The following is a 115,343-nucleotide window of genomic DNA, read 5'->3' as shown; positions in this document are numbered from 1 at the left end:
GCAGCCCGGCGCCGTGCCCGTCGACGAACATCCAGGTGAGAATGCCCATCGTCGCCCCGATGGTGAGTGCGCTCATCACCGCCGCCTTCAATGGCAGCACCAGTGAGCCGAACGCCAGGAACATCAGCAGTGTGGTGGCGGTCAGCAGGATCACCAGCATCAGCGGCCCTTTGTCGACCATCGCGTGGATGCTGTCCTGCTCGAGCGCAGGGGTACCGCCGACCAGCACGGTGAGGCCCTTGGGTGCGCTCATGGCACGCAGCGCCTTGATCTTCTGAGCCGCGTCGTTGCGGTTGATCAAGCCGTTCTCGATCACCCGCACCGAGTTGTCCTTGGACGCTCCGGGCAGATATGGACGCTCCTTCCACATCTCGGCCGGGTCGTCGTCCGGCTCGACGAATCCGCTGATCGCCATGGCACGGTTGCGGATGTCGGCGACCTGCTGATCGGAGACCGGTTTGTCGGCAGTGTTCTGGATCACCAGGGTCAGCTTCTCGGTGCGGAAGCCGGGGAAAATCTCGTCGAACTGCTCCTGTGCCACCCGGGCGGTGTTGTCCGGCGGCAGGTACTTCTCGCTCATCCCGCCGAACGACAATTTCCCCAGCGGGATGATCAGCAGGATCATCGCGACCACGATCGGGATCGCAAACGCCAACGGTCGCTGCATCACGAAGTTGACGAGCTTGCCCCAGAAGCCGGCCTCGACTTCTTCGCGCGTCTTGGTCTTCTGGGTCTTCTCCGCGAACCAGCCGATGATCCGGTTCGAGAACTCCCAGTCCCGCAAGAACGGAATGCGGTAGAGGGTGCGGACCCCGAGGGCGTCGACGTTGGTGCCCAGCACGCCCAGGATGGCGGGCAGCAGGGTGATCGACAGCAGGGCCGCGAGCCCCACTGCGGCGAAGAACGCGTAGGTCAACGAGTGCACGAAGCCCTGCGGCAGCACCAGCAGGCTGGCGCACGAGACGATGATCAGCACCGCCGAGAACACCACCGTGCGCCCAGCGGTCATCACCGAGCGCCGGACCGCCGCCTCGGTGTCGTAGCCCTCGGCGATCTCTTCGCGGAACCGGCTCACCACGAACAGCCCGTAGTCGATCGCGATACCCAGGCCGATCAGCGAGACCACCGGTTGGGCGAAGAAGTGCACCGGCCCGAAGTGGGTGGTGAGCTGCAGGATGCCCGTCGCCCCGGCGATACTCAAACCACCGACGATCACCGGCAGGCTGGCGGCGATCACCCCTCCGAACACGAAGAACAGCACCACCGCCACCAGCGGAAGTGCGAGCACCTCCATGCGCTGCTGGTCGCTGGCAATGGTCCCGGTCAGTGCGCTGGCGATCGGCTGCAGACCGCCGAGTTCGACTGTGCCGCCGTCGAGCTTCTGCAAGCTGGGCTCGGCAGCCTGGAAGTTCTTGAGGATGGTGTCGTCGTCGTCGCCCTTGATCTGGATCGACGCGAACGCGTGCTTCTTTTCCGGGTCGGCCATGTTGGCCAGTGCTTCGGGATTGGTGAAGTAACCGACCCAGCTCAGGACCTGGTCTGGATGATCGGCCTTGACCTTGTTCAGTCCGTCTTTGATCCCGTTGAACCACTGTTTATCGTCGACGGTCTCGCCCTTCGGGGCGGTGAAGACCGCCACCACGTGGCTGGTGCGGTCCCGGCCGTATACCTCGTCACCGAGGACCGATGCCTGGACCGACTGACTGCCGTCGTCGTAGAAGCCACTCTGGGTGACGTGGTCGCCCAGACTCATGCCGTAGACCCCACCGCCCAAGCAGAGCGCCACCATCACGCCGATTACGATGAACCGGTAGCGGTATACAGTTCGACCCCACCAGGCGAACACCTATACGCTCCTCACTAAAGTCTGTTGAGACATCTTTTGGACCCGCGCGTCCCTGTTCAAGCTGTCCAGTTGTTACTCGCGCGAGGCCAGCAGTGAGCTCAGCGGCCGGAACGGCTGCAACCACGCCCCTTGCTCCGGCAGCGAATCCAGGCTGATCCGCGGCAGCCGCTCCCGGAACACACCAGGAATGTCTTCCAGGTCGACAAACTCCAAGGTATCCGAGGCTAGCGCCCAGCTGGCATGTTCGCGAAATCCGAGCACAGAGACCGTTACGCCGAGCCGGCACAGTTCTTCCAGCGGCTCCCGGAACGCCTGTCCGTCGGCGGAAGCCACCGCCACCGCCGCCAGTCCCTGATCCTTCCGCAGGGCGATGTGTTCCAACATGTCGGAATCGACGTCGCTGTCCTCGTCGATCTTCGGCTTGGCGAAGACCGCGAAACCCACGTTACGCAACGCCTCCACCCACGGCCGGACGACGTCGGCGCTGCCCGGCGCGATGTTGGTGAACACGGTGGCCTCGGGCTCCACCGACCACTGCGGGTGATTCGCCGAGATCTCGGCGGTCCGGTTGAGCAGCCAGCGGCCCAACGCGTCGAACCGGGGCCGCTCCACCCCGGTCGGGCGGCGGCCCAGGATCGCGCCCAGACCCATGTCCAGGTTCGGGGCGTCCCACACCAGCAGAACCCGACGGGCCGGCGCCCCGTCGGCGGCCGGGTCGTCCGGGGTTTCCGTCGATCGGCCCGGGACCTCCGCCACGGCGCCGCTCACAGCGGCTTCTCCCAGATCAACTCGGTGATGGCACTGCCCGCGTCGCGCCCCTTCGCCTCGTACTTGGTGGTGGGCCGGGCGACCGAGATCGGTAAGCCGGTGCCCTTGGAGGGGTCCCCGGGGTCCGTCACCCGGCGCAGGCCCGGCTCGCCGTCGCCGGACTCGGCGATCTGCTCGGCGTAGCCGGCATGGTCGGTTGCCGCATGCAGCACCCCGCCCGGCTGCAGCCGATCGGCGATCAGGGCCATGGTGGACGGCTGCAGCAGTCGGCGCTTGTGGTGGCGAGCCTTGGGCCACGGGTCGGGAAAGAACACCCGCACCCCGATCAGCGACTCTGGCGCGATCAGGTGTTCCAGCACGTCGAGGCCGTCGCCGCGCAGTAGCCGGATGTTGCCCAGCTGTTCTCGCTCGATCGCGCACAGCAGCTGCGCCAGCCCGCGCTCGTAGACCTCGACCGCGATCACGTCCAGATCCGGTTCGGCCCGGGCCATCGCGACCGTGGAGGTGCCGGCTCCGCAGCCGATCTCGAGCACCACCGGGGCGTCGCGGCCGAACCAGCGGCGCGGGTCCAGCGGATCGGGGCGCCCGCGCCCGTCCGGCGGCACCACGTCCGCGCCCAGCTCGGGCCAGAGCCGATCCCAGGTCTGGCGCTGGCCGGTGGAGAGTGCGGAGTGCCGGTAGCGGACGCTGAAGTTTCGGCCTCGGCGTGGAGCGGGTGCCTCGATGTCAGGGACGCCTGATGGATTCTCGACGTCGCGCTGCGCATGCATTAGTCCATGGTGGCCCATGGATTCATGTGTACCCACGGCGCGGTCCACATTGATACCCAACAGTTGCAAGCGGGGCGCGCTTGTCGCAGCAGGTCGCAGCCGCCGGTGACTCGCGTCTCGGCCGCGCAGCTGACACCATGACCCCGATGGGAGGGGCCGATGGGGCGGTGCGGGAGGCATGGTCGTGACACAGGGGCACCAGCTCTTCGCCGATGAGTTGACCCGGCTGGCCGGTGAGATCTCCGACCCTCGGCTGTCGGTGATCGCCGCGGGCGTCACCGCGCCGCTACAGGTCGCGGTATGCGGCCGACGCGGGGTGGGCCGGCGCACCGTCGCCGCGGCGCTGGCCGCCGCCGGGGTGAGCATCGTGCGCGGACCCGAACTGAAAGCCCCAGAGGCAGACGTCGCCGTGTATGTCGTTGCCGAAGCGGTCAAACCGGAGGACCGGAAGAACGTTGCCGCGGTGCGGGCGGCGCGGTCTCGACCGGTGCTGGTGTTGCTGAACAAGGCCGACCTGTCCGGGCGTTGCGGTGTCGCCGACGTCGCGGCGGCCACCGGGGCAGCCGCGGCACCGATGTCGGCGTTGTTCGCGCTCGCCGCGGTGGACGGTCGCCTGGACAACGAGCTGTGGGCGGCGTTGGGCAGACTCGCCGCGCAACCCGCCGACCTCAGCTCCGTCGACCACTTCGTCAGTTCTCCGCACCCGATGCCGCGGCAGGCACGTGAGCGGCTCTGCGCCACCCTCGACCTGTCCGGGATCGAGCGGGTGCTCGAGCTGGCGCGACGGGGCGGCACCGTGCCGCAGGCCCGGATGTTGCTGCGCCGGCTCAGCGGCGTCGACGACGTGGTCGCGCACCTGAGCTCGCTGGGTGCCGGCGTGCATCACCGGCGGATGTCGGAGGCGGCGGCCCGGCTGGAGGCATTGGCGGTCGGTGACAGCCGCATCGATGAGTTCGTGAACCGCGACGCGACGGTGGCGGCGGGGATGGCCGCCGCGGCGGCCGCGGTCCGAGAGCAATGTCTGCCCGGCGAGCCGGCGCTGCAGCGGGCGCGCCGGTGGCACGCCTACCGCAGTGCGCCGGTGGGCGCCGACCAGCGCGCCTGCGCCGCCGACATCGCCAGGGGGTCGCTGCGGTCCTGGTCGGCGAGGAGGGGCCGGCCATGACCGACTCCGATCCAGACCCGGCCGACGACGACCCCACCGCCGGGGTGGACGCTCTGGTGGCCGAGATCGCTCCCGGGGCGCGTCCGCCGGCCGTGCGGCGCCGCGACGTGATCATGGTGACCGGGCCCTGGCTGGCCGGGGTCAGCGCGGTGGCATCGGCGCTGGCCGGCCAGCTGCCGCAGTGGCCCGTCGTGGAAGCCGCCGGCCTGACGCCGGGCGAGGTGCCTGCCGCCGTGGTGTTCGTGGTGTCGGCGGCCGCGGCACTGACCGACTCGGACTGTGCGCTGCTCGATGCCGCGGCCGCCCACACCGACGTGGTGATCGGTGTGGTGTCCAAGATCGACGTGCATCGCCAGTGGCGGGAGATGCAGCAGGCGGCCCGCGAAACCCTTGCCGACTACGCGCCGCGCTACCGCCACGTGGCGTGGGTGGGGGCAGCCGCGGAACCCGAGCGGGGCGAGCCGCAGGTGGACGATCTAGTCGCTGAACTCGCCAAACAACTGGGTGACAGTGACGTCCAGCGACGGAACCGGTTGCGGTCCTGGGAATTCCAGTTGCGCACCGACGCAGATCGGATCGACCGCGACGCCCGCGCGGAAGGGCGGCGCGCCCGGGTGACGCTGCTGCAGGAGCAACGCGACGAGGTGGTGCGGCAGCGGCGGATGTCGAAATCAGAGCGGGCGATCGCGTTGCGCAGCCGTATTGCCCAGGCCAGGGTGCAGTTGTCTTATTTCGCCCGCAAGCGCTGCGCCTCGGTGCGCGCCGAGCTCGCCGAGGATGCCGCGGGTATGACCCGGCGCCGGTTGCCCGGGTTCGAGGCCTACCTGCGGGGCCGGCTGGAAGAGGTCGTGGCGGAGGTCGACCAGGGTGTCACCGAGCACTTGGCCGACCTCGCCCACGAGACGGGCCTGTCGGCGGACGCAACGGCGGCGACCGGCGTGACCCAGCCGGCGCCGCAGATCGAGACCGGCGTGCCGGCGCTGGCATCTCGGCGCCTGGAGACCCAGCTGATGACGCTGCTCGGTGCGGGCTTCGGTCTGGGGGTGGCGTTGACACTGAGTCGGCTCTTCGCTCACCTGGCCCCGGGTTTCACCGCGGCCGGCGCGGCGCTGTGCGTCGTCATCGGCGTGGCGGTCACGGTGTGGGTGGTTCGCATCCGCGGGTTGCTGCGCGACCGGGCGGTGCTTGATCGCTGGATCGGCGACGCAACTGCAGCGCTGCGTTCCGCGCTGCAGGAGCTGGTGGCCCTGCGAGTGGTGGCCGCCGAGTCGGCGCTCACCGCCGAACTCGCCGAGCGCAACGAGACCGAGGCGGCGCGGGCAGCCGACCGGGTCAGCGGGCTGGACCGGGAACTTCGCGAGCACGCCGCCGCGACCGCTCGGGCCGCCGCGGTGCGCGATCGGCAGCTGCCGACGTTACGGCGAGGACTGGCCGCGGTGCAGTCCGAGCTGGACGGAGGAGAGGCGAAGCTGGGACCGCCGCATGAACTGGGCGGTTCAGTGAGGCTCGACGGAGGAGAGGCGAAGCTGGGACCGCCGCATGAACTGGGCGGTTCAGTGAGGCTCGACGGAGGAGAGGCGAAGCAGGGACCGCCGCATGAACTGGGTGAATTCAGTCCCGGGGGCACCGCCCAGACGGCCGACGACTAGTCGGGTCGACGCCCGTTTCGCCGCGCGCGGTTATCCACGGTAACCTCTTATCTAATGAAGGTATAAGAGGTGGACAGCGGCGCATATCAGCGACAACGCCACGAAGTGACACAGGTTACAACAGGAGAGTTCAATGACCTCAGCGACCATCCCCGGTCTGGACAGCGCCCCGACGAAACACCGTGGGTTGCTGGCCTGGGTTCAAGAGGTCGCCGAGCTCACCCAGCCGGACCGGGTGGAATGGTCCGACGGTTCCGAGGAGGAGTGGAACCGGCTGATGGCTCAGTTGGTGGACTCCGGTGCCGCGGTCAAGCTGGACGAGAACAAGAAGCCCAACTCCTACCTCGCGGTCTCTGACCCCGCCGACGTCGCCCGTGTCGAGTCCCGGACCTTCATCTGCACCCGGACCAGGGAGGGTGCCGGCCCCACCAACAACTGGATGGACCCCGACGAGATGCGGGCCACCATGACGGAGCTGTACCGGGGCTGCATGCGCGGCCGCACCATGTACGTGATCCCGTTCTGCATGGGACCGCTGGGTGCGCAGGACCCGAAGCTCGGCATCGAGATCACCGACTCGCCCTACGTGGTGACCTCGATGAAGATCATGACCCGGATGGGTACCGCGGCACTGGAGAAGATCGGCACCGACGGCGCCTTCGTCAAGGGCCTGCACTCGGTGGGTGCGCCGCTGGCCGAGGGCGAGCAGGATGTGCCGTGGCCGTGCAACGAGGACAAGTACATCACCCACTTCCCGGAGACCCGGGAGATCTGGAGCTACGGCTCCGGCTACGGCGGCAACGCGCTGCTGGGCAAGAAGTGCTACGCGCTGCGGATCGCCTCGGCGATGGCCCACGACGAGGGCTGGCTGGCCGAGCACATGCTGATCCTCAAGCTGATCTCGCCCGAGGACAAGGCCTACTACATTGCCGCCGCCTTCCCGTCGGCCTGTGGAAAGACCAACCTGGCGATGATCCAGCCCACGATCCCGGGCTGGCGGGCCGAGACCCTCGGTGACGACATCGCCTGGATGCGATTCGGCAAGGACGGTCGGCTGTACGCGGTGAATCCCGAGGCCGGCTTCTTCGGGGTGGCGCCGGGAACCTCCAACAGCTCCAACCCGAATGCGATGAAGACCATCGAGGCCGGCAACACCATCTACACCAACGTCGCCCACACCGACGACAACGACATCTGGTGGGAGGGCATCGACGGGGAGACCCCGGAGCACCTCACCGACTGGAAGGGCAACGACTGGACGCCCGAGTCGGGTACCCCTGCCGCGCACCCGAACTCGCGCTACTGCACCCCGATGTCGCAGTGTCCGATCCTGGCCCCCGAGTGGGACGACCCGGCCGGCGTGCCGATCTCGGCGATCCTGTTCGGTGCCCGCCGCAAGACCACCGTTCCGTTGGTGAGCGAGGCACGCGACTGGCAGCACGGTGTGTTCATCGGCGCCACGATGGGCTCCGAGCAGACTGCCGCCGCCGAAGGCACCGTGGGCAAGGTCCGCCGCGACCCGATGGCGATGCTGCCGTTCATCGGCTACAACGCCGGCCATTACATGCAGCACTGGATCGACATCGGCAAGAACTCTGACGAGTCGAAGCTGCCGAAGGTGTTCTTCGTCAACTGGTTCCGCCGCGGCGAGGACGGCCGCTTCCTGTGGCCGGGTTTCGGTGAGAACAGCCGGGTGCTCAAGTGGATCATCGACCGGGTCGAGGGCAAGGGCTCCGGCGAGTCGACGCCGATCGGCACCGTGCCGCACGCCTCCGATCTGGAGCTCGCCGGACTGGCCGCCGATCCCGCTGACGTGGAGCAGGCGCTGATCGTCGACGCCGACGAGTGGCGTGCCGAGCTGCCGCTGATCGAGGAATGGTTCGAGTTCATCGGCGACCAGCTGCCCACCGGCCTGCGTGACGAGTTCGAAGCCCTCAAGCAGCGCCTGGGCTAGCCGCCCGCCCTCCCCGCGAGGGTGCGCGTCCCCGGCCGACACGCCGGGAAAATCCCCGGATTTGCGCACACTCGGCGGTGCCAACACGACCACTTGACACCCGTCAAATTTGACGGCGGTACAGTCTGCGCATGCAGATCCGCGAACACACCTCTGGCCACGGGGGAGCCGGCAAGCCGGCCATCATCTTGCATCCGTCCGGCACCGTCATCTCCTTCGACGAGCTCGAGGCGCGGGCGAACCGGTTGGCGCACTTCTTCCGCGGCGCCGGGCTGGTCGAGGGCGACACCGTCGCGATCCTCATGGAGAACAACGAGCACATCCATGCGGTCATGTGGGCGGCGCGGCGTAGTGGCTTGTACTACGTGCCGATCAACACCCACCTGACCGCGCCTGAGGTCGCCTACATCATCGACAACAGCGCCGCCAAGGCAGTCATCGGCTCGGCGGCGCTGCGCAACACCTGCGAGAATCTTGGCGAGCATCTGCCGAACGGCCTGCCCAGCCTGCTGCTGATCGCCGATGACGACATGGACGGCTGGCAGCGTTACCCGGAATGCGTTGCCGATCAACCCGGTACGCCGATCGAGGACGAGATCGAGGGCGACCTGCTGCAGTACTCCTCGGGTACTACTGGGCGACCCAAGGGCATCAAACGCGCGCTGCCGCATCTACCGCCCGCGGAGGCGCCCGGCCTGATGACGATGCTGGTAGCGGTCTGGATGACCCCCGAGTCGGTCTACCTGAGCCCGGCGCCGCTGTATCACACCGCTCCGTCGGTGTGGTCGATGACCGCGCAGGCCGCCGGCATCACCACGGTGGTGCTGGAGAAGTTCGATCCGGAAGGCTGCGTGGAGGCCATCCAGCGCTACCGGGTCACGCACGCCCAATTCGTTCCGGCCCATTTCACGCGGATGCTGAAACTTCCTGAAGCCACCAGGGATTCATACGACGTCTCCAGCCTGCAGCGGGTGATGCACGCAGCGGCTCCCTGTCCGGTGGAGATCAAGAAGCAGATGATCGATTGGTGGGGGCCGATCGTCGACGAGTACTACGCGTCCTCCGAGGCACACGGCTCGACGTTGATCAGCGCGGAAGACTGGTTGCTGCACCCCGGCTCGGTCGGCAAGCCGATGATGGGCGCGGTCCACATCCTCGACGAGGATGGCAACGAAGTGCCGGCGGGCGAGGCCGGTGAGATCTACTTCGAGGGCGGCAATACCTTCGAATACCTCAATGATCCTGACAAGACGGCTAATTCACGCGACAGCCGCGGCTGGGCCACCGTCGGCGACGTCGGCTACCTCGACGAGGAGGGTTATCTGTATCTCACCGACCGTCGGCACCACATGATCATCTCGGGCGGGGTGAACATCTACCCGCAGGAGGCCGAGAACATGTTGATCACCCACCCGAAGGTGATGGATGCGGCGGTGTTCGGGATCCCGGACGACGATATGGGGCAGAGCGTGAAGGCGGTGGTCCAGACCGTCGATCCGGCCGATGCGACTGACGCCTTCGCCGACGAGCTGCTGGTCTGGTTGCGGGATCGGTTGGCACACTACAAATGTCCGCGTTCGATCTCCTTCGAGGCGCAACTGCCCCGCACCGACACCGGCAAGCTGTACAAGAACGAGTTGGCGGCCAAGTACTCGGCGTGACCCCGTGACCGCCAGTTACGTGCTGTAGCGCAGCCACAACGGCAGGGCATCGCCGAGAAACTGCATGAACTTGTGCAGCCCGACGCGGTACTCGCCGGATCCCAATGGATTGACGCGGTATTCGGGAAACGCGACGCCGACACCGAACAGCCCGGGTGCCAAAATCCCGTTGCTGGCATCGTATTTCAGCGGGCCCCACTGCGGGGTCACCGGAAGTCGTCTGGGTTCGAATCCCACGGTGTAGACGACGTGGGTGCATTCCTGCAGTCGCTCGCCGAACTGGGGACCGCTCACCCAGCACCTTTCCAAACGATCAGGGTATGTCCCGTCGATGTTCTCCCGGGCCCATTGGGCCGCCTGGCCCTTGAGGCCGGTGTCGTCGAACAGTATCCAATCATCAAGGTATACGGCGTATTTGAGTGGGCTTCGGTAGAAGTTGATCACCCTATTGCGCTTGGTCGCCAGGAGGTTCGGCAGCGCGATCATCGATGAGTGCGACGAGCCGAACACCGCGACGGTTGCCCCGTCGAGGGCGAGCTGCTCGAGTCTGCCGGGGTCGAGGGCTGTTTCGATCGGGATCTCGTCGAGTCCGGGATAGTTGAGTTTCATGGGTACCGAGCCGACCGCAAGGATCACGTTCTTCGAGCTGATGTCCCCGTGGTCGGTGCGCACGATCCACCGGCGGTCCTGAAGCCAGAGTTCCTTCGCCATCGTGCGCAACGGGCTCACCTGGCCGCCCAGGTGCTCCGAGATCCACACCAAAGGCTCGGCGATCATGCCGAGTGGGCAGGTCTGCTCCGGATCGATGGCGCTCAGCTGAAACCGGGGTGCTTGGCCGAATCGAAACGAGGGAGAAGCATTCAAGTAGTCGAGAAACAGTCCGACTTGGGTGTTGCTGGAGACGGCCCGCCACTTGGCGCCGAGATCACCGGCGCCGAATTCGGGGTCTATCCAGGCGATCTCATCTCCGGCGATACCGTGATCGAGCAGCCGACCCACCGCGGCGATACCGGCCGGGCCCGCCCCGATCACGGCCCAGCCGTATCGCTTAGTGTCCATTGCTCAATAGTCCATCAGATCCCGCCACGGGCCACCAGTTGCGCGGCAATCACATTGCGCTGGATCTCGTTGGTGCCCTCCCCGACGATCATCAGCGGCGCGTCCCGGAAGTAGCGTTCGACGTCGTACTCAGTGGAGTAGCCGTAGCCGCCGTGGATGCGCACCGCGTTCAGGGCGATCTCCATGGCAGCCTCGGAGGCGAACAGCTTGGCCATCCCGGCTTCCATGTCGCAACGCTCGCCGCTGTCGTAGCGTTCGGCGGCGTAGCGGGTGAGCTGGCGGGCGGCGGTCAGCTTGGTGGCCATCTCGGCCAGATAGTTGCCGACGCTTTGATGTTTCCAGATCGGCTGTCCGAAACTCTCGCGCTGCTGCGCATAGGCCAACGCATCCTCCAGGGCCGCGGTCGCGACCCCCAACGCCCGCGCCGCCACCTGGATACGGCCGGTCTCGAGGCCCTTCATCATCTGGGCGAAGCCGGCGCCGGGTGCTTCTCCGAGCACCGCCGCCGCCGGCACCCGGCAGCCGTCGAAGCTCAGTTCACAACTCTCCACGCCCTTGTAGCCCAACTTGGGTAGGTCCCGCGACACCGCCAATCCGGCGCTCGGGTTGTCCACCAGCAGCACTGAGATCCCGCTGTGACGCGGGGCGGCCTTTGGATCGGTCTTGGCCAGCAAGGCGATCAGCCCGGAATGGCGGGCATTGGAAATCCAGGTCTTGGAGCCGTTGATCACCAGGGTGCCCGGATCGGCAGCAGGCACCGCGGTGGTTGCGATGTTCTGCAGGTCGCTGCCGCCGCCCGGTTCTGTCAGCGCCATGGTGGCCCGCACCGCACCGGTCGCCATGGCGGGCAGATACCGTTGCTTCTGCTCGTCGGTGCCGAACAACGTCAGCAGTTTGGCGACGACGGTGTGCCCGCCCATCGCCCCGGCCAGACTCATCCAGCCGCGGGCCAGCTCCTGGGTGACGAGTACGTAGCACGGCATGGACACCGGCGTCCCCCCATATTCCTCGGGGACGGCCAGACCGTAGATGCCCAGGTGTTTCATCTGCTCGATCCAGGCCTGCGGGTAGGTGTTGGCGTGCTCGACCTCGCGAACCGTCGGCTTCACCTCCCGGTCGACGAACGCTCGGACGGTCTCGACCAGGATCGACTCTTCGTCGGTCAGCGCGGAGCTCATCGCTTCACCGTATGTCAGGATTCTTCGATGACCAGCGCGCCCTATTTCGACGAACTGCATGTCGGCCGAGTCTTCGACGCGGCTCCGGCGATGACGCTGACGGCCGGTACCGCGGCGCTGCACCAGGCGATCCTCGGTGACCGGTTGCGGCTGCCGTTGGATGCCGAGCTGTCCCTGATGGTCACCGGGGCGACGATGCCACTGGCCCACCCCGGGCTGGTTTGCGACGTCGCGATCGGGCAGTCCACCGTGGTCACCCAACGCGTCAAGGCCAACCTGTTCTACCGCGGCTTGGCCTTCTTCCGGTTCCCGGTGATCGGTGACACCCTGTTCACCCGCACCGAAGTCGTGGGGCTGAAACAGAACTCGGCCAAACCCGGCCGCGAGCCCACCGGGCTGGTGGCGCTGCGGGTGACCACCATCGACCAGGTCGACCGGCCGGTCCTCGACTTCTACCGTTGCGCGATGCTGCCGCTGTCGCCCGATGCTCCCGACACCGGCCACGCCGACGACCTGTCCGTCATCGGCACCGGACTCGCGGCGCCGGCCGACGTCACCTCGCACTGGGATGCCGAGGAGTTCCGGCGGCGCGTTCCCGGCCCGCACTTCGGCCATGCCGAGGCCGGCGTGAAAGGTGCCGTACTGACCAGCAGCGCCGACGTGGTCACCTCGGCGCCGGAGCTGGCGCGGCTGACCCTCAACATAGCTGCCACGCACCATGATTCGCGGGTGGCGGGTCAGCGACTGGTCTACGGGGGACACACCATCGGGCTGGCGCTGGCGCAGGCCTGCCGTTTGCTGCCGAATCTGGTCACGGTGCTGGGCTGGCAGTCGTGCGACCACACCGGGCCGGTTCATGAAGGTGACACGCTCTACAGCGAACTACACGTCGAATCCGCCACCGACAACGTTCTGGGGTTGCGGTCGCTGGTCTATGCGGCCGGCGTCGCCGACGACGCGGAACGGCAGGTGCTGGACTGGCGTTTCACCGCGCTGCAATTCTGATGGGCCAGAAGCAGGACTGACCGTAAAAGTTAGTGCGGCAGGTCGCGGAACGGGGCATCCCGATAGGGGTCCGGCTCCTTGGGCAGCCCGAGCACCCGCTCCCCGATGATATTGCGCTGAATCTGATCGGTGCCCCCGCCGATCGAGGTGAAGTAGGCGTTGAGCGCCCGGAACGTCACCGCGTCACCGACCGGGTTCTCCGGTCCGCTCAACATCGACTCGGCGCCGATGATCTCGGTCTGTACCCGGGCGGTCTCGTGCAGGATCCGCGACATCGCGATCTTGCCGAGCGCCAGCAGGGTGGCAGCCTCGGCGCGCTCGGCACTCGTCTTGGCCCGCTGGTTGTTCCACCGGTTCACCGTGGACAGCGCTTGCGTGCGGGCGATCTGCTGGCGGATATGGGAGTCGTCGAGGCAGCCGGCGTCGCGCGCCAGTTCGACCAGGCCGCCGGACTTCTCGCGTCGGCCGCGGGCAGTGCGCGCGATGTCGCCCATCAGCCGCCGTTCGTAGCCCAACGCGACCTGCAGCACCGACCAGCCGGCGCCCGGTTCGTCGATCCGGTTGGCGTCGGGCACCCGGGCGTCGGTCAGGAACACCTCGTTGAACTCCGATTCGCCGGTGATCTGATGGATCGGCCGGATCTCCACGCCCGGCTGGCGCATCGGCAGCATAAAGAAGGTGATTCCGTTGTGCTTGGGCACGGTCGGGTCGGTGCGCGCCACCAGCATGCCGTAGTCGGCGGTCGTTGCGAACGACGTCCACACCTTCTGGCCGTTGACGATCCAGTCGTCACCGTCGCGCTCGGCGCGGGTGCGCAGGCCGGCCAGGTCTGATCCCGCGCCGGGTTCGCTGTAGAGCAGGCACGACTTGGTCTCCCCGCGCAGTGCCGGGGGCAACAGCCTGCGCTTCTGCTCGTCGGAGCCGCGGTCGTGCACCGTGCAGGCGAACAGGTCAGCCCGGTCGTGTCCGGTGCCCGGCGCCCCCGCAGCGGCGAATTCAGCAGCCACCAGCCGCGATTGACGGTCCGTGAGGCCGCGCCCGTAGCAGTCGGTTTCCCAGCTCGGTGCGGTCCATCCCGCTTCGAGTACAGCGGTGGCGAAGGTCGCCCGGTCGGTGCCGGGTGACCAGTTGGCGGCCAGCCAATCCCGGACTTCGGCGCGCAGTGCGTCGTCTTCGGGGCCGGTCAGCGTCATCTCAAGCTCCGATCTCACGCAGGTAGCGCTCGCGGTGCCACGACGGGCTACCGAACAGCTGGGCGTCGCTGCGGGCCCGGCGCAGATACCGGTGGGCGGGATGCTCCCAGGTGAACCCGATACCTCCGTGCACCTGAATGTTGGTGGCGCCCACGAAGACGAAGGCGTCCGAGCAATAGGCTTGAGCCAGCGCGAGATCCGCGAGCCAGCCCGCTGAATGGTCGGCGGCGGCCGCGGCGACGTGGCGTGCTGCCGACACCGCGGACTCGGCCTCCAAGAGCATGTCGGCGCACATGTGCTTGACGGCCTGGAAGCTGCCGATGGCCCGGCCGAACTGGTAGCGGGTCTTCGCGTAGTCGCGGGCCATCTCCATGGCGTGCCGTGCCGCGCCGGCCTGCTCGCCGAGCAACGCCACCGCCGAGCGGTCCAGTGCCGCGGTCAATGCCTCGACGCCGCCGCCCGGCGCCCCCACCAGGGTTGCTGGCGCGTCGGTGAAGCGCACGACGTACAACCGGCGGGACTGATCGACCGTCGTCGACGGTTCCACGGCGACACCCGGGCCGGCCGGGTCGACGGCGAAAACACCGGGCCCGTTGTCGGCGGCGGCCAGTACATAGAGCAGGTCGGCGGAGTCGGCGTCGAGTACGAACCGCTTCTCGCCGGTCACCAGCGGTGCCGCGTCGCCGCGGGCCGACACCGCCGGTTCGGCGGGCGGGCGGGTCGCGCCGCCCTCGGCGAAAGCAACCGCGACCCGGGTGCTCCCGGTGGCGATCGCCGGCAGCACGGTCTCGCACTGTGTCGGGTCATCCAGGGCGGCAAGAAGATTCACTGCGAGCACCGCCGTCGACAAGTACGGCCCGGCGAACAGTACCCGGCCCAGTTCTTCGGCCACCACGCCCACTTCGACCGGTCCGGCGCCGGCGCCGCCGTACTCCTCGGGCACCAGCAACCCCAGCAGGCCCATCGCGGCCAACTCGCTCCAGATGTCGGAGTCGGCCGACTGTTTGGCCATCAACTCGGCGACCGCACCGCGCAACGCGCGCAGTTCTCCGGGATTCGCCACCTGATCAGCCCTTCGGTGTGAAGGCGGTCCGCAGGCTGGCGCACTGGCTGGCGAAGAACGACCGCGAGACCGGCGCCTTGGTCAATAGCAGATCGAAACCGTGGAACGCACCCGGGACGGTTTCGACTTCGCACGGCACGCCGGCCTGACGAAGCCGATCCGCGTAGGCCAGATCTTCGTCATGGAACAGATCCAGGGTGCCCACCCCGATCCAGGCCGGCGCCAGGCCGCTCAGATCGGCCCGTCGGGCCGGCACCGCGACCTCGGGATCCGCATCGCCCAGGTATGACGTCCAGCCGAAAAGATTGCTCCGCGGGCTCCACAACCGATAGCCCCGATCGACCGGCAGCTGCGCGCTGCGATCGTCGAGCATCGGGTAAACCAGCAGCTGCAGCACCGGTTGGACCTCGCCGCGGTCGGCGGCCAGCTGCGCCAGGGCGGCGGCCAGCCCGCCGCCTGCGCTGGCCCCTCCTATCGCCACCCGCGCCGGATCCACTCCGGGCAGCCCGGCCAGCAGCAGCAGCCCCGCCCAGCAGTCCTCCAACCCGGCGGGGTAGGGGTTCTGCGGTGCCAACCGGTAGTCCACCGACCCCACCGTGACGCCGAGTTCGTCGCTGAACCGGCGGCAGAGTCGGTCATCTTGGGCGGCCGTGCCGATGACGTAACCACCGCCGTGGATCCACAGCAGCGCGGGCGCCGGATCAACGGAACGATGCTGCGGCTTCCGGGGCCGATACACCCGCAAACTGCCGCCCGACGGCAGGGGCAGCACCTCGATGCCGCTCGGCGTACGACGGCCCTGCAGGCCGGAGAGCGCCCGGATGGCGGGCAGTGTCCGGGGCCCGAGCCCGCCACGCGGGAGGTATCGGGCGGCTCTGCGCAGGTCTGGATGGAACACGCTGCTTACCATCGACTCAGTATCGCCGGTGCCGGATCTTTACCATCGGCAACCCGCCCGATTGCGGCTTACGCCGGCGTAAGCGCGGTACTCTCGCCCGATGACTGCAGCACAGCAGACCCGGGAGACCGGTTGGAACCTGACCGGCCGGCTGCGCTGGCTGAAGCGCGCCCGACCTGCGGACTACCTGCTCGCATTCAGCGTCGCTTCAGCTTCCCTGCCGGTGGTCGGGAAACGGCTGGAGCCCTTGGGCGGGATGACTGCGATGGGGGTGTGGGGTACCCGCCACATGCCGGAGTTCCTCTCGAGCGCGGCCAAGTCATGGCTGGCTCCGGGGGCCGCCACCGTCCGCAAGCAGGAGCGGGAGCAGACCTGCGCGGTCTCGCAGGCCGCGCTGCGCGGCGTGGTCACCGCCGCCGATCTGGACATCGAATGGCCCCAACCGGAGCAGGCGCCGCCGGTGTGGAAGGCGCTGCAGCATCGCCGCCACATCCACCGCTCCGGCGTGCGGTATGGCAGCGATCCCGCTCAGGTGCTCGACGTGTGGGCGCCCCGGGAGCTGCCGACGACGCCGGCTCCGGTGCTGATCTACGTCCCCGGTGGTGCCTGGGTGCACGGCAGTCGGACGTTGCAGGGCTATGCGCTGCTGTCGCATCTGGCCGAGCGGGGCTGGGTCTGCCTGTCCATCGACTATCGGGTCGCGCCGCATAACCGTTGGCCGCGCCACATCATCGACGTCAAGACCGCGATCGCCTGGGCACACGCCAACGTCGACAAGTACGGGGGTGACCGCAACTTCGTCGCCGTGGCCGGTTCCTCGGCCGGCGGGCATCTGGCAGCACTGGCCGGGCTGACCGGCAGCGCGGGGGGCGATCGGGAATTCGCCGACCGGCTACCGGAGGGCGCCGACACCTCGGTGGACGCGGTGATCGGCATCTACGGCCGTTACGACTGGCAGGACCGGTCCACCCCGGAACGGGTCGCGTTCGTCGACTTCCTGGAGCGGGTCGTGGTCGGCAGGTCGATCCGGCGTCACAGCGACATCTACCGGAAGGCCTCGCCGATCGCGCTGGTGCATCCCGAGGCGCCTCCGTTCATGGTCGTGCACGGCAGCGCCGACACCGTCATCCCGGTGGTACAGGCCCGCGACTTCGCCGACCGGTTGCGGGCGGTGTCGCGCTCCAAGGTCGGGTACCTGGAGCTACCCGGAGCAGGGCATGGTTTCGACATGACCGACGGAGCTCGTACCGGTGCCGTGAGCACAGCAATCGGCTTGTTCCTCAACCAGATTCACCGGGACCGCACCACGATCGGCAGCAAACAGGTCATCTGAACACCGTCGGCCGCCGGTGAGCGGTATGGTCGCTGGATGGGAAGTGACCGGCGGTGAAACGCCTCAGCGGGTGGGACGCGGTCCTGCTCTACAGCGAGACGCCGAACGTGCACATGCACACCCTCAAGGTCGCGATCATCGAGCTGGATGCCGACCGGTCCGGGTTCGACGTCGCGGCGTTCCGCCGGGTGATCCACAGTCGGCTCTACAAGCTGGAGCCTTTCCGCTACCAGCTGGTGGACATCCCCGGCAAGATCCACCACCCGATGTGGCGGGAGAACTGTGAGGTCGATCTGACCTACCACATCCGGCCGTGGTCGCTGCCTGCGCCGGGCGGCCGCCGCGAACTCGATGAGGCCATCGGGGAGATCGCCAGCACCCCACTGGACCGCAGCCGCCCACTGTGGGAGATGTACTTCATTCAGGGCCTGGCGAATAACCGGATCGCGGTGGTCGGCAAGATCCACCACGCGCTCGCCGACGGGATCGCATCGGCGAACCTGATGGCCCGCGGCATGGACCTGGTGGCCGGCCCGCAGTCCGAGCGGGAGTCCTACGAAACCGATCCGGCCCCGACCAGCGGCCAACTGGTGCGCTCGGCGTTCCGCGACCACCTGCGGCAGCTGGGCAAGATACCGGCCACGATCGGCTACACCGCGGCCGGTGTCGGGCGGGTCAGGCGCAGCACCCGCAAACTGTCCGCCGACCTGACCCGGCCGTTCACGCCGCCACCGAGCTTCATGAACCACATGCTCACCCCGGAACGCCGGTTCGCCACGGCCACCCTCGCACTGGCCGACATCAAGTCGACCAGCAAGCAGCTGGGGGTCACGATCAACGACCTGGTGCTGGCCATCTCGGCCGGCGCGTTGCGGACGCTGCTGCTGCACCACGACGGGAAGGCGGATCACCCGCTGCTGGCGTCGGTGCCGATGAGCTTCGACTTCTCCCCCGACCGGATCTCCGGCAACCGGTTCTCCGGGGTGCTGGTGGCGCTGCCCGTCGACGTCGACGACGTGCTGACGCGTATCCAAAAGGCCAGGGAGGCCGCCAATCTGGCCAAGGAGGCGCACCACCTGGTCGGGCCGGAATTGATCAGCCGGTGGTCTGCGTACCTCCCGCCGGCGTCGACGGAGTCACTGTTCCGGTGGCTGTCCAGCCGCGACGGCCAGAACAAGGTGCTGAACCTCAACATCTCCAACGTGCCCGGCCCGCGGGAGCGCGGCCGGGTCGGCGGCGCCCTGGTCACCGAGATCTACTCGGTGGGGCCGTTGACCGCCGGCAGCGGACTGAACATCACCGTGTGGAGCTACGTGGACCAGCTCAACATCTCCGTCTTGTCCGACGGTGCCACCGTCGACGACCCGCACGAGGTGAGTACCGCGATGGTCGACGAGTTCATTGCGATACGCCGTGCCGCAGGGCTTTCCGAGAAGCTCACGGCCGTCGAGACGGCGATGGCGCCGGCCTAGACGCCAGCTTCAAACGCTATCGGCAGGCTGGTCGGCCCGCTCATTCCCAGCAGTGGCCGCCAGGGCGCCGGTCCGGCCACGCGAGGGTTCGGCATCCGGTGCGCGAGGATCTTGAGCGCTTCGGACAGTTCGCGCCTGGCAAGGTTCGCTCCGAGGCAATAGTGAGCACCGCCGCCGAACGTCAAGATGGGCGGGGGGTCACTGCGGGTGATATCGAAGCGAGTCGGATCATCGTAGATTGTTGAATCACGGTTGGCCGCATAGGTATTCACGATGATAAAGGTGCCGGCAGGAAACGTGTACTCACCGATGGTGACATCCTCGAGGGCGCTGCGAACTGTGCTGCACATCGATGGTGAATGGCGCATCGTCTCCTCGACGGCGTTCATTGCCAACTCAGGGCGGTCTCGAAGCAGCGCAAACTGATCCGGGTGGTCACAGAGAACCTGCATGGAAGCACCCAATTGAGTTCGAGTGGTATCAGTTCCGGCCAGCAGGATGCTGAACGCCAGCATGCGCACTTCGCCGGCACTGAGCCGGTCGCCGTCGTTCTCAGCGCGAATGAGCTCGGAGAGCAGATCGTTCGTCAACTGCTTGCGCCGGTGGGCGATCATGTCGTCGATGTAGTCGTCGAACGCGTCCCACGCCCGCAACACGGTGGGCTCCTCTTCGACGAGGTTGATATCGAAGCTGACCACCTTGAAGATGTCTTCCGCCCACTTCGAAATCGCTCTCCAGTCTTCACGGGGAGCGCCGAGCAGCGCACAGATGACCGGGACCGGGTAAGGCCGCGCAATCGCTTCCACGAATTCGCAACAGCCATCCGCTGCGACACCATCGATGAGCTCATTGATGACCGCGTGGATGGTGTCATCCATCCGAGCAGTCGCGCGTGGAGTGAAGGACCGTGAAACGAGGCCACGCAGCCGACGGTGTTCGGCACCATCCATGCAGAGGATGCTGCGGGTCACTCTGTCCCACAGCTCGCCCGACGTCACGCCATGAGCGCTGAGGTGGATGCCCGCAGGAATGCCGAATCGCGGGTCGCCGAGAACGGTTCGGGCCAGCTCATAGGACAAGATTTCAGGACCCACGGGTCCCAGCGCAATCGGCGCAACCTGTTGCGCTGCCCGAAATTGAGGGTAGATCTCCTGCGGGGTCGCGGTGAAGTCGTAGTCGAGCGTCGGCAGGCCCGCATCGAAGACACTTGGCTTAGCCGTATCGATGGTCATACGTCTCCTTCACTGCATGCATGATCACGGCACGTTGGTCGCCAGAAAGGTGAGCGGGAGCCCGCACACCGACAAGTCGATCTCGTCGAGATACGATCCCTCGCCGGAGAAGCCCTGGCGGAAACGGGTTGTCCCGCCGTAGCGCTCGGCAACGGCTTCGGCCGCGGAGGCCTTCGCGACCCGCACCACGACGGTGTAGACACCATCGCCGCAGCTGCTGAGAAATTCGGTCACCGATGCCGCGACTGAAGCGGTTGCTCCTGGTAGCGGGCTGATCAACTCGATGCCTCGATTCCAGTCCAGGTGAACATGTAGACCGAGTTCGGTCAGCTCGACGTTCTCGAATGTGAAGCCCAGGTCGCTGAACATCTGCACCGCCGCGTCGTGCCGTTCGGGCGCTATGGCGAACACGACATGATGAAGTCGGGGTGGTTCCTCCTCGGTGCTCATTTGCGCACCAGGCCACGCGGCCGAACCAATCCGAGATCCAGATGAGTGACCCAGCCCGGTGCGGCGTCGCACACATCGGGTATTGCGTTGATGGCGCCCATCGCGGTCCAGGTGTAGCCGGGGTGAGCCATCTCTCCATCCGGCCTGGCGGTGCCTTCGAGCGTCAGTTCGCATGGCGGATCGCCTTCGATGACAATCCGGTACCGCGTTCTTCCCCAATCCCAGCCCGGCTCGAGACTGTCGGGACCACCCGCCGTATAGATCGCGTGGAAGACGATGAGTGGACTGCCGTTGACCCAGGCCGTCCACTCGTGGTGCTGTGCGGCGACCGTCCCGCGCGGGATGACTCCCAACTCGTGCGTGATGTCCTGGGTTGCCGAAGCGGCCCTCAGATCCGCTGTCACCTCGTCGATCGTCACGCCGAGACCGTCGGCAATCATGTGCATCGACTGCGCGAAGAAGGGCACTCCCAGGCCTAAGATCGTTGGTTCAGAAAGAAACGTGTCCTTCTCTTTGCCGAACCCGAGCCAATCGATGTGGTCGAGCGGTGCATCGGTGAGTACGTTGACTACTTCGTAGACTTGGATCTTCTCGATCTTGCTGACCACGCGGGCCAGCGTGAGCGGCAGTGTGTCGCCCGCGTAGCCCGGGTGAATTCCGCCGCCGTGGAACGAGGTTTCGCCGTCCCGGCAGGCGGCGCGGATCTTGGCTTCGTGCTCACGAAAGTCCGCTGTCGGATGGAAGAAGCCACTGGTTGTGATGACGTTCTTACCGGATCGCAGTAGTCGACACACGGTGTCGACGTCCATGATCACCGGCGTGTAGAAGACGCAGTCGGCCTCGGTGGCCACGATCGATTCGATGTCGTCGGTGGTGATGACACCGATGGGAGCGATGCCGGCGATCTCACCGGCATCCTTACCGACCTTTTCGGGGGTGTGCACCAGCACGCCGACGAGTTCGAACACGGGGCTGTCGACGAAGTGTCGAATCCCGACTTGACCGACGTCCCCCGTCATCCATTGGATGACACGATATGTCCTGTCCGGCATCAGTTCTCCTGGGCTCATCTGGTTGCAAGAACTCCACGTGGAAGTAGCAGTGGCAGGTCGTTGTAGGTGGCGACCCCGGGAGGCGCCGCGACAACCGCCGGTATCGCGGTGATCGCGGGCATCGCGACGAGGGACAAACCCAGCATGATGTAGTCGTCCAACGTCTCACCGGCGAAGTCTGGCGGTGGCAGGAAGCTCAGCGTGGTCTTGATCGTCGGTGTGCCCCGGACCTCGATGGTGTAGCCCATGTCCAATTCCCAGTTCGGATCCAGTGTTTGGCCCTTGCGCCACCGCCCACGGATCTCGATCACTTCCCGGCCGGCGACGATTCCCTTCCAGCCGACATCCACGCCTGCGACGCAGCCTTTGGCGATCGTCCAGTTGCCCGGCAGATGTAGATCCTCGGTGGTCTGGGCGTACTGGACGTCGCAACGCACTTCGTCGAGTTGCGCTCCGAGCGCGTCGGCGACCAGCAACACGCCATCGCGGAAGATGGCCGAACCCTTTGCGGTGATCTCTTGCAGATCAGGCTGGTCGATGGGATACCCGAATCCCATGGGCTTTTCGGTGGCGGGTGAGTTGTAGATCGTGGTGTCGATGGCTTCGAGGATGGACACCTTGTCCACCCGCTCCGAGAGTCCGGCCGAAACGATCGCGAAGAGCTGGATGTAGCCCGGGTTGATACCACTGCCGAAGATGGTCGAGCCGCCCTGCTTGCATGCCGTTGCGATGCGCTCGCGACCCTCGCCGAAGAAGTGTCCCGTTACGAACTCGGACGTGGACACGATATTGATGCCCGCGCCCAGGATCCGGCACATCTCGTCGACGTCGGCGAACATCGGGTTGTAGACCACGCAGTCGGGTTTGAGAGCCAGCAGGGCGCCGACGTCGTTGGTCGCCCTCACCCCCAGAGGTTCGATGCCACACAGCTCCCCGGCATCGCGACCGACCTTGTCCGTCGACCACGCGTAGCACCCGACGAGTTCCAGATTCGGGTTCAAGGCGACCGCCCGCACGGACCGTTTGCCGACATTGCCGGTTGTCCACTGAACAAGTCGATAGGTCACGGGCTTGAACCCGTCACGGCCATATCGTCACCCGCGGTCGACCGCGCAGCCGCGGTGAACGTGACGGGAATGCGACGATATCCGCGCGTCACCGAATTGCCCTGGAACACTGCCTCGGCGCCGGGGGCCAGCGCAAAGTCGGGCATCCGCATCAGGGCCTGCTCGATGCCGACCTGGAGTTCGAGGCGCGCCAGGTTTGAACCGACGCAGCGATGAACACCGGCCCCGAAGCCCAAGTGCCGGTTTTCCCGGCGGTCGAGGATGCAGCGATCCGGCTCGGGAAACATCTCGGCGTCGCGGTTCGCGGATGCGTAGTTGACCAACACCGATTCGCCGGGACAAAAGGACTGGCCGGCCAGCTCGACCTCGGCAGCCACGGTTCGGGGAATGCCATGGATTGATCCACCGAATCGGATGAACTCTTCAACCGCCCTGGGCATGAGGTCGGGTTCCTTGATGAGGCGATCGCGTTCCTCGGTATGCGTAGCGAGGTAGTGGAACGCGAACGACATGACGCTCGCCGTCGTTTCGAGACCGGCCTGCACCAGCAGCATCGCGTTGGCAACGACACTTTCGAACGGCAGCTTTTCCCCGTCGATCTCGGCGGCAAGAAGAACGCCGATCATGTCGTCTTGGGCCGGCTGCCCGGAACGCGCTGTCACGGCGTTGTGCAGATGTTGATACAGCCCTGCCCAGGCCGTCATGCGGGTTTGCTCGGTCTCGCCGTTGAGCGCGGTGTCGGTCAACTCGGTGCACAACGGAACGTCGTCGACCGGCATACCAAGCATGTACTTGAACAGCACAATGCCGGGCTGCTGCCACGCTACCCTTGCAAGGTCGCCAGAGCCCACCTCGACGAAAGTGTCGATCAATCGGTCGGTTTCGGCTCTGATCTGCGTTCGTAACGCTTTCATTCGCGCCGGCGAGAAGTACGGGTTGAGGACTTGGCGAAACTTCTGCTGCCGCGGCGGGTCAAGGGTGATCACCAGGTCACCGGCGAGCTGTTCAGCTGCCTCCGGCGTCGCGCCACTGGAGAAGTGCTGCCAATCCTGCAGGATTCTGTAGCACTCCTCGTAGCGCACGGCCACCCATGCGCCGCCGGGCGTGGCACTGAGAAACGGTGTGTCGGTGTGGGCGAACGGCGCCTTCTCCCGCATGAGCGAGTAGACGTCGTAGAGGAAGTCGTTGTCGTTGAAATCTTCATGGCGAAGATCCCAGTTCTCGGCATGTTCGTCGGCACTTTTGGGAGCCGCTGGCACCTGTGTCATGGGTGTGCAGCTTCGTGTTGCTCGGCGGCTTGACGTGCGACGCGCTCGTCGTGGATGCGCACGAGTTCCCGGAACCCCAGTCGGTGGTATTTCGGAATCGGTTGGATGCCCCACACGTCTTGAGCGGTGTCTTTGCCCTCAGCGCCCTCGGGCGGTCCCAGCGGCGGGTAGGGGACCTTGCACTCCAATGTGTCGTCGGAGTAGCGGACCTTGAGCAGCTCACTGCAGACCTGGGTGAGGCTCAGTGTGGGGTAGCCGTAGTAGATCGCCATGAACGGCAGCGTGAAAGCGCCCTCGATAACCAGGGCGACCAGACACACCAGAACCGCGCGTTTGATCCATTTGTGCATGTTGGCGTAATAGGGCGTAGTCCCCGGAGGCAGGTCGTCAGCCTTTTCCTGGTCCGCTGTGGGAGACGGAGTTGTCACAGTTGTGCTCCTTCAGGCGTTTTCAGTCGGAGAAGATTTCACGGTTGACCGTGTGCAGATATGGGATGGCGAGGAACGGCGTGATGTAGAAGATGTCGTACAGCCACCAGCCGATGACCGGGAACACGACCCCGGCGTAACGCACGTCGGCGAACATCGTCATGTTGAAAACGTATGCGCACCAGATGACCGTGCCCATCCAGCAGGTGATGATCATCCATTGGTGGCCCCAGCGCTTCATCTGCAGAAATCCGATCGCTGCGGCGACCCGCATGGAGAACACCGTGATGATCAGCCCGACTACATAGCCCTTCTCGCCGGGGCCGGCGGAGCCGCCCACCCAAAGCTCGTTGTAATGCCAGAAGTAACCGGCATCGAACATGTTGCCCCAGCTGATCATGAGCACCCTATTGATCAGGGTGTGGTTACCGACCATGTCCAGCGCCCAGCCGAGGCTGTTGAGCATTCCGTCGATCAGGACCAGGTAACCGATCAGGGTGACGATCATCGGCCGCACCGACAGGCCGGCGCGCAGCGCCTGGCGTTGCAGCCAGACCCCGCGCATGAAGATCGGGAAACCGATGAGGCCGGGCGCCCACATGCCCATTAAGGCGGCGCCGACGATCATCCACTTGTCAGACCGGCGCTGAGCCAGTTGGGATTCCTCGTGGTGTTCCTCGAGGCCGACCGACCCGTTGCCGGTCGTGGAAGCTGTTCGTCCGCGTCCCGAAACACGACCCGACAGCGGCAGGTTCACAGGTGCCACCAGCCGCGCGCGAAGGACATGTACATCTGAATGCCGAACATCGTGACCAGGTAGCCGTAAATGAAAATTTGGAAGACGATGAGCGCCCTCTTGCGTTTCTTCTCTTGGTCCATGGGGTCGGCCTCCTTTCCTATCGGGTGTTTGAGCTGTCAGCCGCGGCCAGGCTGGCCACGGCAACTTCACGTAGGCCGTCGGTGATCGCCCCGTCGGTGGACAGTGGCGCAAGGATGCAGGCCTCGGCCGCCTCGATTTCGGTTGCGCCCGCGGCGATCAACTGGGCCGCGGTGACGAGCACCCGGGTGGACGGCGGCTCGAAGTGGAAGGCCTCGTCTGCAGTTCGGATGGCCGCGGCGCACTGCACAAGCCGCACGGCCGTCGCCAACTCGATACCCGCCTCGGCAACGATGACCTCGGCTTCGCGGTCGGGCGGCAGGTATCGCATCGGGAGCGTGACAAAACGCTGCCGGAAGGAGGGCTTGAGTTCCTTCAGTGAGCTGCGGTAGGCCGGGTTGTAGGAACACACCAGCATGAAGTCGTCTGGTGCCGTGACTACTTCACCGGCCCGATCCAGATAGAGAGCGCGACGATGATCGGTGAGCGAATGCAGGACAGCCAGAGAATCATGGCGGGCCTCCACGACTTCGTCGAGATAGCAGATCGCACCGGCCTTCACTGCCCTGGTCAGCGGGCCGTCGTTCCACACCACGTCACCGCCGGTCACCATGAACCGGCCGACGAGGTCCGAGCTGGTCAGGTCGTCATGGCAGCTGATGGTGACCACCGGGCGTGCCAGTAGTAAGCCCAGGTGTTCGACCAACCGGGTTTTGCCGCATCCGGTTGGGCCGGTGAGCATCACCGGGAGCCGTTGGCGGTACGCCTGCTCGAACAGTTGAACTTCGTTGCCGTTCGCGTAATAGGTATCGGTGGTCATTTTCTTTCCTTCTCGTGGTCAGGCTGCGACGAGCTCACGATGGACTTGGGCAAGGACGCGCGGGAGCTCTTCGATTCGTCGAATGCGTTGGGACCGGCGGGGTCCGAAGACTTCCGGAAGCGGATCGACCCGGGTCGGACCGACACCGACGTAGTACATGGAGACGCCGGCATCGTTGGCTTCCTCGACTGCATGGGCGGCGTCAGCCCAGGCGTAGCGGCCCTCGTAGCCTTCGTCGGAGATCAGACCGTCACCGATCACGATCAGCAGGCGCCGTTCCGACGGTTGCGTCAACAGTCGACTCGTCAGATGGCGCAGCGGCGCCCCGAGACGGGTGTAGCCGCCGGTGGCCAAGCCCAGTCGGCTCGGCGGTACGAACCGACGCTCCTCGAAATCCTTGAGGCAGCCCACCTCGACCCGGTGTCGGGTGTTGCCGGTGAACACAAAGATGCCGTGGCGTTCGCGAGCCAACGTCATCGCCTGCGAAAGCGCGTCCGCGCAGGCCAACTCCAGCGTGAATATCCGGCCGCCGTGCACCCCCAACGACGAGCTCCCGTCGAGGAGTAGTGCCGTGGTGACGTCGCGGGAGCTGGGCAGCAGTTCGCGGAAGATGCGCGGCTCCATCGCCTCGCCGGTCGCGCACTCCAGGTAATGGCTGACATATTGTTCGACGTCCAGATCGGAGCCGTCTTCGAGGCGGTTCTTCATCGCGCGATGGGTGTGTTCCTGAAACCATTGCCGGAGGTCGGTGGATCCCGACAGCGGCTGGCGCGTGCGGCTGGTGTGGGTCCGCTCGAGGACGGCGACGTGGTCCGGCATGAACCTTTTGGTCCACTCGTTCCACTCCGGGTACGGGATACCCGGGCGATGGTCAGGAGTGATGTCGAGGTCGTTGTCCTGGGGCCGGCTCGGCGGCGGAAGGTTGGGGTTGCGGACGCCGCCGTCGCCGCCGACCGGTACCGAGTGCGGGCGTGGCAGCCGCTTCTGTGTTGTTGTCCACGGCATCCTGCCGAAGCTGCGCCGCAGCTTGTCGGAGATCCCCTGCGGCAGCGTGTACGCCAGCGGCAAACGGCCCAACAGGGGATGGGCGCCCAGCGGCAGACCCGTGCGCGCCAACGCAACTGCACGATTGAGCATTTCGGCAGCTTCCATGTCCCCGCACGTGATCTCGATGCCGGGCAGGGCTCGCCGTAGCTCCGGCAGTAACCCCGGCCAGCTCGAGCCGATCCATCCCATGGCCACGCCGCCTTCGATGACGGTGAGCGCGTTCAGCTCGCGTGCTGAAAGCTCGTTAAGCCGGTAGCTGACCAGGCGTTCCTTCGACGGCGAACACTGCACCGCAACACCGCATGTCAATGTCCTGCGGTTCCAGTCCTGCCCGAGTGGCGGGTATGGCACATGCACGAAATCCAGCGCCGAGTTCAAGCTGAACTCACGCCTGTCGCCGGTCACCAGGCGCACACCCTCGCGACGCTGCCCGCTCAAGGCGACAGCCGTCACGGCGCAACTGCGCTCGATCGCCATGGCGTGCGCATCCAACAGCTCAGCCACCGCAGCGCTCCCGGTGGGACGAATCTGGCATGTCGCTCAGAACGTGCCGATGTTGGAGAACATCCAGTACCAGAACCAGATGACCAGCCCGGTGCCTCCCCATGCTGCGACGTATCGAAGTATCTCCCAGACCCAGGCCATTGCCGGACCTCCCTATCGTTGGGTTGTGCAGACGTGGTGAATTCATCGGGCCTCCAGGCCGCGCAGAGCCGTGGCGACCAGCTTGCTCAGCATCGTGTCGCGAGTGCCGGGATCGTCGGTTGTGGTCAGCACTCCGTAAATGCCGAGCAGGAAGAACGTCGCGCTGTAGAACGCGTCGACTTCCCGGTGGACTGCGCCGTCTCCCCGGGCCCGTTCGATCTCCCGGACCAATTGAACGATCACGGGATGGTCGGTCCAGTCGTCGGGCTCCGGGCGTGAAGGCGAGAAGTGCTGCGCCAGAAGTTCTTTGAAGAGCATCGGCCCGAGGAGTTGCTCTAGGCCCAGCACGAGCCGGACGACCTCGCCCAGCGTCGTCTCCAGGTCGTGGCTCTCCGCTGCGAACCGGGCGAACTTGGCCGCGATGCGGGCTTCCTCGCGGGCCTCCAACTCGAGCAGCACGTGCTCCCTGGTGGGGAAGTGAAAGTAGAACGTGCCGTGCGCGACCCCCGCGGCGGCCACGATTGCCGCCACATCAGCAGCGGCCATGCCCGTGCGCTTGAACTCGGCGATCGCCGCGCCCAGGATCCGCTGACGCGTCTGCAGCCGACGCGTCACCCGCGCGGAAGGTCGGACCCGGGGCGTCATGAGCACTGTTTGTAGCGCAAAGACTGACACAAGTCAATGGAACTGTCGACTCGTACTGCAGAGAATGAGGCAGAACCACCGGTAATGGCACGCCGGACAGCATGTTTGGAAGATTTAGAACTTCGGTTACTGAGGCAAGTCAATGAGAGTAGTCATTGATAATATGGCTCCGCAGGAGCAGGTGTCGTCGCTCAGTCGGAGAAGATTTCGCGATTGACCGTGTGAAGATACGGAATCGCGAGGAACGGCGTGATGTAGAAGATGTCGTAGAGCCACCAGCCGACCACCGGCAAGACGACGCCGGCGAAACGCACGTCGGCGAACATGGTCATGTTGAACACGTAGACGACCCAGATCACCACGCCCATCCAGCAGGTGACGATCATCCACTGCTGGCCCCACCTCTTCATCTGCAGGAACCCGATCCCCGCGGCGATGCGCATGGTGAAGACCGTGACGATCAGAGCCACCTCCAACGCCTTCTCGCCGGGCCCCGCCGCGCCACCGAGCCATAGCTCGTTGAAATGCCAGAAGTAGCCGGCGTCGAACATGTTTCCCCATCCGTTGAGGAGGACGCGCGCCAGCAGGGTGTGACCGGCAACCGTGTCGAGCGCCCAGCCCACCGTGTTGATCGCCGAATCGATGATGACCAGGTAGCCGATCAGGGTGACGATCATGGGTCGCACCGAGAGTCCGTCGCGCTGGGCCCGTCGCAGCAGCCAGACACCGCGCAGGAACAGCGGAAGGCCGAAGACCCCCAGGGCCGCCGTGCCGATCAACAAGCTGCCCGAGATCAGCCATTTGTCGGCTTCTCGTTGCGCGAGCCGCGACTCCTCCATGTGGTCGGCCAACGAGATGCCCTCGCGCGGGGCGCCGACAGTGCGGGGCTTCAGGTTTGGCAGGTTCAAGATTCCCTCCCACGGTGGCCGACCGGAGTGCGCCGAACCGGCGGACGCGGGTCCACTCCAAACGCCGCTTAGCTGACTTAAGTCATCGAGGCCGGGTTTGTCAAGGACGGGACATCACCGTGAGCGCGGCCGTTCCATGCTCCTGCACGTCCGCGCCACGTAGTCGTCAACCAATTCGCGACGTGTCGGCCAGTCGTGCGTGGTGATCAGAAGTGCGTACAGACCCAGCAGGAAGAACACCGCGCTGTTCATCGGAGTGACTTCAGGATCCGTGTCACCACGGTCTTGAGCCCGCTGGATCTGATCGGCGACCAGAACGATCACCGGGTGGTCATCGACGCCCTCGGCAGGCGGGCGGGTTTGGGAGAAGTGTAGGGCCAAGAAGTCTTTGAAGAGTGAGTCACCCAGTCGGCGCTCCAATCCCGTCACCAACCGTACCGCCTCGTTGAAGACGTCTGACAGTTCGCGCGGCGCCTTCAAGAACTGGGCCAACTGCTTGACTATGCGCTCCTCCTCGCGGCGCTCGAGTTCGAGGAGCACATGCTCCTTGGTCGGGAAGTGGAAGAAGAATGTCCCATGAGCGACGCCGGCCGCGGCCACGATGGCGCCGACATCGGCCTCGGCCATTCCCGACCGCTTGAACTCTGCGATCGCCGCACCCAGCAGGCGCTCCCGCGTTTGCAGCCGCTTGGCCTCGCGCGTAGACACCCCGTCGGTCACCGCCATCTTCGTTCCTCTTCGTCTGACCTGAATCATCGAGGAGCCTTCGCCTCATGACGACGACTGTATCGCTACCACTGCATTGCAGGGTTGCCGTTGACTTAAGTCAACGACATAAGTTAGATGAGCGACGTGACATCGGTTCGCCGAGGAGGTGCGCATGGCGCTTGAACAGTTCGATTTGAGCGGACGGGTGGCCATCGTCACCGGCGCAGGTAAAGGCGTCGGGCAGGGTATCGCCAGAGTCTTGGCAGAGGCAGGCGCAACGGTAGTCGGCACCGCGCGTACCGAAGCCGACATAGTGGGAACGATCAAGGGCATCGAACACGCCGGTGGTAAGGGCCTGGCGCTGGTCGCCGATGCGATGAGCCGTGCGGATGGTGAGCGCGTCGTCGGCACCACCATGGAACGGTTGGGGCGCATCGATATTCTCATCAATAACGTTGGCGGCTCCACCTATGCGCGATTTCTCGACATCACCGACGAAGACTTCAGGCACACGTTCGACTGGTGCGTCACGTCTGCATTCATCATGAGCCAGCTGGTAGCACCGCACATGCTCGAGGCCGGGCACGGATCCATCGTCAATATCTCCTCGGGCTCAGCGCGTTTCGGCATCCGGGCGCTAACCGCCTACTGCGTGGCCAAGGGCGGGCTCGAATCGCTCACCCGTGCAATGGCGCAAGAGTTGGCACCAAAGATCCGTGTGAACGCGATAGCCTTGGGCTCATTCGCCACCGACGGCCTGCAGGGCAGCCTGGACTTGATGCCAGGATCACTGGAGAAGATGAACGAGGGCACGCCGTTGCATCGGCTGGGCAACGTCGAGGACCTCGGACGCCTCTGTGTGTACCTGTCCACCCGCGACTGCTACGCCACCAACGCGATCTTCCATGTAGACGGTGGCATCGACTCCAACAACTCGCCACTCCCGATTCCCGACTACTAGACCGGATGGATGACAGATGCGCAGGGTAGTCCAGTTCTCCACCGGCAATGTCGGGCGCCATTCCTTGCGAGCGATCATCGGGCGCCCGGATCTGGAGCTGGTGGGTGTACATGCCGCAAGCCCAACCAAGATCGGACGCGACGCCGTCGAACTGTGCGGCCTGAGCGAGCCGACCGGCATCACCGCCACCGATGACATCGACGCGCTGATAGCGCTCAAACCGGACTGCGTTGTCTACACCGCTCAAGGCGAAACCCGGCCGATGGAAGCCCTCGAACAGATGTCGAGGTTTCTCGCGGCGGGTATCAATGTCGCCGCCACCTCGATGGTGTGGCTGGTGGCGCCGCGCCAGGCCGACGACTGGCTACGGGTGCCGCTGGAGCAGGCGTGTGAGGCGGGTAACGCATCCCTGTATGTGAACGGCATCGACCCGGGGTACTCGGGGGACACCGAAGTGCACAGCGCGCTGAGCCTGGTCACCCGCGCCACGTCGGTCACTGTTCAGGAGATTTTCGACTACGCGAACTATGACGACTACGAGTTCACCGGGAAATCAATGGGTTTCGGCATGACTGCCGACGACGACACACCCATGCTTTTCCTGCCCGGTGTCATTGCGACGATGTGGGGTGGTCCTGTTCGCAATCTTGCCGAGCAGCTGGGAGTGGAACTCGACGAAGTCCGTCAGCGTACCGAACCGTGGTATACCGACAGGCGGATCGAATGCAAGATGGCCACAGTGGAACCCGGGCAGATGGCTGCGGCACGGTTCGCCGTTGAAGGTGTGCGTGACGGTGTTCCGGTAATCACCATGGAACACATCAATAGGCTCACGAACGCCGCTGCGCCAGATTGGGACTACCCGCCCGACAATCGAAGCGGTGTGCACCGCGTCGTCATCGAAGGCGACCCTCGCGTCGAGCTCAACACGCACGTCTCCCACCCGGTACTCGATGCGACCGATGCGGGATGCATTTCCACTGCGGCCCGGGTGCTCAACGCCGTCGACTGGATCTGCCGCGCGCCCAAGGGATTGATCGCGGTGGAGGACATTCCGCAGGCTGCGGTGATTCGCGGGTTGATGTGGTGATAACACCGAGAACTGCGAGTCCTGGACTCAGTCAGCCTCCGCCAACTCCTGCAGCTCGCGGCGCAGTACTTTACCGGTGTTGTTGCGCGGCAACGCCTCCAGAATGGTGATGGCGCGCGGCACCTTGTAGCCGGCCAGATTGTCCCGGACATGCTGCTTTAGCTCGTCGGGTGCGGCGAAGGCGCCGGGTTCCAACACCACGAAGGCCACCAGGCGCTGCCCGTAGTCGGCGTCGTCGACACCGATCACCGCGGCCTCGGCGACGGCGGCATGGTTCGTCAGCGCCTTCTCCGCCTCGATCGGGTAGACGTTCTCGCCGCCGGAGACGATCATCTCATCGTCGCGGCCGACCACGAAAAGCCTTCCAGTCTCATCGAAGTAGCCCAGATCGCCCGACGCCATGAAGCCGTCGTGGAACTGCTTGGAGGCACCGCCGGTGTAGCCGTCGAACTGTGAGGAGTTCCGCACGAAAATCTGCCCGGTGACACCGGCCGCCACCTCGGCGAAATCGGTGTCGAGGATCCGGATCTCGGTGCCCGGCGCCGGACGGCCGGCGGTGTCGGGGGAGTAGCGCAGGTCTTCCGGGGTGGCCAGCGCGATCATGCCGGCCTCGGTTGCGTTGTAGTTGTTATAGACCACCTCGCCGAAGCGATCCATGAACTCCGTCACCACTTCCGGGCGCATTCGCGAGCCGGAGGCGGTAGCGAACCGCAGTGAGCGGCAGGGGTATTCAGCCCGAATCTCATCGGGCAACGCCATGATGCGATCGAACATGACCGGCACCACGCATAACCCGGCCGCTTGGTTCTCCTCGACGAGCGCCAGGGTGGCCTCGGGGTCGAACTTGCGTCGGGTGGCGACGGTGCAGGCCATCGTCAGCGCCAGTGCCAGCTGGGAGAACCCCCAGGCGTGAAACATCGGCGCCGCGATGACGACGGTCTCCTCGGTGTGCCAAGGGATTCGGTTGAAGATCGCGGCGAGGTCGGCGACACCGCCACCGCCGCGACCGGAGCGTCGGGCACCCTTGGGTGTGCCGGTGGTTCCCGAGGTGAGCATGACCAGGCTGCCGGTCCGGTCCGGTTTGGTCGGGCGCCGTCCGGTATTGGCCTCGATCAGGTCGTCCACTGTCAGACCGGGAATCTCGGTGTCGGCCCAGCTCACCACCCGGACGCATCCGGAGTCGACCGGCACGGCCAGATCCACCGCCGCGCTGAACTCCTCGTCGTAGAAGATCAGGTCGACATCTTCGCGGGCCACCACTTCGGCCAGCGCCGGCCCGGCGAAGCTGGTGTTGAGCAGCAGCACGTCGGCGCCGATCCGGTTGGTGGCGGCCAGTGCCTCGATGAAGCCGCGGTGATTGCGGCACATCAGCGCGATAGCCTGCGGCGTCCGGCCGGGCAGCCGCTGCAGGCCGGCGGCCAGCTCGTCGCTGCGGCGGTCAAGCTGTGTATAGGTCAAGGTGCCGCGCTCGTCGATGATCGCCGGGCGGTCACCGCACCGTTGGGCCGCCATGGCGATCCCGGTGGTGGTGGTGCCGCCCTCACGGGCTGCCGCCGCGGCGATCCGCAGATATTTGTCGGGTCGTAGCGGCACCAGCAGCCCGGCGCGGGTGAAGGTCTGCAGCATCGATCCGATCCGGGCGAGCCGGTCGAACGGTCCCGGGGCCATGCCGTTCAGCCCAGGATCGGGAGGCGGCGGTCGCGCGCCAGCTTGTCCAGCGCGTCCTGCATGACGGCGCGCACATGTGCGTCGACGACGTCGATGTCGGGATCCTCGCCGAACTCGGCGACGATGTCGATCGGCTCGCACACCTGCATGACGATCTTGGTGGGCAGCGGCAGGTTGACCGGCAGCACCGCGGACAGTCCGAACGGGAAGCCGAACGAGATCGGCAGGATCTTGGCGCGCAGCAGCTTGTCCAGCCGCAGCGCCTTGGCCAGCCCGGTGCCCCGTGAGAGATAGAGCTGGCTTTCCTGACCGCCGATCCCCACAGTCGGCACCAGCGGCACCCCGGCGTTGATCGCGGCCCGGATGTAGCCCTTACGGCCGCCGAAGTCGATCTTGTTCTCCTGCAACGTCGGCCGATAGACGTCGTAGTCGCCGCCGGGGAAGACCACCACCACACCACCGGAGCGCAGCGCCTCGTCGGCATTGGAGTGGTTGGCCGGGATGAACCCGGTCTTACGGAAGAAGTCGGCGGTGAAGCCGGTGAAGATCAGGTCGTGGCTCAAGGTGTAGACCGGACGCTCGTAGCCGAACTTGTCGTAGAAGCCGGTGGCGAAGACCGGGACGTCCATCGCGAACAGTCCACCGGAATGGTTCGACACCACCAGGGCGCCGCCGTTCGGGAACGAATCAAGGCCACGCACCTCGGACCGGTGGTACCCCTTGATCAGCGGACGCAGGAAACCCATCACCCGCTCGGTCAGGCCCGGATCCCACTTGGTGATGGGCCCGGGCACGTCGTCTGTACCAGCGGCCTCCGACCAGTCGTTGTTCGGTGTGTCCACCACGGCCCCTTCAATTGAAACGTGTTCTAGTTTTACCCATGTTACCGGCCGGACGCGGTCGTCGATAGCATCGGCGGAATGAGCGACGACTCCAGCGCAAAACCGGAAGTCCTGGTCGAGCAACTCGACCGGATCCTGATCATCACGATCAACCGTCCCGAGGCCAAGAACGCGGTCAACGCCGCGGTCAGCCAGGGACTGGCGGACGCGATGGACCGCCTCGATGACGATCCGGGACTGTCGGTGGGGATCCTGACCGGCGCCGGCGGATCGTTCTGCGCCGGCATGGACCTCAAGGCGTTCGCCCGGGGGGAGAACGTGGTGGTGCCCGGCCGCGGACTCGGCTTCACCGACCGCCCCCCGGCCAAGCCGCTGATCGCTGCGGTCGAGGGCTACGCGCTGGCCGGTGGAACCGAACTGGCGCTGGCAGCCGACCTGATCGTGGCCGCACGCGACGCGGTCTTCGGGATTCCCGAGGTCAAGCGTGGATTGGTGGCCGCCGGCGGCGGGCTGTTGCGGCTGCCACAGCGCATCCCGTATGCGCTCGCGATGGAACTGGCGCTGACCGGGGAGAGCCTGCCGGCGGTAAGGGCGCACGAGCTGGGCATGGTCAATGTGCTGGCCGAGCATGAGACCGTGCGCAACGCCGCGATCATGCTGGCCGAGAAGATCACCGCCAACGGGCCGTTGGCGGTGGCCGCCACCAAGCGGATCATCACCGAATCGCGCGGCTGGAGTCCGCAGGAGATGTTCGCCGAGCAGATGAAGCTCGCCCTGCCGGTGTTGGTGTCTTCCGACGCCAAGGAAGGCGCCCGTGCCTTCGCCGAGAAGCGTCTGCCGCAGTGGACCGGCAGCTGAGGCTTCCCGCATCGACCTGACCGGCCTCGGTGACGTCGAGGCCAGGGTGGCGCAGGTACTCGACAGCTGAGTTCGCGCTGCGCCGCGGCTCTTACGGCCGGGTTTGATGCGGCGGGCCAGCTTCGCCTCTCCTCCGTCGAGCCTCGCTACCCACCGGGATGCGCTGAAACCCCGGAACTCGCCGCGGGTCTTGGAGCATGCTTGACCCATGGGTCACTACAAGAGCAATGTCCGCGACCTGGAGTTCAATCTGTTCGAGGTGCTGGGGTTGGAGCAGTGTCTGGCCGACGACGCGTTCGGCGACCTCGACGGTGACACGGTGCGCCAGATGCTGACCGAAGCTGCCAAGCTCGCCGAGGGGCCGGTGGCCGAGTCGTTCGCCGAGAGCGACCGCCATCCGCCGGTGTTCGACCCGGCCACCCACGTCGTGACGATGCCGGAGCCGTTCAAGGCCTCGCTGCGGGCCTGGCAGGCCGGCGAGTGGTTCCGGATCGGCCTGAAGGAGGACGTCGGCGGCGTGCCGGCGCCGGCGATGGTGTCCTGGGCGATCAACGAATTGGTGCTCGGCGCCAATCCGGCGGTGTTCATGTTCATGGCCGGCCCGATATTCGCCAACATCCTCTACGACGTGGGCAACGAACAGCAGCGGCACTGGGCGGCCATGGCAATCGACCGGAACTGGGGCGCCACCATGGTTCTCACCGAACCAGATGCCGGCTCCGACGTCGGCGCCGGCCGGACCAAGGCGATCGAGCAGCCCGACGGCAGCTGGCACATCGACGGCGTCAAGCGGTTCATCACCAACGGTGACAGTGACGACCTGTTCGAGAACATCATGCACATGACCCTGGCCCGACCCGAGGGTGCCGGGCCGGGAACCAAGGGGCTCAGTCTGTTTCTGGTACCCAAGTACCTGCCGGATCCCGAGACCGGGGAACCGGGCGAGCGCAACGGGGTGTTCGTCACCGGGCTGGAACACAAGATGGGACTGAAGGTTTCGACCACCTGCGAACTCACCTTCGGTCAGCACGACGTGCCGGCAAAGGGCTGGCTGGTCGGCGACACCCGCAACGGTATCGCGCAGATGTTCCACGTCATCGAGTACGCACGAATGATGGTGGGCACCAAGGCGATTGCCACGCTGTCGACCGGCTATCTCAATGCACTGGAGTACGCCAAGACACGTATTCAGGGCGCCGATCTGACCCAGATGACCGACAAGACCGCGCCGCGGGTGACCATCATCCACCATCCGGATGTGCGGCGCGCCCTGATGATGCAGAAGACCTACGCCGAGGGGATGCGGGCGTTGTACCTCTACACCGCGGCCCATCAGAATCCGCAGGTGGCGATGCTGGTGTCGGGGGCCGACCCCGAGATGGCCGAACGGGTCAACGATCTCTTGCTGCCGATCGTCAAGGGCGTCGGCTCCGAACGGGCATATCAGTATCTGACCGATGCGCTGCAGACCTTCGGCGGATCGGGCTTCCTGCAGGACTATCCGATCGAGCAGTACATCCGCGACGCCAAGATCGACTCGCTCTACGAGGGCACCACCGCCATTCAGGCGCAGGACTTCTTCTTCCGCAAGATCGCCCGCGACCGGGGGGCGGCGTTGGGTCATCTGGTCGCCCAGATCGAGACGTTCCTCGACAGCGGCGATGCGCGTTCCGAGCTGGCGGACTCCCGCAAGTTGTTGGCCGCTGCCCTCGACGACGTGCGGGCGATGGCCACCACCATGACCGGATTCCTGCTCGGTTCGCAGCAGGACTCCCGCGAGCTCTACCGGGTGGGCCTGGAGTCGGTGCGGTTTCTGCTGGCCGTGGGCGACCTGGTGATCGGCTGGCTGCTGTTGCGGCAGGCCGAGATCGCGCTGGGCGCGCTGGATGGCGATCCGTCCGATGGAGACCGAAACTTCTATCTTGGAAAGGTCTCCGCGGCAACGTTTTTCGTCGGGAACGTGCTGCCCAGGCTCAGTGCGGAGCGACGTATCGTCGAAAACGACGACCTGGCGGTGATGGATCTGAGCGAGGACGCGTTCTGATCCACCGGCCTCGATGCCTACGGCCGGCCCGGGATTTGCTGCTTACTTCTGTGCGCGAAACGGCCACAACCGGCGTAATTGTCGTTAGCGTAAATATTCCCTGAGGTTCGGTTCGGTCGGGTTGGGGAAGGCTCATTCATGTCTGAAGTTCGTCGTCACACGGGCAAGCGCAATTCAGGTCGGGGTCGCCGGGGACGGCTGATCGGGCCAGTGGCATCGGTGGGGGCCTTCCTGTCGTTCGGGTTGGCGCCGTCGGCTAACGCGGACTTCGACGATCTGCTCACCGATCTGTTCGATCCGAATGCCTGGAGCAACCTGTCCGGTGATTTCGACAGCCTGTTCACTTCGTCGGGTTGGGATCTGTCGGGTGCTGCCGATGCGGGCGGGACTGATCTGGCCCAGATGTGGGACACGTACTTCTACGCGCCGTTGCACGACGGCTTGCAGGACTGGATCAACTCCGACTTCGGGTCACAGGTCAACGGTGTGATCAACCAGATGTTCGCGCCGTTCACCGAGGGTTTCTGCGGGCTGATCTGTAACGGTGTCGATGGCACCGCAGGCGATGTCGACGGTCAGGCCGGTGGGCTGTTGTTCGGCGATGGTGGGGACGGCTGGTCCACCACCGTCGAGGGCATGGTCGGCGGTAACGGTGGGCATGCCGGGGGTATCGGCAGCGGCGGCGACGGTGGCGCCGGCGGTTCGGGTGCCGACGGCGGCAACGGCGGGCACGGCGGTGAGATGTGGGGCAACGGCGGCGATGGTGGCGCCGGCGGTGATGCGACGGCGACGTTGCTGGCCGGTAACGGTGGTATTGGTGGGTCTTCGGGTCAAGCTCAGGACTTCTTCGGGATGGGCGCGCTGGGCAACGGAGGCGACGGTGGCGTCGGCGGTGCGGGCTGGACCGGCGCCAACAGCGGCAACGGCGTCGATGGCGTGGCCGGGACCGCCGGCGGCAATGGCGGCGCCGGCGGAGCCGGTTCGTCGATCCTGGGTATCGGCGGCAATGGTGGTGCCGGTGGTGCCGGCGGCAATGGTGGCAATGGTGGGGCCGGGGTAACCGGGACGGCGGGGACCTTCGACAACAACGGCGACGGCATCGGCGGTGCCGGCGGCAACGGCGGCAGCGGTGGGGGCGGTGGCAACGGCGGTCATGGCGGGACTGCTGGTAAGGGTGCGGCACTGTTCGGTGGTGACGGTGTCGACGGGGCCGGCGGGGATGCCGGCAACGGCGGGGCGGGTGGTCTAGCCGGTGACGGCGGTGACGGCGCGGCCGGCACCATCGCCCATCTCGACGGTGGCAACGGCGGCAACGGCGGTGACGCAGGCACGGGTGGCGCTGCCGGCATCGCGGGCACCGGCTCGTCCACCGGGAACGCGGGTGCGGCCGGCGCGTCGCCGACCGGACTACAGGGCAACGGCGGGGCCGGCGGTGCGGGCATGGACGGTCAGTTCGTCACCAATCCCGATGGCACCGTGACCGTGCAGGGCGGCGGCGTCGGCGGCAACGGCGGTGATGGCGGCAGGTTCGGTGACGGCGGCGATGGCGGGGCGGGTGGCTACGGCGCGTCCGGGACCGGAGGCGACAGTGTCGATGGCGGCGCGGGTGGCAATGGCGGCAACGGGGGTGCCGGTGGCAGTGAATCCGGCGATGCCGGTGACGGCGGTGACGGGGGTCAGGGCGGCACCGTCAACGGCGGTGACGGCGCCGACGCGGCGGCGGGCTCCAACAGTTCGGGTGGCAACGGTGGCGTGGGTGGCAACGGCGGTGTCGGTGGGAACGGTGGCGCCGGCGGCAGCGCGGCCCACGGCGCCGCCGGCAACGGTGGCAACGCCGGCAACGGGGGCAATGCCGGCAACGGTGGCAACGGCGGGGATGGTGCCGGCGGGCCCTTACACAGCAACCCCAACCCGGGACGCGCGGGGAGCGGTGGTGACGGTGGCGACGCCGGCGAGCACGGCGGCGCGGCAGGTACTGCCGGACACGGCGGAATCGGTGAGAGCGGCGAGCAGGCCGCCGACGGCCAAACCGGCTCGACCGGCAGCGACCGCGCCAACGGGGGCGACGGCGGCAAGGGCGGTGCCGGCGCCTTCGGCGAGCCGGGCTCCTTCGCGCAAGTCGGCGGCGCCGGCGGTCATGGCGGCAATGCCAGCACGCTCGGCGATGGCGGACGGGGCGGGGACGGTGGTGTGGGCGGCAGCATCGACGTCACCTTGAATCTGATCGGACAGCCCGGTGGCCTGGGCGGCGACGGCGGCGACGGTGCCGGCGAGGGCGGCCACGGTGGTGACGGCGGTGACGGTGGTGACGCCGGCGGGACCAACTTCGGCGTGGGCGACGTCTACAGCGGCCTGGGTGCCGGTGGCGCCGGCGGTACCGGCGGCAGCGGCGGCGTCAACGGCACCGGTGGTGACGGCGGCAGCGGCGGCGGTGGAGGGACGGACAAGGGCAGCGGGTCCCCGGATATCGGCGGCGCCGGCGGTGCGGGCGGCAGCGGCGGGATCGGCACGAACGGCGGCCACGGCGGTGGTGGCGGCGGTGGTGGTGGCGGCGGCGCCGACGAGCACGGTGTGTCGCAGGATCACGCCGTTGAATACGGCCAGGGCGGAGCCGGCGGTGTAGGCGGTGCGGGCGGCGACGCCGACGGCGCCGGTGTCTTCGGCGGTGCCGGGGGCACCGGTGGTACCGGCGGCGACGGTATCGCCATCGACGCGATAGGCACCGGCGGCGTTGGCGGCGCGGGTGGAACCGGTGGCCTGGTCGGCCCGCAGGGCGACGGGACCGGTGGCGCCGGGGGCGCCGGGGGCACCGGCACCAATGGCGCGACCGGTGGCAACGGCGAAGCCGGCGGTGCCGGCGGGGCCGATGGCACCACCGGTACTGCGGGCGGTCCAGGCCAGAACCACTAGACGTGCGACCGGTTACTACCCTTCAGGGCGTGGACACCCACACCCGCAAGTACCGGCTGCCCGACCACGGCTACGCCATCGTCCGATGGGCTCACGAGTTGGCGAAAGGGCGCGGCGCGGTGGTGGTGGAACCCGATGTCGAGCGGATCCGGCACCCCGATGGCGCACTGGCATTCGTCGACGCCGCACCGTTCAAAACGGTGCCGGACGGTCCGCTGTCTGTTTTGCGCGAATTGCTCGACCTGGAGGCTCGTGAGATCCGGTCCTGGAGCAAGGCCGGGTTCGCCAGGTTTCACAAGCGAGTCGCCGTCAGGCGGGCCGACCGGATCTGCCGGGAGCAGGGCAGCGAAGCGGCCGTCGACTGGGTGCTGGCGAACGCGACCACCGACGACGTGAACCTCGGCGAGCTTCGGGAGCGGTTGGGACCGCGGTTGTACACCGCCGGTGGCCGCGACGAGGATTTTTACCGCGCCCAGGTGGGACGCTGTATCGAACACCGCCGCCGGCACCGCCTGGCCCGGTAGGAGCTCAGCTGCGCCGTTGCCGAACCCTGTAGGTAGACGGCCACGACACCCGGGTGTCGTCGCCCAGCAACGCTGTCCCCTTCGCGCCGACGGTGACGTTGTAGGGCTCCTGTCCCGGGCCGACTTCGCGGTTGGCGTGTTCGGTGGCCAGGTAGTACAGCTGATCGATCTCCAGATCGACGAACGCCACAAAGCTGGTCTTGCGCACCGCGTCCCCGAAGCCGGCGGTCATCCGGTCCGCCACGATGCGCGACGCGATCGCTGCAGCGGCCAGAATCCCGAACGGGATCACCCAGTAGCAGAGGTAGGTCAGCGGAGAGTCGGTGTTGTGCAGCGTGGCGTCGGACAGCGCGATCTGCGGGACCGCCGCCGATACCGACATCGCTGCGAGCGCACCCAGCCAGATCCAGGTCAGCCGGTCCACGACGGGTCCGAACAACTCGGTTTGCACCACTGCCGCAGGCAGATCCGCCTTCGCGACGGCCTCCGCCACTGACTTGCCGAGCACCTTGCTGGTCAGCAACACCGCGAACAGTCCGGCGAAACTCAGCGGCAGCACCCACCGTTGCGCGCAGCCGAACACCAGTGGCAGCACCGCCAGCACCGCGAACGTCGCAACGCCCCCGGTACCGAGGTGCCGCGCCGATGACTCGCGGCTGCTGAGCATGACGGCGACCGCAACAGCCAGTCCCGCTACCGCCGCGATCAGCAGCGGCGCATTTCCCACCAGCACCCAGTACACCGCCCACGGTGCAAACCACAGCAGCACACCCACGGACGGCAGTATAGGGGCTTACCGTTGCGGCAACGGCAATGCGGCGTGATCCGGGGCCGCTCAGCTGTCCAGCGTGTAGCCCATCGGCATCAGCACGCTCTTCTGCTGGGTGAAATGCTCGACGCCCTCTTTGCCGTTCTCCCGCCCGATGCCGGAGTTCTTGTAGCCGCCGAACGGGCAGCAGGGGTCGAAGGCGTACCAGTTGATCGCATAGGTGCCGGTGCGGATCTTGCTCGAGATCTCGATCCCGCGCGGGACGTCACTGGTCCACACGCTGCCCGCCAGCCCGTACACCGAGTCGTTGGCGATCGCGATCGCCTCATCCTCGGTGTCGTAGCCGATGATCGACAGCACCGGCCCGAAGATCTCCTCCTGGGCGATGGTCATGGAGTTGTCCACGTCGGCGAACACGGTCGGCTGCACGAAGTAGCCGCCGTCCAACCCTTCGGGGCGGCCGCCGCCGCACACCAGCCGGGCGCCCTCCTCGATGCCCTTGGCGATGTAGCCCTCGACCCGTTCGCGCTGCTTCTCGCTGATCAGCGCGCCGACCTGGGCGGCAGGGTCACTCGGCACGCCGACCGGCATGGCGGTGACAAAGTTCTTGATGGCGTCCACGATCTCCTCGTAGCGGGAGCGCGGCGCCAGGATGCGGGTCTGGGCCACGCAGGCCTGCCCGGTGTTCATGATCCCGGAGAACACCAGCATCGGGACCGCCGACGCCAGGTCGACGTCCTCGAGCACGATCGCCGCCGACTTGCCGCCGAGTTCCAGCGTGCACGGCTTGAGCAGCTCCGCGGCGCGCTTGCCGATCTCCTTGCCGACGCCCGAGCTGCCGGTGAAGGAGAAGATGTCGACGTCGGGGTTGGACGTCAGGGCCTGGCCGGTCTCCACGCCGCCCGGCACCACCGACAGCACTCCCTCGGGCAGGCCCGCGTCGGCGAACGCCTGGGCCAGCAGGTTGGCGGTCAACGGGGTCTCGGCGGCCGGCTTGAGCACTACGGTGCAGCCGGCCAGCAGTGCCGGACCCAGCTTGTTGACTGCCAGGAACAGCGGCACGTTCCAGGCCACGATCGCGCCGACCACACCCAGCGGTTCCCGGCGCACGATCGTCTGCCCGTAGGCGCCGGTGCGGATCTCTTCCCAACTGACCTCGTCGACCGCAGGGCCGGCGAAGAAGTTCAGGGCCCCGATCGAGCTCATCCAGTGCATGGTCTCCACGCCCATCGGCGGCTGGCCGGTCTCGGCGGCCAGCAGCGTGGTGAACAGCTCTTTGCGCTCCTCCATCAGCTTGATCGCGGCGCTGATGACGGCGGCCCGCTCGGCCGGCGGGGTCGACGGCCACGGACCCGAGTCGAAAGCTTGACGGGCCGCCGCGACTGCGCTGTCAACGTCGGCCTTCGCCGCCAGCGGCACCTTTCCGACGTACTCGCCGGTGGCCGGACAGCGAACCTCGATGACCTGGTCGGTGGACGGGGCGGTCCACTTGCCGCCGATGAACAGGGTGTCGTATTCGGTGCTGGAGTCGCTCATGGGCGCCACCCTACCTAGCGGACGCGCGGATTAGAACACGTTGCAGTCAATCCGTCAGCCGGGTTGCAGGACCAGCACCAGATTGCTCACTCCGAACTCCCGAATGCCCGGCGCGGAGGTCATCCACCACGCCCATCGCGGGTGATAACGGGGAAATGCCGTGACGAGCGCGCCGGTATGGCGCGCCCAGTCCAGCCCGTCGGCCGCCGACACCGCGAACAGTGACGAACCGTAGTTGTTCTTGGGCGGATGGCCGTGCTTGCGGGTGTAGCGCCGGGCGGCTCTCCGACCACCCAGATAGTGGCTCAGGCCCGTCTCGTGGCCGCCGAACGGTCCCAACCACACCGTGTAGGACAGCACCACGAGCCCGCCCGGTCGGGTGACCCGCAGCATCTCGTCACCAAGCCGCCAGGGCCGCGACACGTGCTCGGCGACGTTGGATGACAGGCAGATGTCCACGGTGTCATCGGCGAACGGCAACGCCATCCCCGATGCCCGTACGAAGGTGCCGGCCGCATCAGCGGGGCGGTGCCCTGCCGCATGCATTTCTCGCGGGTCCGGTTCCACGCCGATGTAGCGCAGGCCGGCGTCGGCGAATGCGGTGGCGAAGTATCCCGGCCCGCCTCCGACGTCCAGCAGGGTTCTGCCGGTCGGTTCGCCGCCGTTGACGCCCTGCCACAGGTCGGTGACCAGGGTGGCGGTATCGGCAGCCAGCGCGCTGTAGAACCGGGCCGGGTCGGTCTGCTCGTAGCGGAACTGGGCCAGCAGGCGCACCGAACGGGCCAACGTCGCGCGTCGGGCGAACAGGTCGGTGGCGGCCACCGGGCCAAGCCTAAGCGCAGCCTGCGGGACTACCCTGTAGTCCTGTGTCCGCCGTGCGCTCCGTCCTGCTGCTGTGCTGGCGGGACACCGGGCATCCGCAGGGCGGCGGCAGCGAGACCTACCTGCAGCGCCTCGGCGCAGAGTTGGCCGCCGCCGGTGTCGCGGTCACGCTGCGCACCGCCCGCTACCCGGGCGCGCCCAAACACGAGGTCGTCGACGGGGTGCAGATCAGTCGGGGCGGCGGCCGGCACACCATCTATCTGCGGGCGGGGGCGGCCATGGTCGCCGCGCGGCTGGGCCTCGGGCCGCTGCGACGAGTCCGCCCGGATGTGGTGATCGACACCCAGAACGGGTTGCCGTTCCTGGCCAGGCTGGCCTACGGCCGGCGGGTGGCGGTACTGGTGCACCACTGCCACCGGGAGCAGTGGCCGGTGGCCGGGCCGGTGCTGAGCCGGATCGGCTGGTTCGTGGAGTCGAGGCTGTCGCCGTGGCTGAACCGGCGCAACCAGTATCTGACCGTATCGCTGCCGTCGGTGCGTGACCTGATCGAGCTGGGGGTGGGCGCCGAACGGATCGCGGTGGTGCGCAACGGCCTCGACGAAGCTCCGCAGCAGACTCTTTTCGGCCCCCGCGCGCCGTGGCCGCGGGTGGTGGTGCTGTCCCGGCTGGTGCCGCACAAGCAGATCGAGGACGCCCTGGATGCGGTTGCGGCACTGCGTACCCGGGTGTCGGGCCTGCGCCTTGACATCATCGGCGGCGGCTGGTGGGGCGACCGACTGGTGCAGCACGCCGCCGGACTGGGGATCACCGACGTGGTCACCTTCCACGGCCACGTCGACGAGGAAACCAAACACCAACTGGTGCAACAGGCTTGGGTGCACGTGCTGCCGTCCCGCAAGGAAGGCTGGGGGCTGGCCGTTATCGAGGCCGGCCAGCACGGGGTGCCCACCATCGGCTACCGGTCCTCCGGCGGGCTGTCCGACTCGATCGTCGACGGCGTGACCGGACTGCTGGTCGACGACCGCGACGAGCTCGTTGAGCAGCTCCACCGCCTGTTGGCGGATGCGGTGCTACGTGAACAGCTCGGCAGCAAGGCACAAGACCGCAGCGCCGAATTCTCCTGGCAGCAAAGCGCTGATGGGCTGCGCGAGGTGCTGGCGGCGGTGCGCGAACGCCGGTACGTCAGCGGCGTAGTCTGACGGCAATAGGGCGGAGGTGTGCCGGTGAGCGACGACCACGCAGCCCCTTTGCTGCTCTACGACGGCGTCTGCGGAATCTGCAATCGCTCGGTCCAGACCATCATTCGGAACGATCGGCAGGGCACTCTGCGATTCGCGGCCCTGGACAGTGACTTCGCCGGTGCGGTGATCGATCGGCATCCGGGCTTGCAGGGCGTCGACTCGATGGTGTTCGTCGACGACCCGGGCGGACCTCATGAGCGGGTCAGCCTCCGGTCGGCGGCGGTCCTGCGGGTGGCCGACTATCTGGGCGGGCCGTTCCGGGTGCTGCTCGCGGCGCGCCTCATCCCCGCGGGGCTGCGTGACCGGCTCTACGATCGCTTCGCCGCCGTCCGCTACCGGCTCGGCGGGAGGCACGACACCTGCCCGCTGCCGGCGCCCGAGGTGCGTGCCCGCTTCCTGGAGATCTAGGACGACCGGTCAGCCCGGCGTGCGTCAGTCCAGCGTCGAACGGCCGGTGCGGCCAGACCTGCCGCACCTACCACCAGCATCGCCAGCCAAACCAGATGCGCCGCCAGGGCGGCCCGGCGCGGCCCGGCGGAAACCTTCGGGGCATGGCCGCCGACCCGGTACAGGGTGAAGTCGGAGTCACGGTAGACGATCGGCAACCGCATCAGAGTTTTTGCGGCAGCGCCCATTTCGCCGTCGGTATCGGACTCCTTGACCACCCACCCCACCCCGTACACGCCGAGCATGGCCGGTTCGGCGCCGGACAGCAGCGCCTGTTGTACCGCCCGGGCGTGGGTGCCCTCACCGGGCACGGTCTGCCCGCCGACACTCAGATCGCCGGTGCTCAGCACCTCGGCGCGCACCCACCGGCCCAGCGGGTCGAGCACCGGCGCCGGCCCGGCCCAGGAGAACTGCCGCATGGTGTCGGCCGGCAGCACGGCCACCGGGCGCGGATCGGCGTTGATCTTCGCCGCCACCGCCGCCCAGCCGGGCGGGTAGCGCACCGGCTCGACCCGGCCGGCCACGCCCCAGGCCAGGTCGGGCAGCACAATGATCAGCGCGACACAGCACACCAGTGCCGCCCGCGCCGGCGGTAGCCGGTGCCGCAGTCCCGCTACCGCGCCGGCCCCGGCCAGCGCGTAACCCGGCATCGCCAGTGCCACCCACTTCTGGCCGTCGCGCAGCATTCCGACGCCGGGCGCGGCGTCCACCGCCCAGCCCAGCACCGCCAGCCCCGGGCCGGTCGCCAAAATCGTGAACGTCAGTACCGTCACACCCGCCAGCGCCAGTAATGGCCGCACGGCGGGGTTGTCTCGCACTGTCGGCAAGCCCAGCGCCACCACACCGAGGAACACCGCTGTCGCCAGCAGTGCGAAAACCGTTGTCCGCGAACCCGGTACTGCATCGGCATTCCAGATTCCGCCAAGCCCGGCGAGACTGCCCAGGGTGCCCAGGCCCGGCTCGGCGCGAGCCGCGAACGCGGTCACCCCGGCTGACTCGCCGTGTGCAGACCCCGGGCCGACCATCAAGGCCATCAGCCAGGGCAGCGCGGCGGTGCCGGCGATCGCCACGACGCTGGTCGCACACCACCACCGCGGCGGCCCGGACCCCGGCACCGCAACGCACACCAGCGCCACCACGGCGGCCAGCAGTAGCCCGGTCGGGGTCAATCCGGCCAGCGCCAGGAAGAACACCAACCCGAACAACCCGGCGGTTCGGCGAGGCTCGCCGGAGTCGGCCCCCGGGCCGGCGGAGGTGAGCGGAAGCCGGGACCGCCGCATAGATCCGCCGCTCCCGACGCGCAACCCCAGCATCGCCGCCGCCACCCACGGCAGGCACCCGTACCCGACCAGTAAGCTCCAATGCCCCTGCAAAAGCCGCTCGGCCACATAGGGATTCCAGATCGCGACGGTGATCGCCACCAGCTGACCGGGCAGCCCGGCGTCCGGCAGCATCATGACCACCAGCCGCGCCGCACCCCAGCCGGCCAGCCACAACCCCGCGATCAGCAGCACCTTGACCACGACGCCGCCGTCCAGCAGTCGCGACGCCAGCGCCACCGCGAAGTCCTGCGGCACCGCCCGCGGCGCCGCTTCGCGCAGCCCGAGGGCGGTCCCGGTCAGGTACGACCGTGGTGTCGACACCGCATCACGCAGCAGCAGGTAACCCGGCCGCAGTAACGGCGCCAGGATTAGCAGCGTCAGACCCAGTGCATAGCACGGCGCGATCCAGCGCCTGGCTCGCACCACCGCGGGTTACGACGGCTGATCGGGTGCCGGATCCGGGTTACCGCGATCCGGCGGGCCGGACTCCGGCGGGGTTGCCGGGCGGTCCAGCTGGGGACGTTGCGTGGGCAGCTTCTCCGTCTCGGCCTCGGCGCCCGAAGGGTGTCCGGGCAACGGTGCCTTGGGCGTGAAGCCGCCGAAGAACCCGCCGTCGGAGCCATCCCGGCCGGGCCGGCCCAGCGCCGCCTCGGCGGGCAGGCTGAACCAGCCGACCAGGATGCCGCCGATCAACGAGATCAGCCCGGCGGCGGTGAAGGTGATCGGCAGGACCCGCGACCACAGGGCGACCCGGTCGCGTTCGTTGCGGGCAGCGTTCACCTGAGCCTCGACGGTCTCCTCGGAGCTGGCGACCGTGTAGTCGGCCAGTGCGACCTCCGGCTTCTGTGGGTCGCGTGCGTAGTAGTGGTTGGCGTGCACCTTCGACTTGACGATGGTGCCCGAGACCGGATCCACCCACATCGTCCGCTGCGCGGCGTAGTACCGCGTCATCGTGATGTCCTCGTCGGGGTCGGCGCCCTCGATGTTCCACATCCGGGCGGGAGCGGTGATCTCCCCATCCTCGTCGTGGCCGTACAGCGACGGGTAGCGCACCGGCTCGGACAGGCTGCCGTCCGGGTCGTAGCCGACGTTCTGGGCGAACCGGTACACGGTCAGTCCGTTGACGTCGTCCTCGCCCTCGTAGTTGGCCTCGTAGGCCTTCTGCGCGATCGGATCGAAGTACTGGTAGGACTGCTTCTGGGTGTCGAAGGGGAACCGGTAGGACAGTCCCTCGTGCGGCAGCGCGATGTTGGTGGGCGGGCTGTCGTCTTCGTAATTGCGCGGCCGCTGCACTGAGCCACCGGGGTGGTTGTCATCCGAAATCGCCTCGGCGGTGGTGCGATTCAACGTCACGGTGTCGACGATGGCCAGCAGCAGGCCGCTGTCCTTCTGCCTGTCCGCGCGCCGCAGCGACGAGCCGGCCTGCAGGGTCACGACGTCGGCGTTGGCGGGTGCCTCGACACCGATCTGCTGCTGGGCCACCAGCGGCACATCCTGGTCGACGACCGCGTGTTCCTCACCGAGGGACTCCGGGTCCAGTGCCGCGCCGCTGCCGTTGCTGATCAGGGTGACGTCGATATCGAGCGGGATCTTGGCGATCTTGCCCACCGTGTAGGTGGACAGCAGCAGTGCCGCGATCAGCATGGCGGCGCCGAGGCCCATGACTGCGCATGCCGCGATACGCATCATGACTGCTCGGTTCACGTCGCCGTATCCTCCTTTGTCAACCCGCACCTAAATCTGTTTGACCCTAACAGCAGAAGTTCAAACAGCTACTGTGTGTCCATTGATGCTTTGGACCGTAATCCGATGAACCCGCAGGTGGGTGGCGTACGCAGCTTCCTGCCCGCGGTGGAGGGTATGCGCGCCTGCGCCGCCATCGGCGTGGTCATAACTCACGTGGCATTTCAGACCGGGCACTCCTCGGGGTTCACCGGCCGGCTGTGGGGGCGTTTCGACATGGCCGTGGCGGTGTTCTTCGCCTTGAGCGGCTTCCTGCTGTGGCGGGGGCACGCGGGGGCCGCCCGTGGGCTGCGTGCAGCGCCCTCCGCCGGGCACTACCTGAGGTCGCGCATCGTGCGGATCATGCCGGCCTACCTGGTGTCGGTGGTGGTGATCCTGGCGCTGCTGCCCGACGCCGGCGGAGCCAGCCTGACGGTGTGGCTGGCCAACCTCACGATGACGCAGATCTATGTGCCGCTCACGCTGACGCCGGGACTGACCCAGATGTGGAGCCTGGCGGTGGAGGTCAGCTTCTACATCGCCCTGCCACTGCTGGCGCTGGGGGCGCGGCGACTGCCGGTCCGTGCCCGGGTGCCGGTGATCATGGGCGTGGCGCTGCTCAGCCTGTGCTGGGGATTTCTGCCGATCCACACCCCCTACGGGGTGAACCCGCTGAACTGGGCGCCGGCTTACGGCTGCTGGTTCGGGGCGGGCATGTTGTTGGCCGAGTGGACGTTCAGCCCGGTCACCTGGGTGCACCGACTGGCCCGCCGCCGGCTGCCGATGGCGCTGCTGACCCTGGCCGCGTATTTGGTGGCCGCCTCACCGCTGGCCGGCCCGGAGGGGCTGTCCTCGGCCACTGTCGGCCAGTTCATCGTGCGCACCGCGATGGGCGGGGTGCTGGCCTGGGCGCTGCTGGCGCCACTGGTGCTGGACCGGCCCGACACCGAGCACCGGTTTCTGGCGAGCGCACCGATGGTGACGCTGGGCCGCTGGTCCTACGGGATCTTCATCTGGCACCTGGCCGCCCTGGACATGGTGTTCCCGGTGATCGGGCGATTCGCGTTCACCGGCGACATGGCGGTGGTGCTGGTGCTGACGATGGTGTTCACCGTGGCGATCGCTGCGGTCAGCTACGCCCTGGTGGAACAGCCCTGCCGGGAGAAGCTGCGCGGTTGGGAGACCCGGCATCGCGCCCCGCGCCCCGATGCCCCTCAGGCGGCTCTGCCGGACGGCGTGTATTCAGCAGCGTCGCTGGTGAATTCGGCCTTGCCGTAGGTCGCCAGCCGCTTCTTGAGCAGCCGGATCACGTAGGCGTCGGTGACACGGCGCAGTCCCGGGGTGCGGCTGGCACGCGCTACCAGCAGCAGTCGCCCCAGCAGGAAGGGCGCGGTGACGGCGATCCGGGCGTAGTCGCCGGTGCTCACTGTGACGCCCATCTTGGCGGCGAGGCCTCGGTCGCCCCCGCAGAACAACCGGACGAAGGCTGCCTTGCTGTAGCTCTTCTCGACCGCGTCGGCGATGCGTTCGCGCCGGGTGTCCTCGGGGCGCAGGTAGGCGGCCATCGTCGAGCGGACCATCTCGCCGCAGGTGGCGTCATCGAAGTCGTCGCGCAGCAGCGCCGAGCGGGCGCTCAACACGTGGATGATTTCGGCGGGCGTCGCCGGCAACAGCTCCTCGGGCAGGCCGAGCAGCACGCAGCGATAGCGGGTGAACTCGACCTCGGCGCGCTCCTCGGCGGTGAACTCGGTGCGGCCTTTGCGGCGGGCGCCCATCGCGAGCACGTAGAGGTTGATCATGCCGGCGGGCATCTGGTCGACCTGCGGGATCGGCAGCCCGTAGATGCCGATGTCCCACTTCGGGGAGCGCTTGAGCGCGTTGAACCGCACCATCGAGTGCATCAGGCGCACCATGGCCGCGGCCTCGAAGCCGGGGCCGTGCCGCTCCAGCGCGCCCGGCAGGGTGGTGACGGCGAAGAAGCTGGTGGTCTCGTTGACCCGCCGGGCGGCGCGCTTGCCCGTCAGCGCCCCGGTCAACGCCATCGGCAGGGCCGCGTAGGTGTTGATGAACGTCGCGATGAACGCGCCTCGGGTGATGAACGGCGCCAGCAGTGCCATCGGGATGCGGGACTGACGGGCGCCCTGACGCACCAGGTCCATGTCCAGCCAGTCCGGGATGGCTTCGATGTCCGCGATGAACGCCACCAGTTCTTGTGGTGCGTCGGGCACCGCGTCGATGCCCTCCCGGCAGGCCAGCTGCAGCATGCTGATCAGGGTGCTGACGCTGTATTCGCCCATCAGCGCGGCATAGGAGTCCGCCACGATGTCGCCCAGCCAGGTCGCCGTCGAGACCAGTTCGACGACGCGGTCGTCGGCGAGCAGCTTGGCACGGGTGGCGGGGCGGCCGCGCAGGGACGACACCTCGTCGGGGTCGGTCGTCGTGCGGTAGGGCTGCACGTCGAAGTCCAGGTCGCCGTAGAGCACCGGTAGCAGCTCGGCCTGACGGCGGACCCGCTCGTGCAGCTCGGGGTAATGAAGCGACGACGTGGGCACAGACGACCTCCGATTAACTAACATTTCGTTAGTTACAGCTAACAGACTGTTAGTTATGCTGTCAAGCGTGATCCCGATCAGCCGCCGGCGGATGACAGGCGAGGCGCGACGCGAACAGATCCTCGACGTCACCCACGCGATCGTCGACGCCGAGGGGTTCCATGCGGCCACGCCGAACCGCGTAGCGGAGTCGGCCGGCGTCAACCGGTCGCTGATCTACCAGCAATTCGGCAGTCCCGCAGGCCTTTTCGTCGCGCTCATCGATCGGGAAGCAGGCCGGGCGGCGGCGCAGTTCGCCGACGCGATCACCGGCAGCGAAAACCCCGAGGCCGAGGGTTTTCTCGCGCGGGTGTTCGACGGCGTGCTGCGGGCCGCGGACGGGTATTCGGCGACCTGGCGGTTGTTCCTGTTCCCGCCCCAGGGGGCGCCGCCGGAGCTGCATGAACGTCTGGCCCGTGCCGAGGCCGCCGTCCGCGGGTTCCTCGCGCGGGAGCTGCTGCGCAGCGTTCCGGGTCTGGCGGACCCCGATTACACCGCCCGCATCGTCTACGCCGTCGGTCGCGAGCTGCTGCAGTTGCGGCTCAGCGATCCCGAGCAGGCCACGCCCGAGCGGCTGCAAGCGCTGCTTCGTGCCCTGGAGCTCAACGCCGGGAGCCGATCCCAGTCGTAGTGACCGACCTCAGTAGCCGCCGGGGTGCTCGAAGATCTTGCGCGGGTTGTCGACGAGCATGGTGCGTAGCTGGTCGTCAGTGACGCCGCGCTGGCGCAGCGCCGGGATCACGTCGTTGTGGATGTGCAAGTAGTGCCAGTTGGGGGCGGCCACCGAACTCAGTTCGCCTGGTAGCGCGTCGAAGTAGCAGTTGGCGTCGTGGGAGAGCACCAACTTGTCGGCGTGGCCGCGCTCGCACAGCTGGGCCACCGTGTTGACCCGGTCCTCGAACGGCAGGATCAGATCGATGCCGAACCGGTCCATGCCCAGGTAAGACCCGGCCGCGATCATCTCCTCCAGGTAGCCCAGGTCGGTCGAGTCCCCCGAGTGTCCGATCACCACCCGGGACAGATCGACCCCCTCTTCTTCGAAGATGCGCTGCTGCTCCAGGCCGCGGCGAAGGCCGGCGTGGGTGTGGGTGGAGATCGGTACCCCGGTACGCCGGTGGGCCTGAGCGACCGCGCGCAGCACCCGCTCGACGCCGGGAGTGACGCCGGGCTCGTCGGTGGCGCACTTGAGAATTGCGGCCTTGATCCCGGTGTCGGCGATGCCCGACTCGATGTCGCGGACGAACATGTCGGCCATGATCTCCGGGCCGTCCAGCATGGTGCCGGGGCCCCGGTAGTGGAAGAAGAACGGCACGTCGTTGTAGGTGTAGACGCCGGTGGCCACCACGATGTTCAGCTCGGTGCCCGCGGCGACCCGGGCGATGCGCGGGATATAGCGGCCCAGCCCGATCACGGTCAGGTCGACGATGGTGTCGACCCCGGCGGCCTTCAGTTCGTTGAGCCGGGTGATCGCGTCGGCCACCCGGGCGTCCTCGTCGCCCCAGGCCTCCGGGTAGTTCTGGGCGATCTCGGTGGTCATGATGAACACGTGTTCGTGCATCAGGGTGGCGCCCAGGTCGGTGGTGTCGATCGGTCCGCGCGCGGTACTCAGCTGTGACATGGCTTGATACTAGGGAGATACCGGCAATCTGCACCGAGAATTGGTGTCAGGTGCTGATCCGTCGAAGGGCATGTTCATGACATCTGAGGGGGCGGTGCAGCCGCGTTCGAGCACCACGCTGCGGTTCCTGGCCAAGGCGACCGATGTCGGCTACGGCGACCGGATCGACGGCGGGCATGTGCTGGAGTGGGTGGACAAAGCCGGCTACGCGTGTGCGGCGGAGTGGAGTGGCAGGTACTGCGTGACCGCGTTCATCGGTGACATCCGCTTCACCAGGCCCATCGCAGCCGGGGAACTCGTCGAGGTCAATGCGCGCATCGCGCATACCGGTCGCAGCAGCATGCATCTGGCCATCACCGTCGCTTCCGGTGATCCCCGCACCGGGGATCTCACCCGGACAGCGCAGTGCCTGGCGGTGTTCATCGCGGTCGACGACGACAGCAAACCGGTTACGGTGCCGGCCTTCACCCCCCGGACCGAGCGGGAGCAGCGCCTGCAGGACGCGGCCCGGCACCGCGCCGCGATGCGCGCCGACATCGACGCCGCCCTGACCGCTCAGCACTACAGCGACGACAGTCCGGCGCCGTGCGCGGTACTGAGATTCCTGGCCGCGCCCACCGATGTCAACTGGGGCGGAAAAGTGCACGGCGGCAAGGTGATGCGCTGGATCGACGAGGGCGCGTTCCTGTGCGCCTCGCAGTGGACCGGTGCACAGGTGGTCGCCTCGCGGATCACCGGTATTCGCTTCTACCGGCCGATCGTGATCGGCAACATGATCGAGGTCCGCGCCCGGCTGATCCACACCTCGGCCAGGCGGTTGTACGTCAGTGTGCATGTTCGTTCGTCCGACGTGCGCACTGGTGCCGGCGAGATCGCGGCGCACGCGATGGCGCTGTTCGCGGAGCTCGGCGACGAGGGTCGCGCGATGACTGTGCGGCAGTGGAGTCCGGTCACCGACGAGGATCGTCGGCTGGACCGGCACGCGCTGGAGCTCGCCGAGGTGTTGCGGCGCGCCGAGGCGAGGTAGCGCTCAGGGGTTGCCCACGAGGTTGTCGCGGATCTGCGCGTAGGAGTGGGCGAACTGTTCCACCTCACGCCGGCTGAGCAAGTCGAAGAGGTTGGCACGCACGGCGTTCACGTGCCCGGGCGCCGCGGCCCGCAGCTTTTCCGCGCCGGCGTCGGTGAGCTCGGCGTAGAGTCCGCGTTTGTCTTCGTCGCACTTGACCTGGTGGACCCAGCCGGCGTCGGTCAGCCGCTTGACCGCGCGGGTGATCCCGCTACGGGTCGCCACCGTGATGTCGGCCAACTCGTTCATCCGCATCCGGTGTTGTGGGGCCTCGGACAGTAGCGCGAGGATCTCGAAGTCGGAGAGGTTGATCCCCGACTCGGTGGTCAGTTGCCGGTCCAGGGCGCGAAGCAGCAACCGGGTGCTGTCGAGATAACCGCGCCACATCTGCTGTTCCCCTTCGTTCAGCCACGGTGTCTGCATGCTTGAAATATAGTTGATACCGATATGGTTGTCGAGAGCAGATAGCGTGATAGAAGACCAGATCACATCATTCGAGGATCTGAAACTAGTGTCGTTCGCAACTATCATGTAGGGTGGCGAACGCGAAGCTAAGGAGGCAGTCGTGTCGAGCACGGGTATGCAATTCGGCATCTTCACCATCGGCGATGTCACCGCCGACCCGACCACGGGCCGCACGCCGACCGAGGCTGAACGGATCCGGGCGACCGTCACGATTGCCAAGAAGGCCGAGGAGGTCGGATTGGACGTGTTCGCCACCGGCGAGCACCACAACCCGCCGTTCGTGCCCTCGTCACCGACCACCCTGCTGGGCTACATCGCGGCGCAGACCGAACGAATTCAGCTGACCACCGCCACCACGTTGATCACCACGAACGACCCGGTGAAGCTCGCCGAGGACTACAGCGTGCTGCAGCACCTCGCCGACGGCCGCGTCGACCTGATGCTGGGGCGTGGCAACACCGGCCCGGTGTACCCGTGGTTCGGCAAGGACATCCGGGCAGCATTGCCGCTGACGGTGGAGAACTACCAGTTGCTGCGCAGGCTGTGGCGTGAGGAAGTCGTCGACTGGAGCGGGCAGTACCGGACGCCGTTGCACGGGTTCACGCTGGCGCCGCGGCCACTGGACGGGGTTCCTCCGTTCGTCTGGCACGGCTCGATCCGCAGTCCCGAAGTCGCCGAACTGGCCGCGCACTACGGCGACGGCTTCTTCGCCAACCACATCTTCTGGCCGCCGTCGCACACCAAACGGATGGTGCGGCTCTACCGGGAGCGTTTCGAGCACTACGGCCACGGTGGCGCCGACCAGGCGATCGTGGGATTGGGCGGCCAGGTGTTCATCCGGCCCAATAGTCAGGACGCGGTGAACGAGTTTCGGCCCTACTTCGACAATGCCCCGGTCTATGGGCACGGCCCGAGCCTGGAGGAGTTCAGCGCCCAGACCCCGCTGACGGTCGGCTCGCCGCAGCAGGTCATCGACAAGACCCTGGGCTTCCGCGATTACGTCGGCGACTACCAGCGTCAACTGTTCCTGGTCGACCACGCGGGCCTGCCGCTCAAGACGGTGCTGGAACAGCTCGACCTACTGGGCGAGCACGTTGTCCCGGCGCTGCGCAAGGAGTTCGCCGTCGGCCGGCCCGCGCACGTGCCCGATGCGCCGACGCACCGGTCCCTGGTCGAGGCCGCGGACCGGCCCGAGATCGAGAAGGCGTCGTGAGGCTGGTGGTGATCAGCGGTGGGCTGCGTGAGCCGTCGTCCACCCGACTGCTGGCCGACCGGCTCGGCGAGGCGGTACGCGCTGAGGTCGAGACCGCCGGAGCGGACATCGAAGTCTCGGTTATCGAGCTGCGCCACCTGGGCCGGGCCATCACCGACGCGTTGCTGACCGGGTTCGCTTCGCCGGAGCTGGAGCAGGTGTTCGAGACGGTTGCCGACTGTGACGGACTGATCGCGGTGACACCGACGTTCAATGCGACGTTCAGCGGGTTGTTCAAGTCGTTCTTCGACGTGCTGCCCGAGCAGGCCCTGAACGGCACGCCGGTGCTGATCGCAGCGACCGGCGGAACCGAGCGGCACTCGCTGGTGCTCGATCACGCCCTGCGTCCGATGTTCAGTTACCTGCACGCCGTCGTCTCCCCCACCGGGGTGTACGCCGCGACATCAGACTTCGGTGCGCAGGGGCTGTCCGAGCGGATTGCCCAGGCAGCCAACGACTTCACCCGGCTGTTAGAACTACGCGGTCCGCGCCCCGGCGACACGGTCTGCGCAGAACTCGATGAAATACAACGCCTGCTTGCGGGCGCCTGAAAGAAGGAGTGAACGACAATGACGAAGTTGGCGGTTATCTACTACTCGGCCACCGGACACGGCACCTCGATGGCCGAGCGGGTGGCCCGGGCCGGCGAGGCGGCGGGCGCCGAAGTGCGTCTGCGGCACGTGGAGGAGACGCGGGATCCGGCCACATTCGCCCACAACCCGGCGTGGAGCGCCAACTACGAGGCGACCAAGGATCTACCGGCCGCCACCGGCGACGACATCGTCTGGGCGGACGCCGTCATCTTCGGCTCACCCACCCGGTTCGGTTCTCCGTCAGCACAATTCCGCACCTTCATCGACTCGCTGGGCGGACTGTGGGCCAAGGGGGCGCTCGCCGACAAGGTCTACGCCGGCTTCACCTCGAGTCAGACCCTGCACGGTGGGCAGGAGACCACGCTGTTGAACCTCTACGTCTCCCTGATGCACTTCGGCGGGATCCTGGTGCCGCCGGGCTACACCGACCCGATCAAGTTCGCCGACGGCAATCCCTACGGGGTCGGGCAGGTCACCGGCCCGGACAACCAGAACGAGTTGGACGAGACCACGCTGGCGGCGCTCGATCACCTGGCCACCCGGGTGGTGGGCGTGGCCGCCAAGGTCGCCGGGTCATGACCCGGCTGCGACGGTAGGCGGCTTCGCCCCCTTGTGACGTGACGGGCCTCACACTAGGATGACCAGTGGTCATTCCAGTGAGGTGGTTCGATGCCGACAGTGACGTGGGGGCGGGTCGACCCGGCGCGCCGGGCCGCGGTGCTGGAGGCTGCCGAGGCTGAGTTCAGTGCTCGCGGCTACTCGCGCGGCAGCCTGAACGTCATTGCCCGACGCGCCAAAGTCGCCAAGGGCAGCCTGTTCCAGTACTTCGCCGACAAGGCCGACCTGTATGCGTTCGTCGCCGACACCGGCGGTCAGCGGGTGCGCTGCTACATGGAGCGACAGATCGCCGAACTCGACTCCAGCCGACCGTTCTTCGAGTTCCTCACCGACCTGCTCGACGTGTGGGTCGCCTACTTCGCCGACCACCCGCGGGACCGGGCGCTGCACGCCGCCGCCAGTCTCGAGGCGGACACCGACGCCCGGATCAGCGTGCGGACCGTCATCCACCGCCACTATCTGGAGGTGCTGCGCCCGCTGGTGCGTGATGCCCTGGTTCGCGGCGACCTGCGCGCGGACGCCGACACCGACGCGCTGTTGTCGCTGCTGCTGCTGATCTTCCCGCACCTGGCGCTGGCCCCATACCTGCGTGGCATCGATCCGATTCTCGGCCTCGACGAACCCACCCCGGAACAACCGGCCCTGGCGGTGCGCCGCCTGGTCGCGGTGTTGGCCGCGGCATTCGGCGGCGAGACAACTCGCCCGTCGTCATCAATCAGAGGAGGCAATTCCGTGACACGCACCCGCTTTGACTCACTGGCCGCGGGCGGACTGAACTGGGATAGCCTGCCACTCAAGCTGTTTGCCGGTGGCAACGCGAAATTCTGGGATCCCGCCGACATCGACTTCTCCCGTGATCGGCAGGACTGGGAATCGCTGACCGACGCCGAACGCGACTACGCCGTGCGACTGTGCGCGCAGTTCATCGCCGGCGAGGAGTCGGTGACCCAGGACATCCAGCCGTTCATGGCGGCGATGCGTGCCGAAGGCCGGCTCGGCGACGAGATGTATCTGACCCAGTTCGCGTTCGAGGAGGCCAAGCACACCCAGGTATTCCGGATGTGGCTGGACACCGTCGGGATAACCGAGGATCTGCACAGTTATCTCGACGCCCTTCCCTCCTACCTGCGGATATTCAACGAGGAGCTGCCGGAATCACTCGAGGCTCTCGCGGTCGATCCGTCACCGGCTTCCCAGGTTCGGGCGTCGGTGACCTACAACCACTTCGTCGAGGGCACGCTGGCGCTGACCGGTTACTACGCCTGGCACAAGATCTGCGTGCAGCGCGGCATTCTGCCCGGAATGCAGGCGCTGATCGGGCGCATCGCCGATGACGAGCGGCGCCACATGGCCTGGGGCACCTTCACCTGCCGACGGCACGTCGCCGCAGATGACGCCAACTGGGCCGTGTTCGAAACACGCATGAACGAGCTGCTGCCGCTGCTGGTGAGCTACAACGCCGAGGGCAACGACATCTACGGCGACGACATCCCGTTCGGATTGTCATCCGCAGAGTTGCTGCACTACTCCATGGACAAGGGGACGCGCCGGTTCGGCACGATCAGCAGCGCCCGGGGCCGCCCGGTCGGCGAGATCGACCTCGACTACTCGCCGGTGCAATTGGAGGACACGTTCGCCGACGAGGACGCAAGGGTGCTGGCCGCTTCCGCTTGAGCCCGCGCCCGTCGCTTTGGCGAGGCTCAGGCCACCCACACCGTCTTGAGGTTGCAGAACTCGCGAATGCCGTGCCCCGAGAGCTCCCGGCCGTACCCGGACCGCTTGATCCCGCCGAACGGCAACTCCGGATAGGACACCGTCATCCCGTTGATGAAGACCTGACCGGCCTCGATTTCGTCGGCGAACCGGCTGATCTCGGCCTCATCGCGGGTCCAGGCGTTGGATCCCAGTCCGAAGGAGGTGGCGTTGGCGATATCGATCGCCTCGTCGATGTCGGCGGCCCGGTACACCGACGCCACCGGGCCGAACACCTCCTCGGTGAACAGCGCCATGTCGCGGGTGATGTCGGTGACCACGGTGGGCGGGTAGAACCAGCCCGGGCGGTCGAGCCGCTTCCCGCCGCAACGGATCACCGCGCCGGCCGCGGCCGCGGTGTCGACCTGCTGTTCGACCTCGTCACGGCCCTGCTCGGTGGCCAGCGGTCCGACGTCGGTGTCCGGTTCGGTCGGATCCCCGACCCGCAGCGCCGCCATCTGGGTGGTGAAGTTGGTGACGAACTCGTCGTAGATGTCGGTGTGGACGATGAATCGCTTTGCCGCGATACAAGATTGGCCGTTGTTCTGCACCCTGGCCTTGACCGCGGTAGCCACCGCGGCCTCCAGATCGGCGGACGGCATCACGATGAACGGGTCGCTGCCGCCCAATTCCAGCACGGTGTGTTTGACCTCGTCGCCGGCGATGGCCGCGACCGACCGCCCGGCCGGTTCGCTGCCGGTCAGGGTCGCCGCCGCCACTCTCGGGTCGCGCAGCACACGCTCCACGGCACCCGACCCGATCAGCAGGGTCTGGAAGCAGTCGTCGGGAAAACCGGCGCGAGACAACAGGTCGGCGAGGTACAGCGCGGTCTGCGGCACGTTGGAGGCGTGTTTGAGCAGGCCGACGTTGCCGGCCATCAGCGCCGGCGCGGCGAACCGCACCGCTTGCCAGAGCGGGAAGTTCCACGGCATGACGGCCAGTACCACCCCGATCGGCTGGTAGCGAGCGAACGCCTTCGACGCGTTCACCGTCGAGGCGTCGGCGGGCTCGTCGGCCAACAGTGCTTCGCTGTTGTCGGCGTAGAACCGGAAGCCTTTGACGCACTTGAGCGCTTCGGCCTTGGCGGAGGTCAACGTCTTGCCCATCTCCAGCGTCATCATCGCGGCGACTTCGTCGGCTTCGGCCTCCAACAGGTCGGCGGCCGCGTGCGTCCATCGGGCGCGCTGGGCGAAATCGGTGCGCCGGTAGTCGGCGAAGCGGGCTGCCGCGCGTGCGATCGCGGCGTCGATCTGCGCTTCGGTGGCTGCGGTGAACGTCTTGACCGTCTCCCCGGTCGCCGGGTTGGTGGTGGCAATAGCGGGCACGCGGGTCTCCTTCGGGCGCTGCGTCGTGACGTGTGCAGGTCCAGCCTGCCACTATCGAACCGCGTAGGCTCGCGACGAGCCAGCGTCAGTACATCGATACGGAGTCACCGGATGCGTTTCAACCCTCCGCCCAACTGGCCGCCCGCGCCCCCCGGCTGGGCGCCGGACGCCAACTGGGCGCCGGATCCGTCGTGGCCACCACCGCCTCCCGGTTGGCAACTGTGGGTCGACGACTTCGGTCAGGGAACACCAGCCAACGCCTCCGGCCCGGTGCCCTATCCGCACTACGGTGCGCCGTGGCCGATGCCCGAGACCAAGTCGCGCAAAGGGCTCTGGCTTTCGCTGGGAGCGGCAGCGCTGGCGGCGGTAATGGTCGTGGCACTGCTGCTGAGCTCTGGCGGTCGGTTCATGGCGGAGGATAAGCCGTCCCGCAAGCCGGACATCACCGAACTGACCTCGGACATGCTGGTGGATCGAGCCTCCTTCCCGGACTCATCCGGCGGCAAATGGATCAGCGGAGTCAATAGCGCTGGCGATGCCCCCTCGGAGATGCCGAATCTGACGGTGGACCCGCCCGAATGCGCGGATTTCTACTCGAGCCCCAAGTCCGCCACCCAGACGGCGACGGCGACGTTGGCCAAGCTCCAACCCGGTGGTCTGCACTCGATGCGGGTGCGCTTGGCCCTGACCCCGGACCGTCCGGACCTCAAGGGTGTCCTGGACAAGTGCCAGTCGTTCAAGCAGACCTTCGAGTCCGGCGGGCGCAGCGTCACCACCGACATTCAGCTGAGCCCGCTGGACGCCGACGGGGTGCCGGAGTGGGCGGTCGCGACGGTGATCACCAGTTCCAGCAAGGCCGCCATCCGGCTGCCGATCGCGATCACCGCATCCACCGTCTCCGGGTACTACCGCGGTGTGCTCGTCGTCGCCAGCAGCAATGACATCGGGCTCCGGATGGACAAGGACGCATCGGATGATGCCACGCACTCCGATGCGCTGGTGCAGCTGTTCAACACCCAGATTGAGAAGCTCGAGGCTGCGCAGTAGCCGGGCTGGCGACCACCGGGTTAGTCGCGGTGGCCCGCTGCGCCCGGCTCCGCCGGGCTGGCGACCACCGCCGCCGTCGCCGCCAGCACTGCAACCGAGACCAGGGCCGCCAACTGCACACCCGCGGAATGGCCGGCATAGCCGTCCACCGACCGCCACGGGTGCCGGCACAACACCGCACCGGCCACGATCAGCCCACCGGCACTCAATCCGAGTCGAGCCACATCAAACGCGCGCTGCCGGTGCCGCAGCGCGAACAGCATTATCAGCGCCGCCCCGAACACACCGGTCCCGGCGGTCCCGGCGATCAGGGTGCCGACCGTCAGCGCACCCACCACTGCCACCCAGCGGCCGGGCCGCCAGGGCTGCGCGGGTGGCCCGGGATTGTGGGTCCGCCGCGCCGGCCACCAGGCCAGCAGGGCCAGCAGGGGCAGTAGGGCCAATCCACCGGCCATCCCCAGGCGGTACATCCGATTGGGGCCGAATGCCAGCGTGATCGTGCCGTCCGTCCCAGCGGGCACCACGAAGCCTTGCTGCCATCCGTTGACCGCCACCGGGACCAGTCGGCTGCCGGCCGATGTACGCGCCACCCAACCGCCGTTGATGCTCTCCGGAACGACCAGTACCCGGGAGGCCGCCGCACCGGTAACCGTCACCTCCCGCCGGGCCGGGCCCCACGTGCCGATGTCGGCCGGCGTCGTGGCGGATCCGGCGACAGCCCGTGCCGCCAGTGGCCCGGACAGCGTCGCGCCGTCGACGACGAACGCCGAACCCGGGCTGATCAGCAGTTCCTGCTCGCCGGGGGGCAATGCGATCGGCCGCTTATCGCAGGCCTGTGCGGGCACCGGCGCGTCATCGAGCAGAGCGCCCACCGTGGTCGAAATCGAGGTGTGTACGAACCGGCCGGCGATCGCGACGATCGGGCCGTGCCCGCATTCGACGGTGACTCGGCGGGACCGGTTGCGGGTGGGGTCGGCGGGCGCGACCGGACGGCCGTCGGAGCCGAGCACGGTGACCTCGGCCAGCCCGGGCGGTTTGAGCTGGTCGAAGCCGATCGCCGTTCGGTCGATCACGTCCTCCCATTCCAGCAGGCTGATCGTGACGGTGTCGGTGACCCGCGGCTGCAATCGCACCCGCTGTTCGTCGGACTCCGCCAGATCCCGGACCTGCGGGCCGGATCCGAGATCGATGGCCACCAGCGTGGGCTGCGCCGGCAGCGGGGACCTGCTGGCGGTGAACCGCAATCCGGTGACCTCGACCGGCCGCGGCAAGGTGATGGTCAGCGTCGGAGGGGACCGGTGGGCGACCACCCGCTGCGATGCTGTCCAGGCGGTGCCCTGATCGCCGTCGGTGGCGGCGTAGGCCGACCCGAGCACGTCGAGCACGTCGGAGTCACCGCGGGCCCGCGCCATGCCCGGCTCGGCGATCAGATCGACCAGGTTGGGCCCCTGGCGGGGCCGCACCCAGACGGTCGGGGTCACCGACATGGGCCGCGGCACGTTCAGGGTGCGGCTGAAGGTGGCGGGCTCCTCGGGCTCGAGCATCATCGAGGCCGCGCAGCGGACCGTCTCGGGGGCCGCGGCACAGCCGGCGCGGCCCGGCAAGCCGGCGCCCAGATCCCACTGCGCCACTTGCGAACCCGCCGGCGGAGCCGGGACCAGCGCAGTGTGGCGCAGGTCGACCGGATGCGCGAAACCGGACGCGTCGTACTGGGTGACCGACAGATCGGTGATACCGAATTGCACGCCGGCTGAGCCGTCGTCGGTGCCGGAGGCGGTGATCCGCACCCAGGGCGTCTCGCCGTAGGGCAGCGCGGCGGTCAGCGGCTGGCCGGCGTGGTCGAACCGCAGCGTGGTGGTGCCGTTGACGGTGGAGATCTGCATCCGTCGCACCTGCGCGCCGACGGCCGTCGCGCTCGGTGTCACGGTGATGGTGCCGTTGGTCAACGGGTGGTCGAAGTCCACCTGTAGCCACTGACCGACCGCCGACTGCAGCGCGTTGGACACCCAGGCGGTGCCCGAGTCGCCGTCGATGGCGGCAGCCGGGGAAGTGGACGGCGCGACGTCGGGCAGCGTGGTGGCGTCCGACGAAGAGCTCGACGCGGTGAGCCGCCCGCCGACCCAGCCGCCGAAGACGGTGGCCGCGCCGGGCGTCGGATAGTCCGGCACCCGGCTGTGGGTGTGCCGGGCGTCGCCGGCGGCCCGGATCGTCGATGAGTGGTCGTCGACCCGGCCGTAGTCGGTCTCGCGGGCCAGCGGCGTGTCGGTGACGGTGACTCCGAGGCTTCCGGGGGTACCCAGGTCGGCGCGCCGGGCGTCGGCGGTCATCAGCACCGGACCCAACACCGACTGGCCGCGCAACCGGTGGTGCTCGTCGAGCCGCAGCAACACCTCCGGGCCGCCGGCGACCCGCGGCATCCGGTCAACGTCGGCCAGGTACGGTGCGCCCGGACTCCCACCGGCCGGCGGGTCGCCGACCCGATAGATCTCGATCGCCGGATAGGCCGGCCGCAGGCCGCTGTCGGAGACGAATCCCGGCACCGTTCCCGCCCCTACCGGGTCGCCGAACTGTGCCACGCGTTGCAGGCCCGGTGAGCCGTCGACGGCGCGGTGCACCAGCAGCGGCCGGGCCGACCGCGAGGTGTCGGGATCCAGGTCGTTGCGCACCACCAGGTAGGAGATGCCTTGCCGGGCCAGGGTGTCGGCCAACCCGGCCGAGGGGCGGCCGGCCGCGAACAGGCGCTGCACCGAGTCCAGTGCCCGGATGGTCTGCGGCGGGGTCAGCGGAATCGAGTCGCGTACTCCCCACGGGCCGGCGTCCAGCACCTGCAGCGGTTCATCGTGGCTGGTGCCCCAGGTCTGGGTGGCGAACGGGGCTCCCGGGGCCACCAGCACCCGACCCGGAGTCGGGCCGGAGTTGTTGTGTTCGCCGAGCCAGGCGGCGGCGTCGCGCCAATGTTGAGGCAGCGCCTGAAATGTGCCCTGCGGGGTGAGCCGGCCGGTCCAGGCCAGCGACGTGCTGACCATCAGTGCCGTCAGGATCACCAGACCGACCGCGGCCGCCTTGTGGTGTTCGGGGTGAACGTAGGCGCGCCGCCACACCGACACCGGTGCGCTGCCCGGCAGGGGGATACGGCCCAGCAGGTACGTGAGTCCCAGCACCAACGGGATCCGGATCACCGACTCGAGTTTGTGCACGTTACGCAGCGGTGCGCCGGCCGCGTCGAGGAATACCTGCACCGGGTGGGCCAGCGGCGAACCCAGTCCGCCTGCATAGCCCAGCGCCAGCAGGGTCACCCCGACCAGCAGCAACGTGACCAGCCGCCCGGCGCCGGGGAGTTGCCGGCGCAGCATGCCGGTCAGGCCGGCCAGCCCCGCGGCGGCCACCAGGGAGGTGCCCAGGATCATCACCGGGCGGGTGACCAGTGGTGCCCCGGCGGTGGCGTCCGGCGCGACGAACGGTGTCCAGCTGTGGGTGCCGCGCAGCATCTCGGTCAGCGAGGTCCACCGGGTGGTCACCCCGGCGGATTCGATGAAGTCCAGGAACGGCGGACTGACCCGGCCCAGCAATACCAGCGCCACCAGCCACCACGTCACCGCCAGTGCCAGCGCCAGCGCCCACCAGCCGGTGAACCGCCACCAGCGCCGGTTCGGGCGATGGCACAGCCACCAGATGATCGCCGGCAGGCAACCCGCCAGCGTCGCGACGGCGTTGACAGCGCCCATCAGAGCGACCGCGACCCCGGCCTGACCGGCCAGCATCCGCAGCGGACGCCCGGGCGTCTCGCTACCCGGCGCACCCAGCGCCCGGATGACCGGCAGCAGCACCCAGGGGGCCAGCATCATCGGCAGCGTCTCCGACGAGATCGAGCCCAGCGTGGTCAATACCCGCGGTGACAGGGCGAATGCCAAGGCGCCGATCAGCCGTGCCGTCGGGGTGCCGATCCGCAACGTCTCGGCGACCCGCAGCAGGCCCCAGAATCCCACCGCGAGCAGCACCGCCCACCACAGGCGCTGAATGATCCAGCCGGGCAGCCCCACCAGGTCGCCGATCAGGAAGAAGGTGCCGTGCGGGAACAGGTAGCCGTACGCCTGGTTCTGCACCTGGCCGAACGGCAGCTCGCTGCTCCACAGGTTGAGGGCGCGGGCCAAGAACCGCAGCGGATCGGCGGTCAGGTCGAGTTTGGTGTCGGGAGAGATCCGGCCGGGTGCCTGGATGAAGCTGCACGCCAACGCGAGCGCGCCGACCAACCACAACCAGCGTCGCGACAACGGTGTCACAACCGGCGACTCCACCGGCGGACGTTCGGAAGCTGCCGGCGCCCGCAGGTCAGCCGCGGTTGCCGTATTCCACCCGGTTCAGCACCGAGGACTGCGGGTCACCTCCGGCGATCTGCGGCTTGGTGTCCTGTTGCACCATCAAGGTCACCCCGAAGACAGCCGCCGCACCGAGCAGCACCCCGACCACGATGCTGATGGCCGCCGGTACCACGAATCGAGGCATGGTCAGGCTCCTTCCGCAATTCCGCAACGTGATCTCGGGGCACCGTCAAATCTGCCCCCGCTGACCTCCGACGGCCAACGTAGCATGCGGGCCTTGCCGGGACCGCCGCATGAGCCTGCATGTTCCGGCCGTGACAGCATGGTGCGATGCCTCGATCGCTGACTCGACAATTGCCCGGTCTGCTGTTGGCGGTCACGATGCTGCCGGCGATGGTGACGGCCTGCACGCACCGCAGCGAGACCCCCGTGTCGTCGGAGGCGTCCTCTTTGGAGTCGTCGGACACCTCGACAGCCGCCCCGCCGGTCGATCCGGCCTGCCAACAGCTGGCGGCCCTGAGCATGCGCGACAAGCTGGCACAGCTGGTGATGGTCGGGGTCCGCGATGCAGCAGACGCGCGCGCGGTGGTGACCGACCACCATGTGGGCGGCATCTTCATCGGCAGCTGGACTGAGCGCTCCATGCTGACCGATGGTTCCCTGAAAGAGATCAAAGAAAACCAGGCCCCTACCGGCCCGTTGCCGCTGGCGGTCAGTGTCGACGAGGAGGGCGGCCGGGTGGCTCGGCTGTCGTCGCTGATCGGGTCCTCGCCGTCAGCGAAGGAGCTGGCCGCCACGCGCAGCGTCGCGCAGGTGCGCGAGTTGGCCGCCGTGCGGGGCCGCAAGATGGCTGATCTGGGCATCACCGTCGACTTCGCACCCGTCGTCGACGTGGTGGGCGCCGGAACCGACGAGGACACGGTGATCGGCGACCGCTCGTTCGGTTCGGACCCGGCCAAGGTCACCGAGTACGCCGGGGCCTACGCCCAGGGGCTGCGTGACGCCGGGTTGCTGCCGGTGCTCAAACACTTTCCCGGTCACGGCCACGGTTCCGGCGACTCGCACACCGCCGGGGTGGTGGTCACGCCGCCGCTGACGCAGTTGCAGGACAACGACTTGGTGCCGTACCGCACGCTGGTCACCCAGGCGCCGGTGGCAGTGATGATGGGCCACCTGGAGGTGCCGGGACTGACCGAGGACCCGGCCAGTCTGAGCCCGGCGGCGGTCAACCTGTTGCGCACCGGCACCGACTATCACGGACCGGCGTTCGGCGGGCTGGTGTTCAGTGACGACTTGTCGTCGATGGCCGCCATCACCGAGCACTACGGCGTCGCCGAGGCGGTGCTGCGCAGCTTGCAGGCCGGCGTCGACATCGCGCTGTGGGTCACCACCGACGAGGTTCCGGCGGTGCTGGACCGGCTCGAGCAGGCGGTGGCCGCCGGCGAGCTGAAGCCCGACGCCATCGACGCGTCACTGGCCCGGGTGGCCGCGGTCAAGTTGCCCGGAACCCATTGCCACGGCTGATCCCGCCGCCGCGGCGGACCGCCCAAGTTACTCTTCGGTAAGATCGTGCCGCAGTACGTACGCGGAAGGACCTCGAGGCGATGGCAGCTGGTAGCAAGCGGTTACCAAGGGCCGTGCGTGAACAGCAGATGCTCGACGCCGCGGTGCAGATGTTCTCGGTCAATGGTTACCACGAAACCTCGATGGACTCGATCGCCGCTGCCGCGCAGATCTCCAAGCCGATGCTGTATCTGTACTACGGCTCCAAGGAGGAACTGTTCGGGGCGTGCCTGGACCGCGAACTGCGCCGCTTCGTCGAGGCGGTGCGCACCAGCATCGACTTCCGGCAGAGCCCGAAGGACCTGCTGCGCAATACCATTCGGTCGTTCCTGCACTACATCGACACCAACCGGGCGTCGTGGATCGTGATGTATGCCCAGGCCACCAGTTCGCAGGCGTTCGCCCACACGGTGCGTGAGGGCCGCGAGCGGATCGTCGAGTTGGTCGGCCGGCTGCTGCAGGCAGGCACCCGCAACCCCGAGCCCGGCGTCGACTTCGACATGATGGCGGTCGCGCTGGTGGGCGCCGGCGAGGCGATCGCCAGCCGGGTCAGCACCGGTGACACCGACGTCGACGAGGCGGGCGAGCTGATGATCGACCTGTTCTGGCGCGGCCTCAAGGACGCGCCCGGTGGCCGCGACGGCGCAGAGAGCGCCGCTGTCGGGTAATCCGGGTGCGGCCTCAGGCCGTGAAGAGGCTCTGCAGGTCGGCGGTGATGTCTCGGATCGCGCCGTTGAGTGCGAGGTATTCGAAACCGAGTCCCAGCGTGCCCAATCCGACGATGCCCGCGATCGGCAGACCCATGGCGTTGAGGATGTCGCCTTGCCCGAGTTCCTGGGCGAATACGTCGAACGCATACGCCGGTGCGGTGGTGAACAGCGCGTTGAGGATATCGGCAGTCGGAAGCAGCGCGGAATACGCCGTCGAGGCGATGCTGCTGAACGTGTTGACGATTTCGGTCAGGCTGGGCAGCGCGAACGACGTGGCATCCCCCGCCGAGGCGCCCAGGAGATCGGCTGCACTGGGGAAGGACAGATTCGACAGATCGTCGACGAAGTTGGTCCAGCCCTCCTGCGCCCCATTGCCCAGAGCCGTCAGAACCTCACCCCAGTTGAGGTCGGTCGGGAACAACTCGAACGTGGAGGCCACATCAGCCGGGCCGGAGGACCAGCCATCGGTGATGCTGCCGTAGCCGAGGTTCACCAGGACGCGCATAGCCGGTTCCAGTAGGTCGTAGAGCGGCTGGCCGACGACGGGGATCGACTGCAGCGGCATCAACAGCGGCAGTATCTCGCTGGGAATCATGAAGTACTGGGTGCTTCCGTCGTAACCCTCGCTCATCGGCAATTCGATTGCCGTCGCTAGCTGCTCGGCGGTCAGATTGGGATAGATCGTGTGCTCGTAGATGATGCCCAGGACGGCGTTGAGGTCCGAGATGAAGTTGATCGGGTACTTCGGGAAGTCGGCGTAGCCGTCGTATTCCAGGGTGTAGACGGTCGTAGCCCACGGGGTGTCCTCCGGGATTGCGCCGTTGAAGGTGATGCCCAGGCTCGGGATGGTCGGGTAGCTGCCGTCGTCTAAGACATTGAAACGTTCGAACAAGCCGCCGTTGGGATTGTTGGGGGCACCGAGCAGCACGAAGGACAGCTGATCGGCGGTCGGCTGTTGGTCGGCGGGCAGCGCCAAGAGATCGCGCATCACGACGGTGGAAATGGTGCTGCTCTGCGAGTATCCCAGTACGACGAGGTTGTTCCCCTCGGCGATCTGCTGGTCGATCGTGTTGTGCAGGATGGTGACGCCCTGGGCCAAGGACGGATCCAGTTCCAGGCTCTTGACGCCGCTGTTGGGGTAGAGGCCTTCCGGCGTGAACAGGCCGTTCGTCGCATCCACCGGGTAGCGGGGCTGGCCGTCAAAGAACGGGACGCCGGGGTCGATGTAGCGGGCGCTGAGCGCGTCGATGTAGCTCTGCGGAGGTATCGGCAGGCCGCTGCCGCCCATGATCCATGACTCGGTGTCCAACAACTTCGCTTGGGCCGGCACCGTTTTCGTCGCAGCGATCACCGCCGGGTTCAGGGCCGGTACGACGCCCCATGCGGCGACCCCGGCGATCGCCGCGGGAACGACTCCGAGGGAACGCACTTTCCGACTGACCATGTCGACCTCCGTTGACAAGTTAATGGTCCGCGTTTTCCTTACAATGTGTCCAAGGCAAGACCCTCAGTCCTGACCAGCAGGAACGAAGCCCAAACCACGGTTCGCTGTTCAGGTGATTAGTAAGATTAGCTGTGACGGACCTGTTAACGCAATAGGGGAATCTGAATGAAAAGTGGCACCCGGGCCGAACAGCGCACCGCCACGCGTCAAGCACTGGTCGGCGCGGCCGTCGAGTTGCTGCGGACCGAGGGGGTCGCAGCGGTGACGACGCGTCGGGTCGCCGGCGTCGCCCGGGTGTCGCAGAGCACGGTGATGTACCACTTCCCGAGCCGCGATGATCTGGTGACCGCGGCGGTGGCTCAGCTTGCCTTCGAACTGGCCAATCAGGCCCGCGTCCACTTCGAGGAGACGGCGGCTGCCGAGGCGCTCGACCTGGAGGGTTATCTCGACTTGATCTGGCGGGAATTCACTACCCCGCAAGCACTTTCGGTGGCACATCTATGGGCTGCGTGTTGGACGGATCCGCAGGTCGCCACGACCGTGAAGTCCTTGGAGCAGCACATCTATGGATTGGCCGTCGTCTCCGCCGAAGCGTTGCCCGACCCCGCTCCGGGCTTTTCCGCGCCGGCCTACATGGACACCGTGATGGTGGTGGTCCGCGGGCTGGTGATGTCCATCCCGGTCTGGGGTGTCGAGGTCGTCAGCACTCGCTGGGAGGTCAGCAAGGCCGCCCTGCTCCGGGCGGCCGGCCTCTCGGTCGACAGGGCTTGATTCGCACAAACGGTGCAGGCTACAGCGCCCGCACCGCAGCGGTCAGGTAGGGATAGCCCTTGGCGACGTTGCGCAGCGCCAGATCCCAGCCGTCGTCGACCCGGTCGACGTAGAGGCCGGGGCTCGCGGGCAGCAGCATCGGCTTGCCGAACCGCACCGAGTAGTCCACCGCATCCGGCAGCGCCCCCTCGATGTTCGCCAGAACCGCTGCCGCGGAGAACATTCCGTGTGCGATCACGGTCGGGAACCCGAACAGTTTGGCGCCGATCGAGCTGGTGTGGATCGGATTGTGGTCGCCGCCGGCTGAGGCGTAGCGCCGGATTTGGCCCGGGCTGACCCGCAGCACCGTGTTCGGTGGTCCCAGCTTGGGCTGTTTGGCCGGTGGCGGCTTGGGCTCATCGGACAGGCTGGTGCGCTGCTGATGCAGGAACGTCGTCACCTGATGCCAGGCCGACTCGTTGCCCACGTTGAGGTCGGTGACGATGTCGACCAGCAGGCCCTTGCGGTGTTCGCGCAGGTTCTCCGCGTGCACGTTGACGCCGACGGTGTCGGTTACCGCGATCGGCCGGTGCGCAACGATCCGGTTCTCGGTGTGCACCGATCCCATTGCGGCGAATGGGAAATCGAATCCGGTCACCAGAGACATCACCGTGGGAAAGGTCAATGCGAACGGATAGGTGACCGGCACGTGATTGCCGTAGCGCAGTCCGGTGACCGCGGCGTATTCGGCGACGTGACCCGGGTCGATGGCCAGCTCGTCGATCCGTACCGTCCGGTCCGGCAGGGTGCCGGCGCGCGGAACGAACGGCAGCGCCCCGGCGACCGCACGCAACATGTTCCTCATGCCGCTGGGTTGTGTCATGTCACGCCCCCAACATGGCTTGGCCGCAGACCCGGATGGTGTTGCCGGTCACCGCGTTCGACGCCGGTCCGGCGAAGTAGGCGATCAACTCGGCGACGTCGACGGGCTGACCGCCCTGGAACAGCGAGTTCAACCGGCGACCGACCTCGCGGGTGGCCAGCGGGATCGCCGCGGTCATATCGGTTTCGATGAAGCCGGGCGCGACGGCGTTGATCGTGATGCCCTTGCCGGCCAGCACTGGTGCCAGCGCGTCGGTGAGCCCGATCATGCCGGCCTTGGTGGCCGCGTAGTTGGTCTGGCCGCGGTTGCCGGCGATGCCCGCCATTGAGGACAGGCCGATCACCCGGCCGCCCTTGCCGATGCTGCCGTTGGCCACCAGGCCCTCGGTGAGGCGTTGCGGCGCCAGCAGGTTGACGGCCAGAACCGAGTTCCACCGGGCATCGTCCATGTTGGCGAGCAGCTTGTCGCGGGTGATCCCGGCGTTGTTGACCAGCACATCGGCCCTGCCGCCGTGATGCTCCTTGAGATGGGCGGTGACCTGATCGACCGCGTCGTCGGCCGTTACGTCCAGGGCCAGCGCGGTGCCGCCCACCCGGGTGGCCGTCGCGTCGAGCGCCTCGGCGGCACCCGGCACGTCGATCGCCACCACCTTGGCGCCGTCGCGGGCGAATACCTCGGCGATGGTGGCCCCGATACCGCGCGCGGCGCCGGTGATGATCGCGACCTTGCCATCCAGCGGCCGGTCCCAGTCGCCGGGCGCGGTGGCGTCGTCGGCGCCGACGTAGAACACCTGTCCGTCTACGTAGGCCGAGCGGGCCGACAAGATGAACCGCAGCGTCGATTCCAGGCCGCTGGCGCCGGGCTTGGCGTCGGGCGACAGGTACACCAGCTGCACGGTGGCGCCGCGCTGCAGTTCCTTGCCCAGCGAGCGGGTGAAACCCTCCAGGGCTCGCTGGGCGATCCGCTCGTCGACGCTGCCGGTCTGGTCCGGGGTGGTGCCGACCACCGCGATCCGGCCGCAACGGCCGACGTTGCGCAGCAGCGGGGTGAAGAACTCGTGGAGTTCGGTCAGTCCGGCCGCCGTGGTGATACCGGTGGCGTCGAAGACCAGCCCGCCGAACGAGTCGGCCCACCGGCCGCCCAGGTTGTCGCCGACCACTTCGTAGTCGCCAGTCAGCGCGGCGCGCAGCGGTTCGGCCACCCGGCCTGAACCGCCGATCAGCAGCGGTCCGGCAAGCGGCGGCTCGCCGACTCGGTAGCGGCGCAGCGTCTCGGCCTGCGGAACGCCGAGTTGTTTGGACAAGAACGATCCGGGGCCGGAGTTCATGATCTGGGACAACAAGTCCGAGGGAAGCTTGGGGGCCTTAGGGGGCATCGAGCTGCCTTCCGTGTGGGGACGAGCCTGGTGCAGGCTGCGGTGTCGACAACGAACTTACTCCAGAGTAAGAATACTGGGTAGTATCACCCCGACGGTCCCGGCACTGCGGGGCACCCCACCACCAGACGGAGAGATCGTGGCATCTGGATCTGTTACTGAGCCCACACCCGCCGGCACCGGCGCGCGACGTCGCGTCGCCGTCCTCGGTGGCAACCGCATCCCCTTCGCACGCTCGGACAGCGCATACGCCAGCGCGTCCAACCAGGACATGTTCACCGCGGCGCTGGGCGGTCTGGTCGACCGGTTCGGCCTGGCCGGCGAGAAGCTGGACGCGGTGATCGGCGGCGCGGTGCTCAAGCACAGCCGTGACTTCAACCTGATCCGCGAGTGTGTGCTCGGCTCGGCGCTGTCGCCCTACACACCGGCCTTCGACCTGCAGCAGGCCTGCGGCACCGGGCTGCAGGCGGCGATCTGCGCCGCCGACGGCATCGCCGCCGGCCGCTACGAGGTGGCGGCCGCCGGCGGAGTGGACACCACCTCCGACGCGCCACTGGAGGTCGGCAATGAGCTGCGCCGCACGCTGCTGGCGTTGCGCCGGTCCAAGTCGAACCTTCAGCGCCTCAAGCTGCTCGGCAAGCTGCCCGCCGCGCTGGGCGTGGAGATCCCGGCCAACAAGGAGGCGCGGACCGGACTGTCCATGGGCGACCACCAGGCGATCACCACCAAGGCGATGGGGATCAAGCGGGTGGACCAGGACGAGCTGGCCGCGGCCAGCCACCGCAACATGGCCGCCGCCTACGATCGCGGCTTCTTCGACGACCTGGTCACGCCATTCCAGGGGCTCTACCGTGACAACAACCTGCGGCCCGAGTCGAGCCCGGAGAAGCTGGCCACGCTCAAGCCGGTGTTCGGGGCGAAGGCCGGCGACGCCACCATGACCGCGGGCAACTCCACGCCGCTGACCGATGGAGCGTCGGTGGCGCTACTGGCCAGCGAGGAGTGGGCGGCCGCGCACAAGCTGACCCCGCTGGCCTATTTCGTCGACGCCGAGACGGCTGCCGTCGACTACGTCAACGGCCCCGACGGGTTGCTGATGGCCCCGACCTACGCGGTGCCGCGGTTGTTGGCCCGCAACGGATTGACCCTGCAGGATTTCGACTTCTACGAGATCCACGAGGCGTTCGCCTCGACGGTGCTGTGCCACCTGGCTGCGTGGGAGTCCGAGGACTACTGCAAACAGCGGTTGGGACTGGACTCGGCGCTGGGTGCGATCGACCGGTCCAAGCTCAACGTCAACGGCTCGTCGCTGGCGGCCGGGCACCCGTTCGCAGCCACCGGCGGGCGGATCGTGGCGCAGGCGGCCAAGCAGATCGCCGAAGCCAAGGCGGCCGGGAAAGGGGCCGCGAAGAACAAGCCGGTGCGGGCGCTGATCTCGATCTGTGCCGCCGGGGGCCAAGGTGTGGCCGCCATCCTGGAGGCGTAGCGGTTCGGGTCCGACGACCAGGGCAGACCAGGTTTGTGCCGCGGCGGCGCCGGGTAGTCGACAGCACGGTTCGCTCGGCGTGGCCGGCTGCCCCAGCGGCACCGCGGAGCAACTTGTGCTTGGTCCGCCGCTGGACTGAGGGGATCCAGCGGCGGCCAACTTCATTCCGGTTCGGCGGCCGCGGCTAGCTGCGGCGAGTTCGGGCAGCGCCGATCGCCCGGTCCCACAGCAGCAGTGCGGCGGCCTTCAACTGGGCCGGCTTGGCCAGGTCCTTGGCCATCAGCGTGGCAGCCGCTGCCTTGGTCTTCACCGACGCCTTCGACATGTGGCCGGAGTCGAACGGCGGCTGCGGGTCGTATTCCATCGACAATTGGATGGCCTTCGCGCGGTCCTCGCCACCGATCCGCCCGGCCAGCCACAGGCCCAGGTCGATGCCGGCCGAGACTCCCGCGCAGGTGACGATGTCGCCCTCATGCACGATGCGTTCGTCACCGACCGGGGTCACGCCGAATGTCTTGAGCGCGGGGAGCGCCATCCAATGCGAGGTGGCCCGCTTGCCGGCCAGCAGACCGGCGGCGGCAAGGATGACCGAACCCGAGCACACCGATGCGGTCCAGGTCGCGGTCCGGTGAGCCCGCCGCAACCAGTCCAGCAGCGTCTCGTCGCGGGCATATTCCACCGACGTCATCCCACCCGGTACCAAAATGACGTCGGGGGAAGGTGTTTCGTCGAATGAATGGGTGGCTCCCACGACGAGGACACCGGAATCGGCGGTGATCGGTCCCGGCTCGTGCCACAGGAAGCGCACCTGTGCGTGCGGCAGCCAACGCAGCACCTCGTAGGGGCCGATGAAATCCAGCGCGGTGAAACCGGGATACAGCACGATCGCGATCTGCATGGGGGAGTCCTTTCAGGGGTCAGGCGAAGGTCTTGCGGTAGCGGTCGGGCGAGACACCGAGCCGACGGATGAAGGTGCGGCGCAGGGTTTCCGCGGTGCCGAAGCCGCACCGGCCGGCGATCGCGACAACGGTGTCGTCGGTCTCCTCGAGTTGTCGGCGCGCGGCCTCGGTACGTACCTGCTCCACGTAGGCGCCGGGAGCGATTCCGACCTCGTCGGTGAAGACCCGGGTGAAGTGCCGGGGACTCATCGCGGCCCGGGCCGCCAGCTCGGGAATCCGGTGCGCGCCAGCAGGTTCGCGCTCGATCAGCTCCTGCACATCGCGGATCGGCGTGCGACGGGCCCTCGGCAGCCAGGCCGGAGCCGCGAACTGGGACTGCCCGCCGGGCCGGCGCAGATACAGCACCAGCCAGCGAGCCACCGTCTGCGCCACCTCGGTTCCGTGATCCTCTTCAACCAACGCCAGCGCCAGATCGATACCGGCGGTGACACCCGCCGCGGTCCACACCGACTCAGAACTGCGCACGACGATGGGTTCGGGATCGACGGCGACCGCGGGGAACTCGCGCGCCAGTGCGTCAGCGAACGCCCAATGCGTGGTGGCGCGGAACCCGTCGAGCAGGCCGGCCTGTGCGGCCAGGAACGCGCCGGTGCACACGCTGACCGTCCGCCGGGCGTGGGCCGCAGCGGTGCGGATCCACGCCAGGGTCTCCGCGTCGCTCCGTGTCGCCTCGACGCCGGTGCCCCCGGGAAGTACCACCGTGTCGAGAGCCCGGGTGGGGTCGGGCAGCACGGTCGTTGCGATGGCCAGCCCACTGCTGGTGGCGATCGCCTCGCCGCCGAGGCTGGCCACCGTGACGTCGTACCCGTCCTCGCCGCGGCCGTCGCCGAGCAGCGCCAGCGACGCCGTTGCGAACACCTCCGCCGGCCCGAACACATCCAGCGCCTGGATGCCGGGATAGCCGAGGATGACGACTTTGCGGGTCACGCCATCAGTGTCTGCCGCCGGACACGATGGCGTCTACGTCATACATCCCACATATCAGGACAGGGAACTGTCTGCTCGCGGTGTTGCGGGCGACCCGGGCAATGCAACAGGCCCCCAAGGGATCACCTCGGGGGCCTGCGCGGTCTGTGCGGTTGTGAGGCTTTAGAACGCCGCCTCGTCGAGCTCCATGATGTCGTTGTCGATGGCGTCGATCACCGAGCGAGTGCTGGTCAGCAACGGCAGGAAGTTCTTGGTGAAGAACGACGCCACCGCGATCTTGCCCTCGTAGAAGGCCCGGTCGGCACCTTCGGCGCCGGCGTCGAGCTTCTCGACGGCCACTGCGGCCTGACGCGCCAGCAGCCAGCCGATCACCAGGTCGCCGACGCTCATCAGGAAGCGCACCGAACCCAGACCCACCTTGTAGATGCTGGAGATGTCCTCCTGCGCGGCCATCAGGTAGCCGGTCAGCGTCGCCGCCATGCCCTGGACGTCGGCCAGTGCGGTGGCCAGCAACTCGCGCTCCGCCTTCAGCCGGCCGTTGCCGGACTCGTTGGCGATGAACGCCTCGATCTCGCCCGCGACGTGCGCCAGCGCCTGCCCCTTGTCCCGGATGATCTTGCGGAAGAAGAAGTCCTGCGCCTGAATCGCCGTGGTGCCCTCGTAGAGCGAGTCGATCTTGGCGTCGCGGATGTACTGCTCGATCGGGTAGTCCTGCAGGAAGCCCGAACCGCCCAGGGTCTGCAGGCTCTCGGTGAGCTTGGCGTAGGCCTGCTCGGAGCCGACGCCCTTGACGATCGGCAGCAGCAGGTCGTTGATGCGGACGGCGAGATCAGGCTCAACGTCGTGCAGAGCCTTGGCCACCGCGGCGTCCTGGTAGCTGGCGGTGTAGATGTACAGCGCCCGCAGACCCTCGGCGTAAGCCTTCTGGGTCATCAGCGACCGGCGGACGTCCGGGTGGTGGGTGATGGTCACCCGCGGCGCGGCCTTGTCGGTCATCTGGGTCAGGTCGGCGCCCTGCACCCGCTCCTTGGCGTACTCCAGCGCGTTGAGGTAGCCGGTGGACAGCGTGGCGATCGCCTTGGTGCCCACCATCATCCGGGCCTGCTCGATCACGTCGAACATCTGGGCGATGCCGTTGTGCACCTCGCCGACCAGCCAGCCCTTGGCCGGAACCCCGTGCTGGCCGAAGGTCAGCTCACAGGTGGCCGAGACCTTCAGGCCCATCTTGTGCTCGACGTTGGTGACGAATGCGCCGTTGCGCTCACCGAGCTCGCCGGTGGAGAAGTCGAACAGGAACTTCGGCACGAAGAACAGCGACAGGCCCTTGGTGCCCGGCTTGGCGCCCTCGGGGCGGGCCAGCACCAGGTGGAAGATGTTCTCGAACAGGTCGTCGGAGTCAGCGGAGGTGATGAACCGCTTGACGCCGTCGATGTGCCACGAGCCGTCGTCCTGCTGGATGGCTTTGGTGCGCCCGGCGCCCACATCCGAGCCGGCGTCCGGCTCGGTGAGCACCATGGTCGAGCCCCAACCGCGCTCGGCGGCGATGACCGCCCACTTCTTCTGCTCTTCGGTGGCCACGTGGTAGAAGATGTTGGCGAAACCGGCGCCGCCGGCGTACATCCATACGGCCGGGTTGGCGCCGAGGATGTGCTCGTGCAGCGACCACATCAGCGCCTTGGGCATCGCCATGCCGCCGAGTTGTTCGTCGATGCCGGCCCTGTCCCATCCGCCCTCCAGGGTGGCGCGCACCGACTTCTTGAAGGACTCGGGCAGCGTCACGGTGTGCGTGGCCGGGTCGAACACCGGCGGGTTGCGGTCACCGTCGACGAACGAGTCAGCAATCGGACCCTCGGCCAGTCGGACCATCTCGCCGAGCATCTCCGTAGCGGTGTCGACGTCCAGGTCGGCGTACTCGCCCTGGCCGAAGACCCGGTCCAGGCCGAATACCTCGAACAGGTTGAATACCTGGTCACGGACATTGCTCTTGTAGTGGCTCACTACTTCCTCCTCATGGAATGCCACCTGCGGTTGGGTACTCAGGCTTAAGTTACCCACCAGTAACGTGTCCTGAAATATACCCCCTGGAGGCCACAACGCAAGCTAGTGTGAGCTACATCCTGGTATCTAACTAACCAACTAGTTGGTCTCACCTGGTCGGCCCGTGGGTCGCAGCCGCTCCGCCAATGCCATGTCACTGCGGGTAGGGTTCTTCAGCGACCAGATCCGACGACCAGATTCGATGACGTGAACGAGTCCCCGGTGAATCCCCCCGTGAGTCCCCCGAGCGACCTGACCCCGCTGACGCCATCGTCGCTGCGGGAGGCGTTCGGGCATTTCCCGTCCGGGGTGGTGGCAGTCGCGGCCGAGGTCGACGGAGTCCGGGTCGGGCTGGCTGCCAGCACCTTCGTCCCGGTGTCGCTGGAGCCGCCCCTGGTGTCGTTCTGCGTGCAGAACACCTCGACGACGTGGCCGAAACTCAAGGACTCACCCCGGTTGGGCATCAGCGTGCTCGGCGAGGCTCACGACTGCGCGGCACGCACCCTGGCCGCCAAGACCGGTGACCGGTTCGCCGGGCTGGAGACGGTGACCAACGAGGGTGCGGTGTTCATCAAGGGCACCGGAGTGTGGTTGGGCAGCGCGGTTGAACAGTTGGTTCCCGCCGGCGACCACACCATTGTGGTGCTGCGGGTCTGCGATGTCACGGTTGACCCGGAGGTCACGCCGATTGTGTTTCACCGCAGCGGTTTCCGCCGGCTCGGGGGCTAGTCGCCGCTTCGGTGCGGCTTCGTCGAAGATGCGATAGCCGCCGCAGATGTGTTGCTATGGGCAGATGGCGACACTGCGCAGTGAACCAGGACAGTTGCGGTCCACGGCCGAGACGCTGGTGGTCGAGGCCGCCGAATTCGTGCGGCGGCGCCGCGCCGAGGTGTTCGGCGCGGATGCGGCCGAATCGGCCCCCGACCTGGTCCAGACGAAAAGCAGTCCGACCGATCCGGTGACGGTGGTCGACACCGAGACCGAGCGCTTCATCCGGGATCGGCTGGCGCAACTGCGGCCCGGCGATGCGGTGTTGGGCGAGGAAGGCGGCGGCTCGGGCGACGTTTCCGGCCGTGAACCCGGCGCCGTCACCTGGGTGGTGGACCCGATCGACGGCACCGTCAACTTCATGTACGACGTACCGGCCTACGCGGTGTCGGTGGCGGCGCAGATCGGCGGGGCGTCGGTGGCCGGCGCGGTCGCGGATGTGGTCGGTGACCGGATCTACTCGGCCGGCGCCGGGCTGGGCGCGCAGGTCACCGACCGCGCGGGCACCGCGGCGCTGCGCTGCGCCGACGTCACCGAACTGTCCGTGGCACTGCTGGGTACCGGATTCGGGTATTCGCCGCGGCGCCGGGCCGCGCAGGCGGCGTTACTGGCCCGACTGCTGCCGAGGGTGCGCGACGTGCGTCGGATCGGATCGGCGGCCCTGGATCTCTGCATGGTGGCCGCCGGGCGGCTGGATGTGTATTTCGAGCACGGGATCAAGCCATGGGATTACGCGGCCGGAGCGTTGATCGCAGCCGAGGCGGGTGCGCGGGTGATGCTGCCGGGCCCGGAGATCGACAGCGGAGAAGTGATCATCGCCGCAGCGCCGGGCATCGCCGACGAATTCATCGAGCTATTGCGGCAAGTAGATGGTTTGACGCCGATCTCGCAGTAGTCGCCCGCCCCGACTGAATTGTGATCAGCTTCACTATTGTGTCGCATTATTGCGTATCACGGGTTGACCCCGGTTTGATCACGTCGGTATAACGGATCGTGCGGATGCGCCCTGGGGCCCGATCGCGACGACGCGGTAATCGCTGGCTGGGCGCATCATCTGCTGTCAAAACCCAGGAGGTCCAGCGTCGTAACAGCCGGGGCTCTCGATAGCTCTCGAATATGCCTCGATATAGCCGCGACCAGCGGCATTACAGGTTGCTAGGCACGTAACTAGAGATGGCAAAGTAACAGATTGTGTAGGTCGAAAAGATGACGACTTCATTTGCAGTGGAGACCACTGAGTCCGCCAGGGGCGGGCATAATTCGAATCCAATTCCCCAGATCGCCCTCAATGACCAGGTGACCATGCCCGTGCTCGGGCTCGGGGTTGCCAAACTGTCCGACGAAGAGACCGAGGCCTCGTTGCTGGCCGCCCTGCAGGGCGGGTGCCGGCTGATCGACACCGCCGCCTCCTACGGCAACGAAGCGGTGGTCGGCCGCGCCATCGAGGCGTCCGGAATCCCGCGGTCCGAGTTGTTCGTCAGCACCAAGCTCGGCACGTCTCGACAGGGTTACACCAGTGCGCTGGACGCCTGCCGGGAGAGCATCGACCGGCTCGGGCTGGACTACCTGGACAGTTACCTGATGCATTGGCCGGCCCCGGAGGTGGGCAAGTACCTCGACAGCTGGCAGGCCATGATCGATGCCCGTGAAGAGGGTCTGGTCCGGTCGATCGGCGTCTGCAACTTCACCGAGGACCTGCTCACCGAACTCGTCGACGAGACATCGGTGGCACCCGCACTCAACCAGGTCGAACTGCACCCGCTGTTCAACCAGGAGAAGCTGCGCCGGTTCCACGCCGAGCACCGCATCGTCACCGAGGCGCACAGCCCGCTGGGCTTCGGCGAGCGGCACGTCATCGTGCGGGTGATCGACAACCCGACCGTGAAGGCGATCGGGGCCGAGCACGACCGCTCACCGGCTCAGGTGCTCATCCGATGGAGCCTGCAGCTGGGCAACGTGGTCACTCCGCGCTCGTCGAAACCGCACCGGATCGCTGAGAACTTCGACGTCTTCGACTTCGAACTGAGCGACGACGACATGGACGAGCTCAACGCGCTGCACAACGGGACCCGGATTCACCACCACCCGATGACCTTCGTGGGGACCTGACCCCGCGGCCGGGAGGCCTGCCCGTCAGGTCTCCCGGTCGGCGAATTCCTTCCACATCTCCGGGTAGGGGCCGCCCAGCGGCGCCGCCGGCGCCAGGATCTCCGATATGGCGGCCAGGTCGTCGGAGGTCAGGTCCAGGTGGACCGCGGCGGCGCTGTCCTGCAGGTAGCCGACATGTTGGGTCCCGACGATCGCCACATGTACGCCGGGTTGCGCCAGTGCCCAGGCGAGCGCCAGCTGGCTCAGCGTCACACCCAGCTCCGCGGCCAGAGATCGAAGTCCCTCAATGACTTTCAGATTGCGCGCGAACCCCTCGCCGGTGAAGATCCCGCTCTGTGCGCGCCAGTCGGCGGCGTCGAACCGGGTGTCGGAGGTGATGGTTCCGGTCAGCAGGCCGTGCGCCAGCGCCCCGTAGACCAGCACACCGATATCGTTCTCCCGGCAGTAGGGGAACAGACTGTCCTGCAGTCCGCGGCGCAGCATGTTGAACGGCGGCTGGACGGTTTCCACCGGCAGCGTGGCCGAGAACTCCGCCATCTGGTCGGCGTCGTAGTTCGACACCCCGACGTGGCAGATCTTGCCCGCCGCAACCAGTTCGGCCAGCGCTCCGGCGGTCTCCGCGGCCGGCACGGCCGGGTCGGGCCAGTGCACCTGATACAGGTCGATGTGATCGATGCCCAGCGCGGCCAGGCTGGTGTCGACATCGTGGCGAAGCCATTCGGGCCTGGCGTCGCGGACCGGGCCGTCGTCGGTCTCACGTAACCCGCCCTTGGTGGCGATCACCAGCTGGTCGCGGGCGTGGTCGAGTTCGTGGCGCAGTGCGGTGCCGAGAATGCGCTCGGCTGTTCCGAAGCCGTACTCGTGCGCGGTGTCGAAGAAGTTGAACCCCAGCTCGCGGGCCCGGCGGACGATCGCGATCGCCCGCTCTTCGTCGACGTCACCCCACGCCCCACTGAACTCCCAGGTGCCCAGCGCCAGGCGTGAGACTCCGAGGCCGCTTCGTCCCAGCGTGGTCGTCTTCACGAGTCAGTCGGATTTGCGGCGGAAGATCTTTCGGCCGGCCCAGGTGATCGGGTCATAGCGGTGACCGACCACCCGCTCCTTCATCGGGATGATGGCGTTGTCGGTGATCTTGATGCCTTCCGGGCACACCTCGGTGCAGCACTTGGTGATGTTGCACAACCCCAGCCCGGCGTCGTCCTGGGCGAAATCGCGCCGGTCGGCGGTGTCGAGCGGGTGCATCTCCAACTCCGCCAGCCGGATGAACATCCGGGGCCCGGCGAAGTTCGGTTTGTTCTCCTCGTGGTCGCGGATGACGTGGCAGACGTTCTGGCACAGGAAGCACTCGATGCACTTGCGGAACTCCTGGGAGCGCTCGACATCCTTCTGCTGCATCCGGTACTCGCCGGGCTTGAGATCAGCCGGCGGCTTGAACGCCGGTAGCTCACGAGCCTTCTCGTAGTTGAACGACACGTCGGTGACCAGGTCGCGAATCACCGGGAACGTCCGCACCGGGGTCACCGTGACGGTTTGGTCCGGTTCGAACATCGACATCCGGGTCATGCACAGCAGCCGGGGGAACCCGTTGATCTCCGCCGAGCACGAGCCGCACTTTCCGGCCTTGCAGTTCCAGCGCACCGCCAGGTCCGGGGTCTGGGTCGCCTGCAGCCGGTGGATGACGTCGAGCACCACCTCGCCCTCGTTGACCTCGACCTCGAAGTTCTGCAGCTCACCGCCGTCGAGGTCACCGCGCCAGACGCGCAGCTGGGCGTTGTATGTCATTAGGCTCTCCGTCCCGGATGTTGCGCCAGCTCTTGGTCGGTGTAGTACTTCTCCAACTCGGAGATCTCGAACAGCTCCAGCAGGTCCTCACGCATCCCGGACTGGGACTCCGGGGTGATCGTGATGTCGGGGACCGCGCTGTCATCCGAGACCCGACAGACCAGCAGGGTCTGGCGCCAGTTCGAGTCCATGCCCGGGTGGTCGTCGCGGGTGTGCCCGCCGCGGCTCTCGGTCCGCTGCAGGGCGGCCTTGGCCACGCACTCGCTGACCAGCAGCATATTGCGCAGGTCGACGGCCAGGTGCCAGCCCGGGTTGTAGTGCCGGCCGCCCTCGACGGCGACGGCGGCGAATCGGGCCTTGAACTCCTCGAGTCGGGCCAGGGCCTGCTCCAGCTCGCCGGCATTGCGGATGATGCCGACCAGGTCGTTCATCGACTGTTGCAGATCGGAGTGCAGGGTGTACGGGTTCTCCCCGGCAGCGGCGCCGCTCGGGCCGTCGAACGGTGCCAGCGCCAACTTCGCTGCGGCGTCCAGTGCCGCCGGTGCCACGGTCGGTCTACTCGGCAGCTGCCGCAGGTATTCCGCGGCGCCCAGGCCGGCGCGGCGGCCGAAGACCAAAAGGTCAGAAAGGGAGTTGCCGCCCAACCGGTTGGACCCGTGCATCCCGCCCGAGCATTCGCCGGCGGCGAACAGTCCTGGGACGACCGACGCGCCGGTGTCCGGGTCGACCTCGATGCCGCCCATCACGTAGTGGCAGGTGGGGCCGACTTCCATTGCGTCCTTGGTGATGTCGACCTCGGCCAGCTGCATGAACTGGTGGTACATCGAGGGCAGCCGGCGCTTGATCTCCTCCGACGTCAGCCGCGAGGCGATGTCCAGGAATACCCCGCCGTGCGGTGAACCGCGGCCGGCTTTGACTTCGGAGTTGATGGCGCGGGCCACCTCGTCGCGGGGCAGCAGGTCAGGGGTGCGCCGAGCCGAGTCGTTGTCCTTGAGCCACTGGTCGGCCTCTTGCTCGGTCTCGGCGTACTGGCCCTTGAACACCGGTGGGATGTAATCGAACATGAACCGCGTTCCGTCGGAGTTCTTGAGCACCCCGCCGTCGCCGCGCACGCCCTCGGTGACCAGAATCCCCTTCACGCTGGGCGGCCACACCATCCCGGTCGGATGGAACTGGACGAATTCCATATTGATCAGCGTCGCGCCGGCCCGCAGTGCCAGCGCGTGCCCGTCGCCGGTGTACTCCCAGGAATTCGACGTCACCTTGAATGACTTACCGATACCGCCGGTAGCCAGCACCACCGCCGGCGACTCGAACAACACGAATGCGCCGCTTTCGCGCCAGTAGCCGAATGCGCCCGAAATGGCGCCGGTAGCATCATCTTTGAGCAATTCGGTGATGGTGCACTCGTGGAACACCTTGATCTTGGCCTCGTAGTCACCGAACTCCGCGAAATCATCCTGCTGCAGCGAGACCACCTTCTGCTGCATGGTGCGGATCAACTCCAGGCCGGTGCGGTCCCCGACGTGGGCCAGCCGCGGATAGGTGTGACCACCGAAGTTGCGCTGGTTGATCTTTCCCTCTTTGGTGCGGTCGAACAATGCGCCGTAGGTCTCCAGCTCCCAGACCCGCTCCGGAGCCTCCCGGGCGTGCAGTTCGGCCATCCGCCAGTTGTTGAGGAACTTCCCGCCGCGCATGGTGTCACGGAAGTGCACCTGCCAGTTGTCCTTGGAGTTGACGTTGCCCATCGACGCCGCGCAGCCGCCCTCGGCCATCACGGTGTGCGCCTTGCCGAACAGCGACTTGCACACCACCGCCACGCTCAGGCCCTGCTGACGGGCTTCGATGACCGCGCGCAGGCCCGCGCCGCCGGCACCGATCACGACCACGTCGTAGGAGTGCCGTTCGACTTCAACCATGAATTCTCGCTTACCCTTCGTGTGAATGCGGCTGTCGGCGTAGCGGTTCAGCCGATGAACCGGAAATCGGTGATGACACCACTGGCCACCATCCAGATGTAGAAGTCGGTGAAAGCCAGCGTGCCCAGCGTTATCCAGGCGAACTGCTGGTGCCGGCCGTTGAACCAGCTGATCTTCGTCCAGAACCAGTAGCGGACCGGGTGCTTGGAGAAGTGGTTGAGGCGTCCGCCGAACACGTGCCGGCAGGAATGGCAGCCACCGGTGTAGGCCCACAACATCGCCACGTTGGTGAACAAGACGATGTTGCCCACTCCGAACCCGAAGCCGCCCGGGCCGGTGTCGGAGTGCAGCGCCACGATCGCGTCGTAGGTGTTCAGCATCGCCAGCGCGAAGGCGGCGTAGAAGAAGTAGCGGTGGCTGTTCTGCATGATCAGCGGGAACCGGGTCTCACCGGTGTAGTGGGCGCGGGGTTCCGGGACGGCGCACGCCGTCGGCGACTGCCAGTAGGCCCGATAGTAGGCCTTTCGGTAGTAGTAGCAGGTGAGCCGGAAGCACAGCAGGAACGGCAATACCAATGCGCCCAACGGTATCCATCGGGGAAATTCCGGCAGCCAGACGCCGAGGTGACTGGAGCCGGACACGCACGACGCACTGATGCACGGTGAGTAGAACGGCGTCAGATAGTGGTACTGGTCAACCCAGTAGGAGCTGCCCCAGAAGGACCGGACCGTCGCGTAGACGATGAACAGGTTCAGCCCGAGGTTCACCCGAAGTGGTGACAGCCACCAGCGGTCGGTGCGCAGGGTGCGATTCGCGATCCGTGCGCGAGTCGCCGAGAAGACGCCGGTGCCAGGACGGTTCACGGCGGGTGCGCTCATCTGGGGGGTTCCCTTCGGCTGGGTTCGTCGGAGGGCGCCCCTTTGCAAGCCTTTGCAAGCAGCACCCGGTGGGGTCAGTACCTGCCCTGGCCGCCGACGCCCTCGTCGTCGACGTCACGCCAGAATTCGCTGTCGTACTCGGTGTCGGGGATCGCGATCTTCTCCTGGGCGCGCTCGGCGGCCCAGCGCTGCAGGTCGAGTTCGCCGGCGTCGGATTCGAGGAGTTGGACGTCGGTCAGGATGCGCTCGGCGTCCATCTCGATCCGGCGCATCCCGGGAATGTCGCCGAAGCGGGTCTTCAGTCCCAGCACGCAGCGCCGCAGGTCGCCGATCAGGGCGTGCAGTTCGGCGAGTTCGGTAGTGCTCGACACCGGTGCCTCCTCAGGTGGTACGGATCACAGTACGTTCACCCGATGCTAGTCACATCCCGAACGGGACGTGAGACAGATCACGTTGCCCGCGCGACAGGTTGGGCGCGCGAAAAACCCCCACACACGCTGTGTGCGGGGGTTTTCCGGGCCGCGAGGGCTTAGCCGGTTACTTGGCCCTGCTCCTTGGTGATGGCGATCGTTTGCGGCTGGGTGCCCGCGTAGACGCCGGCCACCCGCACGGTCAGCACGCCGGCGTCATACGACGCCGATACAGCGTCACCGGTGACGTGTGCCGGGACCGCGAACGAGCGGCGGAAGGAGCCGTAGCGCACCTCACGCAGCGTGCGGTTGGCGTCGGCAGGGTCGGTGCCGGCGTACTCGTCGCGGCGTTCGCCGTGGACGACCAGCCGCCCACCGTCGAGCTCGACGGTCACATCCTTGTCGACGTCGATGCCGGGGAGTTCCAGGCGGACCACCGCGTCCTCGCCGTCCTTGGTGATCTCGGCGGCGGGCCGGAAGCCGCTCGGTGCGGGTGTTCTCCAGTCGGTGGCCGTGGCCGGGCCGAAGAAGTCGCGAACCCACCGGTCGGTGTCGAACGCGGGACTGAAGGGGGGCTTGAACGGACGTTGCCACAGGGTCAGGGTGCTCATCGGTGTCCCTACCTTTCTTTCAAGGGTGATGGCTGCGTGCCGGTCGGGTGCCGGCCCGTCATTGGGTAGAACTTGAGTCGGCCACGCTAAAGTTCCGCGTTCGCCGACGGTGAACAACCCCACAGTCGCTGGGCTCGGTGAACGCCCTCACACGCTGGTGAGCACACCGTCACACGCTCGTAACGCATGGCGATATTGTCGCAATATCGGCTTTCTAGTCTCATTCGCATGAGCCCGATCGAAACTCCCCGCGCTGTGCGGGATCTTGTCGTGGTCGGCCACGGCATGGTGGGCCACCGCTTCGTGGAGGCGCTGCGCAGCCGGTCCGACAGCGGAAGCTGGCGGGTCACCGTGCTCGCCGAGGAGTCCGACCCGGCCTACGACCGGGTCGGCCTGACCTCCTACACCGACGGCTGGGATCGATCCAGACTGGCGCTGCCCGGAAATGACTACGCCGGCGACGATCACGTGCGCTTGCTGCTGCGCTCCCGGGTGACCGAACTCGACCTGGCGGCCAAGTCGGTGCTCGCGGGGGACGGACAGCGCTACGGCTACGACACGCTGGTGCTGGCGACCGGGTCTCGCGCATTCGTCCCGCCGGTTCCCGGCCACGACCTGCCCGGCTGCCACGTCTACCGGACCCTGGACGACCTCGACGGCATCCGCGCCGACATCGCGTGCATGGTGGAAGCCGGCCACACCCACGCCGGAGTGGTGATCGGGGGCGGGCTGCTGGGGCTGGAAGCGGCGAACGCGCTTCGCGCCTCCGGCATCGAACCGCACATCGTCGAGATGGCTCCACGACTGATGCCGCAGCAACTCGACGACGCCGGCGGCGTGCTGCTCAGTCGGATGATCTCCGAGTTGGGCATCGCGGTGCACGTCGGCGTGGGCACCGAGTCGATCGAGCAGCTCACCCACCAGTACGGCTCGCCCACCCTGCGGGTGCGACTCTCCGACGGCAACGTGATCGAGGCCGGCCTGGTGATCTTCGCGGCCGGTGTGCGCCCGCGCGACGAACTGGCGCGCGAGGCCGGCCTGGCCATCGCCGAGCGTGGCGGCGTCCTGACGGATCTGTCCTGCCGGACCAGCGACCCCGACGTGTATGCGATCGGGGAGGTGGCCGCCATCGAAGGCTGCTGCTACGGCCTGGTCGGGCCTGGTTACACCAGCGCCGAGGTGGTCGCCGACCGGCTGCTGGAAGGTGCCGCCGAATTCGGTGAAGCCGACATGTCCACCAAGCTCAAGCTGCTCGGCGTCGACGTGGCCAGCTTCGGTGACGCGATGGGGGCCACCGCGAACTCGCTCTCGGTGGTGATCAACGACCCGGTGAAGCGCACCTACGCCAAGCTGGTGCTCTCCGACGACGCCAAGACCCTGCTCGGGGGCATTCTCGTCGGTGACGCATCCTCCTACGGCGTGCTGCGCCCGATGGTCGGCGCCGAGTTGCCCGGCGACCCGCTGGACCTGCTCGCTCCGGCCGGCTCCGGTAACGGAGGCAAGACTTCGCTGGGGATCAGTGCGCTGCCCGGGGCGGCGCAGATCTGCTCCTGCAACAACGTCAGCAAGACGCAACTGTGCAATGCGATCGCCGATGGCTGTCACGACGTGCAGGCACTGAAGGACCGCACCAAGGCCGGAACCTCGTGTGGTTCCTGCATTCCGCTGCTCAAAGAGCTGCTGATCGCCGAGGGGGTGGAGCAGTCCAAGTCGCTGTGCGAACACTTCGTCCAGTCGCGCGCTGAACTCTTCGAGATCATCCAGGTCACCGGGATCCGCACCTTCTCCGAACTGCTGGAGCGATTCGGCAAAGGCCACGGCTGCGACATCTGCAAACCGACCGTCGCCTCCATCCTGGCCTCCACCGGCTCCGAGCACATCCTGGACGGTGAGCAGGCCGCACTGCAGGACTCCAACGATCACTTCCTGGCCAATATTCAGCGCAACGGCAGCTACTCGGTGGTTCCCCGGGTGCCAGGCGGTGAGATCAAGCCCGAGCACCTGATCCTGATCGGCCAGATCGCCCAGGAGTTCGGTCTCTACACCAAGATCACCGGCGGGCAGCGCATCGATATGTTCGGCGCCCGTGTCGATCAGCTGCCGGACATCTGGCGCAAGTTGGTCGATGCCGGTATGGAATCCGGTCAGGCATACGGCAAGTCGCTCCGTACCGTGAAGAGCTGCGTGGGCAGTGACTGGTGCCGCTACGGGCAGCAGGACTCCGTGAAGATGGCCGTCGACTTGGAGCTGCGCTATCGGGGACTGCGCGCACCGCACAAGATCAAGATGGGTGTGTCCGGTTGCGCCCGGGAGTGCGCCGAGGCTCGCGGCAAGGACGTCGGGGTGATCGCCACCGAGATCGGCTGGAATCTCTATGTCGGTGGCAACGGCGGTATGTCGCCCAAGCACGCCGAGTTGCTGGCGTCAGACCTCGACACCGAGACGGTGTTCCGCTATGTCGACAGGTTCCTGATGTTCTACATCCGCACCGCGGATCGGCTGCAGCGCACCGCGCCGTGGATCGAGTCGATCGAAGGCGGGCTCGACCACATCCGCGAGGTCGTCTGCGAGGACTCACTCGGGCTGGCTGACGAATTCGAGACGGCGATGGCCCGCCACGTCGACAACTACGCCGACGAATGGAAGGGGGTGCTCGACGATCCCGAGAAGCTGTCGCGCTTCGTGTCGTTCGTCAACGCTCCCGACGCCGAAGACCCCACCGTCGCGTTCACCGAACGCGACGGCCGCAAGATCCCCTTACCCATCCCGGTACTGCGCTCATCTGAGGAGGCATCATGATCACCGCCAACAACATTGAGGCATGGACCACCGCCTGCCGGTACGACCAGCTGATTCCCGGCCTCGGCGTGGGTGTGCTGCTCGACAACGGCAAACAGGCGGCACTGTTCCGCCTCGACGACGACTCGGTACACGCGGTGTGCAACGTCGATCCGTTCTTCCACGCGGCGGTGTTGTCCCGGGGGATCGTCGGTGACCGCGGTGGCCGGCTGTCCGTCATCTCGCCGCTGAAGAAGCAGGCATTCGCGTTCGACGACGGCAGTTGTCTGGATGATCCCCGGATCTCGGTTCGGGTATACCCGACCCGGATCGTGGACGGCTACGTGCAGATCGGCCGCGTCGCCGCCCTTCGGGCCGCCGCTTAGTCGCTCGGGCGAAGCGGGTCACCGTTATGGGCTCAGGTGATCGCAAGCGCGGCGGAGCCGGGCGAAGCGGGTCACCGTTATGGACTCAGGTGATCGCAAGCGCGGCGGAGCCGGGCGAAGCGGGTCACCGTTATGGACTCAGTCGCTCGCCTGGTCCACCGCCAGCCGGTAGCCGCGTTTGACCACGGTGGCGATGATCTTCTTGTCGCCCAAGGCGGTTCGGAGTCGCAACACGGCTGTCTCCACCGCGTGAGTGCGGCTGCCGTTGCCCGGCAAGGAATCCAGTAATTCATCACGAGAGACCACCCTGCCGGGGTGATGGGCCAACGCGCGCAGCGTTGCCATCCCGGCCGGCGACACCGGCTTGGCCACCCCATCGACCATCACGCAACTGCTGCGAACCTCGATCCGGTGGCCGGCGGCGTCCACGGTGTGGGTGCGCAACCGTGGTAGCTGATCCACGATATGGCGAGCCAACGCTCCCAATCGCATTCGTCGCGGTGACGAAGTGGGGACGCCCAAGAGTGACAGCGGCCGGGCAGTCAGCGGACCCACGCACATGGCAACGACGTCCGACCGCAGCGCGCCAACCAGCTCATCGGAGATGCCGAGTTCGGTGGCGCGTGTCAGTGTTGCCAGCACGGCAGCGGCCGAGGTGAAGCTCACGGCATCGAATTGTCGTTGGGCGATCTCGGTGGTCAGTTGGTCGAACTCTCCGCCCGGCCGGACCGCCCGCCACCTGTAGACCCTGATGGGCAGCACATCGGCTCCCGCAGAACGGAATCGGTCGAGTAGCTCGGGAGCCGGATCCAAGCCGCCGCTGGTGCCGTGCAGCTGGACGGCGATGCGGCAGCCGTTGACACCCGATTCCAGCAGATAGGCGAGCACCGCGGCTGACGATTCGGATTCGGGGGACCACTCCTCGCCGAGCCCGGCGGCGCGCAGTGCGCCGACCACCTTCGGCCCACGAGCCACAATCCGCGCCGGACTCAGGGCCGCGATCAGTTCATCGGCGAGTCCCCACCCCTCGGCGGCGGCAATCCAGCCGCGGAATCCGATCGCGGTCGTCACAACCAGAATGTCCGGCGGGTCCGCGATCAAGTCCTCGGTGCGTCTGTGCAATTCGCCGTCATCCGTCAGATCGATCATGTCGATCGCCGGTGCTGCGCAGACGGTGGCGCCGTGGCGCCGCAGCAGGGCGCAGAGCTCGTCAGCCCGACGTGCCGAAGTCACCGCCACCCGGTAGCCGCTCAGCGGCACCTGGTCTGGCCGACTCATCTGGCCGCCACCAGCGTGACGGATCTCGTTCGCCTCGCCAGGCGGCCGCCGGCAAGGTGCATCCCCGTCGCGGTGGTGGACACCTTAGGCCGGAGCCAAGGCGGTCCGGGCCGGATGGGCGGTGAGGATCGGGCTACGCACATATCTCAGCCAAGTCACCCCTGCGGCGCCGACGTAGCCCGTCAGGAAGATCCCGAACGCCGCCGTCGCTGAACCGCTGGACAGATACGACTGTCGCAGTGCCAGGTTGATACCGACACCGCCGAACGCGCCGATGGCACCGGCGAATCCGATCAACGCCCCCGACATGGCTCGTGACCACTGCCGACGGTCGCTCTCGCGGAGACCCAGCGCATGGCTGCGGGCCTCGAACACCGACGGGATCATCTTGTACACCGAGCCGTTGCCGATCCCGGACACGATGAACAACGCTACGAAGCCGATGACGTAACCCACCATGGTGGCGCTGGTGGTGGGGCCGCTGCGATGGTCGTCGAGGACGCTGACACCGACGAGCAGTCCCGCCGCCGCAAACATCCCGCCGAACGCCGCCAGGGTAACTCGGCCACCGCCGAGCCGGTCGGCTATCCGGCCGCCGACGATCCGTGCTACCGACCCCAGAAGCGGTCCCAGAAAGGCGATTTGAGCAGCGTGCAACGAGGCCTGCGCCGGGCTCTGACCGCTACCCACGAAGCTGATCTGCAGCACCTGGCCGAAGGCGAACGAGAACCCGATGAACGAGCCGAAGGTACCGATGTAGAGCAGCGCGATGATCCAGGTGTCGAGTACCGGCAGGATCGAGCGCATCGCACTCAGGTCGGCCCGGTGGTTGTCGAGATTGTCCATGAACAATGCTGCGCCGATTCCGGTGAGCGCAAGGAACACCAGATATGTCGCGCAGACCCAGTGCGGTTGCCGGTTGCCCGCGGTCGCCAACACCCCCAGCCCGATCAGCTGAATCAGCGGTACCCCGAGGTTGCCGCCGCCGGCATTGACCGCCAACGCCCAGCCCTTGAGCCGGTTCGGATAGAAAGCGTTCACGTTGGTCATCGACGCCGCGAAATTCCCACCGCCCAGACCGGTCAGGGCCGCACACGCCAGATACGGCCACAGCGGCAGTCCCGGATGGGCCAGCAGGCCCATCATCGCCACGGTCGGAATCAACAGGACCAGCGCTGAGAAGACCGTCCAATTGCGGCCGCCGAACGTCGCGGTGGCCAGCGAGTACGGGATGCGCAGCGCACCGCCGGCCAGGGTAGCGGTGGCCGCCAGGAGGAATTTGTCACCGGCGGTGAAGCCATACACCGACTCCGGCATGAACAGCACCATCACCGACCAGATCGACCAGATCGAGAAGCCGACATGTTCGGCGACTGTGGACCAGATCAGGTTGCGCCGGGCGATCTTGTCGTTACCGGCCGCCCAGGCCACGGTGTCTTCGGGATCCCAACCAGTGATGATGTGTGAACGAGCCATGTGGACACGGTAGGAATGTTTCGTTACCGGAAAGCTGCACCCGGTGTCCCCCCCGTGAACTTCTGCTCACGGGCCGGCGGCACGGATGTGAGACTCAACGTCGGGCCGACTGGGTGCGCCGGACAGAATCGCCCAGGCCATGCCGAATTTGGGCGATTTCACGTCTGTTCGCGATGGGGACGGCGGTAGGCTCACAATCGGTCCCGGTCCCCCCCACGACGGAGTCGGCAGATGAAGAAGTTCTCGCTAACAGCTCTGGCCCGCGAGCAACTCGACCGCGCCGGCACGGAATCCAGCGGCCGCAGTGCGACCACGGTGGTCGGGGGTCACGAATGTGTGTTGCGGCAGACCGTGATCGCGCTGCGCCGAGGGCAGACCCTCGATGACCATGACAACTCTTCCGACGACGCGACGTTGCATGTGCTCAGCGGCCGGATCAAGCTGACGGCCGGCGCCGACTCCTGGACCGGTCGAAGCGGCGACCTTTTGGTGGTGCCCGCCGCGGTACACGCGGTCAGCGCTCTGGAGGATTCGACGCTTTTACTGACTGTCGCCAAAAAGCCCTGACCGCACCGGAATCCGTGTTCGGGCGGTGATGAACCGGTCGGCGACGATCCGGGCGATGCCCGGGTGGGTGCCTAGTGGCTCGGTCACCAGATCCGCCCCGGTGTCGAGCAGTCGCCGCTGAAAGAGTCCATCGGCCAGCAGGTAAGAGGCGACCACCACTCGAGTCGCCCCCCGCCTGCGCGAGGCGGCCACGGCCTCGGAGACAGTGGGTCCGCCGGTGGCGGCGAACGCCACCTCGACGCGCGAGCCGAGCAGCCCCGACAGCATCTGCGCGGCCTGGTCCAGGTCGGCGCGCGCTGTCGCGTCCGACGAACCGGCCGCCGCGAGAACCACCGAGTCCCCGGGCCGCCAGCCCGCTTCGGACAGTCGCGCGGCGACCACGGCGGCCACGCGCGGGTCCGGCCCCAGTGCCGGTGTCATCGTGACGTCCGGGTGTCCGCTGGCCAAGACATGCGTGGGTACGTCGACCCCTACGTGATAACCGCGGGCCAGAAACGCCGGGACGACGATCGCCGGACGGCCGGTATCGGCTTCAGCGGCAAGGATCTCCGCCGGCGTGGGACCCAGCACGTCGACGAACGCCACCCGCACCGGCTGCGCCAGCAGTGCGCCGACCCGCTCGGCGAGTTCACCGATCATGACGACGCCCTCGGGCCGGCGGGTGCCGTGCGCGACCAGAATGGGGATCATGCGGCCCCCGGGTGGTCGTCGACCGCCAACCGATAGCCCCGCTTGACCACGGTGGCAACGATCTGACTGTCGCCCAACGCTGTTCGAAGCCGAAGCACCGCAGTGTCCACCGCATGTGTACTGCTGCCCCGTCCCGGCAGTGCGCGCAACAACGTGTCACGTGCCACGACGGTGCCCGGCTGGTGGGCCAGTACGCGCAGGGCGGCCAAGCCGGCAGGAGACACCGGCTTGATCAACCCGTCCACGAGTACCCGGCTGTCCTCAATCTCGATGAGGTGGCCGGCAGCCTGAACGGTGCTCATGTATAAGGTTTAGCGGCAATCGATTTCGTACGTGTTACCGAGCGGTTTCCAATCCGTTGCCCGGTTTGGGCAGCGGTTTCGGTCACACCGGCACCGTCTCGGCGTCACGGGCGGTCCGCGGGCTCGTCCCAGCCGGCATCCGCGGCGGCCGGCGAAGGTACATCACCCAGGTCAATGCGGCTGCGGCGCAATATGTCGCGAGGAAGATCCAGAAGGCGGGTGTCTCGGTGCCCGTGCTCGTGTAGGCCTGCCGCAAGGTCAGGTTGATGGCCACCCCGCCGAGGGCGCCGATCGCGGTGGCGAATCCGATCAACGCGCCGGAATGCGAACGCGCCCAGTGTCGGCGCTCGGCTTCACTGGCGTCCAGTGACCGGCTGCGGGCCTCGAAGATCGACGGGATCATCTTCAACACCGATCCGTTGCCCATCCCGGCCAGGATGAACAGCGCGATGAATCCGGCGATGTAGAGCACGACGGTGGATGAGGCGACCGTGCCGGGGGTGCGGTCATCGATGGTGCTGGTCACGGCCAGTACCGCGGCGGCCAGGATCATTCCGAGGAAGACGACGAAGGTGACCCGTCCGCCTCCGCGCCGGTCCGCCACCCGGCCCCCGTAGATGCGGGACAAGGCGCCCAACAGCGGCCCGATGAAAGCGATTCGGGCGGCGTACAATGAGGCCTCGGCGGGGTTGTGGCCGGTTTCCTCGAATGTGACGTGCAGCACCTGGGCGAACGCGAACGCGAAGCCGATGAACGAGCCGAAAGCGGCGCAGTACAGCAGCGAGACGACCCAACTGTCAGGTACCGACAGGATCGATCGGATACTGCCGACCTCTTTCGCACCGTGGTCGAGGTTGTCCATCCGCAGGGCTGCGCCGATGCCGACCAGGGCGAGCAGTACCAGGTAGACAGCGCAGACCAACTCCGGCTTGGTGTTGCCGACGGTGGCGAGGACCAACAGACCGACCAGCTGGATGGCCGCCACACCGAGGTTGCCGATACCGCCGCACAACCCGAGCGCAACCCCCTTGAGGCGTTGTGGGTAGAAGGCGTCGACGTTGGCCAGCGACGCCGCGTAGTTGCCGCCTCCCAGCCCGGTCAGGGCGGCACACACCACATACATCCAGAACGGTTGACCCGGGTTGACCAGCAACAACAAGGTACCGACGGTGGGTATCAGCAGGATCAGCGACGAAGACACCGCCCAGTCGCGACCGCCGAACTTGGCGGTGGCCGCCACATACGGAATCCGCGCACCCGCACCGACCAGGGTGGCGACGGCCGCGAGCAGCAGCTTGTCACCCGGCTTGATGCCGTAAACCGACTCCGGCATGAACAGCACGACCACCGACCACAGCGACCAGATGGAGAAGGCGACGTGCATGGTTGCCGTCGACCAGATCAGGTTGCGCCGCGCGACGGCTTTGTTGCCGTTCTCCCAGGCCGCGGAGTCCTCCGGGTCGAAAGCGCTGATATCTGCATGCGTCATTGACATCTCCTACCTCTGAGCCACCGCCGTGCCATGTTGCCGGTCGCAGCTGGTCGCCGTGCGAACATACCGAGTTGCTCTGGCAAGTTGCGGTGTAGAAGCTGTAAATGCCTTGGAGGACAACTCGGCTGGTACACGGACCGCGTCACGATTTGGTTCACGGTGTGGGCGGCGTCACGTATTAGGTGTGCGCGCAGCCTATTTCACAAAGGCGGTGTCAGCCGATCGGTAGCCAGCTGTTGACGGCGTGAGTGATCTGCAGGTACAGCGGAATGCCGATGGTCACGTTGTACGAGAACGTCAGCCCCAGGGATGCCGCGAGCGGCACCGTCGGACTGGCCTCGGGGATCGCGATTCGTTGCACCGCGGGTACGGCGATATACGACGCCGCGCCGCACAGCACGGCGAACAGCACGTAGCTGCCCGTCTCGAAGTGGGTGCCGGTGAGTTGCGCATAGAAGTGGATGATGAAAATCCCTGCTATGGCAAAGAGATTCGGAGCCAATAACCCGAACGCGATCAAACCGCGTCCCGCGGATCGTAGATCCTTCAGCTTGCGGGACGCCGTCATCCCCATCTCGAGCAGGAACAGGCACAGAATGCCCTGGAACGCCGTGACGAACACGTGGTCGCCGTCCTCGATGACGGAGGCACCCTGCAGGCGGCCGACAAAGCCGATGATGATCCCGCCGAAGAGCAGATACAGCCCCGGGTTGAGCAGTACTTCGCGCAGCAGCGGCGCGCTGACCGGTGCTGTCACCGTCGGCACCGAGTCGGCGCCGACCGAATCGGGATGCTCGCGCTTCTCCAGCGAGATCTCCAGTTCCTCTTCGACCTCCAGCTGGTGCTGGTTCGCGGGATGCTGTGCGCTCAACTGGGCGGCGGTGACCAATTCGAGGCGGGCCTTCGGGTTGTACCCGGGCTCGTCGGGCATGTTGCCCAGCGGGTCCATTCCGCGATCGCGCAGCCGGGCCACCAGCAGCAGTGCCACGATGCAGCCGGGGATCTCCATGATCGCCAGCATCACCGGCATGTAGGCGTCGAACGTGATGTCCAACGCGGCCAGCACGCCCAGGCAGGTGGCGAATGTGCCGGCCGAGTCCGACCCGTAGTAGCCGGCGACCGTGGCCTGATCGATTCGTCGCATCTTCGTCATCCGGGTCAGCAGCCCATAGGCGACGAATCCGATGATCAGGTTGGTGAAGAAGCCCAGGACGATGAAGCCCAGGACGCTGCCGATACTGGATGCGTCGATGGTGGCGAGCTCCTCGCCGCCACGCCAGCCGATTGCCAGCAGCAGGTACAAGGTCAAGCCCTGGTACAGCACGTAGGGGAACTCGAACTGGACCTTCAGAACGGGGATCAGGAAACCCATGTAGAAGAAGAGCAGCAGTGGTTTGAAGAGGTTGTGGGTGAAGTTGTGCCAGAACTCAAACAGCATGGGGTCTCCCGTGTCAGTATCCAGCGGCAAAGCGTACGTCGGGGGGCTGGCCGCTGACTCCCGTTCAAGGTACGGGTTTGCTGTGAGGGGCGCGACCGGAAGAAACTCCCGGCTACCAGACGTCGCCGTCGCGCCAGTCGCAAGCCAAAGCGGCGGTGGTGTCCAAATCCAGATCGACGGGCATCACGAACACGGTGCCGTCCTGATCCGGGGTGCGGATCGGCCCGGTCGGGGACAGTACCGAGGTCGGCCCACGCCACGGCAGCCAACCGCGGGTGGTGTAGAGCCGACGGCTGATGTCGCCCGAACTGAGCGCACCGAGTTCGAAGGCGCCGCGGATCACCTGTTCGCAGGCGTCCAGCACCGCGGTGGCCAGTCCCCGCCCGCGGTGGTCTTCACGCACGGCGACGGCTTCGACGTAGCCGCAGCGCAGGGATCTGCCGCGGTAGAGCAGTTGGCGGCGGATCACCGCACCGTGGGCGATCAGGGCACCGCGGTGCCAGATCAGGGCGTGCATCCCGCCCAGCGCGTGCTGCCAGTCGGCGTCGGAGAACGCGTCCCCGTAGGCTTCGATGACGAGCTGATGTGCGCCGCGGCGGGTCTCGTCGTCAAGGTCAGAGGTGTGGATCAGGCGTGCGGTCTGGACCTTGCCGGGCACCCGCCGGCCTACCAGCTCGCGTGGGTGGACGGGTGCTGGTGTGGCCGCGACCAGTGCATCCGCACGGTCTGTCCGGGCCTGACCTGGCCCAGCATGTCGATGTCCTCCTCGACTACCACGCCGACCACCGGATAGGCGCCGGTAACCGGGTGATCCGGGCCGAGGATGATCGGAAAGCCGTTCGGCGGAACCTGGATTGCGCCACGATCGGCGCCTTCAGCGGGCAGTTGCCGGTCCGGCCACCGGTATTCCAGTGGCAACCCGACCAATCGCATCCCGGCGCGGTCGCTGTTGTTGGTCACCAGCCAGTTGGTGCGCACCATGACGTCGGGGTCGACGAACCAATCGTCGCGGGGACCCGGGGTCACCCGCAGCTCGACGACGTCGTCCGGGATCGTCGCCACCGGCGCCTGGTCGATCTCGGGGTAGTCGCCGGTCCCTTTGCCGATCTGCAAGACATCGCCGGCGCGCAACGGTGCCGGTCCGATCGCGGCCATCACGTCGTAGCTGCGCGAGCCCAGCACCGGTGTGGCATCGATGCCCCCACGTACCGCCAGATACGTTCGCAGCCCCGAGCGCGGGGTGCCCAGCGAGATCACCTGTCCGTCATGAACGCGCTGAATACTGTTGGTGCCGAACGTGACTCCGTTAACCTCCGGGTCGGTATCGGCGCCGGTGACCGCGATGTCGACGTCGCCGCCGTGGACTTGCGCGGAGAGTCCGCCGAACGCCACCTCGATGGTGGCCCGATCGTCGGGGTTGGCCAGCAAACGGTTGGCCAGCGTGTGCGACCGGCGGTCGGCGGCCCCGGATCGGGTGACACCGAGATGGCCCAGCCCGGCCCGGCCGAGGTCTTCGACCAGGGCCAGCGGGCCGGTGCGCAGTATCTCCAACGTGGTCATGTGATCCTCCCGTTCCCGAGTCACGTCGCCGTCATGCGGCCCGGAATTGCACTGTCAGGCCCGGAGTCAGCAGCGCGGGGTCGGGCCGTTCCAGGTCCCACAGCACCGCGTCGGTGCGGCCGATCAACTGCCAGCCGCCCGGCCACTGGCGCGGGTAGATACCACTGAACCGGCCGGCCAGCGCCACCGAGCCGGCCGGAACGGCGTCCCGCAGATCGGCGCGGCGCGGCACCTCCAGTCTCGGGTCGCCGCCGATCAGATAGGCGAAACCCGGTGTGGAGCCACCGAATCCGACCCGCCAGGGCGTTTCGGTGTGGGCGTTGATCACCTGCGCAACACTCAATCCGGTGCGCTCGGCCACCTCGGAGAGGTCGGGGCCGTCGTAGACCACGTCGATCACCACGTCGACCGCGGCGTCGTGTGCGGTGGTCGCGATCTCGTCCGCTTCGACGGTCAGCTTGGCCAGCCGCTGACGGACGCTGCCCTGGTAGCCGGGCGCGGCCAGTTTCACCAACACGGTGTGTGACGCCGGGACGATGTCGACCACCCCGGGCAGCGCGGCGGCGCTCAGGGCTGTGGTCCACGCCAGCACCTCGGCGGTGCGATCGAACTGCAACAGCAACGCGCAGTCGCCGTAGTCGAGGATGCCGGCGGTCTTGGGGAGATCCGTGAAATCCAGTGTCGCGCTCATATCCCCGACCGTAGTCGTGGAAAGTGATCCAGGCCACAATTCTGCGGGCTATGCCAGAGGGGTCTTACCGAATTTGCAGAGTTCAGACCGGGTCGACCGCGCGGCCGAGGTGGGCCATGAGTCGGATGGTCGGTGTGGCGTCGGCCGGCGCCGGTTTCGCCGGACCGAATGCGCCCGGTCGCCGCATCAACGACTCGGGCAGTGGGTCGATCAGCCCGCGGCACAGTGCGATCAACTCCTCGGGCAGTTCGATCGACCGGCCCTGCGCGCGGTGTACGTCCCAGCTGTGCAGTGCGAGGTCGGCGACCGGAAAGATCAGCGCACGCCGCAGCGGGACCTCGCCCTCCGGAGCAGGCACTATGGCGTCCCAGTCGGCGCGGGGCAGGGCCTCGCCCAGGCGTGCCGTGAACTCGCGGAGGCGCCCGGCCGGATCCTCCGACACCCAGTCGGCCGGTTGGGACGGGCCGGTCCAGATCTCGCCGCCTTCGACGAGGGTGACGATCTTTGCGGCGCTGCCGGTGGCATGGCCCACCACCTCGCCCACGTTCCAGTCCTCGAGGTTGGACGGTTGGTTCCACGCTTCCGGCGGTGTCTGCTCCACCGCGTCGATGAGCAACTGGATCGCTTCGGCGGCCAACCTGCCGATCGGGTCGGTCATCAGTTATCCGATCACTTTGGCGATCAGTCCGGGCACCTGCTCGGCCACCAGCGGGTAGCTCAGCGGGGAGGCGAAGGCGAGCGCCCCGGCCTGGTCTTTGGTGGTGAAGACGCTACGTGACTCCAGCGCCGCGATGTCGGGATCAGCGAGCAGCGCGGTGCGTTCCTCGTCGCTCTCGGTGGTCCAGATCAGCACGTCGGCGCCGCCCAGCACGGGACCGAGCCGGTCGTGCTCGATCAGCGCGGGAGCATCGGCCACGGTCAACCCCATCTGGGAGAGGAACTCGGTGCGCCAACCGGTGGTGGCGGCCACAAATCTGTTCTCGGGGCCGCCCTCGAGGCGGCCCGCCAGTAGCAGCGCCTTCTTGTCTTTGAAGCCGGGGTGCGCGGTGGCCACGTCGGCGAACTTGGTGTCGACGCCGTCGATGAGCGACTGCATCTGGGCAGGCTGGTGGACGGCTTTGCCGATGGCGGCGGCCTGGGTCTTCCAGGGCTCGAAGAATGCGTCGCCGTTCGACTGCGGGACGGTCGGCGCGATCGCCGACAGCGTCTGGTAGGTGTCGGCGTCCACGCCGGCGTTGGTCGCGATGATCAGATCCGGCTTGAGTTCGGCGATCTGCTTGACCGCAATCCCGTTGTCCAAGTCCAGCACCGCGGGCTTGGCGTCACCGAGGCGTCGCTGCGCCCAGGGCCACACCGCGAACGGCTGGTCGCCGAACCAGTTGGTGACCGCGATGGGTACGACGCCCAGCGCGAGCAGATCGTCCTGCCCGGTATAGCCGGCGCAGACAACCCGCTTGGGTGGTTGCGGGACGGTGGTCGCACCGAAGACATGGGTGATGGTGACCGGTCCGGGCGCCCCGGCATCGTCGTGCTCGTCCGACGAACAGGACGCCAGCAGCGCGGCGGCTCCTGCTGTGCCGCAGAGGCCGAAGAAGCCTCGTCGGCTCCACTGGTCGCGCATCGCGTGAGATTAACGCTGATCAACGAGGTTCGCCATACCCGCCGCCGCCGGGAGTCTGGATCTCCAGCACATCGCCGGGTGCCATGTCGGTCGCGTCGCAGCCGGCCAGTTCGGTGACCGCACCGTTGGCGCGCGCCACCCGATTGCTCCCCAGCTTCCCGGGCAATCCGCCGGCCATGCCGTAGGGCGCCTCGGTTCGATGTCCCGATAGGACACTGACGGTCATCGGCTCGAGGAATTCGATCCGGCGCACGCCGCCGTCTCCGCCGTGCCAGCGGCCGGCCCCACCGCTGCCGTGCCGGATTGAGTACTCGCGCAACAACACCGGGAAACGCATCTCCAGCACCTCGGGATCGGTGAGCCGGGAGTTGGTCATATGGGTCTGCACCACCGAGGCGCCGGCAAAGCCGTCGCCGGCACCGGAACCGGAGCCGAGTGTCTCGTAGTACTGGTGGTCGGCATTGCCGAACGTGACGTTGTTCATCGTCCCGGACCCTTCGGCCTGCGCGCGCAGCGCGGCCAGCAGCGCCCCGGTGATCGCCTGGGAGGTTTCGACGTTTCCGGCCACCACCGCGGCCGGGTAGCCCGGAGCCAGCATCGTCTTGTCCGGGATCGTGATGTGCAGCGGGCGCAGACACCCGTCGTTGATCGGGATGTCGTCGACTACCAGGGTGCGAAACACATAGAGCACCGCGGCGGTGGCCACCGACGAGGGTGCGTTGAAGTTCGTCGTCAGCTGAGGCGAGGTTCCGTCGAAGTCGATGGTGGCGCTGCGGGTGGCCCGGTCGACGGTCACCCGCACCGCGATCGTCGCCCCGGAGTCCATCACATAGCGGTATGCGCCGTCGTCGAGTGAGTCGATGACGCGGCGCACCGCCTCCTCGGCGTTGTCCTGGACGTGGCGCATGTAGGCCTGTACGACATCCAGGCCGAAATGTCCGATCATGGCCCGGATCTCGTCGATCCCCTTCTGGTTGGCCGCAATCTGAGCCCGCAGGTCGGCGAGGTTGGTGTCGGGGCTGCGCGAAGGGAATCGTCCCCCGGCGAGCAGCGAACGGGTCTGTGCTTCGCGGAATTGCCCGTCGTCGACCAACAGCCAGTTATCGAACAGCACGCCTTCCTCGTCGACGGTTTTGCTGTCGGCTGGCATGGAACCCGGTGTGGTACCACCAATTTCGGCGTGGTGACCGCGCGAGGCCACGAAGAACAACACCTGCTGTCCGGTTTGATCGAAGACCGGGGTCACGACGGTGATGTCCGGCAGGTGAGTTCCGCCGTGGTACGGGTCGTTGACCGCGTAGACCTGGCCGGCCCGCATCTGCCCGGCCCGCCGCGCAATCACCTCTTTGACCGTCGCGCCCATCGATCCCAGGTGCACCGGAATGTGCGGGGCGTTGGCGACCAGGTTGCCGTCCGCATCGAACAGCGCGCAGGAGAAGTCCAGCCGCTCTCGGATATTCACCGATTGAGCGGTGGCCTCCAGTCGGGTGCCCATCTGCTCGGCGATGGCCATGAACAGATTGTTGAAGATCTCCAGCAGCACCGGATCGGCTTCGGTCCCGGCATCGTCGCGAGCCGCCGCGGCCGTCCGTTGCAGCATCAGCTGTCCGTCGGCGGTCAGGCCGGCCTGCCAACCGTCGTCGACGACGGTGGTGGCGTTGTCCTCGGCGATGATGGCCGGCCCGGCCACGACGTCGGCGGAGGTGATCGCCTCCCGCCGGTAGAGCGGCGCATCATGCCAACTGCCGGCGGTGTACAGTCGAACGACTTCGGTTGTGCGGCAGTCGGGTTCGGAAGCCACCCGGTGGGCCAGGTCGGGTTGTTCGGTGCGGCCCGTCGCCTCGACCTCGACCGCTTCGGCGATCAGCGGACGGTCCATCAGGAACGAGTACATGCTGCGGTGGACGTTTTCGAATGCCGCCTTCATCTGTGCGACGCCGTCGAATTCGACCGGGATCGAGGTATCAGTGCCCTGGTAGCGCAGGTGAACCCGACGAGTCACCTGGATCCGGTCGGACGGAACGTCCTGGTCGGCAAGGGTGGCGCGGGCTTGCTGCTCCAGGTCGTCGGCAACGTCACCCAGTTCGAGCGCGGCCGAGTCCAGCCGGGTCTCTATCGCCCGCTCCCGGATCACGGTGGCGTCGGCCAACCCGATGCCCAGCGCGGACAGCACACCGGCCATCGGCGGTACCAGCACCGTGCGGATGCCGAGTTCGTCGGCGACCGCGCACGCGTGCTGTCCACCTGCGCCGCCGAAGGTGGTCAGTGCGTAGCGGGTGATGTCGTAGCCCTTGGCCACCGAGATCTTCTTGACCGCGTTGGCCATGTTCGCCACCGCGATGCGCAGGAATCCTTCGGCGATCTGCTCGGGGGCGCGGTCTGCGAAAACCTCGCCGGTGGCCGAACGGATTGCGACGGCCAGATCGGCGAAGCCCCGTCGCACCGCCGTCGCATCCAGCGGCTCGTCGCCGGCCGGTCCGAACACCGCCGGAAAATGCGTCGGCTGGATGCGTCCGAGCAACACATTGGCGTCGGTGACGGTCAGCGGGCCGCCGCGCCGGTAGCAGGCCGGTCCCGGATCGGCGCCCGCGGACTCCGGCCCCACCCGAAACCGGCTGCCGTCGAAGTGCAGGACCGATCCGCCACCGGCGGCGACGGTGTGGATGTGCAGCATCGGGGCTCGCAGCCGCACCCCGGCGACCTCGGTGGTGAACACCCGCTCGTAACCGCCCGACTCGACGCTGTAGTGCGAGACGTCGGTGGAGGTTCCGCCCATGTCGAACCCCACCACCGAGTCGAACCCGGCCAGCGCCGACATCCGGACCATGCCCACGATCCCGCCGGCCGGCCCGGACAGGATCGCGTCCTTTCCGCGGAAGTGGTCGGCGGCCGCCAGCCCGCCGTTGGATTGCATGAACATCAGCCGCACTCCGCTGAGCTCGTCGGCCACCTGCGCGACATAGCGGCGCAGGACCGGCGACAGGTAGGCGTCGACCACTGCGGTGTCGCCGCGCGGAATCAGCTTCGGCAGCGGGCTGACATCGCACGACAGCGAGATCTGGGTGAAGCCCAGCTGCTCGGCCAGGGCGCCGACCGCCCGTTCGTGCGCCGGGTTCCGATAACTGTGCAGGCACACCACCGCGAGTGCGCGGATACCGTCGGCGCGGGCGGAGCGCAGCTGGTAGGCCAAGGACTCCAGATCCGGGGCGCGAAGTACCGTCCCGTCGGCGGCCACCCGCTCGTCGACCTCGACAGTCCGCTCGTAGAGCTGCTCGGGCAGCATGATGTGCCGGTCGAAAATACGGGGACGGTTCTGGTAGGCGATGCGAAGGGCGTCGCCGAAGCCGCGGGTGATGACCAGCAGGGTGCGTTCCCCGCCACGCTCCAGCAGTGCATTGGTGGCCACTGTCGTGCCCATCCGCACCGCATCGACGAGGCCGGGCGGAATCGGTGCGTCGTCACAGATCTGCAGCAGGGCACGGATTCCGGCCACCGCGGCGTCCCGGTACTGCGACGGATTCTCCGAGAGCAGTTTGTGGGTGACCAGATGTCCATCGGGCCGCTTCGCCACGATGTCGGTGAAGGTGCCGCCCCGGTCGACCCAGAACTGCCACTTACCCGACACGGTTCACATTCTGCTTCGTCAGTAGAGATACCGCGAACTCGGCGTAGACGTGCGCGGTCTCCTCGGGAGTCGCGGGCCCGGCAGCATTGAACCACTGCGGCAGCGATGTGCACATCGTTGCGATGGCGCGTCCGGCGATCCGGCGTTCCGCGGCATCGGCGAGGACAGTCTCGGCGCCACCGACGCCATCCTTCGATGCCCGGTCGATGGCGCCATCGAGTATGTGCTGCACTCTGTTTCGGGACTCGGCAACGCGCTGCCGATTCACCGGCGTCAGGCTGCGCATCTCGCTGGCCCCGATGAAAGCCAGCTTCTGGCGGTGGGTGTGGAACAGTGCCAGGGCTTCGACGATGCGCCGCACCTCGTCGATCCCGGTTGACGCATCGGTGCGGGCGGAATCGACACGCCAGTGCAATTCGGTCATGGTCGCATCCAGTATCGCGACCAGAAGCGTCTGCTTATCGGGGTAATGGTGGTAGATGCCGGGAACGCTCATGCCCGCGCGTGACGCCACATCCCGCATAGTGCTGCCGTGGTAGCCGGTGTCCACGAAAGCGTCGATCGCCGCGCTCAGGACACCGTCCAGCATCAAGGGTGGGAATGTTCGCCAGTCGCGGCCTGGAAACCCCGGATCCTCGGCGCACCGGGTTCTTGCCGAACGCGTTGCAGGTACTCCGATGGTGCCCTCGAGGATCTGGGCGGGAGTCACGCCCAGTGCCTGCGCGTACTGCTGCAGACGCGTCACCGAGATTCCGGTCTTGCCGTTTTCGACTGCACTGACGGTGGCCGCGCTGACCCGCAGGTGCTGCGCCAACTCTCGGACGGTCAGACCCCGCGCCTGACGTGCGGCACGGATCGCGTCCCCGCACGATCTCACCATGTCGACCTCCGTGTTCAGAAAAACTGAACTATAGTCCCCACCGCCCCGCCCCATTGACATTCTGTTTTGACTGGCAGTCGCCTTCTGTGTAACAGTCCGTACTGTTCGGGCCGAGTGATCGGTCGGTCAATCGAGGGTGCTGATGGAGTGACATGGCAATCGAGCTGAGCTACTCGCCGGACGTGACGGCGCTCGTCGAACGGACGCGAGAGTTCATCGAAGACGTAGTTCTGCCGGTCGAGGACCGGCACGGCGGGGATATCACCGCGGCCGGCGGCGACGCCGTGATCAAGGAGATGCAGGCGGCGGCTCGGCAAGCCGGGGTGTTCGCGCCGCACGCTCCCGTCGAATACGGCGGCCTTGGTCTGAACATGTCCGACCGTGCGCCGGTGTTCGAGGCCGCCGGATATTCACTGTTCGGCCCGGCCGCGGTGAATATCGCAGCCCCGGACGAGGGCAACGTACATCTGCTGGCGGAGGTGGCCAGCACCGAGCAGAAGGCGCGCTACCTGGCTCCGCTGGCGGCCGGTGACGTCCGGTCCGCCTTTGCGATGACCGAACCGGCGCCGGGTGCGGGTTCGGATCCGGCAGCGCTGACGACCACGGCGGAACGCCGGTCGGGAGACTGGTACATCACCGGCCGCAAGTGGTACATCACCGGTGCGGACGGCGCCGCGTTCTTCATCGTGATGGCCCGGACATCCGGGGAGACCGGGCAGCGTGGCGGCGCCACCATGTTCCTGGTTCCCGCCGACACGGCCGGCCTGACCGTCGGCCGGCATATACCGACCCTCGACCGGTCCATGGTCGGTGGCCATTGCGAGGTGCTCTTCGACGACGTTCGGGTTCCCGAAGACGCGGTGCTCGGCGAGGTGGATCGCGGGTTTGAGTACGCCCAGGTCCGCCTTGGGCCCGCGCGCATGACCCATGTCATGCGGTGGTTGGGCGCGGCACGTCGCGGGCACGACACCGCACTGGCCCATGTCGTGGGACGCCGGGCGTTCGGCTCGGCGCTCGGTGATCTGGGCATGATCCAGAGCATGGTGGCCGACAACGAGATCGACATCGCCGCCAGCCGGGCTCTGCTGGTGCGGGCATGCTGGGAATTGGATCAGGGCGACAATGCCGGGGACGCCACGTCGATCGCCAAGACTTTCGCCGCCGAGGCGATCTTCCGCATCGTCGACCGCAGTGTGCAGATGTGCGGTGCGCTCGGCGTCACCGAGGATCTGCCGCCGGCGCGGCTCTCCCGGGAAGTGCGTCCGTTTCGGGTTTATGACGGCCCCTCGGAGGTGCACCGCTGGGCCATCGCCAAACGTCGTATCGGCGCGGCCCGGCGAGCACTCGAGGCGACCCAGCAGTGACGGTCGAAGGGCTGGATGCCGTCGCGTTGCGTCAGTACTTCATTGACAGCGACATTCCGGTTCAGGGCGACCTGACCATCGAACTGATCGCCGGGGGGCGATCGAATCTCACCTTCAAGGTCAGCGACGAGGCCTCGGATTGGGTCGTCCGCAGGCCTCCGCTCGGTGGCCTCACACCGTCGGCTCACGACGTGGGCCGCGAATTCGTGGTCACCCGGGCGTTGTACGGCACTGGGGTGCCGATCGCCCGGCCCATGGCGTTCGATGCTGACGGGACGGTGTGCGGTGCGCCGTTGACCGTGACGGAGTTCGTGACCGGCCGGGTCTACCGGCACAAGGACGATCTGGACGCCTTGTCGGACGCGGAGCTGGCCGCCAACGCCTCGGCGCTGGTGCGGATACTCGTCGACCTCCACGCGGTCGACTACCGTGCCGCGGGGCTCGAATCCTTCGGCAGGCCGGACGGGTTCCTGGAGCGCCAGGTGCGACTGTGGGCCCGCCAGTGGGAGCTGGTCAAGACCCGCGAGACGGACGCTGCGCTGACAGATGACGTGGCGCAGCTGGCCGCCTCGCTGGCCGCCGCCGTTCCGCAGACCCCGCAACCATCGGTGGTGCACGGCGACTTCCGCATCGACAACACCATCTGCGATCCAGAGCAGCCGAACGTCATCCGGGCAGTCGTGGACTGGGAGCTGTCGACCCTCGGTGACCCGCTCACCGATATCGCCCTGATGTGCGTCTATCGGTCACCCGCATTCGACCTCGTCTTCGGCCACCCCGCGGCCTGGACCAGTTCTCGATTGCCCTCTGCCGACGCCCTCGCCGAGGAGTACGCGCAACTCTCCGGTCGCGACCTGGGGGAGTGGAACTTCTATCTGGCGCTGGCGAACTTCAAAATCGGGGTTATCGCCGCAGGAATCACCCACCGGGCGCAACACGGTGCGAAGGATGTGCAGAATGCCGGTGAAGCGGCGCAGGCCGCACCGGAATTCATTGCGGCGGCACGAAAAGCATTGGGCTGAAGAAGCGAGAAAGGTGAGTCGAGTGGGAGTACTGGACAAGTTCCGCATGGACGGCCGGGTGGCAGTGGTGACCGGGGCATCCTCTGGTCTGGGCGTGCATTTCGCCAGGGCCTTCGCCGAGGCCGGCGCTGATGTCGTGCTGGCGGCGCGGCGGGTGGACAAACTCGCAGACGTCGCCGAACTGGTCGCGACGACGGGACGCGCGGCACTGCCGGTGGCGACTGATATCGCCGACCCGGCTGCGGCGACCCGCATGGTCCAGGCCGCGATGGAGCGGTTCGGCCGGGTCGATGTGCTGATCAACAACGCCGGTGTCGGAACGGCGCACCCGGCCACCCGGGAGACGCCGGAGCAGTTCCGCGAGGTGATCGACATCAATCTCAACGGGGCCTACTGGGCTGCGCAGGCCTGCGGCCGGGTGATGGAACCGGGCTCGTCGATTGTCAACATCTCCAGCATCCTGGGTCTGACGACTGCTGGACTGCCGCAAGCAGCGTATGCGGCCAGCAAGGCCGGGCTCATCGGACTGACGCGAGACTTGGCTCAGCAGTGGGGGAGCCGGAAGGGCATTCGGGTCAACGCGATTGCGCCCGGCTTCTTCGAATCTGAGATGACTGAGCAGTACCGTCCGGGCTACCTGGACAGCGTCTCCCACCGTATCGTGCTGGGCCGGATGGGGTACCCCGAGGAACTCGCGGCCACGGCGGTGTGGCTGGCCTCCGACGCCGGCGGCTACGTCACCGGGCAGACCATCGCTGTCGACGGCGGCTTCACGATCAACTGAGTCAGTCCGCAACGTCGGAGAACCGGATCGGGTCCTCCGGGCGGTCGTAATGCGCGTACCGCGCTTCCTCTTTGGTCGCATCGTCATACCCGCTGAACTGCACCGAGAGGTCGTCGGCAAAGAGCAGCAACTGCTTGGACTTCAGTATCTGCGGGTCGTCGATGTCGAAGACCCGCGGCGGCGCGTCGTCCAGCGCTCTTTGCAACCGGGCCAGGACGGCCTCGTGGCCGGGGCGGAACGGTTGCAGGGCGGCTGCTACGCCCGCCGGCTCCGCCCGCGCGAGCTCGGGGCCTTCCTCGCGGGTTTCAATGTTGAAGTCCCGGATCACCAGGTAGAAGGTCACGGTGGTGAGGCTACTGCGCGACGGTCAGTTGAACACCCACCACTCCGCGCAGTTCGCGCCGGCACGCGGTGTCGGGTCACATGTGAGAGGCGGTCAGGCGGCCACCAGTGAGGCGAGCTGCGCATCTTCGGGGTGCCGTCCGGCGGTTGCTCGAAGGCTGCTGACGACCGGCGGGCCTTGCGGTCCCAATCCGCGTACAGCTCCCGGGTGTGCGGATCGAGGAACAACATGCGGGTCAGGTTGGGTCGGCCGACAGAACGGTCGGGGCGCAGCGGTCGATGTGTCCCGCAAGAAGCAAGTGGCCCAGCGGATTCCAGGTCAGCACGTCGGCGCGACGGCCCAGCACCAGTGCGGGAGTGTTCTCGAACGAGCGCAGCAGATCCCGCGTCCACGGGTGGATGCGCTCGATCGGGGGGCGCTTCAGGGGCTTGGTGTCGTTCGCGCACACCGGTGGTCCGGGCTGGCCCCCGCTCGGGCGTTCGCCGATGCGGCACCTAGGTATCCTGCGCTGATGAGCGTCGATGCGGAGAGCTTCGCCGACCTGCTGATCAATCGGCTCGGCGACCCGAACCCGGGCCTGCGCACCCGGACGCAGGATTGGACCTGGGACGAGGTGGTGCGCGAGTCCGCGGCGCGCGCCGCGTTGGCGTCCTCGTTGCGCCGCAACCGGTTTCCCGAGGGCCCGTTCCATATCGGCGTCCTGCTGGACAACACCCCCGATTTCGTGTTCTGGCTCGGCGCCGGCGCGCTGGCCGGCGCGGCCATCGTCGGGATCAACCCCACCCGCGGGGACTCCGAGATGGCCGCGGAGATCCGCCACGCCGACTGCCGGCTGATCGTCACCGACGCCTCCGGATCAGACCGGTTGCGGAGCCTGGACCACAGCCTGGATCCCGACCGCCTGTTGGTGATCGACGACCCGGCCTACACCGAACTGGTCGAGGCACACCGGGTGTCGCAACCGGCCGCTGCACCGGGAGTCGGCCCGGAGTCGTTGCAGTTGCTGCTGTTCACCTCCGGCACCACCGGCGCGTCGAAGGCGGTCAAGTGCAGCCAGGGTCGGCTGGTCCGGATCGCCCAGATGGCCACCGCCAAATTCGGGCATGTGCGCGCGGATGTCGACTACTGCTGTATGCCGCTGTTCCACGGCAACGCGATCATGGCGCTGTGGGCGCCGGCATTGGCCAACGGGGCCACGGTCTGCCTGATACCCAAATTCTCTGCGTCGCAGTTCTTGGCCGACGTGCGCTATTTCGGTGCGACGTTCTTCACCTACGTGGGCAAGGCGATGGGCTACCTGCTGGCCACCGAGGAGCGTCCCGACGATGCCGACAACACCCTGGTCCGTGGATTCGGCACCGAGGCGTCGCCGCAGGATCAGGCGGAGTTCCTCCGCCGGTTCGGCGCCGTGCTGCATGAGGGCTACGGGTCCAGCGAGGGTGGCAATGCCGCGCTACCCGACCCGGCGGCGCCGCCCGGCGCGTTGGGCCGTCCGGCGCACCCCGGCATCGCCGTCGTCGACCCGCAGACCCGCGCTGAGTGTCCCGCTGCGGTCCTCGACGTACACGGCCGGGTGACCAACGCCGACGACGCGGTCGGCGAGATCGTCGACAAGACCGGTGCCCGCGACTTCGAGGGGTACTACAAAAACGACGTCGCCGACGCCGAGAAGGTTCGCGACGGCTGGTACTGGACCGGCGATCTCGGCTACCGCGACGAGGCCGGCTTCCTGTACTTCGCCGGCCGGCGCGGCGACTGGATCCGGGTCGACGGCGAGAACACCTCGGCGCTGACCATCGAACTGGTGCTGCGCAGGTACCCGCTGATCATCAGCGCCGGTGTGTACGCGGTGCCCGACCCCCGCTCCGGTGATCAGGTGATGGGCGCGATCGAGGTCGCCGATCCCGACGGCTTCGATGTGGCGGAGTTCGCGGCGTACCTGGGCGCCCAGGCCGACCTGGGCAGCAAGGGCACACCGCGGTTCCTGCGGATCTCGGCCGGCCTGCCGGTCACGGGTTCGAACAAGGTGCTCAAACGCGAGCTGCAGGCCCAACGCTGGCAGACCGACGATCCGGTATACCGCTGGGCCGGGCGGAGCGGGCCGGTCTACACCCGGATGACCGACGACGACAAGCGATCCCTGGACGCTGAATTCGCGTCCTACGGGCGGCAGAGCTACCTGCGAGGCGAAGGACGAAGCGAGGGATGACGGGGCCCTAGAGCTGTTTGCCCCGCGTCGCCTTCCAGGGGCTGTAGTCGGCGATCAACTCCTCCTGCGGTGGGCGCTGCCCGGCCGGGATGTGCTGCAGGTTGATCCGGACCCGGTAGAAGATCGAGCTCGGACCGCGCATGCCGTCGAGCAGCACATCGTCGGGCGTCAGCAGTTTCGCTGCCGCGGTGTGCCGCTCGCGCCAGAGGTCCAGCGCGGCCGTCGCCTCGTCGCGGGTTTTGGTGCGGGCGATCTCGATCAATGGCAGCGGTGAGGTGCGCCGGCCGTCGACGTTCTTCCGCGCACCGCGCGGCGCCCTCTCCGCCGGGCCCTGCTCTTCGGCCAGTTCCAGCAGCGGCTCCAACCCGCCGCTCGTGTCGTCCATGCAGGCCCACGGGTCACCGATCTGTGCGACCCGCTCCGGCACGGTCGCCATTGTGAACGCCGCCGGATCGGACTCGGGGACTTCCTCCCAATACAGCGGTGTGGACACCCGAGCGTCGGCGGTGGCACGCACCGAGTAGGCCGAGGCGACCGTGCGGTCCTTGGCGTTCTGGTTGAAGTCCACGAACACCCGGGCGCCCCGCTCTTCTTTCCACCATCTGCTGGTGGCCGACTGCGGTGCCCGCCGCTCGATCTCGCGGGCCACCGCCTGCGCTGCCAGCCGAACCTGGCCGAACTGCCAGCGCGGCGCGATCCGCGCGTAGATGTGCATGCCCCTGGATCCGGAGGTCTTCGGCCAGGCCGTCAGCCCGTGATCGGCCAGTACGTTGCGGGCCAGCAGTGCCACCTCAACGATCTGCGGCCAGCCGACGCCGGGCATCGGATCGAGGTCGACCCGAAGCTCGTCGGGGTGGTGCAGGTCGGCGGCGAGCACCGGGTGGGGGTTGAGATCCACGCAGCCCAGGTTGATCACCCAGGCCAGCCCGGCCGCATCGTCGACGACGACCTCTTGCGCCGACCGCCCGGAGGCATAGCGCAGTTCGGCGACCGATACCCAGTCCGGACGGTTGGTCGGTGCCCGCTTCTGGAAGACGGCTTCGGCATCGATGCCGTCGACGAAGCGCTTGAGGATCATCGGCCGCCCGGCCACCCCCCGCAGCGCGCCGTCGGCCACCGCCAGGTAATAGCGAATCAGGTCCAGCTTGGTGTGTGGGGCGGCGCCGTCGCGACCGGGGAACACCACCTTGTCCGGGTGGGTAACCGCCACCCGGTGTCCCGCCACGTCCAGCGATAACCCGCCGGCCATGACAGCCATGCTAACGAATGAGGTCGAATCCGCTGCCCGGCAGCGACCTGAGTCACATAAGGTTGGGCCATGGCTAAGCTCACCGACCTGCCAAGTCAGGCCGTCACCACGCTGGGTCGCTACCTCGAACGCGGTAACGCCGAGCTGCACTATTTGCGCAAGGTCTTCCAATCCGGTGCCCTGAAACTGGAGTCACCGCGAATCATCGCGAACGCGATCTCCGACGGGGCCCGCTGGGGCGAGCTGGGGATGATTCCGGCGCTGAACGCCCGCCGTAACCCGAACGGCCTCGCCGTCATCGACGACGACGGCAGCATCACGTTCAAAGAGCTGGACGACGCCGCCAACGCGGTGGCCAACGGCCTGGTCGCGATGGGCGTACAGGGCGGCGACGGCGTGGCGATCCTGGCCCGCAACCACCGCTGGTTTCTGATCGCCAACTACGGCTGCGCCCGGGTCGGCGCCCGGCTGATCCTGCTGAACAGCGAATTCTCCGGCCCGCAGATCAAGGACGTCTCCGAGCGCGAGGGCGCCAAACTGATCATCTACGACGACGAGTACACCGCAGCGGTCGCGCAGGCCGACCCGCCCTTGGGCAAGTTGCGGGCGCTGGGTGTCAACCCGGACGCCGCAGATTCGTCCGGCAGCTCCGACGAGACGCTGGCGCAGCTGATCGCCCGCAGCAGCAAGGCACCCGCACCGAAGGTCACCAAGCACGCTTCGATCATCATCTTGACCTCCGGCACCACCGGCACCCCCAAGGGCGCCAACCGCAGCACCCCGCCCACGCTGGCACCGATCGGCGGAATCCTGTCGCACGTCCCGTTCCGCGCCGGTGAGGTGACGTCGCTGCCGTCGCCGATGTTCCACGCACTGGGTTACCTGCACGGCACCCTGGCGATGTTCTTCGGCTCGACGCTGGTGCTGCGACGCCGGTTCAAGCCGGCCACCGTGTTGGAGGATCTGGAAAAGCACAAGGTGACGGCCATGGTCGTCGTTCCGGTCATGTTGTCCCGGATCCTCGACCAGTTGGAGAAGACCAGCCCCAAACCGGATCTGTCGCACCTGCGGATCGTGTTCGTCTCCGGTTCGCAGCTCGGGGCCGAGTTGGCCTCCCGGTCGATGAAGGACCTGGGGCCGGTGATCTACAACATGTACGGCTCCACCGAGGTCGCGTTCGCCACGATCGCGGACCCGGCCGACCTGCAGTTCAACGCGGCGACAGTGGGCCAGGTGGTCAAGGGCGTCAAGGTCAAAATCCTCGACGACAACGGCCATGAGCTGCCGCAGGGTGAAATCGGGCGGATCTTCGTCGGCAACTTCTTCCCGTTCGAGGGCTACACCGGTGGCGGTGGCAAGCAGATCATCGACGGGCTGTTGTCGTCGGGGGATGTCGGCTACTTCGATGAGCGCGGGCTGCTCTACGTCAGCGGCCGCGACGACGAGATGATCGTGTCCGGCGGCGAGAACGTCTTCCCGGCCGAGGTCGAAGACCTGATCAGCGGACACCCCGACGTGATCGAGGCGACCGCGCTGGGTGTCGACGACAAGGAGTGGGGCGCGAGGCTGCGTGCCTTCGTGGTCCGCAAGGAAGGCTCCAGCGTCGATGAGGACGCCATCAAGGTGTACGTGAAGGAACACCTGGCCCGCTACAAGGTGCCGCGTGAGGTGGTGTTCCTCGACGAGCTGCCGCGCAACCCCACCGGCAAGATCCTCAAGCGCGAACTCCGCGACCTGTAAGGCTCAGTTCCTCCCGCGAGCAGACAGAGAATCGCATGCGGGAGTCCCCGCGAGTGCGATTCTGTGTCTGCTCGGCGGGTTATACACAGCGGTGACTGGCTGCTGCTTCGGAAGCTCCGCAGACTGCGGGGATGTATGCGGAGGCCCTGGCCTTACTTCACGAAGCCGGCGGCTTCGCGACGACCCAACAGTTGTTGACGGTGATGACCCGCCAGCAACTCGACGTCCAGGTGCGCAACGGCGGACTGGTCCGGGTCTGGTACGGCGTTTACGCCGCGGCGGAGCCCGACCTGGTTGGGCGTCTGCGCGCGCTTGACCTGCTTATGCGGCAGCCGGCAGTTGCCTGCATGGGAACCGCAGCTCGGCTCTATGGCTTTGACACCGAGAACACGACCGCAATTCATGTCCTGGACCCCGGCGTGCGGATGCGACCGACCAGAGGTCTGATGGTGCATCAGCGGATCGGAGCCCCATTGCGTTCGGTCGCAGGTCGTCTTGCCACAGCTCCGGCTTGGACCGCGGTTGAGGTGGCGCGCGAACTGCGGCGGCCCCGCGCGCTCGCAACGCTCGACACCGCATTGCATTCGGGCTGGTGTTCGTCGCGCGAGCTTGAGCAGGCGGTACTCGAGCAGCGAGGCCGGAGCGGCATCATCGCAGTGCGTGACCTGCTGCCCTACGTCGACGGGCGCGCTGAGTCGGGTATGGAAAGTGAAGCGCGGCTGGTGATGATCGATTACGGCGTGCCGATGCCCGAGCTTCAGTACCCGATCTACGGACGTGACGGCCAGATATGGCGCGCCGATTTCGCTTGGCCGGATGTGATGGTAGCCGCCGAGTACGAGAGCATCGACTGGCACGCAGGTGGTCCCGCGATGCTGCGTGACAGGATCCGCATCGCCGGCATTCAGGATGCCGGCTGGACGTCGATTCCCATCGTCGCCGACGATGTCCGGCGTCATCCCGCCCGGTTGGCTGATCGGATTACCCGCCAGTTGTCCCGCTCCCGGCTGGCGAGCTGACCAACCCATTGCGCGGCGGAAAGGGATTAGTCAGTCGAAACCGGTTGTGCCGTCGAGCTGTTCGCGCAGAATGTCGATCTGTCCGCAGTGCCGGGCGGTCTCCTCGATCATGTGGACATAGATCCAGCGCAGTGAGACTCGGCCGAGGCGACGGTGCGGCACCGTGTGGTCCAGCGGATAGTCCGCGGCGATCTGCCGGGACTGTTCGCACTGCTGTTGGTAGTCACCGACCAGAGTTGTCAGCAGCTCTTCCTCGGCGAGTTCGAACTCCCACTCCCGGTCATGCGGGCGCCGATTGTCGTCCAGGCGTTCTTGCAGCAACTGCTCGAACCAGCCGTACTCGGCCCAGCGCAGGTGTTTGACCAGACCGCCCACCGTCGTCGCCGAAGGAACGAGGTGCTGGCGGGCGTCGCTCTCGGAGAGCCCGGATGCCTTGCGCACCACGATGTCCCGGTAGTCGTCCAGGAATGCCTCGAGCGTTTCGCGTTCGCCGGAGGCGGCCAGGCCACGGCGGCCGGGAGGTGCGTCGGTCACCGCGGCGACGCTACCACTGCCGAGCAGACACAGAATCGCACGCGCCCCTCTTTGCCAGTCTGGTTGTGAGTCAGTCGGCTCGCATTCAGTGGAGGGAGTGGTCGTTGTCGATCAGTGCAGG

102 protein-coding genes and 2 pseudogenes (1 of these 104 running past the window's edge) are annotated in these 115,343 nt (G+C 67.2%); 40 read left to right on the top strand and 64 right to left on the bottom strand.

Annotated features, from left to right (window positions below; translation table 11 throughout):
- The 3 genes from mmpL3 to trmB form a co-directional block, all read right to left on the bottom strand.
- On the bottom strand, positions 1-1,846 hold the 5' portion of the coding sequence (mmpL3, locus tag ACZYY4_RS11330; RefSeq protein ID WP_463810084.1) for a trehalose monomycolate exporter MmpL3. 1,037 nt of this gene lie to the left of the window's left edge; 1,846 of the gene's 2,883 nt are visible here — the first part of the coding sequence; the start codon lies at positions 1,844-1,846; the stop codon falls past the left edge of the window.
- Between the two features lie 72 nt (positions 1,847-1,918).
- Entirely contained in the window at positions 1,919-2,602 is a 684-nt protein-coding gene (locus ACZYY4_RS11325; RefSeq protein ID WP_463810214.1) for an NYN domain-containing protein, read from the bottom strand.
- An 8-nt stretch (positions 2,603-2,610) separates the two neighbouring features.
- On the bottom strand, positions 2,611-3,402 hold the full coding sequence (trmB, locus tag ACZYY4_RS11320) for a tRNA (guanosine(46)-N7)-methyltransferase TrmB (protein ID WP_463810083.1): 792 nt from the start codon (positions 3,400-3,402) through the stop codon (positions 2,611-2,613).
- A 160-nt stretch (positions 3,403-3,562) separates the two neighbouring features.
- Here trmB and ACZYY4_RS11315 point away from each other — a divergent pair, with 160 nt between their 5' ends.
- The 4 genes from ACZYY4_RS11315 to fadD4 all read left to right on the top strand — a co-directional run bounded on the left by ACZYY4_RS11315 (position 3,563) and on the right by fadD4 (position 9,813).
- Entirely contained in the window at positions 3,563-4,549 is a 987-nt protein-coding gene (locus ACZYY4_RS11315) for a hypothetical protein (protein ID WP_463810082.1), read from the top strand.
- The gene (locus tag ACZYY4_RS11310) at positions 4,546-6,198 is read left to right on the top strand and encodes a hypothetical protein (protein WP_463810081.1); all 1,653 of its coding nucleotides are present in this window, start codon (positions 4,546-4,548) and stop codon (positions 6,196-6,198) included. Before ACZYY4_RS11315 ends, ACZYY4_RS11310 begins: the two co-directional genes overlap by 4 nt.
- A gap of 133 nt (positions 6,199-6,331) precedes the next feature.
- Positions 6,332-8,152, top strand: a complete 1,821-nt coding sequence (locus ACZYY4_RS11305; RefSeq protein ID WP_463810080.1) for a phosphoenolpyruvate carboxykinase (GTP) — start codon at positions 6,332-6,334, stop codon at positions 8,150-8,152.
- Between the two features lie 131 nt (positions 8,153-8,283).
- Positions 8,284-9,813, top strand: a complete 1,530-nt coding sequence (gene fadD4, locus ACZYY4_RS11300; RefSeq protein ID WP_463810079.1) for a fatty-acid--CoA ligase FadD4 — start codon at positions 8,284-8,286, stop codon at positions 9,811-9,813.
- A 15-nt stretch (positions 9,814-9,828) separates the two neighbouring features.
- On the opposite strand, the gene ACZYY4_RS11295 is transcribed toward fadD4, so the two are convergent.
- Together ACZYY4_RS11295 and ACZYY4_RS11290 are read right to left on the bottom strand one after the other, a co-directional pair.
- Positions 9,829-10,872: an FAD/NAD(P)-binding protein gene (locus ACZYY4_RS11295; RefSeq protein ID WP_463810078.1), complete on the bottom strand. Its 1,044-nt coding sequence runs from the start codon at positions 10,870-10,872 to the stop codon at positions 9,829-9,831.
- Between the two features lie 14 nt (positions 10,873-10,886).
- Positions 10,887-12,050: an acyl-CoA dehydrogenase family protein gene (locus ACZYY4_RS11290; protein WP_463810077.1), complete on the bottom strand. Its 1,164-nt coding sequence runs from the start codon at positions 12,048-12,050 to the stop codon at positions 10,887-10,889.
- 27 nt (positions 12,051-12,077) lie between these two features.
- On the opposite strand from ACZYY4_RS11290, the gene ACZYY4_RS11285 reads away from it, so the two are divergent.
- Positions 12,078-13,055, top strand: a complete 978-nt coding sequence (locus ACZYY4_RS11285; protein WP_463810076.1) for a MaoC family dehydratase — start codon at positions 12,078-12,080, stop codon at positions 13,053-13,055.
- Positions 13,056-13,084: 29 nt separating this feature from the next.
- On the opposite strand, the gene ACZYY4_RS11280 is transcribed toward ACZYY4_RS11285, so the two are convergent.
- From ACZYY4_RS11280 to ACZYY4_RS11270, 3 genes are read right to left on the bottom strand one after another with little or no spacing between them, the layout of a single operon-like run.
- Entirely contained in the window at positions 13,085-14,248 is a 1,164-nt protein-coding gene (locus ACZYY4_RS11280) for an acyl-CoA dehydrogenase family protein (protein ID WP_463810075.1), read from the bottom strand.
- A 1-nt stretch (position 14,249) separates the two neighbouring features.
- Positions 14,250-15,311, bottom strand: a complete 1,062-nt coding sequence (locus ACZYY4_RS11275; RefSeq protein ID WP_463810074.1) for an acyl-CoA dehydrogenase family protein — start codon at positions 15,309-15,311, stop codon at positions 14,250-14,252.
- Between the two features lie 4 nt (positions 15,312-15,315).
- Positions 15,316-16,221: an alpha/beta hydrolase gene (locus ACZYY4_RS11270; RefSeq protein WP_463810073.1), complete on the bottom strand. Its 906-nt coding sequence runs from the start codon at positions 16,219-16,221 to the stop codon at positions 15,316-15,318.
- An 88-nt stretch (positions 16,222-16,309) separates the two neighbouring features.
- Between ACZYY4_RS11270 and ACZYY4_RS11265 the strand changes: the two genes are divergently transcribed.
- Both ACZYY4_RS11265 and ACZYY4_RS11260 read left to right on the top strand, forming a co-directional pair.
- Positions 16,310-17,542 (top strand): alpha/beta hydrolase fold domain-containing protein, encoded by a 1,233-nt coding sequence (locus tag ACZYY4_RS11265; protein WP_463810072.1) that lies wholly within the window; start codon positions 16,310-16,312, stop codon positions 17,540-17,542.
- Between the two features lie 53 nt (positions 17,543-17,595).
- Positions 17,596-19,014: a WS/DGAT/MGAT family O-acyltransferase gene (locus ACZYY4_RS11260; protein ID WP_463810071.1), complete on the top strand. Its 1,419-nt coding sequence runs from the start codon at positions 17,596-17,598 to the stop codon at positions 19,012-19,014.
- On the opposite strand, the gene ACZYY4_RS11255 is transcribed toward ACZYY4_RS11260, so the two are convergent.
- The 13 genes from ACZYY4_RS11255 to ACZYY4_RS11195 form a co-directional block, all read right to left on the bottom strand.
- Positions 19,011-20,246 (bottom strand): cytochrome P450, encoded by a 1,236-nt coding sequence (locus tag ACZYY4_RS11255; RefSeq protein WP_463810070.1) that lies wholly within the window; start codon positions 20,244-20,246, stop codon positions 19,011-19,013. The two genes, ACZYY4_RS11260 and ACZYY4_RS11255, sit on opposite strands and share 4 nt — an antisense overlap.
- 24 nt (positions 20,247-20,270) lie before the next feature.
- Positions 20,271-20,696, bottom strand: a complete 426-nt coding sequence (locus ACZYY4_RS11250) for a hypothetical protein (RefSeq protein WP_463810069.1) — start codon at positions 20,694-20,696, stop codon at positions 20,271-20,273.
- Entirely contained in the window at positions 20,693-21,748 is a 1,056-nt protein-coding gene (locus ACZYY4_RS11245; protein WP_463810068.1) for an NAD(P)H-dependent amine dehydrogenase family protein, read from the bottom strand. Before ACZYY4_RS11245 ends, ACZYY4_RS11250 begins: the two co-directional genes overlap by 4 nt.
- Before the next feature lie 14 nt (positions 21,749-21,762).
- Entirely contained in the window at positions 21,763-22,815 is a 1,053-nt protein-coding gene (locus ACZYY4_RS11240; protein ID WP_463810067.1) for an NAD(P)H-dependent amine dehydrogenase family protein, read from the bottom strand.
- Positions 22,812-24,083, bottom strand: a complete 1,272-nt coding sequence (locus ACZYY4_RS11235) for a cytochrome P450 (protein WP_463810066.1) — start codon at positions 24,081-24,083, stop codon at positions 22,812-22,814. Before ACZYY4_RS11235 ends, ACZYY4_RS11240 begins: the two co-directional genes overlap by 4 nt.
- Entirely contained in the window at positions 24,080-24,511 is a 432-nt protein-coding gene (locus ACZYY4_RS11230; RefSeq protein WP_463810065.1) for a hypothetical protein, read from the bottom strand. The genes ACZYY4_RS11235 and ACZYY4_RS11230 overlap by 4 nt, the downstream gene beginning before the upstream one ends.
- A 22-nt stretch (positions 24,512-24,533) precedes the next feature.
- On the bottom strand, positions 24,534-25,268 hold the full coding sequence (locus ACZYY4_RS11225; protein ID WP_463810064.1) for a hypothetical protein: 735 nt from the start codon (positions 25,266-25,268) through the stop codon (positions 24,534-24,536).
- Positions 25,265-25,390 carry a hypothetical protein gene (locus ACZYY4_RS11220; RefSeq protein ID WP_463810063.1) on the bottom strand — a complete coding sequence of 42 codons (126 nt, stop codon included), beginning with the start codon at positions 25,388-25,390 and terminating at the stop codon, positions 25,265-25,267. Before ACZYY4_RS11220 ends, ACZYY4_RS11225 begins: the two co-directional genes overlap by 4 nt.
- Before the next feature lie 17 nt (positions 25,391-25,407).
- Positions 25,408-26,208, bottom strand: coding sequence for an AAA family ATPase (locus ACZYY4_RS11215; protein WP_463810062.1), 801 nt, complete (start codon positions 26,206-26,208; stop codon positions 25,408-25,410).
- Between the two features lie 18 nt (positions 26,209-26,226).
- On the bottom strand, positions 26,227-27,732 hold the full coding sequence (locus ACZYY4_RS11210; protein ID WP_463810213.1) for a nitric oxide reductase activation protein NorD: 1,506 nt from the start codon (positions 27,730-27,732) through the stop codon (positions 26,227-26,229).
- 210 nt (positions 27,733-27,942) lie between these two features.
- The gene (locus ACZYY4_RS11205) at positions 27,943-28,545 is read right to left on the bottom strand and encodes a TetR family transcriptional regulator (RefSeq protein ID WP_463810061.1); all 603 of its coding nucleotides are present in this window, start codon (positions 28,543-28,545) and stop codon (positions 27,943-27,945) included.
- 191 nt (positions 28,546-28,736) lie between these two features.
- Positions 28,737-29,453, bottom strand: a complete 717-nt coding sequence (locus ACZYY4_RS11200; protein WP_463810060.1) for a hypothetical protein — start codon at positions 29,451-29,453, stop codon at positions 28,737-28,739.
- A gap of 114 nt (positions 29,454-29,567) precedes the next feature.
- Complete coding sequence (locus tag ACZYY4_RS11195) at positions 29,568-30,179, bottom strand: TetR family transcriptional regulator (RefSeq protein WP_463810059.1); 612 nt, start codon at positions 30,177-30,179, stop codon at positions 29,568-29,570.
- A 154-nt stretch (positions 30,180-30,333) separates the two neighbouring features.
- Here ACZYY4_RS11195 and ACZYY4_RS11190 point away from each other — a divergent pair, with 154 nt between their 5' ends.
- Together ACZYY4_RS11190 and ACZYY4_RS11185 are read left to right on the top strand one after the other, a co-directional pair.
- Positions 30,334-31,122 (top strand): SDR family NAD(P)-dependent oxidoreductase, encoded by a 789-nt coding sequence (locus ACZYY4_RS11190; protein WP_463810058.1) that lies wholly within the window; start codon positions 30,334-30,336, stop codon positions 31,120-31,122.
- A 16-nt stretch (positions 31,123-31,138) separates the two neighbouring features.
- Positions 31,139-32,212: an NAD(P)H-dependent amine dehydrogenase family protein gene (locus tag ACZYY4_RS11185; RefSeq protein ID WP_463810057.1), complete on the top strand. Its 1,074-nt coding sequence runs from the start codon at positions 31,139-31,141 to the stop codon at positions 32,210-32,212.
- Positions 32,213-32,239: 27 nt separating this feature from the next.
- Here ACZYY4_RS11185 and fadD12 read toward each other — a convergent pair whose 3' ends face one another.
- Both fadD12 and ACZYY4_RS11175 read right to left on the bottom strand, forming a co-directional pair.
- Entirely contained in the window at positions 32,240-33,880 is a 1,641-nt protein-coding gene (gene fadD12, locus ACZYY4_RS11180; protein ID WP_463810056.1) for an acyl-CoA ligase FadD12, read from the bottom strand.
- 5 nt (positions 33,881-33,885) lie between these two features.
- Positions 33,886-34,722 carry a 1-acyl-sn-glycerol-3-phosphate acyltransferase gene (locus ACZYY4_RS11175; protein ID WP_463810055.1) on the bottom strand — a complete coding sequence of 279 codons (837 nt, stop codon included), beginning with the start codon at positions 34,720-34,722 and terminating at the stop codon, positions 33,886-33,888.
- Positions 34,723-34,800: 78 nt separating this feature from the next.
- On the opposite strand from ACZYY4_RS11175, the gene ACZYY4_RS11170 reads away from it, so the two are divergent.
- The 4 genes from ACZYY4_RS11170 (at position 34,801) to ACZYY4_RS11155 (ending at position 41,058) form a co-directional block, all read left to right on the top strand.
- The gene (locus ACZYY4_RS11170; protein ID WP_463810054.1) at positions 34,801-35,580 is read left to right on the top strand and encodes a crotonase/enoyl-CoA hydratase family protein; all 780 of its coding nucleotides are present in this window, start codon (positions 34,801-34,803) and stop codon (positions 35,578-35,580) included.
- A gap of 208 nt (positions 35,581-35,788) precedes the next feature.
- Positions 35,789-37,624 (top strand): acyl-CoA dehydrogenase, encoded by a 1,836-nt coding sequence (locus ACZYY4_RS11165; protein WP_463810053.1) that lies wholly within the window; start codon positions 35,789-35,791, stop codon positions 37,622-37,624.
- Between the two features lie 210 nt (positions 37,625-37,834).
- Positions 37,835-40,534 (top strand): PGRS repeat-containing protein, encoded by a 2,700-nt coding sequence (locus tag ACZYY4_RS11160; RefSeq protein ID WP_463810052.1) that lies wholly within the window; start codon positions 37,835-37,837, stop codon positions 40,532-40,534.
- A 29-nt stretch (positions 40,535-40,563) separates the two neighbouring features.
- A complete protein-coding gene (locus ACZYY4_RS11155) occupies positions 40,564-41,058 on the top strand; it encodes a hypothetical protein (protein WP_463810051.1) in 495 nt (164 codons plus the stop codon).
- A 4-nt stretch (positions 41,059-41,062) separates the two neighbouring features.
- On the opposite strand, the gene ACZYY4_RS11150 is transcribed toward ACZYY4_RS11155, so the two are convergent.
- From ACZYY4_RS11150 to ACZYY4_RS11140, 3 genes are read right to left on the bottom strand one after another with little or no spacing between them, the layout of a single operon-like run.
- The gene (locus tag ACZYY4_RS11150; RefSeq protein ID WP_463810050.1) at positions 41,063-41,833 is read right to left on the bottom strand and encodes a hypothetical protein; all 771 of its coding nucleotides are present in this window, start codon (positions 41,831-41,833) and stop codon (positions 41,063-41,065) included.
- 60 nt (positions 41,834-41,893) lie between these two features.
- Positions 41,894-43,363 (bottom strand): aldehyde dehydrogenase, encoded by a 1,470-nt coding sequence (locus tag ACZYY4_RS11145; protein ID WP_463810049.1) that lies wholly within the window; start codon positions 43,361-43,363, stop codon positions 41,894-41,896.
- 54 nt (positions 43,364-43,417) lie between these two features.
- Entirely contained in the window at positions 43,418-44,185 is a 768-nt protein-coding gene (locus ACZYY4_RS11140) for a class I SAM-dependent methyltransferase (RefSeq protein WP_463810048.1), read from the bottom strand.
- A 44-nt stretch (positions 44,186-44,229) separates the two neighbouring features.
- On the opposite strand from ACZYY4_RS11140, the gene ACZYY4_RS11135 reads away from it, so the two are divergent.
- Positions 44,230-45,384, top strand: coding sequence for a glycosyltransferase family 4 protein (locus tag ACZYY4_RS11135; protein ID WP_463810047.1), 1,155 nt, complete (start codon positions 44,230-44,232; stop codon positions 45,382-45,384).
- 24 nt (positions 45,385-45,408) lie between these two features.
- A complete protein-coding gene (locus ACZYY4_RS11130; protein WP_463810046.1) occupies positions 45,409-45,834 on the top strand; it encodes a thiol-disulfide oxidoreductase DCC family protein in 426 nt (141 codons plus the stop codon).
- On the opposite strand, the gene ACZYY4_RS11125 is transcribed toward ACZYY4_RS11130, so the two are convergent.
- Both ACZYY4_RS11125 and pgfA read right to left on the bottom strand, forming a co-directional pair.
- Complete coding sequence (locus ACZYY4_RS11125) at positions 45,831-47,621, bottom strand: MmpA family trehalose lipid delivery protein (protein ID WP_463810045.1); 1,791 nt, start codon at positions 47,619-47,621, stop codon at positions 45,831-45,833. The two genes, ACZYY4_RS11130 and ACZYY4_RS11125, sit on opposite strands and share 4 nt — an antisense overlap.
- A 6-nt stretch (positions 47,622-47,627) precedes the next feature.
- The gene (pgfA, locus tag ACZYY4_RS11120; protein WP_463810044.1) at positions 47,628-48,899 is read right to left on the bottom strand and encodes a cell envelope lipid trafficking protein PgfA; all 1,272 of its coding nucleotides are present in this window, start codon (positions 48,897-48,899) and stop codon (positions 47,628-47,630) included.
- Positions 48,900-49,004: 105 nt separating this feature from the next.
- Here pgfA and ACZYY4_RS11115 point away from each other — a divergent pair, with 105 nt between their 5' ends.
- On the top strand, positions 49,005-50,195 hold the full coding sequence (locus ACZYY4_RS11115) for an acyltransferase family protein (RefSeq protein ID WP_463810043.1): 1,191 nt from the start codon (positions 49,005-49,007) through the stop codon (positions 50,193-50,195).
- Here ACZYY4_RS11115 and ACZYY4_RS11110 read toward each other — a convergent pair.
- Positions 50,132-51,469, bottom strand: coding sequence for an oxygenase MpaB family protein (locus ACZYY4_RS11110; protein WP_463810042.1), 1,338 nt, complete (start codon positions 51,467-51,469; stop codon positions 50,132-50,134). The two genes, ACZYY4_RS11115 and ACZYY4_RS11110, sit on opposite strands and share 64 nt — an antisense overlap.
- Before the next feature lie 91 nt (positions 51,470-51,560).
- Here ACZYY4_RS11110 and ACZYY4_RS11105 point away from each other — a divergent pair, with 91 nt between their 5' ends.
- The gene (locus ACZYY4_RS11105) at positions 51,561-52,139 is read left to right on the top strand and encodes a TetR/AcrR family transcriptional regulator (protein WP_463810212.1); all 579 of its coding nucleotides are present in this window, start codon (positions 51,561-51,563) and stop codon (positions 52,137-52,139) included.
- 9 nt (positions 52,140-52,148) lie between these two features.
- Here ACZYY4_RS11105 and ACZYY4_RS11100 read toward each other — a convergent pair whose 3' ends face one another.
- Positions 52,149-53,126 (bottom strand): phosphotriesterase family protein, encoded by a 978-nt coding sequence (locus ACZYY4_RS11100; protein WP_463810041.1) that lies wholly within the window; start codon positions 53,124-53,126, stop codon positions 52,149-52,151.
- Positions 53,127-53,202: 76 nt separating this feature from the next.
- Here ACZYY4_RS11100 and ACZYY4_RS11095 point away from each other — a divergent pair, with 76 nt between their 5' ends.
- The gene (locus tag ACZYY4_RS11095) at positions 53,203-54,153 is read left to right on the top strand and encodes an acyl-CoA thioesterase (protein ID WP_463810040.1); all 951 of its coding nucleotides are present in this window, start codon (positions 53,203-53,205) and stop codon (positions 54,151-54,153) included.
- Positions 54,154-54,156: 3 nt separating this feature from the next.
- Here the strand turns inward: ACZYY4_RS11095 and ACZYY4_RS11090 are convergent, their stop codons facing one another.
- Positions 54,157-54,615 carry a MarR family winged helix-turn-helix transcriptional regulator gene (locus ACZYY4_RS11090; protein WP_463810039.1) on the bottom strand — a complete coding sequence of 153 codons (459 nt, stop codon included), beginning with the start codon at positions 54,613-54,615 and terminating at the stop codon, positions 54,157-54,159.
- Between the two features lie 157 nt (positions 54,616-54,772).
- Here ACZYY4_RS11090 and ACZYY4_RS11085 point away from each other — a divergent pair, with 157 nt between their 5' ends.
- The 5 genes and pseudogenes from ACZYY4_RS11085 (at position 54,773) to ACZYY4_RS11065 (ending at position 58,794) form a co-directional block, all read left to right on the top strand.
- Positions 54,773-55,870, top strand: a complete 1,098-nt coding sequence (locus ACZYY4_RS11085) for an LLM class flavin-dependent oxidoreductase (RefSeq protein ID WP_463810211.1) — start codon at positions 54,773-54,775, stop codon at positions 55,868-55,870.
- Entirely contained in the window at positions 55,867-56,460 is a 594-nt protein-coding gene (locus ACZYY4_RS11080) for an FMN reductase (protein ID WP_463810038.1), read from the top strand. The genes ACZYY4_RS11085 and ACZYY4_RS11080 overlap by 4 nt, the downstream gene beginning before the upstream one ends.
- Positions 56,461-56,478: 18 nt before the next feature.
- On the top strand, positions 56,479-57,081 hold the full coding sequence (gene wrbA, locus ACZYY4_RS11075) for an NAD(P)H:quinone oxidoreductase (RefSeq protein WP_463810037.1): 603 nt from the start codon (positions 56,479-56,481) through the stop codon (positions 57,079-57,081).
- Positions 57,082-57,171: 90 nt separating this feature from the next.
- Positions 57,172-57,858: pseudogene (locus tag ACZYY4_RS11070) on the top strand (TetR/AcrR family transcriptional regulator); the annotation flags it as partial.
- Positions 57,853-58,794, top strand: coding sequence for a R2-like ligand-binding oxidase (locus ACZYY4_RS11065; protein WP_463810210.1), 942 nt, complete (start codon positions 57,853-57,855; stop codon positions 58,792-58,794). The pseudogene ACZYY4_RS11070 and the gene ACZYY4_RS11065, both read left to right, overlap by 6 nt.
- A 26-nt stretch (positions 58,795-58,820) precedes the next feature.
- Here ACZYY4_RS11065 and ACZYY4_RS11060 read toward each other — a convergent pair whose 3' ends face one another.
- Positions 58,821-60,197, bottom strand: a complete 1,377-nt coding sequence (locus ACZYY4_RS11060) for an NADP-dependent succinic semialdehyde dehydrogenase (RefSeq protein ID WP_463810036.1) — start codon at positions 60,195-60,197, stop codon at positions 58,821-58,823.
- Between the two features lie 111 nt (positions 60,198-60,308).
- Between ACZYY4_RS11060 and ACZYY4_RS11055 the strand changes: the two genes are divergently transcribed.
- A complete protein-coding gene (locus tag ACZYY4_RS11055) occupies positions 60,309-61,244 on the top strand; it encodes a hypothetical protein (RefSeq protein ID WP_463810035.1) in 936 nt (311 codons plus the stop codon).
- Positions 61,245-61,264: 20 nt separating this feature from the next.
- Here the strand turns inward: ACZYY4_RS11055 and ACZYY4_RS11050 are convergent, their stop codons facing one another.
- Both ACZYY4_RS11050 and ACZYY4_RS11045 read right to left on the bottom strand, forming a co-directional pair.
- Entirely contained in the window at positions 61,265-65,524 is a 4,260-nt protein-coding gene (locus ACZYY4_RS11050; RefSeq protein ID WP_463810209.1) for an alpha-(1->3)-arabinofuranosyltransferase domain-containing protein, read from the bottom strand.
- A gap of 49 nt (positions 65,525-65,573) precedes the next feature.
- Complete coding sequence (locus ACZYY4_RS11045; RefSeq protein ID WP_013827163.1) at positions 65,574-65,747, bottom strand: DUF2613 domain-containing protein; 174 nt, start codon at positions 65,745-65,747, stop codon at positions 65,574-65,576.
- A gap of 146 nt (positions 65,748-65,893) precedes the next feature.
- Here ACZYY4_RS11045 and ACZYY4_RS11040 point away from each other — a divergent pair, with 146 nt between their 5' ends.
- Positions 65,894-67,087 (top strand): glycoside hydrolase family 3 N-terminal domain-containing protein, encoded by a 1,194-nt coding sequence (locus ACZYY4_RS11040; RefSeq protein WP_463810034.1) that lies wholly within the window; start codon positions 65,894-65,896, stop codon positions 67,085-67,087.
- Between the two features lie 80 nt (positions 67,088-67,167).
- The gene (locus ACZYY4_RS11035) at positions 67,168-67,794 is read left to right on the top strand and encodes a TetR/AcrR family transcriptional regulator (protein ID WP_463810033.1); all 627 of its coding nucleotides are present in this window, start codon (positions 67,168-67,170) and stop codon (positions 67,792-67,794) included.
- A gap of 13 nt (positions 67,795-67,807) precedes the next feature.
- Here ACZYY4_RS11035 and ACZYY4_RS11030 read toward each other — a convergent pair whose 3' ends face one another.
- Positions 67,808-69,280 carry a PE-PPE domain-containing protein gene (locus tag ACZYY4_RS11030; protein WP_463810032.1) on the bottom strand — a complete coding sequence of 491 codons (1,473 nt, stop codon included), beginning with the start codon at positions 69,278-69,280 and terminating at the stop codon, positions 67,808-67,810.
- A gap of 165 nt (positions 69,281-69,445) precedes the next feature.
- Here ACZYY4_RS11030 and ACZYY4_RS11025 point away from each other — a divergent pair, with 165 nt between their 5' ends.
- Positions 69,446-70,051 (top strand): TetR/AcrR family transcriptional regulator, encoded by a 606-nt coding sequence (locus ACZYY4_RS11025; protein ID WP_463810031.1) that lies wholly within the window; start codon positions 69,446-69,448, stop codon positions 70,049-70,051.
- Between the two features lie 19 nt (positions 70,052-70,070).
- Here ACZYY4_RS11025 and ACZYY4_RS11020 read toward each other — a convergent pair whose 3' ends face one another.
- Complete coding sequence (locus ACZYY4_RS11020; protein WP_463810030.1) at positions 70,071-70,913, bottom strand: MaoC/PaaZ C-terminal domain-containing protein; 843 nt, start codon at positions 70,911-70,913, stop codon at positions 70,071-70,073.
- A 1-nt stretch (position 70,914) separates the two neighbouring features.
- Positions 70,915-72,288, bottom strand: a complete 1,374-nt coding sequence (locus tag ACZYY4_RS11015) for a 3-oxoacyl-ACP reductase (RefSeq protein ID WP_463810029.1) — start codon at positions 72,286-72,288, stop codon at positions 70,915-70,917.
- Between the two features lie 139 nt (positions 72,289-72,427).
- Here ACZYY4_RS11015 and ACZYY4_RS11010 point away from each other — a divergent pair, with 139 nt between their 5' ends.
- Entirely contained in the window at positions 72,428-73,774 is a 1,347-nt protein-coding gene (locus tag ACZYY4_RS11010; RefSeq protein WP_463810028.1) for an acetyl-CoA C-acetyltransferase, read from the top strand.
- Between the two features lie 184 nt (positions 73,775-73,958).
- On the opposite strand, the gene ACZYY4_RS11005 is transcribed toward ACZYY4_RS11010, so the two are convergent.
- The 3 genes from ACZYY4_RS11005 to ACZYY4_RS10995 form a co-directional block, all read right to left on the bottom strand.
- Positions 73,959-74,672, bottom strand: coding sequence for a DJ-1/PfpI family protein (locus tag ACZYY4_RS11005; protein ID WP_463810027.1), 714 nt, complete (start codon positions 74,670-74,672; stop codon positions 73,959-73,961).
- 19 nt (positions 74,673-74,691) lie between these two features.
- Positions 74,692-75,660, bottom strand: coding sequence for a GlxA family transcriptional regulator (locus tag ACZYY4_RS11000; protein ID WP_463810026.1), 969 nt, complete (start codon positions 75,658-75,660; stop codon positions 74,692-74,694).
- A 162-nt stretch (positions 75,661-75,822) separates the two neighbouring features.
- Positions 75,823-77,658, bottom strand: a complete 1,836-nt coding sequence (locus tag ACZYY4_RS10995) for an acyl-CoA dehydrogenase (protein ID WP_463810025.1) — start codon at positions 77,656-77,658, stop codon at positions 75,823-75,825.
- A gap of 291 nt (positions 77,659-77,949) precedes the next feature.
- Between ACZYY4_RS10995 and ACZYY4_RS10990 the strand changes: the two genes are divergently transcribed.
- The 3 genes from ACZYY4_RS10990 (at position 77,950) to ACZYY4_RS10980 (ending at position 80,574) form a co-directional block, all read left to right on the top strand.
- Positions 77,950-78,426 (top strand): flavin reductase family protein, encoded by a 477-nt coding sequence (locus ACZYY4_RS10990; RefSeq protein ID WP_463810208.1) that lies wholly within the window; start codon positions 77,950-77,952, stop codon positions 78,424-78,426.
- A gap of 64 nt (positions 78,427-78,490) precedes the next feature.
- Positions 78,491-79,360, top strand: coding sequence for an inositol monophosphatase family protein (locus ACZYY4_RS10985; protein WP_463810024.1), 870 nt, complete (start codon positions 78,491-78,493; stop codon positions 79,358-79,360).
- A gap of 407 nt (positions 79,361-79,767) precedes the next feature.
- On the top strand, positions 79,768-80,574 hold the full coding sequence (locus tag ACZYY4_RS10980; protein WP_463810207.1) for an aldo/keto reductase: 807 nt from the start codon (positions 79,768-79,770) through the stop codon (positions 80,572-80,574).
- 24 nt (positions 80,575-80,598) lie between these two features.
- Here ACZYY4_RS10980 and ACZYY4_RS10975 read toward each other — a convergent pair whose 3' ends face one another.
- The 6 genes from ACZYY4_RS10975 to ACZYY4_RS10950 all read right to left on the bottom strand — a co-directional run bounded on the left by ACZYY4_RS10975 (position 80,599) and on the right by ACZYY4_RS10950 (position 86,174).
- Positions 80,599-81,597, bottom strand: a complete 999-nt coding sequence (locus ACZYY4_RS10975) for an aldo/keto reductase (protein ID WP_463810023.1) — start codon at positions 81,595-81,597, stop codon at positions 80,599-80,601.
- A gap of 3 nt (positions 81,598-81,600) precedes the next feature.
- Positions 81,601-82,356, bottom strand: a complete 756-nt coding sequence (locus tag ACZYY4_RS10970; RefSeq protein WP_463810022.1) for a succinate dehydrogenase/fumarate reductase iron-sulfur subunit — start codon at positions 82,354-82,356, stop codon at positions 81,601-81,603.
- Positions 82,356-84,275 carry a fumarate reductase/succinate dehydrogenase flavoprotein subunit gene (locus ACZYY4_RS10965; RefSeq protein WP_463810021.1) on the bottom strand — a complete coding sequence of 640 codons (1,920 nt, stop codon included), beginning with the start codon at positions 84,273-84,275 and terminating at the stop codon, positions 82,356-82,358. The genes ACZYY4_RS10970 and ACZYY4_RS10965 overlap by 1 nt, the downstream gene beginning before the upstream one ends.
- Before the next feature lie 47 nt (positions 84,276-84,322).
- Positions 84,323-85,153: a hypothetical protein gene (locus ACZYY4_RS10960; RefSeq protein WP_463810020.1), complete on the bottom strand. Its 831-nt coding sequence runs from the start codon at positions 85,151-85,153 to the stop codon at positions 84,323-84,325.
- A 74-nt stretch (positions 85,154-85,227) separates the two neighbouring features.
- A complete protein-coding gene (locus tag ACZYY4_RS10955) occupies positions 85,228-85,524 on the bottom strand; it encodes a hypothetical protein (protein ID WP_463810019.1) in 297 nt (98 codons plus the stop codon).
- A gap of 158 nt (positions 85,525-85,682) precedes the next feature.
- Positions 85,683-86,174: an Hsp20/alpha crystallin family protein gene (locus tag ACZYY4_RS10950; protein ID WP_463810018.1), complete on the bottom strand. Its 492-nt coding sequence runs from the start codon at positions 86,172-86,174 to the stop codon at positions 85,683-85,685.
- Positions 86,175-86,402: 228 nt separating this feature from the next.
- Here ACZYY4_RS10950 and nirB point away from each other — a divergent pair, with 228 nt between their 5' ends.
- Both nirB and nirD read left to right on the top strand, forming a co-directional pair.
- Entirely contained in the window at positions 86,403-88,973 is a 2,571-nt protein-coding gene (gene nirB / locus ACZYY4_RS10945; protein ID WP_463810017.1) for a nitrite reductase large subunit NirB, read from the top strand.
- The gene (gene nirD / locus ACZYY4_RS10940; RefSeq protein WP_463810016.1) at positions 88,970-89,338 is read left to right on the top strand and encodes a nitrite reductase small subunit NirD; all 369 of its coding nucleotides are present in this window, start codon (positions 88,970-88,972) and stop codon (positions 89,336-89,338) included. Before nirB ends, nirD begins: the two co-directional genes overlap by 4 nt.
- A 138-nt stretch (positions 89,339-89,476) precedes the next feature.
- Here nirD and ACZYY4_RS10935 read toward each other — a convergent pair whose 3' ends face one another.
- Positions 89,477-90,616, bottom strand: a complete 1,140-nt coding sequence (locus tag ACZYY4_RS10935) for a uroporphyrinogen-III synthase (RefSeq protein ID WP_463810015.1) — start codon at positions 90,614-90,616, stop codon at positions 89,477-89,479.
- A gap of 84 nt (positions 90,617-90,700) precedes the next feature.
- Complete coding sequence (locus tag ACZYY4_RS10930; RefSeq protein ID WP_463810014.1) at positions 90,701-92,092, bottom strand: nitrate/nitrite transporter; 1,392 nt, start codon at positions 92,090-92,092, stop codon at positions 90,701-90,703.
- Positions 92,093-92,323: 231 nt separating this feature from the next.
- On the opposite strand from ACZYY4_RS10930, the gene ACZYY4_RS10925 reads away from it, so the two are divergent.
- Positions 92,324-92,659, top strand: a complete 336-nt coding sequence (locus ACZYY4_RS10925) for a cupin domain-containing protein (RefSeq protein ID WP_463810013.1) — start codon at positions 92,324-92,326, stop codon at positions 92,657-92,659.
- Here ACZYY4_RS10925 and ACZYY4_RS10920 read toward each other — a convergent pair.
- The 11 genes and pseudogenes from ACZYY4_RS10920 to ACZYY4_RS10870 all read right to left on the bottom strand — a co-directional run bounded on the left by ACZYY4_RS10920 (position 92,633) and on the right by ACZYY4_RS10870 (position 104,958).
- On the bottom strand, positions 92,633-93,349 hold the full coding sequence (locus tag ACZYY4_RS10920; protein ID WP_463810012.1) for a sirohydrochlorin chelatase: 717 nt from the start codon (positions 93,347-93,349) through the stop codon (positions 92,633-92,635). The two genes, ACZYY4_RS10925 and ACZYY4_RS10920, sit on opposite strands and share 27 nt — an antisense overlap.
- Positions 93,346-93,645 (bottom strand): annotated as a pseudogene (locus ACZYY4_RS10915) (winged helix-turn-helix domain-containing protein); the annotation flags it as partial. The pseudogene ACZYY4_RS10915 and the gene ACZYY4_RS10920, both read right to left, overlap by 4 nt.
- A gap of 88 nt (positions 93,646-93,733) precedes the next feature.
- On the bottom strand, positions 93,734-95,140 hold the full coding sequence (locus ACZYY4_RS10910; RefSeq protein WP_463810011.1) for an MFS transporter: 1,407 nt from the start codon (positions 95,138-95,140) through the stop codon (positions 93,734-93,736).
- 217 nt (positions 95,141-95,357) lie between these two features.
- Positions 95,358-96,581: a sodium-dependent bicarbonate transport family permease gene (locus ACZYY4_RS10905; protein ID WP_463810010.1), complete on the bottom strand. Its 1,224-nt coding sequence runs from the start codon at positions 96,579-96,581 to the stop codon at positions 95,358-95,360.
- A 112-nt stretch (positions 96,582-96,693) separates the two neighbouring features.
- Positions 96,694-97,254, bottom strand: coding sequence for a GNAT family N-acetyltransferase (locus ACZYY4_RS10900; protein WP_463810206.1), 561 nt, complete (start codon positions 97,252-97,254; stop codon positions 96,694-96,696).
- On the bottom strand, positions 97,248-98,141 hold the full coding sequence (locus tag ACZYY4_RS10895; RefSeq protein ID WP_463810009.1) for a 5-oxoprolinase/urea amidolyase family protein: 894 nt from the start codon (positions 98,139-98,141) through the stop codon (positions 97,248-97,250). Before ACZYY4_RS10895 ends, ACZYY4_RS10900 begins: the two co-directional genes overlap by 7 nt.
- A gap of 31 nt (positions 98,142-98,172) precedes the next feature.
- A complete protein-coding gene (locus ACZYY4_RS10890) occupies positions 98,173-98,832 on the bottom strand; it encodes a 5-oxoprolinase subunit B family protein (protein ID WP_463810008.1) in 660 nt (219 codons plus the stop codon).
- A gap of 82 nt (positions 98,833-98,914) precedes the next feature.
- Positions 98,915-99,490 (bottom strand): TIGR03086 family metal-binding protein, encoded by a 576-nt coding sequence (locus ACZYY4_RS10885; protein WP_463810007.1) that lies wholly within the window; start codon positions 99,488-99,490, stop codon positions 98,915-98,917.
- A gap of 3 nt (positions 99,491-99,493) precedes the next feature.
- Positions 99,494-100,453, bottom strand: a complete 960-nt coding sequence (locus ACZYY4_RS10880) for an ABC transporter substrate-binding protein (protein WP_463810006.1) — start codon at positions 100,451-100,453, stop codon at positions 99,494-99,496.
- A gap of 19 nt (positions 100,454-100,472) precedes the next feature.
- Complete coding sequence (locus ACZYY4_RS10875; RefSeq protein WP_463810005.1) at positions 100,473-104,078, bottom strand: hydantoinase B/oxoprolinase family protein; 3,606 nt, start codon at positions 104,076-104,078, stop codon at positions 100,473-100,475.
- Complete coding sequence (locus tag ACZYY4_RS10870) at positions 104,068-104,958, bottom strand: TetR family transcriptional regulator (RefSeq protein WP_463810004.1); 891 nt, start codon at positions 104,956-104,958, stop codon at positions 104,068-104,070. Before ACZYY4_RS10870 ends, ACZYY4_RS10875 begins: the two co-directional genes overlap by 11 nt.
- A 152-nt stretch (positions 104,959-105,110) precedes the next feature.
- Here ACZYY4_RS10870 and ACZYY4_RS10865 point away from each other — a divergent pair, with 152 nt between their 5' ends.
- The 3 genes from ACZYY4_RS10865 to ACZYY4_RS10855 are packed head-to-tail and all read left to right on the top strand — an operon-like array spanning position 105,111 to position 108,128.
- Positions 105,111-106,322 carry an acyl-CoA dehydrogenase family protein gene (locus ACZYY4_RS10865; RefSeq protein WP_463810003.1) on the top strand — a complete coding sequence of 404 codons (1,212 nt, stop codon included), beginning with the start codon at positions 105,111-105,113 and terminating at the stop codon, positions 106,320-106,322.
- Positions 106,319-107,344 (top strand): phosphotransferase family protein, encoded by a 1,026-nt coding sequence (locus ACZYY4_RS10860; protein WP_463810002.1) that lies wholly within the window; start codon positions 106,319-106,321, stop codon positions 107,342-107,344. Before ACZYY4_RS10865 ends, ACZYY4_RS10860 begins: the two co-directional genes overlap by 4 nt.
- A 22-nt stretch (positions 107,345-107,366) precedes the next feature.
- Complete coding sequence (locus ACZYY4_RS10855) at positions 107,367-108,128, top strand: SDR family NAD(P)-dependent oxidoreductase (RefSeq protein ID WP_463810001.1); 762 nt, start codon at positions 107,367-107,369, stop codon at positions 108,126-108,128.
- A 1-nt stretch (position 108,129) separates the two neighbouring features.
- Here ACZYY4_RS10855 and ACZYY4_RS10850 read toward each other — a convergent pair whose 3' ends face one another.
- Genes ACZYY4_RS10850 through ACZYY4_RS10840 form a run of 3 tightly spaced genes read right to left on the bottom strand, consistent with a single transcriptional unit; the run spans position 108,130 to position 108,919 of the window.
- On the bottom strand, positions 108,130-108,471 hold the full coding sequence (locus ACZYY4_RS10850; protein WP_463810000.1) for a hypothetical protein: 342 nt from the start codon (positions 108,469-108,471) through the stop codon (positions 108,130-108,132).
- Entirely contained in the window at positions 108,468-108,788 is a 321-nt protein-coding gene (locus ACZYY4_RS10845) for an MmyB family transcriptional regulator (protein WP_463810205.1), read from the bottom strand. The genes ACZYY4_RS10850 and ACZYY4_RS10845 overlap by 4 nt, the downstream gene beginning before the upstream one ends.
- Positions 108,707-108,919, bottom strand: a complete 213-nt coding sequence (locus ACZYY4_RS10840) for an MmyB family transcriptional regulator (protein WP_463809999.1) — start codon at positions 108,917-108,919, stop codon at positions 108,707-108,709. The genes ACZYY4_RS10845 and ACZYY4_RS10840 overlap by 82 nt, the downstream gene beginning before the upstream one ends.
- Positions 108,920-108,982: 63 nt before the next feature.
- Between ACZYY4_RS10840 and casI the strand changes: the two genes are divergently transcribed.
- The gene (gene casI / locus ACZYY4_RS10835) at positions 108,983-110,680 is read left to right on the top strand and encodes a steroid-22-oyl-CoA synthetase (RefSeq protein ID WP_463809998.1); all 1,698 of its coding nucleotides are present in this window, start codon (positions 108,983-108,985) and stop codon (positions 110,678-110,680) included.
- Between the two features lie 7 nt (positions 110,681-110,687).
- On the opposite strand, the gene ligD is transcribed toward casI, so the two are convergent.
- On the bottom strand, positions 110,688-111,938 hold the full coding sequence (ligD, locus tag ACZYY4_RS10830) for a non-homologous end-joining DNA ligase (RefSeq protein WP_463809997.1): 1,251 nt from the start codon (positions 111,936-111,938) through the stop codon (positions 110,688-110,690).
- A gap of 60 nt (positions 111,939-111,998) precedes the next feature.
- Between ligD and fadD2 the strand changes: the two genes are divergently transcribed.
- Together fadD2 and ACZYY4_RS10820 are read left to right on the top strand one after the other, a co-directional pair.
- Complete coding sequence (gene fadD2, locus ACZYY4_RS10825; RefSeq protein ID WP_463809996.1) at positions 111,999-113,669, top strand: long-chain-fatty-acid--CoA ligase FadD2; 1,671 nt, start codon at positions 111,999-112,001, stop codon at positions 113,667-113,669.
- Between the two features lie 131 nt (positions 113,670-113,800).
- Positions 113,801-114,688, top strand: a complete 888-nt coding sequence (locus ACZYY4_RS10820; protein ID WP_463809995.1) for a hypothetical protein — start codon at positions 113,801-113,803, stop codon at positions 114,686-114,688.
- Between the two features lie 30 nt (positions 114,689-114,718).
- On the opposite strand, the gene ACZYY4_RS10815 is transcribed toward ACZYY4_RS10820, so the two are convergent.
- Positions 114,719-115,222 (bottom strand): DinB family protein, encoded by a 504-nt coding sequence (locus ACZYY4_RS10815; protein WP_463809994.1) that lies wholly within the window; start codon positions 115,220-115,222, stop codon positions 114,719-114,721.
- Between the last annotated feature and the right edge of the window lie 121 nt (positions 115,223-115,343).

The organism is Mycobacterium sp. IDUB_21 (genome assembly GCF_055419425.1).
Note: the sequence above shows the minus strand (reverse complement) of the source record. Positions and strands in the feature narration are given on the sequence as shown.

Coding starts and splice junctions, on each gene's coding strand:
- ACZYY4_RS11105 (WP_463810212.1), top strand. CDS start 51,561: ATGACAGGCGAGGCGCGACGCGAACAGATCCTCGACGTCACCCACGCG.
- ACZYY4_RS10950 (WP_463810018.1), bottom strand. CDS start 86,174: ATGAGCACCCTGACCCTGTGGCAACGTCCGTTCAAGCCCCCCTTCAGT.
- ACZYY4_RS11085 (WP_463810211.1), top strand. CDS start 54,773: ATGCAATTCGGCATCTTCACCATCGGCGATGTCACCGCCGACCCGACC.
- ACZYY4_RS11295 (WP_463810078.1), bottom strand. CDS start 10,872: ATGGACACTAAGCGATACGGCTGGGCCGTGATCGGGGCGGGCCCGGCC.
- ACZYY4_RS10890 (WP_463810008.1), bottom strand. CDS start 98,832: ATGAGCGCGACACTGGATTTCACGGATCTCCCCAAGACCGCCGGCATC.
- ACZYY4_RS11095 (WP_463810040.1), top strand. CDS start 53,203: ATGACATCTGAGGGGGCGGTGCAGCCGCGTTCGAGCACCACGCTGCGG.
- ACZYY4_RS11205 (WP_463810061.1), bottom strand. CDS start 28,545: ATGACGCCCCGGGTCCGACCTTCCGCGCGGGTGACGCGTCGGCTGCAG.
- ACZYY4_RS11025 (WP_463810031.1), top strand. CDS start 69,446: ATGAAAAGTGGCACCCGGGCCGAACAGCGCACCGCCACGCGTCAAGCA.
- wrbA (WP_463810037.1), top strand. CDS start 56,479: ATGACGAAGTTGGCGGTTATCTACTACTCGGCCACCGGACACGGCACC.
- ACZYY4_RS11210 (WP_463810213.1), bottom strand. CDS start 27,732: ATGGCGATCGAGCGCAGTTGCGCCGTGACGGCTGTCGCCTTGAGCGGG.
- ACZYY4_RS11285 (WP_463810076.1), top strand. CDS start 12,078: ATGACCAGCGCGCCCTATTTCGACGAACTGCATGTCGGCCGAGTCTTC.
- ACZYY4_RS10865 (WP_463810003.1), top strand. CDS start 105,111: ATGGCAATCGAGCTGAGCTACTCGCCGGACGTGACGGCGCTCGTCGAA.
- ACZYY4_RS11045 (WP_013827163.1), bottom strand. CDS start 65,747: ATGCCTCGATTCGTGGTACCGGCGGCCATCAGCATCGTGGTCGGGGTG.
- ACZYY4_RS11235 (WP_463810066.1), bottom strand. CDS start 24,083: ATGACACAGGTGCCAGCGGCTCCCAAAAGTGCCGACGAACATGCCGAG.
- ACZYY4_RS11195 (WP_463810059.1), bottom strand. CDS start 30,179: ATGGCGGTGACCGACGGGGTGTCTACGCGCGAGGCCAAGCGGCTGCAA.
- ACZYY4_RS11005 (WP_463810027.1), bottom strand. CDS start 74,672: ATGCAGATCGCGATCGTGCTGTATCCCGGTTTCACCGCGCTGGATTTC.
- ACZYY4_RS11290 (WP_463810077.1), bottom strand. CDS start 12,050: ATGAGCTCCGCGCTGACCGACGAAGAGTCGATCCTGGTCGAGACCGTC.
- fadD2 (WP_463809996.1), top strand. CDS start 111,999: ATGGCTAAGCTCACCGACCTGCCAAGTCAGGCCGTCACCACGCTGGGT.
- ACZYY4_RS10970 (WP_463810022.1), bottom strand. CDS start 82,356: ATGACATACAACGCCCAGCTGCGCGTCTGGCGCGGTGACCTCGACGGC.
- ACZYY4_RS11280 (WP_463810075.1), bottom strand. CDS start 14,248: ATGACGCTGACCGGCCCCGAAGACGACGCACTGCGCGCCGAAGTCCGG.
- casI (WP_463809998.1), top strand. CDS start 108,983: ATGAGCGTCGATGCGGAGAGCTTCGCCGACCTGCTGATCAATCGGCTC.
- ACZYY4_RS11145 (WP_463810049.1), bottom strand. CDS start 43,363: ATGAGCGACTCCAGCACCGAATACGACACCCTGTTCATCGGCGGCAAG.
- ACZYY4_RS10895 (WP_463810009.1), bottom strand. CDS start 98,141: ATGACCACGTTGGAGATACTGCGCACCGGCCCGCTGGCCCTGGTCGAA.
- ACZYY4_RS11255 (WP_463810070.1), bottom strand. CDS start 20,246: ATGACCATCGATACGGCTAAGCCAAGTGTCTTCGATGCGGGCCTGCCG.
- ACZYY4_RS11170 (WP_463810054.1), top strand. CDS start 34,801: ATGAGCGACGACTCCAGCGCAAAACCGGAAGTCCTGGTCGAGCAACTC.
- ACZYY4_RS10965 (WP_463810021.1), bottom strand. CDS start 84,275: ATGGTTGAAGTCGAACGGCACTCCTACGACGTGGTCGTGATCGGTGCC.
- ACZYY4_RS11310 (WP_463810081.1), top strand. CDS start 4,546: ATGACCGACTCCGATCCAGACCCGGCCGACGACGACCCCACCGCCGGG.
- ACZYY4_RS11250 (WP_463810069.1), bottom strand. CDS start 20,696: ATGAGCACCGAGGAGGAACCACCCCGACTTCATCATGTCGTGTTCGCC.
- nirB (WP_463810017.1), top strand. CDS start 86,403: ATGAGCCCGATCGAAACTCCCCGCGCTGTGCGGGATCTTGTCGTGGTC.
- ACZYY4_RS11270 (WP_463810073.1), bottom strand. CDS start 16,221: ATGGTAAGCAGCGTGTTCCATCCAGACCTGCGCAGAGCCGCCCGATAC.
- ACZYY4_RS10935 (WP_463810015.1), bottom strand. CDS start 90,616: ATGAGTCGGCCAGACCAGGTGCCGCTGAGCGGCTACCGGGTGGCGGTG.
- ACZYY4_RS11215 (WP_463810062.1), bottom strand. CDS start 26,208: ATGACCACCGATACCTATTACGCGAACGGCAACGAAGTTCAACTGTTC.
- fadD4 (WP_463810079.1), top strand. CDS start 8,284: ATGCAGATCCGCGAACACACCTCTGGCCACGGGGGAGCCGGCAAGCCG.
- ACZYY4_RS11165 (WP_463810053.1), top strand. CDS start 35,789: ATGGGTCACTACAAGAGCAATGTCCGCGACCTGGAGTTCAATCTGTTC.
- ACZYY4_RS11015 (WP_463810029.1), bottom strand. CDS start 72,288: ATGCCCCCTAAGGCCCCCAAGCTTCCCTCGGACTTGTTGTCCCAGATC.
- ACZYY4_RS11315 (WP_463810082.1), top strand. CDS start 3,563: ATGGTCGTGACACAGGGGCACCAGCTCTTCGCCGATGAGTTGACCCGG.
- ACZYY4_RS10905 (WP_463810010.1), bottom strand. CDS start 96,581: ATGCTGTTTGAGTTCTGGCACAACTTCACCCACAACCTCTTCAAACCA.
- trmB (WP_463810083.1), bottom strand. CDS start 3,402: ATGGGCCACCATGGACTAATGCATGCGCAGCGCGACGTCGAGAATCCA.
- ACZYY4_RS10880 (WP_463810006.1), bottom strand. CDS start 100,453: ATGCGCGACCAGTGGAGCCGACGAGGCTTCTTCGGCCTCTGCGGCACA.
- ACZYY4_RS10870 (WP_463810004.1), bottom strand. CDS start 104,958: ATGGTGAGATCGTGCGGGGACGCGATCCGTGCCGCACGTCAGGCGCGG.
- ACZYY4_RS11055 (WP_463810035.1), top strand. CDS start 60,309: ATGCGTTTCAACCCTCCGCCCAACTGGCCGCCCGCGCCCCCCGGCTGG.
- ACZYY4_RS11100 (WP_463810041.1), bottom strand. CDS start 53,126: ATGTCACAGCTGAGTACCGCGCGCGGACCGATCGACACCACCGACCTG.
- ACZYY4_RS11185 (WP_463810057.1), top strand. CDS start 31,139: ATGCGCAGGGTAGTCCAGTTCTCCACCGGCAATGTCGGGCGCCATTCC.
- ACZYY4_RS11035 (WP_463810033.1), top strand. CDS start 67,168: ATGGCAGCTGGTAGCAAGCGGTTACCAAGGGCCGTGCGTGAACAGCAG.
- ACZYY4_RS11090 (WP_463810039.1), bottom strand. CDS start 54,615: ATGCAGACACCGTGGCTGAACGAAGGGGAACAGCAGATGTGGCGCGGT.
- ligD (WP_463809997.1), bottom strand. CDS start 111,938: ATGGCTGTCATGGCCGGCGGGTTATCGCTGGACGTGGCGGGACACCGG.
- ACZYY4_RS10920 (WP_463810012.1), bottom strand. CDS start 93,349: ATGATCCCCATTCTGGTCGCGCACGGCACCCGCCGGCCCGAGGGCGTC.
- ACZYY4_RS10885 (WP_463810007.1), bottom strand. CDS start 99,490: ATGACCGACCCGATCGGCAGGTTGGCCGCCGAAGCGATCCAGTTGCTC.
- ACZYY4_RS10985 (WP_463810024.1), top strand. CDS start 78,491: ATGGCGACACTGCGCAGTGAACCAGGACAGTTGCGGTCCACGGCCGAG.
- ACZYY4_RS11220 (WP_463810063.1), bottom strand. CDS start 25,390: ATGGACCAAGAGAAGAAACGCAAGAGGGCGCTCATCGTCTTCCAAATT.
- ACZYY4_RS10980 (WP_463810207.1), top strand. CDS start 79,768: ATGCCCGTGCTCGGGCTCGGGGTTGCCAAACTGTCCGACGAAGAGACC.
- ACZYY4_RS10960 (WP_463810020.1), bottom strand. CDS start 85,153: ATGAGCGCACCCGCCGTGAACCGTCCTGGCACCGGCGTCTTCTCGGCG.
- ACZYY4_RS11190 (WP_463810058.1), top strand. CDS start 30,334: ATGGCGCTTGAACAGTTCGATTTGAGCGGACGGGTGGCCATCGTCACC.
- ACZYY4_RS10925 (WP_463810013.1), top strand. CDS start 92,324: ATGAAGAAGTTCTCGCTAACAGCTCTGGCCCGCGAGCAACTCGACCGC.
- fadD12 (WP_463810056.1), bottom strand. CDS start 33,880: ATGGCCCCGGGACCGTTCGACCGGCTCGCCCGGATCGGATCGATGCTG.
- ACZYY4_RS11265 (WP_463810072.1), top strand. CDS start 16,310: ATGACTGCAGCACAGCAGACCCGGGAGACCGGTTGGAACCTGACCGGC.
- ACZYY4_RS10820 (WP_463809995.1), top strand. CDS start 113,801: ATGTATGCGGAGGCCCTGGCCTTACTTCACGAAGCCGGCGGCTTCGCG.
- nirD (WP_463810016.1), top strand. CDS start 88,970: ATGATCACCGCCAACAACATTGAGGCATGGACCACCGCCTGCCGGTAC.
- ACZYY4_RS11245 (WP_463810068.1), bottom strand. CDS start 21,748: ATGCCGGACAGGACATATCGTGTCATCCAATGGATGACGGGGGACGTC.
- ACZYY4_RS11115 (WP_463810043.1), top strand. CDS start 49,005: ATGAACCCGCAGGTGGGTGGCGTACGCAGCTTCCTGCCCGCGGTGGAG.
- ACZYY4_RS11040 (WP_463810034.1), top strand. CDS start 65,894: ATGCCTCGATCGCTGACTCGACAATTGCCCGGTCTGCTGTTGGCGGTC.
- ACZYY4_RS11305 (WP_463810080.1), top strand. CDS start 6,332: ATGACCTCAGCGACCATCCCCGGTCTGGACAGCGCCCCGACGAAACAC.
- ACZYY4_RS11020 (WP_463810030.1), bottom strand. CDS start 70,913: ATGACACAACCCAGCGGCATGAGGAACATGTTGCGTGCGGTCGCCGGG.
- ACZYY4_RS10930 (WP_463810014.1), bottom strand. CDS start 92,092: ATGGCTCGTTCACACATCATCACTGGTTGGGATCCCGAAGACACCGTG.
- ACZYY4_RS10910 (WP_463810011.1), bottom strand. CDS start 95,140: ATGACGCATGCAGATATCAGCGCTTTCGACCCGGAGGACTCCGCGGCC.
- ACZYY4_RS11030 (WP_463810032.1), bottom strand. CDS start 69,280: ATGGTCAGTCGGAAAGTGCGTTCCCTCGGAGTCGTTCCCGCGGCGATC.